This is a genomic window from Pseudomonas simiae, from assembly GCF_900111895.1.
In the GTDB taxonomy this organism is placed as follows: Bacteria; Pseudomonadota; Gammaproteobacteria; order Pseudomonadales; family Pseudomonadaceae; genus Aquipseudomonas; species Aquipseudomonas simiae.
The window spans coordinates 410,869-523,764 of sequence record NZ_FOKB01000003.1 but is presented as its reverse complement, the minus strand read 5'-3'; the positions used below and the strand labels follow the sequence as shown (position 1 = coordinate 523,764).

At 61.4% G+C, this 112,896-nt stretch carries 102 protein-coding genes and 2 pseudogenes; 51 read left to right on the top strand and 53 right to left on the bottom strand.

Translation table 11 applies throughout. The features are described 5' to 3' along the window. Window positions 1–82 precede the first annotated feature (82 nt). Complete coding sequence (locus tag BMZ57_RS12460) at window positions 83–358, top strand: HU family DNA-binding protein (RefSeq protein WP_003176958.1); 276 nt, start codon at window positions 83–85, stop codon at window positions 356–358. A 138-nt stretch (window positions 359–496) separates the two neighbouring features. On the opposite strand, the gene BMZ57_RS12455 is transcribed toward BMZ57_RS12460, so the two are convergent. From BMZ57_RS12455 to tssA, 12 genes are all read right to left on the bottom strand, one after another. Then, the gene (locus tag BMZ57_RS12455) at window positions 497–946 is read right to left on the bottom strand and encodes a hypothetical protein (protein WP_010207560.1); all 450 of its coding nucleotides are present in this window, start codon (window positions 944–946) and stop codon (window positions 497–499) included. Window positions 947–951: 5 nt separating this feature from the next. Continuing rightward, window positions 952–5,346, bottom strand: a complete 4,395-nt coding sequence (locus BMZ57_RS12450) for an RHS repeat-associated core domain-containing protein (protein ID WP_081489119.1) — start codon at window positions 5,344–5,346, stop codon at window positions 952–954. Between the two features lie 12 nt (window positions 5,347–5,358). Next, the gene (locus tag BMZ57_RS12445) at window positions 5,359–5,793 is read right to left on the bottom strand and encodes a DcrB-related protein (RefSeq protein WP_021492582.1); all 435 of its coding nucleotides are present in this window, start codon (window positions 5,791–5,793) and stop codon (window positions 5,359–5,361) included. Window positions 5,794–5,807: 14 nt separating this feature from the next. Continuing rightward, window positions 5,808–7,748: a type VI secretion system Vgr family protein gene (locus tag BMZ57_RS12440; protein WP_069672959.1), complete on the bottom strand. Its 1,941-nt coding sequence runs from the start codon at window positions 7,746–7,748 to the stop codon at window positions 5,808–5,810. Between the two features lie 156 nt (window positions 7,749–7,904). Then, complete coding sequence (tssH, locus tag BMZ57_RS12435) at window positions 7,905–10,583, bottom strand: type VI secretion system ATPase TssH (protein ID WP_010207555.1); 2,679 nt, start codon at window positions 10,581–10,583, stop codon at window positions 7,905–7,907. Beyond that, window positions 10,576–11,619 (bottom strand): type VI secretion system baseplate subunit TssG, encoded by a 1,044-nt coding sequence (tssG, locus tag BMZ57_RS12430; RefSeq protein WP_010207554.1) that lies wholly within the window; start codon window positions 11,617–11,619, stop codon window positions 10,576–10,578. The genes tssH and tssG overlap by 8 nt, the downstream gene beginning before the upstream one ends. Then, the gene (gene tssF / locus BMZ57_RS12425) at window positions 11,583–13,442 is read right to left on the bottom strand and encodes a type VI secretion system baseplate subunit TssF (protein WP_010207553.1); all 1,860 of its coding nucleotides are present in this window, start codon (window positions 13,440–13,442) and stop codon (window positions 11,583–11,585) included. The genes tssG and tssF overlap by 37 nt, the downstream gene beginning before the upstream one ends. Further along, on the bottom strand, window positions 13,439–13,954 hold the full coding sequence (tssE, locus tag BMZ57_RS12420; RefSeq protein WP_005792513.1) for a type VI secretion system baseplate subunit TssE: 516 nt from the start codon (window positions 13,952–13,954) through the stop codon (window positions 13,439–13,441). The genes tssF and tssE overlap by 4 nt, the downstream gene beginning before the upstream one ends. A 90-nt stretch (window positions 13,955–14,044) precedes the next feature. Beyond that, the gene (locus tag BMZ57_RS12415) at window positions 14,045–14,533 is read right to left on the bottom strand and encodes an Hcp family type VI secretion system effector (RefSeq protein WP_005792512.1); all 489 of its coding nucleotides are present in this window, start codon (window positions 14,531–14,533) and stop codon (window positions 14,045–14,047) included. 151 nt (window positions 14,534–14,684) lie between these two features. Then, window positions 14,685–16,181 (bottom strand): type VI secretion system contractile sheath large subunit, encoded by a 1,497-nt coding sequence (gene tssC / locus BMZ57_RS12410; RefSeq protein ID WP_010207548.1) that lies wholly within the window; start codon window positions 16,179–16,181, stop codon window positions 14,685–14,687. Between the two features lie 2 nt (window positions 16,182–16,183). After that, a complete protein-coding gene (gene tssB, locus BMZ57_RS12405; protein WP_010207547.1) occupies window positions 16,184–16,690 on the bottom strand; it encodes a type VI secretion system contractile sheath small subunit in 507 nt (168 codons plus the stop codon). A gap of 54 nt (window positions 16,691–16,744) precedes the next feature. Further along, a complete protein-coding gene (gene tssA, locus BMZ57_RS12400; RefSeq protein ID WP_021492585.1) occupies window positions 16,745–17,764 on the bottom strand; it encodes a type VI secretion system protein TssA in 1,020 nt (339 codons plus the stop codon). A 394-nt stretch (window positions 17,765–18,158) separates the two neighbouring features. On the opposite strand from tssA, the gene tagH reads away from it, so the two are divergent. From tagH to BMZ57_RS12335, 13 genes are all read left to right on the top strand, one after another. Then, on the top strand, window positions 18,159–19,493 hold the full coding sequence (gene tagH / locus BMZ57_RS12395) for a type VI secretion system-associated FHA domain protein TagH (RefSeq protein ID WP_047542446.1): 1,335 nt from the start codon (window positions 18,159–18,161) through the stop codon (window positions 19,491–19,493). A gap of 57 nt (window positions 19,494–19,550) precedes the next feature. Beyond that, window positions 19,551–20,060 carry a type VI secretion system lipoprotein TssJ gene (gene tssJ, locus BMZ57_RS12390; protein WP_021492587.1) on the top strand — a complete coding sequence of 170 codons (510 nt, stop codon included), beginning with the start codon at window positions 19,551–19,553 and terminating at the stop codon, window positions 20,058–20,060. An 18-nt stretch (window positions 20,061–20,078) separates the two neighbouring features. After that, entirely contained in the window at window positions 20,079–21,413 is a 1,335-nt protein-coding gene (gene tssK / locus BMZ57_RS12385) for a type VI secretion system baseplate subunit TssK (protein WP_069672958.1), read from the top strand. A gap of 6 nt (window positions 21,414–21,419) precedes the next feature. Further along, window positions 21,420–22,709 carry a DotU family type VI secretion system protein gene (locus tag BMZ57_RS12380; RefSeq protein ID WP_010207539.1) on the top strand — a complete coding sequence of 430 codons (1,290 nt, stop codon included), beginning with the start codon at window positions 21,420–21,422 and terminating at the stop codon, window positions 22,707–22,709. After that, window positions 22,706–26,206, top strand: coding sequence for a type VI secretion system membrane subunit TssM (tssM, locus tag BMZ57_RS12375; RefSeq protein ID WP_010207538.1), 3,501 nt, complete (start codon window positions 22,706–22,708; stop codon window positions 26,204–26,206). The genes BMZ57_RS12380 and tssM overlap by 4 nt, the downstream gene beginning before the upstream one ends. Next, complete coding sequence (gene tagF, locus BMZ57_RS12370; RefSeq protein ID WP_069672957.1) at window positions 26,203–26,856, top strand: type VI secretion system-associated protein TagF; 654 nt, start codon at window positions 26,203–26,205, stop codon at window positions 26,854–26,856. The genes tssM and tagF overlap by 4 nt, the downstream gene beginning before the upstream one ends. Further along, a complete protein-coding gene (locus BMZ57_RS12365) occupies window positions 26,857–27,576 on the top strand; it encodes a PP2C family protein-serine/threonine phosphatase (protein WP_010207536.1) in 720 nt (239 codons plus the stop codon). Continuing rightward, entirely contained in the window at window positions 27,573–30,527 is a 2,955-nt protein-coding gene (locus BMZ57_RS12360) for a serine/threonine-protein kinase (protein WP_069672956.1), read from the top strand. Before BMZ57_RS12365 ends, BMZ57_RS12360 begins: the two co-directional genes overlap by 4 nt. Continuing rightward, window positions 30,527–31,231, top strand: a complete 705-nt coding sequence (locus BMZ57_RS12355) for an ABC transporter ATP-binding protein (RefSeq protein ID WP_010207533.1) — start codon at window positions 30,527–30,529, stop codon at window positions 31,229–31,231. Before BMZ57_RS12360 ends, BMZ57_RS12355 begins: the two co-directional genes overlap by 1 nt. After that, on the top strand, window positions 31,231–32,415 hold the full coding sequence (locus BMZ57_RS12350) for an ABC transporter permease family protein (RefSeq protein WP_045791500.1): 1,185 nt from the start codon (window positions 31,231–31,233) through the stop codon (window positions 32,413–32,415). Before BMZ57_RS12355 ends, BMZ57_RS12350 begins: the two co-directional genes overlap by 1 nt. After that, window positions 32,408–34,117: an SUMF1/EgtB/PvdO family nonheme iron enzyme gene (locus tag BMZ57_RS12345; protein ID WP_010207531.1), complete on the top strand. Its 1,710-nt coding sequence runs from the start codon at window positions 32,408–32,410 to the stop codon at window positions 34,115–34,117. Before BMZ57_RS12350 ends, BMZ57_RS12345 begins: the two co-directional genes overlap by 8 nt. Window positions 34,118–34,201: 84 nt before the next feature. Beyond that, window positions 34,202–35,122 (top strand): type VI secretion system-associated lipoprotein TagQ, encoded by a 921-nt coding sequence (tagQ, locus tag BMZ57_RS12340; RefSeq protein ID WP_010207530.1) that lies wholly within the window; start codon window positions 34,202–34,204, stop codon window positions 35,120–35,122. 124 nt (window positions 35,123–35,246) lie between these two features. Continuing rightward, entirely contained in the window at window positions 35,247–35,621 is a 375-nt protein-coding gene (locus BMZ57_RS12335; RefSeq protein WP_010207528.1) for a hypothetical protein, read from the top strand. Window positions 35,622–35,738: 117 nt separating this feature from the next. On the opposite strand, the gene BMZ57_RS12325 is transcribed toward BMZ57_RS12335, so the two are convergent. The 6 genes from BMZ57_RS12325 to exbB form a co-directional block, all read right to left on the bottom strand. Then, the gene (locus tag BMZ57_RS12325; protein ID WP_021492591.1) at window positions 35,739–37,139 is read right to left on the bottom strand and encodes an aminoacyl-tRNA deacylase and HDOD domain-containing protein; all 1,401 of its coding nucleotides are present in this window, start codon (window positions 37,137–37,139) and stop codon (window positions 35,739–35,741) included. 127 nt (window positions 37,140–37,266) lie between these two features. Next, entirely contained in the window at window positions 37,267–39,342 is a 2,076-nt protein-coding gene (recG, locus tag BMZ57_RS12320) for an ATP-dependent DNA helicase RecG (protein WP_010207525.1), read from the bottom strand. Between the two features lie 8 nt (window positions 39,343–39,350). Further along, a complete protein-coding gene (locus BMZ57_RS12315; RefSeq protein ID WP_010207523.1) occupies window positions 39,351–40,271 on the bottom strand; it encodes a hydrogen peroxide-inducible genes activator in 921 nt (306 codons plus the stop codon). Window positions 40,272–40,492: 221 nt separating this feature from the next. Then, the gene (locus tag BMZ57_RS12310; RefSeq protein ID WP_010207522.1) at window positions 40,493–41,242 is read right to left on the bottom strand and encodes a TonB family protein; all 750 of its coding nucleotides are present in this window, start codon (window positions 41,240–41,242) and stop codon (window positions 40,493–40,495) included. Then, complete coding sequence (exbD, locus tag BMZ57_RS12305) at window positions 41,239–41,664, bottom strand: TonB system transport protein ExbD (RefSeq protein ID WP_003195519.1); 426 nt, start codon at window positions 41,662–41,664, stop codon at window positions 41,239–41,241. Before exbD ends, BMZ57_RS12310 begins: the two co-directional genes overlap by 4 nt. 6 nt (window positions 41,665–41,670) lie before the next feature. Continuing rightward, complete coding sequence (gene exbB / locus BMZ57_RS12300; RefSeq protein WP_044288066.1) at window positions 41,671–42,651, bottom strand: tonB-system energizer ExbB; 981 nt, start codon at window positions 42,649–42,651, stop codon at window positions 41,671–41,673. A gap of 189 nt (window positions 42,652–42,840) precedes the next feature. Here exbB and BMZ57_RS12295 point away from each other — a divergent pair. Then, window positions 42,841–43,692 (top strand): annotated as a pseudogene (locus tag BMZ57_RS12295) (SDR family oxidoreductase). Between the two features lie 124 nt (window positions 43,693–43,816). Here the strand turns inward: BMZ57_RS12295 and BMZ57_RS12290 are convergent. The 6 genes from BMZ57_RS12290 to BMZ57_RS12265 form a co-directional block, all read right to left on the bottom strand. Further along, a complete protein-coding gene (locus BMZ57_RS12290; protein WP_010207518.1) occupies window positions 43,817–44,560 on the bottom strand; it encodes a hypothetical protein in 744 nt (247 codons plus the stop codon). A 56-nt stretch (window positions 44,561–44,616) separates the two neighbouring features. Then, window positions 44,617–44,997, bottom strand: coding sequence for a RidA family protein (locus tag BMZ57_RS12285; RefSeq protein ID WP_003176922.1), 381 nt, complete (start codon window positions 44,995–44,997; stop codon window positions 44,617–44,619). A 24-nt stretch (window positions 44,998–45,021) separates the two neighbouring features. After that, on the bottom strand, window positions 45,022–47,127 hold the full coding sequence (gene spoT / locus BMZ57_RS12280) for a bifunctional GTP diphosphokinase/guanosine-3',5'-bis pyrophosphate 3'-pyrophosphohydrolase (protein WP_016975931.1): 2,106 nt from the start codon (window positions 47,125–47,127) through the stop codon (window positions 45,022–45,024). 60 nt (window positions 47,128–47,187) lie between these two features. After that, window positions 47,188–47,451: a DNA-directed RNA polymerase subunit omega gene (gene rpoZ / locus BMZ57_RS12275; protein ID WP_003176920.1), complete on the bottom strand. Its 264-nt coding sequence runs from the start codon at window positions 47,449–47,451 to the stop codon at window positions 47,188–47,190. Between the two features lie 167 nt (window positions 47,452–47,618). After that, entirely contained in the window at window positions 47,619–48,239 is a 621-nt protein-coding gene (gmk, locus tag BMZ57_RS12270) for a guanylate kinase (protein ID WP_010207513.1), read from the bottom strand. A gap of 10 nt (window positions 48,240–48,249) precedes the next feature. Continuing rightward, complete coding sequence (locus BMZ57_RS12265; RefSeq protein ID WP_010207512.1) at window positions 48,250–49,113, bottom strand: YicC/YloC family endoribonuclease; 864 nt, start codon at window positions 49,111–49,113, stop codon at window positions 48,250–48,252. A 185-nt stretch (window positions 49,114–49,298) separates the two neighbouring features. Between BMZ57_RS12265 and rph the strand changes: the two genes are divergently transcribed. Together rph and BMZ57_RS12255 are read left to right on the top strand one after the other, a co-directional pair. Beyond that, window positions 49,299–50,021 carry a ribonuclease PH gene (rph, locus tag BMZ57_RS12260; protein WP_010207511.1) on the top strand — a complete coding sequence of 241 codons (723 nt, stop codon included), beginning with the start codon at window positions 49,299–49,301 and terminating at the stop codon, window positions 50,019–50,021. A gap of 22 nt (window positions 50,022–50,043) precedes the next feature. Continuing rightward, complete coding sequence (locus BMZ57_RS12255) at window positions 50,044–50,415, top strand: DUF4870 domain-containing protein (protein ID WP_010207510.1); 372 nt, start codon at window positions 50,044–50,046, stop codon at window positions 50,413–50,415. Between the two features lie 58 nt (window positions 50,416–50,473). On the opposite strand, the gene crc is transcribed toward BMZ57_RS12255, so the two are convergent. Continuing rightward, window positions 50,474–51,253 carry a catabolite repression control protein Crc gene (gene crc, locus BMZ57_RS12250; RefSeq protein WP_003195493.1) on the bottom strand — a complete coding sequence of 260 codons (780 nt, stop codon included), beginning with the start codon at window positions 51,251–51,253 and terminating at the stop codon, window positions 50,474–50,476. A gap of 82 nt (window positions 51,254–51,335) precedes the next feature. Between crc and pyrE the strand changes: the two genes are divergently transcribed. Beyond that, the gene (gene pyrE / locus BMZ57_RS12245) at window positions 51,336–51,980 is read left to right on the top strand and encodes an orotate phosphoribosyltransferase (protein WP_021492595.1); all 645 of its coding nucleotides are present in this window, start codon (window positions 51,336–51,338) and stop codon (window positions 51,978–51,980) included. 201 nt (window positions 51,981–52,181) lie between these two features. On the opposite strand, the gene argB is transcribed toward pyrE, so the two are convergent. The 4 genes and pseudogenes from argB to coaBC form a co-directional block, all read right to left on the bottom strand. After that, entirely contained in the window at window positions 52,182–53,087 is a 906-nt protein-coding gene (argB, locus tag BMZ57_RS12240) for an acetylglutamate kinase (RefSeq protein WP_010207505.1), read from the bottom strand. Between the two features lie 19 nt (window positions 53,088–53,106). Further along, window positions 53,107–54,528: pseudogene (locus BMZ57_RS12235) on the bottom strand (phosphomannomutase/phosphoglucomutase); the annotation flags it as partial. 240 nt (window positions 54,529–54,768) lie between these two features. Then, complete coding sequence (gene dut, locus BMZ57_RS12225; protein ID WP_010207501.1) at window positions 54,769–55,224, bottom strand: dUTP diphosphatase; 456 nt, start codon at window positions 55,222–55,224, stop codon at window positions 54,769–54,771. 5 nt (window positions 55,225–55,229) lie between these two features. Next, entirely contained in the window at window positions 55,230–56,438 is a 1,209-nt protein-coding gene (coaBC, locus tag BMZ57_RS12220; protein WP_010207499.1) for a bifunctional phosphopantothenoylcysteine decarboxylase/phosphopantothenate--cysteine ligase CoaBC, read from the bottom strand. Window positions 56,439–56,579: 141 nt separating this feature from the next. On the opposite strand from coaBC, the gene radC reads away from it, so the two are divergent. Beyond that, complete coding sequence (radC, locus tag BMZ57_RS12215; RefSeq protein ID WP_010207497.1) at window positions 56,580–57,254, top strand: RadC family protein; 675 nt, start codon at window positions 56,580–56,582, stop codon at window positions 57,252–57,254. Between the two features lie 27 nt (window positions 57,255–57,281). Here radC and BMZ57_RS12210 read toward each other — a convergent pair whose 3' ends face one another. Beyond that, the gene (locus BMZ57_RS12210) at window positions 57,282–58,874 is read right to left on the bottom strand and encodes an ABC transporter substrate-binding protein (protein ID WP_010207496.1); all 1,593 of its coding nucleotides are present in this window, start codon (window positions 58,872–58,874) and stop codon (window positions 57,282–57,284) included. Between the two features lie 458 nt (window positions 58,875–59,332). Between BMZ57_RS12210 and rpmB the strand changes: the two genes are divergently transcribed. After that, window positions 59,333–59,566 carry a 50S ribosomal protein L28 gene (gene rpmB, locus BMZ57_RS12205; protein ID WP_010207494.1) on the top strand — a complete coding sequence of 78 codons (234 nt, stop codon included), beginning with the start codon at window positions 59,333–59,335 and terminating at the stop codon, window positions 59,564–59,566. Window positions 59,567–59,577: 11 nt separating this feature from the next. Then, window positions 59,578–59,733 carry a 50S ribosomal protein L33 gene (rpmG, locus tag BMZ57_RS12200; RefSeq protein ID WP_003176906.1) on the top strand — a complete coding sequence of 52 codons (156 nt, stop codon included), beginning with the start codon at window positions 59,578–59,580 and terminating at the stop codon, window positions 59,731–59,733. A gap of 70 nt (window positions 59,734–59,803) precedes the next feature. Here the strand turns inward: rpmG and BMZ57_RS12195 are convergent, their stop codons facing one another. Beyond that, window positions 59,804–60,166 (bottom strand): cupin domain-containing protein, encoded by a 363-nt coding sequence (locus tag BMZ57_RS12195; RefSeq protein WP_010207492.1) that lies wholly within the window; start codon window positions 60,164–60,166, stop codon window positions 59,804–59,806. A gap of 230 nt (window positions 60,167–60,396) precedes the next feature. On the opposite strand from BMZ57_RS12195, the gene BMZ57_RS12190 reads away from it, so the two are divergent. Together BMZ57_RS12190 and BMZ57_RS12185 are read left to right on the top strand one after the other, a co-directional pair. Then, complete coding sequence (locus tag BMZ57_RS12190) at window positions 60,397–61,890, top strand: aldehyde dehydrogenase (protein ID WP_010207491.1); 1,494 nt, start codon at window positions 60,397–60,399, stop codon at window positions 61,888–61,890. 150 nt (window positions 61,891–62,040) lie between these two features. Then, on the top strand, window positions 62,041–63,183 hold the full coding sequence (locus tag BMZ57_RS12185) for an MFS transporter (protein ID WP_045791504.1): 1,143 nt from the start codon (window positions 62,041–62,043) through the stop codon (window positions 63,181–63,183). A 90-nt stretch (window positions 63,184–63,273) separates the two neighbouring features. Here the strand turns inward: BMZ57_RS12185 and BMZ57_RS12180 are convergent, their stop codons facing one another. Both BMZ57_RS12180 and BMZ57_RS12175 read right to left on the bottom strand, forming a co-directional pair. After that, a complete protein-coding gene (locus BMZ57_RS12180) occupies window positions 63,274–64,842 on the bottom strand; it encodes a phospholipase D family protein (protein ID WP_045791505.1) in 1,569 nt (522 codons plus the stop codon). A gap of 62 nt (window positions 64,843–64,904) precedes the next feature. Next, a complete protein-coding gene (locus BMZ57_RS12175) occupies window positions 64,905–66,329 on the bottom strand; it encodes an aminotransferase-like domain-containing protein (RefSeq protein ID WP_044288061.1) in 1,425 nt (474 codons plus the stop codon). Window positions 66,330–66,496: 167 nt separating this feature from the next. Here BMZ57_RS12175 and BMZ57_RS12170 point away from each other — a divergent pair, with 167 nt between their 5' ends. Next, on the top strand, window positions 66,497–66,721 hold the full coding sequence (locus tag BMZ57_RS12170) for a DUF1127 domain-containing protein (protein WP_010207487.1): 225 nt from the start codon (window positions 66,497–66,499) through the stop codon (window positions 66,719–66,721). Between the two features lies 1 nt (window position 66,722). On the opposite strand, the gene BMZ57_RS12165 is transcribed toward BMZ57_RS12170, so the two are convergent. Next, complete coding sequence (locus BMZ57_RS12165) at window positions 66,723–68,015, bottom strand: NAD(P)/FAD-dependent oxidoreductase (RefSeq protein WP_021492602.1); 1,293 nt, start codon at window positions 68,013–68,015, stop codon at window positions 66,723–66,725. A 115-nt stretch (window positions 68,016–68,130) separates the two neighbouring features. On the opposite strand from BMZ57_RS12165, the gene BMZ57_RS12160 reads away from it, so the two are divergent. Further along, window positions 68,131–68,484 carry a YkgJ family cysteine cluster protein gene (locus BMZ57_RS12160; protein ID WP_010207483.1) on the top strand — a complete coding sequence of 118 codons (354 nt, stop codon included), beginning with the start codon at window positions 68,131–68,133 and terminating at the stop codon, window positions 68,482–68,484. 22 nt (window positions 68,485–68,506) lie between these two features. Here BMZ57_RS12160 and BMZ57_RS12155 read toward each other — a convergent pair whose 3' ends face one another. Then, window positions 68,507–68,995 (bottom strand): Lrp/AsnC ligand binding domain-containing protein, encoded by a 489-nt coding sequence (locus tag BMZ57_RS12155; RefSeq protein WP_003176896.1) that lies wholly within the window; start codon window positions 68,993–68,995, stop codon window positions 68,507–68,509. A gap of 156 nt (window positions 68,996–69,151) precedes the next feature. On the opposite strand from BMZ57_RS12155, the gene dadA reads away from it, so the two are divergent. The 6 genes from dadA (at window position 69,152) to BMZ57_RS12125 (ending at window position 75,247) form a co-directional block, all read left to right on the top strand. Beyond that, window positions 69,152–70,453, top strand: coding sequence for a D-amino acid dehydrogenase (gene dadA, locus BMZ57_RS12150; protein ID WP_069672955.1), 1,302 nt, complete (start codon window positions 69,152–69,154; stop codon window positions 70,451–70,453). Next, the gene (locus BMZ57_RS12145) at window positions 70,425–70,778 is read left to right on the top strand and encodes a RidA family protein (protein WP_010207480.1); all 354 of its coding nucleotides are present in this window, start codon (window positions 70,425–70,427) and stop codon (window positions 70,776–70,778) included. Before dadA ends, BMZ57_RS12145 begins: the two co-directional genes overlap by 29 nt. Before the next feature lie 79 nt (window positions 70,779–70,857). Then, window positions 70,858–71,931: an alanine racemase gene (gene alr / locus BMZ57_RS12140; RefSeq protein WP_021492603.1), complete on the top strand. Its 1,074-nt coding sequence runs from the start codon at window positions 70,858–70,860 to the stop codon at window positions 71,929–71,931. A 116-nt stretch (window positions 71,932–72,047) separates the two neighbouring features. Beyond that, window positions 72,048–72,596, top strand: a complete 549-nt coding sequence (locus BMZ57_RS12135; protein WP_003176893.1) for a cupin domain-containing protein — start codon at window positions 72,048–72,050, stop codon at window positions 72,594–72,596. 181 nt (window positions 72,597–72,777) lie between these two features. After that, a complete protein-coding gene (locus BMZ57_RS12130) occupies window positions 72,778–73,191 on the top strand; it encodes a c-type cytochrome (RefSeq protein WP_010207476.1) in 414 nt (137 codons plus the stop codon). A gap of 133 nt (window positions 73,192–73,324) precedes the next feature. Further along, on the top strand, window positions 73,325–75,247 hold the full coding sequence (locus BMZ57_RS12125; protein WP_069672954.1) for an acetyl-CoA hydrolase/transferase C-terminal domain-containing protein: 1,923 nt from the start codon (window positions 73,325–73,327) through the stop codon (window positions 75,245–75,247). A gap of 134 nt (window positions 75,248–75,381) precedes the next feature. Here the strand turns inward: BMZ57_RS12125 and BMZ57_RS12120 are convergent, their stop codons facing one another. Both BMZ57_RS12120 and rep read right to left on the bottom strand, forming a co-directional pair. After that, window positions 75,382–75,954, bottom strand: a complete 573-nt coding sequence (locus BMZ57_RS12120) for a xanthine phosphoribosyltransferase (RefSeq protein ID WP_010207474.1) — start codon at window positions 75,952–75,954, stop codon at window positions 75,382–75,384. Window positions 75,955–76,012: 58 nt separating this feature from the next. After that, window positions 76,013–78,022 carry a DNA helicase Rep gene (gene rep, locus BMZ57_RS12115; RefSeq protein ID WP_010207473.1) on the bottom strand — a complete coding sequence of 670 codons (2,010 nt, stop codon included), beginning with the start codon at window positions 78,020–78,022 and terminating at the stop codon, window positions 76,013–76,015. Between the two features lie 255 nt (window positions 78,023–78,277). Here rep and BMZ57_RS12110 point away from each other — a divergent pair, with 255 nt between their 5' ends. Next, window positions 78,278–79,942 (top strand): putative bifunctional diguanylate cyclase/phosphodiesterase, encoded by a 1,665-nt coding sequence (locus tag BMZ57_RS12110; RefSeq protein ID WP_010207472.1) that lies wholly within the window; start codon window positions 78,278–78,280, stop codon window positions 79,940–79,942. 66 nt (window positions 79,943–80,008) lie between these two features. On the opposite strand, the gene BMZ57_RS12105 is transcribed toward BMZ57_RS12110, so the two are convergent. Continuing rightward, entirely contained in the window at window positions 80,009–81,412 is a 1,404-nt protein-coding gene (locus BMZ57_RS12105) for a NorM family multidrug efflux MATE transporter (protein ID WP_010207471.1), read from the bottom strand. Window positions 81,413–81,561: 149 nt separating this feature from the next. On the opposite strand from BMZ57_RS12105, the gene BMZ57_RS12100 reads away from it, so the two are divergent. Continuing rightward, complete coding sequence (locus tag BMZ57_RS12100) at window positions 81,562–82,482, top strand: LysR substrate-binding domain-containing protein (protein WP_010207468.1); 921 nt, start codon at window positions 81,562–81,564, stop codon at window positions 82,480–82,482. 177 nt (window positions 82,483–82,659) lie between these two features. Then, a complete protein-coding gene (locus BMZ57_RS12095) occupies window positions 82,660–84,636 on the top strand; it encodes a methyl-accepting chemotaxis protein (protein WP_010207466.1) in 1,977 nt (658 codons plus the stop codon). A gap of 3 nt (window positions 84,637–84,639) precedes the next feature. Here BMZ57_RS12095 and BMZ57_RS12090 read toward each other — a convergent pair whose 3' ends face one another. Continuing rightward, window positions 84,640–85,554, bottom strand: coding sequence for an ABC transporter six-transmembrane domain-containing protein (locus BMZ57_RS12090; RefSeq protein ID WP_175439652.1), 915 nt, complete (start codon window positions 85,552–85,554; stop codon window positions 84,640–84,642). A 111-nt stretch (window positions 85,555–85,665) separates the two neighbouring features. Between BMZ57_RS12090 and BMZ57_RS12085 the strand changes: the two genes are divergently transcribed. Beyond that, window positions 85,666–86,250: a TetR/AcrR family transcriptional regulator gene (locus BMZ57_RS12085; RefSeq protein ID WP_010207463.1), complete on the top strand. Its 585-nt coding sequence runs from the start codon at window positions 85,666–85,668 to the stop codon at window positions 86,248–86,250. Here the strand turns inward: BMZ57_RS12085 and BMZ57_RS12080 are convergent. From BMZ57_RS12080 to BMZ57_RS12070, 3 genes are all read right to left on the bottom strand, one after another. Then, complete coding sequence (locus tag BMZ57_RS12080; RefSeq protein WP_010207462.1) at window positions 86,247–87,743, bottom strand: YifB family Mg chelatase-like AAA ATPase; 1,497 nt, start codon at window positions 87,741–87,743, stop codon at window positions 86,247–86,249. The genes BMZ57_RS12085 and BMZ57_RS12080 overlap by 4 nt on opposite strands. A 94-nt stretch (window positions 87,744–87,837) precedes the next feature. Beyond that, window positions 87,838–89,109, bottom strand: coding sequence for an MFS transporter (locus BMZ57_RS12075; RefSeq protein WP_010207461.1), 1,272 nt, complete (start codon window positions 89,107–89,109; stop codon window positions 87,838–87,840). A gap of 26 nt (window positions 89,110–89,135) precedes the next feature. Beyond that, on the bottom strand, window positions 89,136–89,396 hold the full coding sequence (locus BMZ57_RS12070) for an accessory factor UbiK family protein (RefSeq protein WP_010207460.1): 261 nt from the start codon (window positions 89,394–89,396) through the stop codon (window positions 89,136–89,138). Between the two features lie 422 nt (window positions 89,397–89,818). On the opposite strand from BMZ57_RS12070, the gene glnK reads away from it, so the two are divergent. The 4 genes from glnK (at window position 89,819) to sutA (ending at window position 92,596) form a co-directional block, all read left to right on the top strand. After that, window positions 89,819–90,157 (top strand): P-II family nitrogen regulator, encoded by a 339-nt coding sequence (gene glnK, locus BMZ57_RS12065; protein WP_002555808.1) that lies wholly within the window; start codon window positions 89,819–89,821, stop codon window positions 90,155–90,157. Between the two features lie 34 nt (window positions 90,158–90,191). Then, entirely contained in the window at window positions 90,192–91,529 is a 1,338-nt protein-coding gene (locus BMZ57_RS12060; protein ID WP_010207459.1) for an ammonium transporter, read from the top strand. A 211-nt stretch (window positions 91,530–91,740) separates the two neighbouring features. After that, window positions 91,741–92,166: a secondary thiamine-phosphate synthase enzyme YjbQ gene (locus tag BMZ57_RS12055; RefSeq protein ID WP_010207458.1), complete on the top strand. Its 426-nt coding sequence runs from the start codon at window positions 91,741–91,743 to the stop codon at window positions 92,164–92,166. A 103-nt stretch (window positions 92,167–92,269) separates the two neighbouring features. Then, window positions 92,270–92,596: a dormancy-specific transcriptional regulator SutA gene (gene sutA / locus BMZ57_RS12050; RefSeq protein WP_010207457.1), complete on the top strand. Its 327-nt coding sequence runs from the start codon at window positions 92,270–92,272 to the stop codon at window positions 92,594–92,596. A gap of 58 nt (window positions 92,597–92,654) precedes the next feature. Here the strand turns inward: sutA and BMZ57_RS12045 are convergent, their stop codons facing one another. From BMZ57_RS12045 to lptM, 6 genes are read right to left on the bottom strand one after another with little or no spacing between them, the layout of a single operon-like run. Continuing rightward, complete coding sequence (locus BMZ57_RS12045) at window positions 92,655–93,350, bottom strand: HAD family hydrolase (RefSeq protein WP_010207455.1); 696 nt, start codon at window positions 93,348–93,350, stop codon at window positions 92,655–92,657. Further along, entirely contained in the window at window positions 93,347–94,246 is a 900-nt protein-coding gene (xerC, locus tag BMZ57_RS12040; RefSeq protein WP_010207453.1) for a tyrosine recombinase XerC, read from the bottom strand. Before xerC ends, BMZ57_RS12045 begins: the two co-directional genes overlap by 4 nt. A gap of 2 nt (window positions 94,247–94,248) precedes the next feature. Next, the gene (locus tag BMZ57_RS12035) at window positions 94,249–94,965 is read right to left on the bottom strand and encodes a DUF484 family protein (protein WP_010207452.1); all 717 of its coding nucleotides are present in this window, start codon (window positions 94,963–94,965) and stop codon (window positions 94,249–94,251) included. Window positions 94,966–94,978: 13 nt separating this feature from the next. Further along, window positions 94,979–95,809: a diaminopimelate epimerase gene (gene dapF, locus BMZ57_RS12030; RefSeq protein ID WP_069672953.1), complete on the bottom strand. Its 831-nt coding sequence runs from the start codon at window positions 95,807–95,809 to the stop codon at window positions 94,979–94,981. 3 nt (window positions 95,810–95,812) lie between these two features. Then, a complete protein-coding gene (gene lysA / locus BMZ57_RS12025) occupies window positions 95,813–97,060 on the bottom strand; it encodes a diaminopimelate decarboxylase (RefSeq protein ID WP_010207450.1) in 1,248 nt (415 codons plus the stop codon). Between the two features lie 9 nt (window positions 97,061–97,069). Further along, window positions 97,070–97,240 (bottom strand): LPS translocon maturation chaperone LptM, encoded by a 171-nt coding sequence (gene lptM, locus BMZ57_RS12020; RefSeq protein ID WP_010207449.1) that lies wholly within the window; start codon window positions 97,238–97,240, stop codon window positions 97,070–97,072. A gap of 238 nt (window positions 97,241–97,478) precedes the next feature. Here lptM and cyaY point away from each other — a divergent pair, with 238 nt between their 5' ends. From cyaY to rnk, 3 genes are all read left to right on the top strand, one after another. Then, on the top strand, window positions 97,479–97,811 hold the full coding sequence (gene cyaY / locus BMZ57_RS12010) for an iron donor protein CyaY (protein ID WP_010207448.1): 333 nt from the start codon (window positions 97,479–97,481) through the stop codon (window positions 97,809–97,811). A 2-nt stretch (window positions 97,812–97,813) separates the two neighbouring features. Then, entirely contained in the window at window positions 97,814–98,032 is a 219-nt protein-coding gene (locus BMZ57_RS12005; RefSeq protein ID WP_010207446.1) for a DUF1289 domain-containing protein, read from the top strand. 131 nt (window positions 98,033–98,163) lie between these two features. Then, window positions 98,164–98,577 (top strand): nucleoside diphosphate kinase regulator, encoded by a 414-nt coding sequence (rnk, locus tag BMZ57_RS12000; protein WP_010207444.1) that lies wholly within the window; start codon window positions 98,164–98,166, stop codon window positions 98,575–98,577. On the opposite strand, the gene BMZ57_RS11995 is transcribed toward rnk, so the two are convergent. From BMZ57_RS11995 to BMZ57_RS11985, 3 genes are all read right to left on the bottom strand, one after another. Then, entirely contained in the window at window positions 98,574–101,414 is a 2,841-nt protein-coding gene (locus BMZ57_RS11995; protein WP_042570931.1) for a class I adenylate cyclase, read from the bottom strand. The two genes, rnk and BMZ57_RS11995, sit on opposite strands and share 4 nt — an antisense overlap. A 168-nt stretch (window positions 101,415–101,582) precedes the next feature. After that, window positions 101,583–101,837 carry a TIGR02647 family protein gene (locus BMZ57_RS11990; protein WP_010207442.1) on the bottom strand — a complete coding sequence of 85 codons (255 nt, stop codon included), beginning with the start codon at window positions 101,835–101,837 and terminating at the stop codon, window positions 101,583–101,585. A 96-nt stretch (window positions 101,838–101,933) separates the two neighbouring features. Further along, complete coding sequence (locus tag BMZ57_RS11985) at window positions 101,934–102,218, bottom strand: hypothetical protein (protein WP_010207441.1); 285 nt, start codon at window positions 102,216–102,218, stop codon at window positions 101,934–101,936. A 125-nt stretch (window positions 102,219–102,343) separates the two neighbouring features. Between BMZ57_RS11985 and BMZ57_RS11980 the strand changes: the two genes are divergently transcribed. Further along, window positions 102,344–103,003, top strand: coding sequence for a glutathione S-transferase family protein (locus tag BMZ57_RS11980; RefSeq protein WP_010207440.1), 660 nt, complete (start codon window positions 102,344–102,346; stop codon window positions 103,001–103,003). A 142-nt stretch (window positions 103,004–103,145) separates the two neighbouring features. Here the strand turns inward: BMZ57_RS11980 and argH are convergent, their stop codons facing one another. Next, window positions 103,146–104,540 (bottom strand): argininosuccinate lyase, encoded by a 1,395-nt coding sequence (argH, locus tag BMZ57_RS11975; protein ID WP_021492610.1) that lies wholly within the window; start codon window positions 104,538–104,540, stop codon window positions 103,146–103,148. A 505-nt stretch (window positions 104,541–105,045) separates the two neighbouring features. Between argH and BMZ57_RS11970 the strand changes: the two genes are divergently transcribed. The 7 genes from BMZ57_RS11970 (at window position 105,046) to BMZ57_RS11945 (ending at window position 111,431) form a co-directional block, all read left to right on the top strand. Further along, on the top strand, window positions 105,046–105,792 hold the full coding sequence (locus BMZ57_RS11970; protein WP_010207438.1) for a LytR/AlgR family response regulator transcription factor: 747 nt from the start codon (window positions 105,046–105,048) through the stop codon (window positions 105,790–105,792). Between the two features lie 138 nt (window positions 105,793–105,930). Continuing rightward, complete coding sequence (gene hemC / locus BMZ57_RS11965; RefSeq protein WP_010207437.1) at window positions 105,931–106,872, top strand: hydroxymethylbilane synthase; 942 nt, start codon at window positions 105,931–105,933, stop codon at window positions 106,870–106,872. Next, on the top strand, window positions 106,869–107,627 hold the full coding sequence (locus BMZ57_RS29765; protein ID WP_010207436.1) for a uroporphyrinogen-III synthase: 759 nt from the start codon (window positions 106,869–106,871) through the stop codon (window positions 107,625–107,627). The genes hemC and BMZ57_RS29765 overlap by 4 nt, the downstream gene beginning before the upstream one ends. 18 nt (window positions 107,628–107,645) lie before the next feature. Then, the gene (locus BMZ57_RS29760; protein ID WP_044288053.1) at window positions 107,646–108,758 is read left to right on the top strand and encodes a uroporphyrinogen-III C-methyltransferase; all 1,113 of its coding nucleotides are present in this window, start codon (window positions 107,646–107,648) and stop codon (window positions 108,756–108,758) included. Between the two features lie 5 nt (window positions 108,759–108,763). Next, a complete protein-coding gene (locus BMZ57_RS11955) occupies window positions 108,764–110,005 on the top strand; it encodes a heme biosynthesis protein HemY (protein WP_010207434.1) in 1,242 nt (413 codons plus the stop codon). A gap of 236 nt (window positions 110,006–110,241) precedes the next feature. After that, window positions 110,242–110,763 (top strand): disulfide bond formation protein B, encoded by a 522-nt coding sequence (locus tag BMZ57_RS11950; RefSeq protein ID WP_010207433.1) that lies wholly within the window; start codon window positions 110,242–110,244, stop codon window positions 110,761–110,763. Between the two features lie 209 nt (window positions 110,764–110,972). Then, the gene (locus BMZ57_RS11945) at window positions 110,973–111,431 is read left to right on the top strand and encodes an Rsd/AlgQ family anti-sigma factor (protein ID WP_010207432.1); all 459 of its coding nucleotides are present in this window, start codon (window positions 110,973–110,975) and stop codon (window positions 111,429–111,431) included. 53 nt (window positions 111,432–111,484) lie between these two features. Here the strand turns inward: BMZ57_RS11945 and BMZ57_RS11940 are convergent, their stop codons facing one another. Continuing rightward, window positions 111,485–112,162, bottom strand: coding sequence for an FKBP-type peptidyl-prolyl cis-trans isomerase (locus tag BMZ57_RS11940; RefSeq protein WP_042570928.1), 678 nt, complete (start codon window positions 112,160–112,162; stop codon window positions 111,485–111,487). A 192-nt stretch (window positions 112,163–112,354) separates the two neighbouring features. Here BMZ57_RS11940 and BMZ57_RS11935 point away from each other — a divergent pair. Further along, on the top strand, window positions 112,355–112,896 hold a 542-nt coding region (locus tag BMZ57_RS11935; RefSeq protein ID WP_217649216.1), incomplete at its 3' end, for an AlgP family protein.

Here is a 112,896-nt window from a genome sequence, read left to right as displayed (position 1 = left end):
AGAGCCTGCGGCGCTTTGGGCGCTGCTCCAGAAGAGAGCAGCACGGACATAACAACAAAAAACCGTCAAAGAGGCTTCACTTATGCGTAAACCAGAACTCGCAGCCGCCATCGCTGAAAAAGCGGATCTCACCAAAGAACAGGCTAACCGCGTCCTTAACGCTGTTCTCGAAGAAATCACCGGCGCCCTGCACCGCAAGGACAGCGTCACCCTGGTTGGCTTCGGCACCTTCCTGCAACGCCATCGCGGCGCCCGCACCGGCAAAAACCCACAAACCGGTGAGCCGGTGAAAATCAAGGCGAGCAACACCGTTGCGTTCAAACCGGGTAAATCGCTGAAAGACACTGTTAACGCGTAATGGCGTTACCGTCTCGAACGGGGCGGGGTGGTAGGAAAAATGGGCACGCCGACTGGGTCGGGTGCCCATTTTTTGTCCTTGGTGTTACAGAGCCTGCAGGCCAACCAGCAAGCTCACGGGTGTAGACGCGCCGTCCTCTTATTTAGAGTCATCATTGGACCTGCCAGTTCTTTTTGAAAAGCGCACGTCACCCGCAATAATTTCAATGTAATAATCATGGCTTTGGATAATATAGTGTGTGTATTTGTTCTTGTCATAGGCTCTCCAGTTGGGTGAAGTGATATCCCTTTCTTTTGTCAGGCCTTCAAGCCAAGAGGACTCAGGGATTACCCAATAGGAGGACTTGAACTCATCGTCCTCGCGGTTTTCGTAATAGTGCAGGTGTTTATTACGCTCCAGCCTGAGGGCCCATACATTAGAGAAATCCAGAATGCCAATATATTTGGAGTAGTTTGCGTTTTTGGTCCAAGTAGGAAACTCGGCTCTTACATCATCTCGCTCAAGGGTGATGCGAACGTTGTCATTCGGCGCCTGCCATACTGGCAACTCAATAGCGAATGCCCGATCTTTACTTGTAGGTACTGTCATAGCCGTTATCCTTTGCATGTTGGTACTTTGGACGTACCGCTATTTGGCAAGCCATTATTCCTGAGTCGGGTATTAAAGTCGCGTAGCAGGGTAGGGTCGGTAATGACCTTGTACTTAATTTGTTTTGCCTTGCCCAGCACAGCAATCGCCAGGCGGCTGTTGCCATCCCGTGCGACAAGCTGGCCTTTGACATTCACCACTTCAATTGGTGGGAAATCGGTAACTTTCAGTTTGCCCTTTTTAACTTGGTTGACGACAGATTGGATAGGTTTTTTTCCTTCGGGAGTATCGAACGCGCTATTGATGGTTCGCTGGGCAAAGTTGATGTCCTTCGGGTTTCCTAATTGCTCACCTGGGCCCAGCTCAATGCCTTCCAGGCCAAGCGGGTCAACCCAGCTGAAAGGGTTGAAGCCGTATAAGTAGAGATTCAGTCCTCCCATCAAGCTGATCGGGTCAGGGGATGTAAAGCGCCCTATATCCGGATCGTAGAATCTGAAAGTGTTGTAGTGCAGCCCTGTTTCTCGATCCAGATACTGCCCCTGGAATCGCAGGTTCTGTTCTTCAATGTAATGAGGTTCTCGCACTTCCTCCAGCGTGTTGCCCCACACCCGGTACGTTGCCTGCCAGACGATGTGGCCGTCAGCTTCGCTGAGTTGTGCCGGAAGGCCGTTGAGATCGTTATGGTAATAACGCAATTTCTGCAGTTGTCCAATGCCATCTACGCGGGCCAGGGGTTCATAGCCCTCATTTTCGTACACGTATAGGCTGGTCTGGCTGTATTTGTGTTCCTGCAAGAGACGCAAGCCGTCCCAGGAAAAACGAGTTTCACTCAGTGGGTAACCATCAATACCGTGTTCCGTTTTTTTGATGCGTCGGCCCAGTGGGTCATAGTGCATTTTCACCACGTTGCCGTTTTCATTGCGGACTTCAATCAGTCGGCTTTCTGCATCGTAGGCAAATCGTTGTACGCCTCGGGAGGTGCTGCGTTTTTCGATCATGCGTCCGAAGCCGTCATAACGGTAGCGCTTGTCCTGATAGGTCATCAGCTTGTTATGTACTACTAGGCCCGCTCCGGGGTGCGGACTGTCCAGCAGGTTGGCGGCGGCGTCGTAAGTAAAGGTTTCGCGCTGGCCCAGCAGGTTATCCTGGCTGGCAGTGATGCGGCCGGTAGCGTCGTAGTGCAACAGCTGGCGCTGCTGGGTCGTTGGTTGCTGATCGAGTTTGCCGGTCAAATTGTCAGCGGGGTCGTATTCGAAGTGCTGTTGCATTGCCGCCGGCGTCAGCATGGGCTGGTGGCTATGACGGCAATGGCGTGAACGCAGGCGACCGCTCCGGTCGTATTCGCTACGTGTGCTGAGCTGGCCTTGAGTACGTAGCACTTCACGATGAAGGCGGTCGCGCTCGAAGTCGCTGATAACTTCTCCGTCCAGATTGATCTGATGCAAGTGGCCGCTGCCGTAATACAGCCGATTAAGCCAGCGGCCGTCAGGCAGTTGGGTCTGGGTTAGATTGCCGAGTTCGTCATAGTGATGTTGCAAGGTGCCCATAGGGCTTTGTTCGGTCAATAACCGGCCGAGAGGAGCGTATGCGAAACTCAGGACTTGGGTATCGCCCGACAGATCGGTAAAGGTGACGGCGCAGAGCTGGTCCAGCGAATCGTAAACGTATTCGGTGCGGCCATCATCGGTCATTTTTGCAATCAGTCGGCCAACAGCGTCGCGTTCCATCCGGTGAACGATAGGTGACGGCGTCTCGGCAGCGTTGACCAGAGTATTGTCGAAATGCGCGGGAACGGCCGTCATTGCAGTCATGTGGTTCAGCAGATCATAGGTGTAGCGCTTGGCGCTGCCATCGAGGTCTCGCTGTTCGGTCAAGCGATCCCCGGCGTCCCAGACAAACTGGTAGCTTTCTTCATTCTCGTTGATCAGGGCTTTCAGCCGTCCATAGCTGTCATAAGCGAACTTCACCCGTCGGCCATAGGCATCCGTTCGCTGACACACCTGGCCACGCCTATTGTGTTGATACAACGTGGTGTGCCCTGCCGGGTCGGTGTAACCCAGCAATAGGCCACTGGTATCACGTGTGTACTGTTCGGTTCGCCCGTCAGGCAATTGGCTGCTGATCAGCCGCCCACGGGCGTCATGGCTGAACTGAGTACGTTCTCCGAGCGCATCAGTGATGAACTGTAAAAATCCCCGCTCGTCGTAACCGAATCGCGTCGAATAACCCGAGCAATCGATGTGTTCGACCAATTGCCCAAACGGACTCCAGCGCAGCTTTTTGCTTTTGCCGGTAGCGTCGATGATTTCCACGGGGTGGCCGTGGCTGTCGTAGCGATAACGGGTAATGTGGCCCATCGGGTCGGTGGCGGCGATGCAGTTACCGCGCTGATCGTATTGATAGTGCCAGCTGTGGTTGGCGGGGTTGGTCTCAACCAGAGGTAATGCCCAGTGTTCGAGCCACATCGTCGAATCGCGACGGCCCAGCGGGTCGATTTCACTGATGAGGTTACCGGTTTCGTCGTAGCTATATTCAAAGCGCCCGCCCTGAGGATCGGTAGCGCCGAGCAATTGGCGCTCATCGTTCCAGTCGAACAGCCAGGTCTGGCCGAGATTGTCGCTGTACTTGGTGATTTGGTGCTGGTTGTTCCAATGACGAATGCTGATGCGCTGCATGCCGTCGGTGATGCGCGTGACACCGGCACTCAGGTCGTACTCGAAATGGTAAGCATCGCCTTCATCGGTCCAATGGTGTGATACGCGCCATTCCACGTCCTCAACCAAGGCCCACTCATAAAAACAGCGCAGTCCGGCAGGCAGTTGGTGCTCTACCATCCGCCTGCCTGCGTCGTAACTGAAGCGTCGTTGTATCTGACCGGTGGCATCGCGCACCTCTGTCAGATCGCCAGTTGCGTTGTAACTGTAACTCACGAGCACTTCACGACGCTGATCAGGGTAAACACGCTCAATCTTGGACACGTGACCCTGGTCGCGGATTAATTCAACCTGCACCAGATCAAGGTTGTCGTGCAACTGCACCAAACGCCCGGCGGCGTCGTAGTTGAGGTGGATGCGATGGTCGTTGCGGTCACCAAGCTGAGTAAGGCGTAGCAGTGATACGTTTGCCGGAGTGGATTCGAACAAGCGATATATACCGTCGGCGCTTTCGATCAGCAACTGACCATTGCGATGTCGCCGAATGCTCAAACCCTCTCCCGGACTGAACATCGCGCTGCCAAGTGATATACCGCCAAGGTTGATTCGCCTGCCTTGCTCGTCGGTGTAGAGCAATTCTTCACCGCCGTCAGGGTGTAGCAGTATCTCTACGCTGATCTCGTACGGGACACTCCAGCCTGCACCAAACATCCCGGTGCGGCGCTCATCTCGCGAGTTATAAAAACGTTGCCAATCGATTGGCAGGATGCCGGGCAATACAAAATCCAGCTCAGTCTCGCCACCCAATACCTTGGCCCCAGTTGCCGCATGCACCGGGTTAGGTGACCCCATCGTCGCATTGGCTGCAGCGCCCATCGCTTGGCTGACGGCATAAGAAGTTACCCCCGCGAGCAACATGCACGGCAAATTACTCAGCGTCTTGCCTTTGGCACCTTTCAGCATCATCAGCGCTTCAATCGCCAACCCCACCCCAGGGGTTTTCCCGCTGCGAATCTCCTGCACCACCACCGTCCCACCACCAATGGTGACGTTTGGCGAGATCAGCCCCGACGACACCACCGTCGCATCGCACATGCTGCGGTCGCCACTGCGCACGGCGGGCTGGCCGTTGATGGTGACTTTGTCAGACCCTTCGGCCAGAAGCTGTGGTGGCATCGGCGGATGGCGGGCACACAGGACCATGTCGGTGAGGGCCGGTACCACGCCCGGTGCAGGCGTGGCGACAGTGGGGCGCCATAGTTGGGAGAAGAAACCCTCGGCCATGTCCAGAAAGCCGGGCTCGGGTCGTGGCTCGGGGTCGGGCTCCGGCGGCACTTGCTCAAGCTCTGTGCCAGCGGGCGCCACGTGCGAGGGAATGGAGCCTGCGGCCCGTGCAGCCGGAATGCTGTTGACGAAAGTGTCGGTCGAACCCACCGCAATCGTGGCTTCCACCACGGGCGGGAACAGCGCGTTGGCGAAGCTCTCGCACATCTTGCTGAGGCCCTTGTCGGCCCCCGTCTTGCTCATGGCCATGCCGACGACAATGCCCACCACCGCGCCGAGGATGCAGCCGCCGATACCGGCGGTAGCAATCGTCACCCCCACGGCCGCCGCGACAGCAGCAGTCGCCAGCGCAGTAATCGCCACGTTGGCCGCCACTTCCAGCACACCGCCGAGGATGTCGGCCATCATGGAGGTGTGGGTCAGCGCATCGCCCATCCGGGCAGCCCATAGAGCGTCAGACATACAAGCAGCTCATCAAGAAACAGCGTCGAACGACAGCGAATTTTTAATCAACGCCCAATGCGCCGCCTCGGCATCCCCGAGCTTGTCGGCCTTCACGTAACTCAAGGCGAGCATCTTGCGCGTTCCCGGTAGCACCAGCGCCAACTGGTACTGGAACACTTTGTCATTGCCCTTGTTGAACTGGCTGCGCAGCTCGATGCCTTCCACTTCTTGGGCTGCGCCCAAACGCACGTCCACACCGGGTTGGTAGCGCAAATCCTGCACCTGCTTTTCCAGGCGCTGGAGCTGGTCGTTGAAGTTGCTGTGCAGGGTTTCACCCTCGGCGAGCAGGCTGCGGCTGACAATCAGGGATGTTCCCAATTCAGGGAACTTGAGGATATTGATTGTCGCGTCCTGCAACTCACTGGCGGGCAGTTGAAACTGGAATTCGTTGATTCGATACGTCATGAAAACAGGTCTCGTCAGGAACTTTTAGGCGCGGGGAACGCGGCTTTGATATTGGCGTCGATGGCGCCTTTCTGGCCCTGGCCATCCGGCGTGGCGCCGGGGCCGCCGCCATTGTTCAGGTGCAGGACGCCGCCGGTGTTGAACTCTGCGTCGCCGCTGGCATAGAAGCTGATCTGCACGCCGGTGAGGTTGATCTGCCCACTGGCGTTCAACTCCAAAATGCTTTCGCCGCAGACCAGGCGCAGGTTTTCGCCCACTTCGATGACGTAGCTCTGGCTGATGCTGTCGGTCTTCTTCTGGCCTACTGAGAGGATGTCTTCCTGCTTGACGATGCGCAGGCGGTTGTTGCCGATGGTCACCGTCTCGTTATGCCCGATGCTTTTGTTACGGTCATGCCCCACCGAATGGCTCTCATCCACCTCCACCACGATGTCCTGATTGCGCTCGGCGTGGATATACAACTGCTCCAACCCCTTCTTGTCCTCCATGCGGATTTCATTGAAGTTGGCTGGGCTGCCGCCCTTGCTGGAGCGGCTTTTCATGCCGCTCTGGGTAGCGTTCTCCGGCAGGTCGTAGGGCACTGTCTGCTCGGCGTTGTACACGCGGCCGGTGATGATCGGCCGGTCGGGGTCGCCTTCCAGAAAGCTCACAATCACTTCCTGGCCGATCCGTGGGATCTGCATCGAACCCCAGTTCTTGCCGGCCCAGGATTGCGATACACGAATCCAGCATGAGCTGTTCTCGTTGGATTGGTCGTGACGGTCCCAGTAGAAGTGCACTTTTACGCGGCCGTACTGGTCAGTCCAGATTTCCTCGCCCTTGGGGCCGACCACCAGCGCGGTCTGCGGGCCTTTGACGATGGGCCGATGGGTGTTGGCCAGCGGGCGGAAACTCTGCTGGGCGTCGATGCAGGTGAGGCTGCTTTCGAACTGCGCCGAACCCGAGCCGCCGCCGCTTTCCAGGCTTTCCTGGACGATGTAGTAGCGGCAGCCGACGATCAGGTATTCGCGGTTCTGGTCCTGGCGACTGAAGCCGGTCAGGCTGAACAAATGCCCCGAACCCAGGCCACGGGCGTTGCCGTTGAACTCGATCTGTTCATGCAGGGTTTGCAGGGCTTCGATGCGGGTGCGCGCATAGTGCTCGCCGTCTTCGCTTTGCACGTAGGTGCCGGGGTAGTCGTACAGCGGATAGTCGCCGGCGGTGTGCGGGCGCGGCATGGCCGAGCGCACGTCGATGCTGGCGCTGGGGCGTTGGAAGTCGTAGTCGTTGAGCTCCATCGAGCCCGGCTGCACCTCTTGCGCCAGGTGCCAGTTGTGCATGTGGTCGCGTTCGCGCTGCTGCTCGTCCTTGGGGTAGTACGGGATCGACGCGTAGCCGGGCACGGTGGTGTGGGCGCCGTAGGCGTCGGCCAGCACCAGCACATGGCGGTCCTGCTCGTGGCGGAAGAAGTAGTAGATACCTTCCTGTTCCATCAAACGGCTGACGAAATCAAAGCTGGTCTCGCGGTACTGCACGCAGTATTCCCACTCGCGGTACGGCCGGCTCAGGGCGTCCTCGAAGTCGGAAAACCCCAGGTCGCGGAACACCTGCTTGATGATCTGCGGGATGCTCAGGTTCTGGAAAATCCGGCAGTCGGACGTGCGGCTGAGCAGCCACAACCAAGGACGCAGCGTCACCTGGTAACTGGCGAACTGGCCCTGGTCGATGTTCTGACTGCACCGCGCGACGATGCCGTGAAAATGCCGCTCACCTCCGTCCGCCAGTTGCAGGCCCACGCTCATGGGCTTGCCGAGCAACTGGTTGAGGTCGATGTTGGCGTCCAGGGACGTCAGTTGCAGCTCATAGTTGAACAGCCTGCCCAGCTCTTCACCGCCGCCCATTTCATTGAGCAGCAGCACATCCGGCCCGAGGGGGCTGGTGATCTTGGCCAGGCGTGAGGCTTGGTTGAATAGCATTGGGCGTCCTGTAAAGGTCTTGATTACTGAAGGAACCGAATCCAATGTGGGAGCTGGCTTGCCTGCGATAGCAATTGAACATTCAACATTGATGTTGACTGATACACCGCTATCGCAGGCAAGCCAGCTCCCACATTTTGACCGTGTTCCGTCAGGTCAATCTGCGTCGCTGAAGTCGTAGTGCAATTCATTATCCCGGCTGCTGATCCGTACCCCCGCCAACGCCTTGCCTTCGAGCATGCGCGTGAGGAACTCACGGCTCATGTCCGGCAGCAGGCTGTTGGTGAGAATGGTGTCGATCATGCGCCCGCCGCTTTCGGTCTCGGTGCAACGCGAGACGATCAGGTCGACCACCGCGTCGTCGTAATCGAAGGCCACTTTGTGCGTCGTCTCCACACGCTTCTTGATGCGGTTGAGTTGCAGGCGGGTGATTGCCTTGAGCATCTCGTCGCTCAGCGGGTAGTAAGGGATGGTTACCAGGCGGCCGAGCAGCGCAGGCGGGAAAATCTCCAGCAGCGGCTGGCGCAGGGCCTTGGCGATTTCCTCCGGCTCCGGCACGTTCGCCGGGTCTTTGCACACCTGGGAAATCAGCTCGGTGCCGGCGTTGGTCGTCAGCAGGATCAGGGTGTTCTTGAAGTCGATCACCCGGCCTTCGCCGTCCTCCATCACGCCCTTGTCGAACACCTGGAAGAAGATTTCATGCACGTCCGGGTGGGCTTTTTCCACCTCATCCAGCAGCACCACGCTGTAGGGTTTGCGCCGTACCGCTTCGGTCAGCACGCCGCCTTCGCCGTAGCCGATATAGCCCGGAGGTGCGCCCTTGAGGGTCGACACCGTATGGGCTTCCTGGAACTCGCTCATGTTAATGGTGATGACGTTCTGCTCGCCGCCGTACATGGCTTCGGCCAGGGCCAGGGCGGTTTCGGTCTTGCCCACGCCGGAGGTGCCGGCCAGCATGAACACGCCAATCGGCTTGCTCGGGTTGTCGAGGCCGGCGCGGGATGTCTGGATGCGCTTGGCGATCATCTGCAGGGCGTGGTCCTGGCCGATGATGCGTTTCTTCAGGTGCTGGTCGAGGTTGAGCACCGTTTCCAGCTCGTTGCGCGCCATGCGGCCGACCGGGATGCCGGTCCAGTCGGCGACCACCGAGGCCACGGCCTGGTAATCCACGGTGGGCAGGATCAGTGGGGTTTCGCCTTGCAGCGCGGTCAGGCGTTGTTGCAGGTCGACCAGCTGGGCGCGCAATTCATCGCTCTCGTTGTTGCCGGCAGGGCTGTCCACGACACCGACTTTTTCGCGCAACGTTGCCCGGGTGGCGAGCAACTCATCTACCAGCGCTTTCTCTTCAGCCCAACGGCTTTCCAAGGTTTCAAGACGCTCACGCTCAGCGCTCAACAGCGTCTCGGTGTTGGTCTGGCGCGCACCAATTGCAATGCCGATGGCGTGTTCGCGGGCGATGATCTGCAACTCGGTTTCCAGGGCTTCGATGCGACGGCGGCTGTCGTCCACTTCGGCCGGAACCGCGTGCAGGCTGATGGCGACGCGAGCGCAGGCGGTGTCCAGCAGGCTCACGGACTTGTCCGGCAACTGGCGCGCTGGAATGTAGCGATGAGATAGCTTCACCGAGGCTTCCAGCGCCTCATCGAGGATCTGCACCTGGTGGTGTTTTTCCATGGTCGACGCCACGCCGCGCATCATCAGCAGCGCCTTGTCCTCCGACGGCTCGGCGACTTGCACCACCTGGAAACGCCGGGTCAGCGCCGGGTCCTTCTCGATGTGCTTCTTGTACTCGGCCCAGGTGGTCGCGGCCACGGTGCGCAAGGTGCCACGTGCCAACGCCGGCTTGAGCAGGTTGGCTGCATCACCGGTGCCGGCGGCACCACCGGCACCCACCAGTGTGTGGGCTTCGTCGATAAACAGAATGATCGGCTTGGGCGAGGCCTGCACGTCTTCTATAACCTGGCGCAGGCGCTGTTCGAATTCGCCTTTCATGCTGGCGCCGGCTTGCAGCAGGCCCACATCAAGGCTGCGCAGTTCCACGTCTTTCAATGCTGGCGGCACGTCACCGGCGACGATACGCAGGGCGAAACCTTCGACCACCGCGGTCTTGCCCACCCCGGCTTCACCGGTGAGGATCGGGTTGTTCTGGCGGCGGCGCATGAGGATGTCGACCAGTTGGCGGATTTCTTCATCACGGCCAACAATCGGGTCGAGTTTGCCGCTGCGCGCCTGTTCGGTCAGGTCGACCGTGAAACGCTTGAGGGCTTCCTGCTTGCCCATCGCACTCGGCGCCATCGCACCGCTGGCTTCGCCCGGAACGGCGCCGGCGTTGAAACCGTCGCTTGCGCTCAGGGCATTTTCCGGCGAATCGCCGACGTATTCGTCAAAGCGCTCGCTCAGGGCTTCGGCCTTGATCTTGTCGAATTCCGACGACAAGCCCAGCAACGCATGACGCAGGCTGGGTGTCTTCAAGATACCAAGCACCAAGTAACCGGTGCGCACTTGGCTTTCACCGAACATCAGGCTGCCGTAGACCCAGCCGCGCTCAACCGCTTCTTCCACATGCGAGGACAGGTCGGTGATCGAGGTCGAGCCACGCGGCAAACGATCCAGCGCTTCGGTGAGGTCACGGGCCAGGCGCGCCGGCTCCACGTTGAACTGACGGATGATGCGGTGCAGGTCCGAGTCCTGCAGTTGCAGCAACTGGTGAAACCAGTGAGCCAGTTCCACATACGGGTTGCCCCGCAGCTTGCAGAACACGGTGGCGGCTTCGATGGCCTTGTAGGCCACGCTGTTGAGTTTGCCGAACAGTGCGGCGCGACTGATTTCACCCATGCTCTGGATTCCTTGAGGTGGTGGCCTGATCGGCGTAATGCCGGGCCAGGATTAGGTCGTTGGCGTCGTGCGCAGGGCTACCGAGCCAGGTGTTGAAGCCCAGGCGGAACTGGCCGTTGAGTTGCAGTGCCGGCACTTCAGGTTGTTGCAAAACCAGGTTGAGGTCCCAGTCCAGTTCATGGCCCAGGTACTCGGCCACCCACGCCACCAGCTCGTTGAACGGCTGTTGGCCGGGCAGCATGCCCATGTAGTCCTCCAGCGTGAGCGGGCCCAGGCGGATACGGAATTTGTGCTGGCGGTCCCATACGAAGCTGCCCAGGCAAAAGTCCACGCCCAGGCGGTTGGCGCTCACGCTGACGCGGCTGCGTTCGGGCAACTCCAACCATTGGCCGACGTACTCTTCAATCTCCACAGGCAGCCCGAAGTACTCGCCGAGAATGGCTTTCAGGCCGTCGGGATAGCGGGTTTGCGCGGACAGATGGCCGCTGTAATGCAGCTTCGCGGTGTCCGGGATGAGTCCCTGATTCAGCAGGCTCGGCATGCCCCGTCCACTCAACGCGGCGAGGCGTGCGGACCAGTAATCATCGTCCGGGCGGTCGTGGCTGACCGTCGGCCGGGCCTCTGCCCAGGCCCGGTAAAACAGGCTCAGCAGGCGATGGTGGAACACATCCAAAAACTGCTTGCTGGTGCTGTCGGCGTTGTTGCGCTGGCGCTCGCGCACATATTCGGTGATATGCAGCGGCAGCGGGCCATTGGGTCCGCCAAGGCCGAAGAAGAACTGCTCGAGCCGCGCCGGCTTGCCGTCGCCACCGGGATCGACCGAGGCCAGCGTGGCCGGCGCGAAGGTGCAGTCGGCCTGTTGCCCCAGGCGCAGCGGATCATCCGCCAGGCGCAGGGAATGGCCCAGGCGCGGCAGGTCCGGCGATTCGCACTCGATACGCCGCAGCGCCTGGAAGAAATCGTATTCCCAGGGCTCCTGATGCATCGCATCCAGGGTACTCACAGGGTCGGACGACGTCCGGGCTTGGCTTTCCATCGCATGATCTCGCCGCGTTCGGTGGTACGGATCACCGTCTCGGTAAAACTGTTGATCGACACGTAGCGTGCCAGGAAGCGTTCCAGCACCGCACCGAGCAGGAACACGCCGGTGCCGCGAAACGCGTTTTCATCGAATTCCAGGGTGATCTCCAGCCCGCGCCCAAATACGATCGGGCCGGGCATCGGCAGGCGGCGGGTCACCGCTTTGCTGCTGACGTCGCGCAGGCCTTCGATCTGCAATTGCAGGGCGGCGTCGTTGCTGTCGCCATACAGGCGCAACAGTTCGCGCAAGGCCGCGGCGCCCTGGCCCTGTTCGCTCAACGACAGATAGTTGAGCGACAACTGGCTTATCAGGCGCCAGGCCTTGGCGTCATGGGCATGGCTGGCGCGCGGACGACTGGGGCCTGCCACGCAACGTACGGACAGCACCGGGGCGCTGTCGGCCAGGGTGAAGTCGGTCTTGCCGTTGCCGATGCTCATGAACAGTGGCAGATCGCGGTTGGTGCACAGCGCGGTCACGCCGAGCTGGCGCAGGTCGTGGCGGTACGGCGACTGTCGGCTGTCCACCAGGCTGACGAAGGTTTCGCTGCCGACATAAGTGGAGCGCGGACCGTTGCGGCGTTGGTCGCTGGACAACACGCGCGGCTCGCGGCGCACCGTGTAGTACGCCTGGTCCCGGCCGTAGCGGGAGGGATCACGCACTGCATAGAACGGCAAAAATGGCTGCTCCGGCCCAGTGCCGTGTCCTGTGATGCCACTCAACGAATGAATCTCGAAATCCATCGGGCGCGTACGGTCGGCGATCACATGGTGTTCGTTGACCCGGTCAGACAAGTGGATGCGGTCCACGCGCTTGGGGAACAAGTTGATCGCCGGGGTGCAGAACGGCAGGAACTGCGCCGCGCCGACGCTGCCTTCCAAACTCGGCTCATGGCGGTCGAACAGCACGATCAGTTCCAGTTCCTGGCCGTCGCAGCGTTTGACCGCGCGGCTCAGCTCAGCGAACTCGACGAACAGGAAGCGGTGGGGCAGGGCAAAGTATTCCTGCAACAGGCGATAGCCCTGGAACGCACGCGCAACAACCGGCATGGCGGCGTCGGCGTCATCGAAACCCCGCGAGCGCAGTGCGTCTTGTGGCAGGCGCTCGACCCAATCGCCCCCCGGCTTGCGTGCAAACACCGCGCAGGCGTTGCCCAGCAGTTGCTCGTAAAGGCGGAACGGTTGTTCGTCAGCACCGCTGAGGTACAGCGGCAGGTTATCCAGGTCGAGGCTGTTGAAGGGCAATTCGGCGCCGGTGCGCAGGGTCAGGCGCAGGCCGGCCTTGGCTTTCGGCTCGCTGGCGGCCAAACGGCCCAACACGGCGGCGGGGTTGCCGAAGTACTCGGCGTTGCTCACTTGCAACGGCCATAACGTCACTGGATGAGCAGTGCGGTACTCGCAACAGGTCTGGGTTTCACGACCTAATGCGGCGCGCAGTACAGTGTCGCGGGGCAGTGGGAAACCACTGGCCAGGGAGCCCTCGTCCGGGTCGGTCTGCAATTGCACCACGGTCATCGACGGCGTGGGCGCCAAGTAGTGCGGGTAGGCGATTTCCAGCAGGTTGTGGGTGAAGGTCGGGTACTCGGCATCAAGCTTGAGCTGCACGCGGGCGGTGAGGTAGGCAAAACCTTCGAGCAGGCGTTCGACGTACGGGTCGGCGCAGTCCATGCCGGACAGGGTCAGCCGACTGGCGATCTTCGGGTATTCCTTGGCGAACTCGGCGGCGCTTTCGCGCACGTGGTGCAGTTCCTGGTTGTACAGCTCTAGCAGGCGCGGATTCATGGGCGTCTCCGCTGGTCGGCATTCACCACGCGCACGTGGCCTGATTCCAGGTCGAGGTCAGTTTGCAGCAGCAGGCGCAATGGCACCGGCTGGGCCCACAGGTCGCCTTCAATCTCGAAACTCAGGGCGTTATGGTTCATCTCGCCATGGCCGACGCGGGCTTTGACCCGCAGGGTGTGGCGCAGGATGCGCGGTTCAAAGGTTGCGATGGCCTGGTAGATCAGGGCTTCCAGGGCCTTGATGTCGACACTGGAAACACTGTTGCCCGCCAGCGCCGGCAGGCCGTAATTGACCACCGATGTGCCGGCCGGGGTGTGCAGCGTGGCATCGGCATCGAGCAACGACGTGGTGTTGAGCAGCCACGCCAGGTCACGCAGCACCGAGGCTTTTAATTGGGTCAGGGACAGCACGCGTTTGTCGGCGCTTTCCTTGGGATTGGTCGGGTCGTCGTCGGTCAGCCGGTCCAGCAGGGACGGTTGCAGACGGTCGCGGGAAGCGATTTCAGTTACCACCAAAGCAGCTCCACGGACGGGTTGTGAGGGGGACGGTGGGTGAGCGGGGAGGCCTGGGGCCGTGGCGCGCAGCCACGGCCACCAGGGCTATCAGCGCTTGGTGTTGGAGCGGATGTTCCAGCCAAACTTGATCGCGCCGCCGTCTTTGGTGCCGTCGGCTTTCTGCGGCTGGTAGTCGACCATCACTTGGGCAAAGTTCAGGGTGACGTTCTCGGTCAGGCGGTCATCGGTGCCCGAACCGCCCGTGCTCAGGGAAGTCACCAGCACTTCTTCCAGGTTGATCACCATGTACTCGACCTGGCTTTCGCCACCGGCCTTGCGCACGGTCAGCTTGACCTTGTCGATGTGCTTGCCGCTGGCGCAGTGCATCATCAGGTTCGGCGAAGCCTTGTCGACGTACTTGGTCAGCGACAGGTCCTGGATATTCACCTTGCCCGCGCCGCCGCCACCGCCGACATGCATATTGCCGGACTGGGCCATGCCCCAGCTCCAGTTCAGCACGTCGATTTCGTCCTTGTGGGCCTTGTCCATGGACTCGCCCTTGATGTCGCCGATCTTGATGAAAATATCAACAGCCATGTTTTCTCCCTGTGTGGCGTGCGCCACTCGATTTGGTTTGTGTGGGAGCGGGCTTGCTCGCGAAGGCGTTGGATCAGTCAATACTTGTGCCGACTGACACTGCGCCTTCGCGAGCAAGCCCGCTCCCACAGTAGAGCGAGTTCGCTTTTACTTATGCACTTTTCGCCGAAGGCAGCTTCGATACCAGGCGCAGCGACACGGTCAGCCCTTCGAGCTGGTAGTGCGGGCGCAGGTAGAACTTGGAGTTGTAGTACCCCGGGTTGCCTTCCACTTCTTCCACGATCACTTCGGCGGCCGCCAATGGATGCTGGGCCTTGGTGGTTTCGGTGGAGTGCGCAGGGTCACCGTCAACGTAGTTGAGGATCCAGTCCTGCAACCAGCGCTGCATCTCGTCCTTCTCTTTGAAGGAACCGATCTTGTCGCGCACGATGCACTTCAAGTAGTGGGCGAAGCGGCAGGTGGCGAACAGGTACGGCAGGCGCGCGGCCAGGTTGGCGTTGGCGGTGGCGTCCGGGTCATCGTATTCGGCCGGCTTCTGCAACGACTGGGCGCCAATGAACGCGGCGAAGTCAGTGTTTTTCTTGTGCAGCAGCGGCATGAAACCGTTCTTCGCCAGCTCCGCTTCACGGCGGTCGCTGATGGCGATTTCGGTCGGGCACTTCATGTCCACGCCACCGTCATCGGTAGGGAACGTGTGCGCCGGCAGGTTTTCCACTTCACCGCCAGACTCGATGCCACGGATGCGCGAGCACCAGCCGTAGTGCTTGAACGAACGATTGATGTTCACTGCCATCGCGTACGCGGCGTTGGCCCAGGTGTACTTGGAGCTGTCGGCACCGTCGGTGTTTTCTTCGAAGGCGAAGGCTTCCACCGGGTCGGTCTTGGCGCCGTACGGCAGGCGTGCCAGGAAACGCGGCATGGTCAGGCCGATGTAGCGCGAATCTTCCGACTCACGCAGCGAGCGCCAGCCAGCGTATTCCGGGGTGGTGAAGATCTTGGTCAGGTCGCGCGGGTTTGACAGTTCCTGCCACGAGCCCATGCCCATCACGGTCGGCGAAGCGGCAGCGATAAACGGGGAGTGCATGGCGGCGCAGACTTTCGACAGTTCGCCCAGCAGTTCCACATCCGGTGGCGACTGGTCGAAGTAGTAGTCGCCCACCAGGCAGCCGTATGGCTCGCCGCCGAACTGACCGTATTCTTCTTCGTACATCTTCTTGAAGATCGGGCTCTGGTCCCATGCGGTGCCCTTGAATTTCTTCAGGGTCTTGTGCAGGTCCGGCTTGGAGATGTTGAGCACGCGAATCTTCAGCTGCTCATCGCTCTCGGTGTTGTTGACCAGATAGTGCAGGCCGCGCCAGGCGCTTTCCAACTGCTGGAAATCCTGGTGGTGGATGATCTGGTTGACCTGGGCGGTCAGCTTGGCGTCGATGGCGGCGATGATCGATTCGATCGACTTGATCGCGTCATTGGACACCAGGTCGGTTTGTGCCAAAGCCTGTTCGGCCAAGGTGCGTACGGCGGTTTCCACGGCTTCGCGGGCACGCTCGGTCTTGGGCTTGAACTCTTGCAGCAGCAGGTTGGCGAACTCGCTGGCTTCTTCGGTGGCACCCAGGATCTGGCTGCCTTCGCGGGCGGTATTGTCGGTCATGATTACTGATCCCCTGCAGGCTTGGGCGCGCTGGCAAGTGCCTGAAGCAGTGCCGGGTCCTTGATCGCCTTCATGATGATTTCTTCAGCGCCAGTCTTGCCGTCCATGTAGGTCAGCAGGTTGGCCAGCTGGGTGCGGGCTTCGAGCAGTTGGTTCAGCGAGTCGACCTTGCGGGCCACGGCGGCCGGGCTGAAGTCGTCCATGCTTTCGAAGGTGATGTCCAGGCTCAGGTTGCCTTCGCCGGTCAGTTCGTTCGGTACGTGGAACGCCACGCGCGGCTGCATGGCCTTGAGGCGTGAGTCGAAGTTGTCGACGTCCACCTCAAGAAACTTGCGGTCGGCCACTGGCGCCAGAGGCTCGGCGGGCTTGCCGGCGAGGTCGGCCATCACACCCATCACGAAGGGCAGCTGGACCTTTTTTTCGGCGCCGTAAAGCTCGACGTCGTACTCGATCTGCACTCGAGGCGCGCGGTTGCGCGCGATGAATTTCTGAGAACTTTGCTTCGCCACGTTGCTGCTCCTGGTCGCTTGAGCGACGGTGTTGTTACTGCACAGTCGGGCGGCTTACTCGCCGTCCGGGCCACGCAGGTTTTCAAATTGGGACATGCCGTCGGGAATCAGATTGCGCACGATGGCCGCAAAGTCGGCATGCACCAGATTCTTGGCCCGGTTCAACAGCACCGGCAGCGGGCTCGAAGGCTCGTGCCGGGTGTAGTACGCAAGGATCTTGTCGAGGCTGCGCAGCACATCGTCGCGGCTGGCGATATCGCCAGCGGGGCGAGGTGCTGCGGGGGCGGCGGCGAAGTCGACCGAGGGGGCATTGTCGTCACTGACGGCCTCGGGTTCGCTGCTGCCAGCGGTGCCGGGCACCGCTTGGTTGAGTATCTGCAACGCCTGCTTGAGCGGTTGCTTCAAGGCACTGAGGTCCACGCCTTGGGCGGAACCGACCTGATCGTTGACCTGTTGTTCGATGGCTTCGCACGCCGCACGCGCTGCAATCAGGGCGTCGCGGGTGGCCTGCAGTTGCTCGGGGTCGCTGTCGAGGAACGCGGCGTTGAGTTGCTGGGCGCCGAGTTGTTCATCGGGAAAATTCAACAGGCCGCTGGCGTTGAGCGCCGCGCGAAGGGTCACGGGGCCGAAGGTGCGCGAGCGCGTGAGGATGCTTTCGCGCAGCAGGCGGATGTTGGTGTCGCAGGTCAGGCCGGTGAGGGCGTTGATGCGCACGGTGGGGTCGTTATCGTCGTCGGCGTCCAGGCGCGGGTGCAGGTCGGCCCAGTAGTCGCGCAGCAGGGCGTCGATCAGCGTCAGGGCTTCGGCCAGGCCGGCCACGCCCTGGAGGGCGAGGGCGCTTTGCAACAGGAAATGAGTGATGCGCAGGTCTTTGCTGCGCGCGAGCAAGTCGAGGCTTTGCTGCTGGATGCTGCGCCATTCAGGCGGTTCAGCGGGCAGGATGGCGTCGCCCATGCTGCGCTCGGGTTGGCCCTTGGCATCACGCTCCAATTGCAGAAATTGCGCGTCATATTCCATGTCTTCGCCACAAGGCGAAGTCGCGGAAACGGCGGTGAGCAGCAACGGCACATCCACTGAATTTGATCTCCCTATCAGCCCGTTAGATGGCGGGCAATTCATGCATTAGTTGCGCGAGGAACTTTGCATGTTTTCTTGGTCATATAAGCAAGATGCCACTAATGTGCCATCACTGGTATTCAAGAAGTTGTGCATTTTTGGTGTAGTACTTAGGGCTTGTCAAGGTAAGCTATTCGCCCTCTGTGACAGATGTGCGGTGCTTAACAACCTGCGCGACTGGTGGGTCGAACGACGCACCGGGACAGGATTTTTGTCATAGAGCCCAGTTAAGATCAGCGATCATGCTGGTATTGACAGGTTTTGGACGGTCGATTGCTCGACCTGATGGGGATACCCCGGGAAGCGCTGTCCCGGGAATCGACCGCGCGCGAAGTATCAGCAAGGAGGCAAGATGTCGCTGTGTTTGACTATCACTAGTTATCACAAGATTACCCCTGGGCAGTGCTCCGAAAAGTCCATGAATCAGGGCGCGATGGCTATCGGCCGCAGCTCGGATAATGACTGGGTATTGCCTGATCCAGAGCGCCTGGTGTCCTCGCAACATTGCGTTATTCAATACAAAGATGGCCGCTATTATTTAACCGATAACAGCACAAATGGTGTGGAGTTGGTTAAAGCCGGTATTCGTATGCGCCGGGGTAATAGTGAACTGTTGCAAGATGGTGAACTGATCCGCATCGGCGATTACGAGATCCAGGCGCGCATCGACTTCAACGTGCAATCCATCGACAGTCAGCCGTTTACCGGCGATGCACCGAACAGTTTTGAAGCGCTGATGGGCGCTGTGGTGAACACGCCCGCGCCCGTCGCCACGCCGGTGATTGCGCCGCAGTTCCAGGGAGCGTCCTCGATGGACACGCTGCCGGACCTGTTTGATTTCCTCAGCCCCACTGCCGTGCCGCCACCGACGGTGCCGGACCACGTGCCTTCCGAGCAACACGACTTCCGCCCGCCGACGCCGGTCGCGATGCCTGTGGCCGAGCCGCCTGTGGTATCGGGCGCGGTGATCCCCGAAGACTGGGACCTGTTTGGCGATGCGCCTGCGCCTGTCGTCAGTGCTCCACCACTGCCGACGCCACAGCCAGTCACCCCGCCGCCACCCGTGGTCGAGCCCATGCTCCCCGTGGCAGACAGCCAACAACCCGACCTCCTGCAAGCCTTCCTGCGCGGCGCTGGCCTGGACCAATTGCGCCTGGACAAAGCCCAGGCCGAGGCCCAGATGGAAAGCATCGGCCGCAGCTACCGCCTGATGGTCGAAGGCCTGATCGACGTGTTGCGTGCCCGCGCCAGCCTCAAGGGCGAGTTCCGCATGCAGCAGACGATGATTCAGCCTGCGGAAAACAATCCGTTGAAATTTGCCCCCAATGCTGATGAAGCGTTGCTGCTTTTGCTGCGTCACGGTAACCAAGCGTTTATGGCGCCGGACCTCGCCGTGCGCGACAGTTTTAACGACTTGCGTGCCCACCAGTTGGCGGTGATGGCCGGCGTGGAAGCGGCCATCAAGCACTTGCTCAGCCGATTCGAACCGGCGCAATTGGAAGAACGCATGGGCAAGCCTGGCGGGCTGTCGAGCCTTTTCAATGGCTCGCGCCAGGCGCAGTACTGGCAACAGTTCACCGAGCTCTACAGCAATATTTCCCGCGAGGCCCAGGAAGACTTCCAGGACCTGTTCGGCCGTGAATTCAGCCGGGCCTACGAAGAGCACAGCGCACGACAGCGTCGGTAAAACCGCGCCGCAACACATGGATTAACGGATAGCTAAGTACGTCATTGAGGACGCAGGATGATTCCCAGGTTTTTACTCGCAGCCGCCACCTTGCTGCTGCTGACGGCGTGTGCCAAAGACGCCGCCAAACCCGAAACCACCGCCGAGGCCGAAGCGGATACGGCTGCCGTCGAGCTGCACTTTCACGCGATCAGCGGGCTCAACCCCGGCGCCAACGGCCAGGCCGCCCCGGTGCGGGTGCGCATCTTCGAACTGAAAAACGCCGCCACCTTCGCCCGCTCCGATTACTTCGCATTGGCCGACCGCGCCCAATCCACCCTTGGCCTGGACCTGCTGGACCAGGATGAAGTGATGGTGCAACCCGGCGAGCAACTGACCATCCAGCGCGATCTCGACCCGTCCACGCGCCAGATCGGTTTGCTCGTGGGCTATCGCGAGTTGGACCGCGCGCAGTGGCGCACGGTGATCAATGTGCCCGCGCGCCAATACACCGAATACCAGATCAGCCTCGATGTGCGTGCCGTGCGCGCCGACGTCGTGGTCACCCCATCCAGCCCTGCCCAATAAGAAGCAATCGGAGCCCCCATGTCCTGGAACAATCGCGTGGTCTGGTCGGAAGGCATGTTCATCGGAACGCAGCACTTCCAGCAGCATGACCGTTACCTGGAAAACCTGATCGACGCCCGTAGCCGCCCGCTGTCCGCAGGCAGTTGGGGTTTTTCCGAATTGCTGATCGACCAGGGCCTGCTGGCCCAGGGCAAGCTGGCGATTGTTTCGGCGCGCGGTCTGTTGCCCGACGGCACGCCGTTCAACATTCCCCAGGACGACCTGTCGCCGAGCCCGTTGAACATCGATGACAACCTGCGCGATGGTCTGGTGTACCTGGCGCTGCCGCTCAAGCGTGCCGGTGCTCGCGATACGGTGGATGAAGGCGAAGCCCTGGAAGCCGCGCGTTACGTGAGCCAGGTGCGCGAAGTGCGCGACGACAACGCACCGTTCGAAAACCGCGCTCCGGTGGCCGTGGGCGCCCGGGCCCTGCGCCTGCTGACCGCCCAGGATGGCATCAGCGATTACGCCGCCATCGGCCTGGTGCGCATCAAGGAAAAGCGCGCCGACCGCGCACTGGTACTCGACGACACCTACATCCCGCCGGTGCTGGACGTGGCCGCGAGCAAGCCACTGACGGCATTTCGCAGCGAACTGCTTGGCCTGCTGCACCAACGCGGCGAAGCCCTGGCGGGGCGCGTGGTCGCCTCGGGCGCCGGTGGCGCATCGGAGATTGCCGACTTCATGCTGCTGCAAATGGTCAACCGTGCCCAACCGCTGATCCAGCATTTGAGCCAACTGAGCCCGCTGCACCCGGAGCGTTTCTTCAGCGAACTGGTGAGCCTGGCGGGTGAGTTCTCGACGTTCTCGACCTCGGGCCGACGCCCCCAGGAATACCCGCAGTATCAGCACGACGACCTGGCCCTGAGCTTTGCCCCGGTGATGGCCGCCCTGCGTGAAGCGCTGTCGATGCTGATCGACAGCAAGGCCACGCCGATCCCGATTGTCGAGAAAGCCTACGGTGTCCACGTGGCGATGCTGGCCGACAAGACCCTGCTCGATAGCGCCAGCTTCATTCTGGTGGTGCGTGCCGATGTCCCCGGCGAGACCCTGCGTGCGCGCTTCGGCCAGCAGAGCAAGGTCGGCTCGGTGGAGCACATCCGCGACCTGGTCAACCTGCAACTGCCGGGCATCACCCTGTTGCCTCTGCCCGTGGCGCCGCGCCAATTGCCGTACCACGCAGGTTCCACCTATTACGAGCTGGATCGCGGCAGCGATGCCTGGCAACAGTTGGGCAACTCCGGCGGCTTCGCCTTCCACATCGCCGGGCAGTTCCCGGGCTTGAACCTGGCCTTCTGGGCGATCCGAGGATAATCCGCGATGCATCCCAATGATGATGACCGCACCCAGTTCATGCCGCGTCCGGGTGGCCGAGCGCCGGAACCTGCGCGTGCCGAACCTGCGCCTTTGGCCATGCCGGCCGCGCCGATGCTTACCGGCAAGAGCCAGGGCCTCAACCCGCTGGAAAGCGCCGCTGGCCCGCTGTTGGCATTGCTGACGCGCCTGCGCAACACCATCGCCCATCCAGCGCCGGCCAGCCTGCGCGCGCAGTTGCTGGCCTACCTGCGCCAGTTCGAAGAGCGTGCCGAAGCGGCCGGTATCGCCCGCAACGAAGTGCTGCTGGCCCGTTATGCGCTGTGCACCGCGCTGGATGAAGCGGTGTTGAGCACGCCCTGGGGCAGCACCAGTGACTGGGGTAAACAGAGCCTGTTGATCACCGTGCATAACGAAGCCTGGGGTGGCGAAAAGGTCTTCCAGTTGCTCGATCACTGCCTGCAAAGCCCACGGGAACGCCTGTATCTGCTGGAGCTGTTGTACCTGTGCATGTGCCTGGGTTTTGAAGGCCGCTACCGCGTGATGAACGACGGTCGCAGCCAGTTGGAAACCCTGCGTGAACGTACCGCTGCGGCCATTCGCAGTGCGCGTGGCGAACACGAGCGTGAGCTGTCGCCGCACTGGCGTGGCGTGACCGTGGCCCGTGATCGCCTGGCGCAATTCATGCCACCGTGGATCGCCGTGGCCATCGGTGTCGCGCTGCTGCTGGCGCTGCTGTTCGGCTTGCGCCTCAAGCTGGCGTCGGATGCCGAGCCGGTGTTCAAGAATATCCATGCCCTGGGCGAGATTCCGGTGCAGGCCATCGACCGCCCGGTGGCGCAGCCCAAAGTCATCGAACGCCCGCGCCTGGCTGGCTTCCTGGTGGAAGATATCAAGGCCGGGCGCGTTGCCGTTGAAGATGCAGTCGACCGTTCCGTGGTGACCATCCGTGGCGATGAACTGTTTGCGTCCGCCAGCTCGAGCATCGTCGATGACTACCAGCCACTGATGCTGCGCATCGCCGACGCCATCCGCAAGGTCAAGGGCCAGGTGCGCGTCACCGGACACAGCGACAATCGCCCGATTGCCACGCTGCGCTTCCCGTCCAACTGGGCGCTGTCCGAAGCGCGGGCCAAGTCGGTGCTGGAGATCCTGGCGGCCAAGACGGGCCAGGCGGATCGCTTCAGCGCCGAGGGTCGCAGCGACACCGAGCCGGTGGCGACCAACGCCACCGCCGAAGGCCGTGCCCGCAATCGTCGGGTTGAAATCACCGTATTGGCGGAGGGCGTCGAGTGAAGGCGTTTTTCAGTTTCATGATTCGCTGGGTGATCCCCGTGCTGGGCTTGATCGCGCTGAGCCTGATCATCTGGTTTGTGGGGCCGTTGCTCGACGTGCTGGTGCCGGAAGGGCGCCGCTGGGCGCTGATTATCCTGGTGTTCGCGGTGTGGATCGCCTACCGCGTGTTTCGCATCATCCAGGCGCGGCGCCAAGCGGCCGAAGTGATGCGCAGCCTGGCGGCAGAAACCCCGGCCGACCCCAACAGCGTTGCTACTGCCGAAGAGCTCACCACCCTGCGTCAGCGCATGGACGAGGCCCTGGCGCTGCTGAAAAAGGCCAAGTTGGGCGGCGACGAACGCCGCAACCTCTACGAGCTGCCGTGGTACGTGATTATCGGCCCTCCGGGTTCGGGCAAGACCACTGCGTTGGTCAACTCCGGCTTGCACTTCCCGTTGGCTGCCCAGTTGGGCGCCGGTGCCGTGCGCGGCGTCGGCGGTACGCGCAACTGCGACTGGTGGTTTACCGATCAAGCGGTGTTGCTCGACACCGCCGGCCGCTACACCACCCAGGACAGCAACTCCACGGTGGACAAAGCCGCGTGGCTGGGCTTTCTCGACCTGCTGAAAAAGCAGCGCTCGCGCCGCCCCATCGATGGTGCCTTCATTGCCATCAGCCTGTCGGACCTGTTGCTCGGCACCGACGCCGAGCGCGCCGCCCATGCCGCCGCTATCCGCCTGCGTATCCAGGAGCTGTACACCCAGCTGGGTGTGCGTTTCCCGATCTACCTGATGCTCACCAAACTCGACCTGGTGCCAGGGTTCATGGAGTTCTTCGACAACCTGAGCAAGGAAGAGCGCGCCCAGGTGTGGGGCATGACCTTTGCCCTGGACGACGGCAAAAACACTGACAGCCCGCTGGCGCACCTGCAAAGCGAGTTCGCCGGCCTGGAACAGCGCCTCAACGAACGCCTGGTCGAACGCCTGCAACAGGAGCGTGACCCGGCGCGGCGCGACCTGATCTACGGCTTCCCGCAGCAGTTCGGTGCGTTGAAGGATTGCCTGCAAAGCTTCCTCGAAGGTGTGTTCAAGCCCAATGCCTTTGAAGAGCGCGTGCTGCTGCGCGGTGTGTATTTCACCAGCGGCACCCAGGAAGGCAGCCCGATTGATCGCTTGATCGGTGCGATGGCGCAGAGCATGAACCTGGACCGCCAGCACCTGGCGCGTCAGAGCGGCACAGGGCGCAGTTACTTCATCGAAAAACTCTTCACCGCCGTGGCGTTTGCCGAGCGTGGCCTAGTGGGTGTGAACCCCAAGGTCGAGCGTCGACGCAAGTGGATTGCGCGCGGTGTGCTCGCCGCCACCGTTGCGTTGGTCGTGGTGGTCAGCAGTTTGTGGTGGGTGAGTTACCGCGCCAACCAGGCGTATATCGCCCAGGTCGACCAGAAGGTCGCGCCGCTGGGCCAGACTGTGCAGAACCTGAGCCCGGCGCAGCGTGACATCCTCGCTGTGCTGCCATTGCTCAACGCTGTGAAGAACCTGGCGGGCGACTCTCCAAGCTGGTCCGAAGGGTTGGGGCTGTACCAGGGCGACATGCTTGAAGCCGAGTCTGCCAGCGTCTACCGCAAGTTGTTGATCGCGGTGTTCGCACCACGCCTGGTGACGCGTATCGAAGAACAACTGCACGGCGGCGGCAATTCCGACTTCCTTTACGAAGGCCTCAAGGCCTACCTGATGCTCGCCGATTCCGAGCATTACGACCCGGACTTCATCAAGGCCTGGATCGCCCTCGACTGGGACCGCAACCTGCCACGCGACCTGCCGGCGGATCAGCGCCAGGCGCTGGCCGGGCACTTGCAGTCGCTGTTCGAACGCCATCCGCCCACTGCGCGCCTGGATCCCCGGCTGATCGACGACCTGCGTCGCCAGTTGCAACAACTGCCGGTGGCCCAACGTGTGTATGACCGGGTCAAGCGCCAGAAACTGCCTGAAGGCATCCCGGACTTTCGCCTCAACGAAGCCGCCGGCCGTGACGCTGCGCTGGTGTTCAGCCGCAAAAGTGGCAAGCCATTGGGCGAGCCGTTGAGTGGGTTCTTCACCGCCAAGGGCTATCGCCAGGCGTTTCTGCTGAGCAGCCTGAACCAGACCGGCACCCTCGCTGAAGAACAATGGGTGTTGGGGCACGAACAGGCCGACCAGCAGAACGTGGTGAGCCTGGCTGCCGATGTGCGGCGCCTGTATTTCCAGGATTACCAGCGCCAGTGGGATGCGTTGCTGGCGGACATCGACTTCGTGCCGATCACCAGCGTGGCCCAGGCGGCCGACGTGCTGCGGGTGATTTCCGGCCCGACCTCGCCGCTGAAAAAGCTGCTGGTGGCCGTGGCCAAGGAAACCGATCTGCAAGCCGAAGAACGCCAGTTGGCCGCCAAAGGCGTGCCGGTGGAAGGGGGTGTCGACAAGCTCAAGGAGCGCCTGGGCAGCCTGCTCGGCCAAGAGCAGCCGGCTGCGAATGCGCCAGCGGCGGCGGATGATCCTGTGACCGCGCACTTTGCCGAACTCAACAGCATCGTCAGCAAGAACGAAGGCGAGCCGGCGGCCATCGATGGCCTGCTCACGGACATGAATGCGCTGTATGTGCAGGTCAGCGCCATGGTCGGCGCCAGCGGCGACGCGTTGCTCGGTGAGGCGAAAAACCAAGCGGCGGCTGCGGCCACGCGCGTCAGCCTGAATGCCGAGCGCCAGCCACCGCTGGTGCAGGGCATGGTCAAGTCGGTGGTCAATTCCACCACCAATAGCATGATGGGCGGAGTGCGCAATCAACTGAACGCGGCCTGGGTCAGCGAAGTGGTCAACGTGTATCGCCAGTCGCTGGCCGGGCGTTACCCGATGTCGCCGGGCAGCGCGCGTGACGCGACCCTGGATGACTTCGGGCAGTTCTTTGGCGTGGGCGGGGTGATGGACAACTACTTCCGCAAGTACCTGCAGCCTTACGTCGACACGTCCGCGCAGACCTGGCGCTGGCAGCCGGGCGCGGCGCAGAAGCTTGGGATTGCGCCGGGTGTGCTGCAAACCTTCCAGCGTGCCGCGACCATTCGCGATGCGTTCTTCCGCGCCGGTGGCACCCAGCCGATTGTGCGTTTCGAACTCAAGCCGGTGTCGATGGACCCGACCATCACTCAGTTCCTGTTGGACCTCGACGGCCAACAACTGAGCTACGATCACGGCCCGAGCCGCCCGGTAGCGATGCAATGGCCAAACCCCGGCAGCATTGGCGTGGTGCGTATCTCCATCATGCCGCCGTCGGCCAGTGGCCGTTCCGGCGTGACCCTGGACGGGCCCTGGGCCTGGTTCCGCTTGCTGGAGCAGTCAGACCTCACCGCCGGTAACTCGCCGGACCGTTTCAACCTGCGCCTGCGCGTCGATGGCGCAAGCATCGCCTACGAATTGCGCGCCAACAGCGCCTTCAACCCGTTCAAGAGCCGCGTGCTCAGTGGCTTCAGCCTGCCGGAGCGGTTATGACGACTGTGGGTTTCTACGGCAAGTTGGCCAGCCGCGGTGACTTTGTCAGCCGCGCCTTGCCCCAGAGTTTCATCGGCCCATGGGACAGTTGGCTGGCAGCAGGTTTGCTTGCCAGTCAAAACAGCCTCGGCGGTGACTGGCTCAACACGTACCTGGTCAGCCCGTTGTGGCGTTTTGTGCTGGCGCCCGGGGTGTGCGGGCCGGACGCGGCAGCAGGCGTGGTGATGCCGAGCATCGATCGGGTCGGACGCTACTTCCCGCTGGCGGTGGTGGCGTTGCTCGATCACGACACCAATCCTGCCTCCCTGGTAGGTGGCCCGGACAGCTGGTTCGAGCAGACCGAAGCGCTGTTGCTCAGCACCCTGAATGCCGGGGCTACCTTCGAAAGCTTCAATGAAGGCCTCGATGCCCTGGGCCTCCCGTCGACTGAGTCGCGCGCGGTAGACAGCCGTTTCGCCGGCCTGCAACGGGTGGCCGCCACCGAACCGCACCAGCGTATGACCGCCCTCGCCGAACAGGCCTGCGACGGCGCGAGCCTGTGGTGGGGCCGTGGGTCACAACGTATTTCCCCTGGTTTGTTGCGGTGTCAGGGCCTGCCTGCCGCTGGCGATTTTGCGCAGTTTTTGCTCGGACAAGAAGGTGTGGTGTAGATGGGGTCGACGTACAAATCCGCGAGCAAAAGCCATGTGGGCATGGTCCGCCAGGTCAACGAAGACGCCTGCCTGGACCTGCCGGAAAACCGCCTGTGGGTGGTGGCCGACGGCATGGGCGGGCATGCGGCGGGGGACTATGTAAGCAGCCTGATCGTCGACAGCCTGCGCAGCGTGCCGGTAGGGCGTTCCCTGGATGAATACACCGCAGCGCTGCGTAATGACCTGCTGCGCATCAATGCCGCCGTGCGCGAAGAAACCGCCCACCGTGGCGTAACCATGATGGGCAGCACCGTGGTGCTGTTGGCCGCGCGTGGCTTGCGCGGCGTGTGCTTGTGGGCTGGCGACAGTCGCTTGTACCGCCTGCGCGATGGCGTGCTCGAAGGGATCTCCCGCGACCACAGTTACGTGCAAGACCTGCAAGACAGCGGTCTGCTCAGCGAAGCTGATGCGCGCACGCATCCACGCGCCAACATCGTCACCCGAGCGATTGGCGTGGAGGCGTACCTGGAATTGGCGGTGGTCGACCTGCTGATCGCCCCCGGTGACAGCTACCTGTTGTGCAGCGACGGCCTGAACAAGACCGTTGAAGACCATGAAATCCGCGAAGTCCTGGGCCACGACACGCCGGATGAAATCGTGCGCAGCCTGGTGCATCTGGGGCTCAGCCGGGGTGCGCCGGACAACATCACTGCCATCGTCGTGAAGGTATCACCATGAACATCGTCATCCCGGGTTATGACATCGAAGGCGAAATTGGCGAAGGCGCCATGGCCAGCGTGTACCTGGCGACCCAGCGTTCCCTGGAGCGCAAAGTGGCCTTGAAGGTGATGGCGGCGGCATTGGCGGCCGACCCGAGCTTCTGCGAGCGCTTCCTGCGCGAGGGCAAGACCCTGGCGCGCTTGTCGCATCCGCACACGGTGACCATCCATGACATCGGCAATGTCGGTGAGCTGTACTACATGGCCATGGAATACCTGCCCAACGGCACGCTCAAAGAGCGCATCGCCGCCGGCATGACGCCGGAGCAGGGGGTGACGCTGATCCGCCAGATCGCCTCGGCACTGGGCTATGCCCATGCTCAGGGCCTGGTACACCGCGATGTGAAACCGGCGAACATTCTGTTCCGCGCGGATGGCACGGCAGTGTTGTCCGACTTTGGTATCGCCAAGTCGCTGGATGATCGCACCCAGTTCACCCAGGCCGGTTTTGCCGTGGGCACGCCGAGCTATATGAGCCCGGAGCAGGCGCGGGGCCAAGAGATTGATGGTCGGGCGGACCTGTACGCGCTGGGCGTGGTGCTGTACGAGATTCTCGTCGGCAAGCTGCCGTACACCGGCACGGATGCACTGTCGACGGCGCTGGCGCACCTGACCGAACCGCTGCCCGAATTACCGGTGCACCACGGCCGTTATCAGGACGTGCTACGCAAGCTGTTGGCAAAGGATCCGGCGGAGCGCTTTCCGGATGCGGCAGCGTTGTTACAAGCATTGGATAACCTGCCGTCGGAGTCGCCGGAAGCCACGTTAGTGCGGCCGCTGCCGATCCCGATGAGTTTTGATTTAGCCGGCATCACCCCGGAATCCATCGAAATCCCTACCGAAAAACCCCAGCCGGTGCGCCAACCGGTGGTGCCGCCGATCCAGCACAGCGAGCAGCGCCGTGGTCCGGTGTTGGCACTGGCCGCTGTTGCGGTGGCGGTTGCGTTGGCCATTGGTGGCGCGAGCTATTGGTGGTTGAGTGGCGGCGATGAGCCTGTGGCCAAACCGCCCGCTGCGGCAGTGCCTACGGTGGCTTCGCCTGTGGCCGAAGCGGATGGCGGTCAACGTCCGTTGCTCATGGCAGGCAAGAAGACGCTGTTCCAGCGCGTGCTCAGCAAGCCGGGCGCCAAGCTGTCCGCTGACGCCGGCAGCGCGCCGGGCAAAGCCCTGCCGGCGTTCTCCGTGCTCTACGTCTACCAACGCAAGGACGTTGACGGCAGCCCGTGGGTACGTGTCGGCGCCGCCACCGATGGTCGCAGTGACGGTTGGTTGCCTGCGTCCCAGGTCAGCGACTGGAAGCAGAGCCTGGTGCTCAAATTCACCGAGCGTTCGGGGCGGGCGCCGGTGATGTTCCTGCGCCAATCCGCTGAAGTGGAAAAGCTGCTGGCTGACCCGGCCGCCGCCAAAGGCGTACTGGCCAAGGCGCAGAAAAACAGCGAAGACAACAGCCAGATCCTGGCGCTGGAGCCGGCCGCCAGCGCCGTGCCGCAAAACCAGTTCTACCTGCTGCCGATCTTCGACGCCAAAGAGAGCTTCGACGAAAACGGCCAGCCGGTGCAGTTGCTCAATGTGGCCTCCATCGACCCAGGCACCAGCGCCGCCAAACCGGCTACACCGGTGATCAGCGCCAATGCCGACGCCTTTCGCACGGCGGTGGTTCTCGTGGTCGATACCACCGTTTCCATGCAGCCCTACATCGACCAGGTCCGCGACGTCGTGCATGAGCTGCAAACCCGTATCGGCGAGCGGGGCGAGTTGGACAGCGTGAGCTTCGGCATGGTGGGCTTTCGCAGCAGCATCAAGAAAACCCCTGGCCTGGAATACGTCGCCAAGACCCTGATCACCCTCGACCAGGGCCGCGACCCGCAGCGTTTCCTCGACATGGCGCGCCAGGTCAAGGCGTCCACTGTGTCCAGCCACTCGTTCAACGAAGACGCGTTCGCCGGGGTGATGCAGGCGGTGGATGGCATGGATTGGTCCGGCTATGGCGGGCGCATCATTCTGCTGGTCACCGATGCGGGTGCGCTGCGCAAGAACGATCCGTTTGCCGCCACCCAGATGAACGAAGCCGAAGTGCGCCAGGCCGCGTTGGGCAAGCAGATCAAGATCTACGCCCTGCACTTGCGCACCGACGCCGGCAAGAAAACCCATGCCGGCGCCGAGAGCCAGTACCGCATCCTCACCGCCGACGCCAACCCGCAGATCGGCGACCTCTACACCGCGGTGCCTGGGGGCGACGTGCGCAAACTCGGTGAGCGCGTGGATGAGATCGGTACGGTGTTCGCCAACCTGGTGCACCAGGTACGCAGCAACACGCCGCAGCCGGTGCCGTTGCTGAACAGCGCACCGAGCCTGGCGGACAAATCCGCCGCCGTCGGTTATGCCATGCACATGGATTTCCTCGGTCGCAAAACCGCAAGCCAGGCGCCGCAACTGGTCAGCGCCTGGACCGCCGACCGCGACCTGACCAACCCGGCACTGCCGGCGTTCCAGGTGTGCGTGATGCTGACCAAGCTGCAGCTCAACGATCTGCAGCAGTCGCTGAAGTTGATCGTCGACGCGGCGCGCAAGACGCAGACCTCGCCCAAGGACTTCTTTCAGGAAATCGCCAGCGCTTCGGCCTACATGAGTCGCGACCCGCAGGCCTTGCGCAAGGGCGGCAACCTGGCCGACGGCGGCATTCTCGGCGAATACCTGGAAGGCCTGCCGTACCGCAGCAAGTCGCTGAACATGACCCAGGACCTGTGGTTGTCGTTGAGCGTGGCCGAGCAGGAAGACTTCATCGATGAGCTGGACTCGAAGATCCGCCTCTACGAAACCTTCCACAATGACCTGGCCAACTGGGTCCGTTTCGGCGATGCCGAGCCGGGCGATGCGTTGTACCGCGTGCCGTTGTCGACGTTGCCGTAATGCTGAACCTGAGCGCGGTGCACAAGAGCCGAGGCGTCGGTAGCCAGCGCTATAGCCTGGTGATCCCGGCGCTGGCGCTGCGTGCGGGTGAGCAACTGGCGATTGTCGGGCCCAGTGGTTGCGGCAAGAGCACCTTGCTGGATTTACTGGCGCTGGTATTGGCGCCGGATCAGGTCGGGCAGTTCGAATTCCATCAGCAGGACATAGCCGGGCTGTGGCACGGCGATCAGCAATCCACCCTGGCCGCGCTGCGTAGCCAGCATCTGGGGTATGTGCTGCAAACCGGCGGTCTGCTGGGGTTTCTCGATGTGCGCGGCAATATCGCGTTGTCCCGGCAACTGTTGGGTTTGAAGGACGATGGCAGCGTGGCGCGCCTGGCCGAGCAGTTGGAGATCAGCGACCAGTTGACCAAGAAGCCGACGGCGCTTTCGGTGGGCCAACGCCAACGCGTCAGCTGTGCCCGCGCCCTGGCCCATGCGCCACAACTGGTGCTGGCGGATGAACCGACGGCGTCCCTCGACCCCTTGAATGCCGAGCGCGTGATGCAGGCGTTGCTGGCCCAGGCTCGTGAACACCGTGCGGCGTGTGTGATCGCTACCCATGATGAACCCCTGGCCCGCGCCAGTGGCTTGCAGGTGCGGCGCATCAGTTGCCGTCGCGACGCCGATGGCGGCGTTACGGCGACCCTCGGGGAGGTGTGCTGATGCGCATCGGTCTGGTGGCGTCGCTGGCCTGGCAGGACTATCGCAACGATGCCTGGCTGTCCGCCTGTTCGGTGCTGGCGCTGGTCGCCGTCATCGCACCGTTGTTGGTGTTATTCGGCCTGAAATTTGGACTGGTTAGCAGTTTGACCGAACGTTTGCAGACCGACCCCGCCACCCGTGAAATTATTCCGCTGGGCGGTGGTCGATTCAGCAGCGCCTTTATCGAGCAGCTCGGTCAGCGCAACGATGTGGCATTCGCGCTGCCGCGTACGCGGCAGATTGCGGCGACCGCGCAGGTGGGCACGCTGGTCCTGGAGATGCTACCGACCGCCTCGGGTGACCCGTTGCTGGCCGGCCTGCCGGTGCCGCAGGGCCTGGGTCAGATCGTGCTGAGCCACACCGCCGCCGAGAAGCTTGCGGCGCGGCCAGGGGATTGGCTGGAAACCAGCTTTGCACGGCAAGTGGCGGGACGCGTGGAAGCCCAACGCACGCGCTTGCAGGTGCTGGCGGTATTGCCGTTGGAAGCCTTTGCCCGTGACGGCTTGTTTGCCGATCTGAAACTGCTGGAAGGGGCGGAAGACTACCGCGACGGTCGTGCAGTGCCCGCGTTGGGTTGGAGCGGTGAGGCGGTGGGGACGAATGAGCAGCGGGTTTACCCGGCGTTTCGCTTGTATGCCCGTAACCTCACTGATGTGGAGCCGCTGCGGGTGTACTTCGCGGGGCAGAATTTATTAGTGTCGACCCAGGCACAGACCATCGCGCAGGTGCAGTCGTTGAGCCGCAACCTGTCGATCGTGTTCTGGGTGATCTGCGGCTTGGCGTTGGCGGGGGCGTTTGCGGCGATCTTTGCCGGGGCCCTGGCCGCCGTCGCGCGCAAGCGGCGGGAATTGTCGGTGCTGCGCCTGCTGGGGTTTTCCACGGGCGGGCTGCTGTTGTTCGTGGTGGTGCAGGCGCTGTACAGCGCAGGGTTTGCTGCCGTGCTCAGTGCTGGGCTGTATGGCGTGGCCGAGGCGGCGTTGAATAAGCTTTTTGTGCAGGTGCCGGGCGAATACGCCAGCCACCTGTTGGCGCGTCATTACGGCCTGGCCCTGATTGCAGTCATGGGCGTCAGCGCCGTGGCGGCGGCCTGTGGTGGTTGGCGAGTGGCGCGGATCCAGGCTTCTGAAGGAATCAGAGATGTTTAAGTTACTGGGCGCCTGTGTGGCGCTGAGCCTGGCCTCAATGGCCTGGGCCGACGAGGCAAGCGACAAGCTCGACAACCCCAAGCCGTTGGAAGGCGACGTCAGCCTGCCGCTGCCGTGCGAAGGCAACATGGTGTTCCGCTATGCCTATGTGCTGGCCCAGGGCTCCCTGGACGACCGCGAAATCAACCTCGGCTACCCCTTTGCCGAAGGCGAGGCGGGCTATCAGCAGTCGTTTATTTCCGGCTACCGCCGCGACTTCATCAATGGCCAGTTCACCCTCAAGGATCTCCCGAAAGACTGGAACAAAGTCATCGCGCCGTTGATGCCGAAGACCGACGCCAAGACCCCGCTCAAGCCCATGTTGTACTTCATCGGCAAGTACGAAGTGACCGCACGCCAGTACGCCCAGGTGATGTCCCAGGCCCAGTCGCTGGCCAGCGGTGAACCCGCGCCTGCGTGCGATGCGCCCACTGGCATGGCCGCGCGCTTGCCCAAGGTGAAGCTGTCGCGCTTTGAGGCCGAGCGTTTCTCGGCGGTGTACAGCGCCTGGCTGATGAAATACCACCGTGAGCTACTGCCGGTGAGTGGTCGCGGTTCTTCGGCGGATGACGGTGGTCTCGGTTTTGTGCGCCTGCCCACCGAAGTGGAGTGGGAATTCGCCGCACGCGGCGGCCATGCGGTCAGCCGCCAGGACTTGGAAGGGCGCCTGTTCCCCCGTCGTGTCGACGGCAGTGACAGCGACGGCCCGCTCGGCGATTACGCTGTGTTCAACCAGGTGGCCGGCGGTACCGGCCAAGCCGCGCGCCTGATGCCTATCGGCACCAAATTGCCCAACCCGATTGGCCTGTTTGATGTGATCGGCAATGCGGCCGAAATGGTCCAGGAGTCCTTCCAGCTGGTGCACGCCGGGCGTCGCCAGGGCGCTTATGGCGGCTTTGTGGTCAAGGGCGGCAACTACCTCGAAGGCGAGGGCACGCTGTTTACCGGCATGCGCCGTGAGTACCCACTGTTCGCCGCCGACGGCACCGAGCAAAGCAACGAGACCACCGGTTTTCGCGTGGCGATCGGCGCACTGTCGGCACCGCGTTCGCGCTACAAGGAACTGTTCGCCCAGTGGCAGAAAGAAGGTCGCCTCGCCTCGCTGACCGACGCCATCGACGACGCCCAGGACCCGACCAAGCGCCTGGACAGCATCATCGCCGCCAGCGTCGACCCCAAGCTGCAAGCCGAGCTGGGGTTGGTCAATGAAGAGCTCAAGCGCAACGTCTCGCTGATCGCCCAGCAACGCGAAGAGGCGGCGGGCAACCTGATCCAGTCGGCCGCGTTGGTGGCCGAAACCATCGCCAACTACAACATCCGCCTGGCCAACCTGCAGAAGAGTCGCCAGCAGGCCCTGGACAACAAGGACGAGGCCAGCGCGCAGCTGTTTGACATGGCCATCACCAATGGCCGCAGCGCGCTCGATGGCGCGGTGGCGATTTATATCGACAACCTGGCCACCGGCACGCGTTACACCGATGCGGTGATCCAGGCGCAGTTTCAACGGATCAAGGAGGAGTTGGATCGCAAGCCGGTGCTCGGCAAGAGCCTGGTGACGCGCGCAACACTGTTCGTTCGCCATGTTGGCAACTACCGCAAGCAACAGCGGGCCGACCCGGCAACGATCTTGAAGGAACTGCTCGCAGCGAGCGGTCAGCGATGAGCGCTGGCTGTATGGCGAGCTTGGAAGGGACTCAGGCGGCGGTGGGCCGTGCTGGGCAAGTCAAACTTAAACGAGAACACACCTATGCTTTTTTCCCGTAAGGCGGTTTCCAAGCGTCACTTGCTGCTGATCGCGGCCGGTTTCAGTACTGTGCTGACCGGTTGCGCCACGTCGCCGGCCTCCAAGGTCGCGTCCAGCACCAAGGTCGAGTACTACCCCAACTGCTACGAGCCGGTGCAACACCTGCGCGCGACCGATTCGGACATGACCAAGTCGGTTGTGACCGGTGCAGCCATCGGCGCTGCCGGTGGTGCACTGCTGGGCGCCCTGACCGGCGACTCCGACAAGCGCGGCCGTAACGCTGCCATCGGTGCCGCTGGCGGCGCCCTGGCCGGCGGCGCGGCGGGTTACTACACCGAGCGTCAGAAGCAGATCAGCGATGACAACCAGCGCATTGCCTCTTACTCCACAGACTTCAATAAAAGCGCATCGGATATCGACCGCAGCACCGCCTACGCCAAAGCCTCGCAGCAGTGCTACCAGAGCGCGTTCACCAAGCTGGTGGCCGACCGCAAAGCCAAGACCGTCAACGACACCGAAGGCCGCAAGCGCCTGGCGGAAATCGTTGCGGGTTTGAAGGAGTCCAATGACCTGATCGTTGCCGTCAACGGCAAGGCCAGCGAAGACCTGAACAACTACACCCAGGCCTACGAAAAAGACCTGCAGCAAGTGGGTGTGCAGCGTAACGACGTAGTCACCGTGGCCCAAGCCGACGTAACGCCGCCACCGGTACCCGCCAAGAAAGGCAAGACGCCACCGAAAGTCGCGAAGAAGCTGCCGGTTGTGCCAAAAGAAGCAGTCACCACCGAGAAGAGCATCCAGACCGTGCAGGCCAAGCAAGCTGAAAGCAAGCAGGTTGCCAGCGCCGGCAAGGCACAACTCGAAGGCAGCTGCCGCGATCCGAACCTGGCCGACTGGGCACCGGTACCTTGCCCTAACGTTTAAACAAAATGCTGCTATAAGCGTCAAACGCCAGCCGATCTTCCGCTAATGCGCAAGATCGGTGGCGTTCCTTTAGCAAATCGTTAAACTGCTGCGGCCACTCAATAATTACACCGAGGCCGTGTGCATGAAATTTCGTCTTCTCCTGTGGGTGCTGGGCCTGATGATGGGCAAAGCCAGCCGCACCAATCCCGCCTTCCAGCAGCAACTGGGTGACAAAGACCTGGCCTTCCAGCTGCAGACCCTCGACGGCAAGGTTGCTCGTCATTTCATCGTCAAAGACCAGCGCATCACCAGTCGCTCGGGTGTTCACCCGTCGCCGGCGTTCGCCATCGCCTTTAAAGATGCCGCCTACGGCTTCGCTACGATGCAGGCGAAGAACAAGCAATTGGCATTCATGACGGGGATTCAGGACAAGTCGATCCAGATCAAGGGCAACCCGGCGCTGGTGATCTGGTTCCAGGGGTTGACCAAGTATTTGAAGCCGAAGAAAAAGAAGTAACTACCGTAGGAGTGAGCTTGCTCGCGAAGGTCGTGAACGATGACGCGGGGTGTCTGGAGCCCCGCGGTGTTGTCAGGTTTTTCGCGAGCAAGCTCGCTCCTACAGGGTGTGGGTGGCTCAGCCCTGGCTGAACTGCGAAGCCAGCTCGCGCAACAACACTTCGGCATCCAGCACCTTACTCACCACTTCGTCCGCCTTTTCCCGGCTCAGCCCCAGGCGCTCAAGCAACTCGTCGGGGATGGTTTCATCCGGCCCGGACCCGATGCCGCGGCTGCGCAGCAGGCGCACGGCCAGGCACACCAGGTTCGGATATTCGGCGTATTGACCATCGTAGGTCGGATCATGCTGGAAGCGCAGGGCGGTGGATAGCTCATCCGGCATGTCCCAGTAGCGCATCAGCCAGGCACCGATCTGCTCGCGGCTGATGCCCAGCAGGTGTTGCTCGACATAGCTGTGGCACAGGTGCGGGTTGACCTCCAAGTGACGGCAGATCAGCGAGAAGTGCGGCGGGAACACGTGGGCCAGCAGCAGGTAACCGAAGTTGTGCAGCAGGCCGGCCAAGTAGGTCAGGCCGGCTTCCGGGCGCTGGGCGCGCGGCATGGCGCGGGTCAGGCCTTCGATCACGGCGGCGGTGTAGATTGACTGGTGCCAGTACGGCGTGGACTGGTGCGGATGGTCTTTGGGCAGGCTCAACGTCTTGCCCAGTGCCAGGCCCAGCGCCAGGTTGATCACCAGGTCAAAGCCCAGCACGCGCACGATGGCGTCTTCCACGGAGCGGATCTTGCCCGGCGAGGCGTAGTACGGCGACGCGGCCCAGCTCACCACTTGTGCGGCCAGCGCCGGGTCGGTCTCGACCACGCCGGTGATGTCATCAATGGTGGCGTTCGGGTCGACGCGCAGCTTGATGATCTTCTGCGCGGTATCGGCCAGCGGTGGAATCTCGATAGTCGCTTCCAGGCGTTGCTGGATACGGCGGGCGGTGAACGCCTGCATCGCCTGGGTGATTTCCTCACGGTCATCATTGGGGCGGTCGAGGTTGGGGCGGATATTGCTCAACGGCTCGCCGAAGTGGCCGGCGCTGGCCTTGGTGAGCATCGTCTTGAAGGCGTCTCTGGAGATCTCCAGCAACAGGCCTGCTTCACCCGAATGCACCAGCAGGCTGGGTTCGTCGAGCAGGCTGCCTTCGTACAGGCAAGGTGAACTGGTGAGCGGTGGCAGGCCCGGCAGCAGGGTCAGTTCGTGTTTGCCCAGCATGCGCTCGACGCGATCCGGCGACACGGCCGTGAGGCGGCGACCGGTGAGTTCGGCGAGGCGGTTGAGGTCAAGCAACTGGTTCTGCGGGAACAGCACCATCAGTGCGCCCACCGCGTCTTCCAGCAATACTGCCTGGATTTTTTGCGCAGGATTCAGGCCCGGTAGATCGGCGACTTCCGTGTAGGGGATGGCGAGTTTTGCGAGCAGAGCCCGAATGACCGGCGGGGCGGTCAGTGGGGCTGTGGCGAGGGCAACTTCTGACATGGCCTGATCCAATTTCTTACAGTCAACGAAGTATAACCAGCTTGATACAACTGTTGGTCGACTAACTGAGGTTTGTGACGCGGTTCATTTGTAGGCGCGGGCTGGCCCGCGCCTACAAAGCCTCAGGTCACACCTGGCCGTATTGCTGCCCATGGCGCAGCCAGCGATCCAGCAACGGGCTGACATGATCCGGCCAGCGTTCGAGCAACGCTTGCGCCGCATCGCGCACGGCCGGCAGTAGGTCGGCGTCGCGCATCAGGTCGGCGACCTTGAATTGCAGCAGGCCGGTCTGGCGAGTGCCGAGCATTTCCCCAGGGCCGCGCAGCTCCAGGTCTTTTTCGGCAATGACAAAACCGTCGTTGGTTTCGCGCATGATGCCCAGGCGCTGACGACCGATCTGCGACAGCGGCGGGTGGTAGAGCAACACGCAATGGCTGGCGGCGCTGCCCCGGCCGACCCGGCCGCGTAACTGGTGCAGCTGCGCCAGGCCCAGGCGTTCGGGGTTTTCAATGATCATCAGGCTGGCATTGGGTACGTCCACACCTACTTCAATCACGGTGGTGGCCACCAGCAGTTGCAGGTTGCCGGCCTTGAAGTCGGCCATCACCGCGGCTTTTTCAGCGGGCTTCATGCGCCCGTGGATCAGGCCGACCTTGAGTTCACCCAGCGCGCTGGTGAGGTCTTCATAAGTGGTCTCGGCAGCCTGGCAGGTCAGCTCCTCGGACTCTTCAATCAGCGTGCACACCCAGTACGCCTGGCGCCCTTCGGCACAGGCGCCGCGCACGCGCTCGATCACTTCGACACGCCGGGTGTCAGTGACCAATACGGTGTTGACCGGAGTCCGGCCGGGCGGCAGTTCATCGAGGATCGAGGTGTCGAGGTCGGCGTAGGCGCTCATGGCCAGGGTGCGCGGGATCGGCGTGGCGGTCATGATCAGTTGGTGTGGGTTCATACGTCCGCCCACGCCTTTCTGACGCAGGGCCAGGCGTTGTTGCACGCCAAAGCGGTGCTGTTCGTCGATGATCACCAGCGCGAGGTTCTTGAACTGCACTTCGTCCTGGAACAGCGCGTGGGTGCCCACCACCATCTGTGCGCCGCCGGCAATCTGTTCCAGGGCTGCCGCGCGGTTCTTGCCCTTGAGCTTGCCGGCCAGCCACGCGACTTCCAGGCCCAGGGGTTCGAGCCAGCGCTTGAAGGTGATGAAGTGTTGCTCGGCGAGGATCTCGGTCGGTGCCATCAACGCCACTTGATAACCGGCTTCCAGCGCTTGCAGGGCGGCGAGGGCGGCGACCACGGTCTTGCCCGCGCCCACATCGCCCTGGATCAGGCGCAGCATGGGCTCCTGCTGGCTGAGGTCGTAAGCGATTTCATTCCCGACGCGCTGTTGGGCACCGGTCGGTGCGAAGCCGAGGTTGGCCAGGTACTGCGCGGGCAAGCGGGTGGCTTTGGGCATCGCCGGCGCACGTAGCGAACGCATGCTTTCGCGCAGGCGTTGCTGGGACAGTTGGTGGGTCAGCAGCTCTTCGAAGGCCAGGCGGTGCTGGGCCCAGTGATGACCCAGTGCGAGTTCGTCGACATCGGCATCGGCGGGCGGGTGATGCAGGTAGCGGATCGCATCGTCCAGCGACGCCAATTGATAATCGCGGGCCAGCTCCAACGGCAACCAGTCGGGCAGGCTTTTCGGGCCGAGCATCGTCAGCGTCTGCATGCACAGTTGGCGGAGGCGTTGCTGGGTCAGGCCTTCGGTGAGCGGGTAGATGGGGGTGAGTGTGGTGTCGACCGGCGGCGGCTCGTCGCCGGTGATCGCGCGGTATTCCGGGTGATAGATCTCCAGGCCCGATGCCCCGGGCCGTGCTTCGCCGTAACAGCGCACGCGGGTGCCGCGCTTGAGCCCTTCCTTCTGCGCGTTGCTGAAATGGTAGAAGCGCAGGCTCAGGCCACCGGTGCCGTCCTGCAGGCGCACGACCAGGCTGCGACGCTTGCCCATCACCACGTCGGCGCCGCTGACGGTGCCTTCGATCACGGCATCCTGCCCAGGGCGCAACTGGCCGATGGGCACGACGCGGGTCCGGTCCTGATAGCGCAGGGGCAAATGGAACAAGACGTCCTGGAGGTTTTCCAGGCCGACCTTGGCCAACTTCTCGGCCATGGCTTCACCGACACCCTTGAGTGCCGTCACCGACACCTGCGACAGCTCAGTCATACCGTTGCTTAGCTCGCAGCTGTCGGCTTGGCCACCGAGCACAGGCGGATCGAATCGGCGAGGATCTCAATCGCTTTCGGCCGTGGGAAGCTGGCGCGCCAAGCGATCGCCACGGTACGGAACGGCACCGGCGGCGTGAGTGGGCGCACTTCGATCACGCCGGGGGCGTAGTGATGGCTGTCCACTGCTGACAGCGGCAGGATCGAAATACCCAGACCGGACGCGACCATGTGGCGGATGGTTTCCAGGGAGCTGGATTCCACGGTGGTGTGCTTGGCGCCGTCGTTGCCCTTGGTCAGGGTCGGGCAGGCTTCCAGGACCTGGTCGCGGAAGCAGTGGCCCTCGCCGAGCAGCAGCAGGCTCTTGTCGTTGAGCAAGGCGGCGTCGATGGTGTCTTTTTTGGTCCACGGATGGTCGGCCGGCATCAGCACCTGGAACGGCTCGTCGTAGAGCGGCAGGGTCAGCACGTCGGCTTCGTTGAACGGCAGGGCGATGATGATCGCGTCCAGCTCGCCGTTGCGCAGTTTGTCGCGCAGCACGTGGGTGAAGTTTTCTTCGATATACAACGGCATCTGCGGTGCGACGCGGTGCAGTTGCGGGATCAGGTGCGGGAACAGGTACGGGCCGACCGTGTAGATGGCGCCGACTTTCAGCGGTGCGGTCAGCTGGTTCTTGCCGGCCTGGGCCAGTTCGCGAATGCTCTGCGCTTGCTCCAGCACCTTCTGGGCCTGGGCAACAATGCCTTCACCCACCGGCGTAAGGCGCACGGCGCTCTTGCTGCGCTCGAAAATCAGCACACCGAGTTCGTCTTCAAGCTTTTTCACGCCCACCGACAGCGTCGGCTGGCTGACATGGCAACGCTCGGCCGCGTGGCCGAAGTGCTGCTCTTGGGCGAGGGTAACGATGTAGCGTAATTCTGTAAGAGTCATAGCGGGCGTCCATGAGGTTGCGGGCCAAGCATACCGGCTGCAATCGATAGACGCACGTTATCAGAACTTTGCTGGGGATTGAGCGGGGAATATCGGTGATTTTGCTGATGCGATAAACCCATCTGGGCTGCCCGCGATGCAGGCACCTCGGTCTATCAATTGCACCGAGGTGATGCTATCGCAGGCAAGCCAGCTCCTACACAAGCTGATGCCTGCAACCCTTAGCGGCGGCGTTTCTCGATGTTGTACACGAACGGTGCAACGATCTCGATACTGCCGCCTCTGAGCATGTCTGCCGGTGGCTTGGGCAACGGCTGGGCACGGCGGATCATATCCAGGGTGGCGCGGTCCAGGTCGGCGTTGCCGGAGCGGCCCACCAACTCGTAGGACAGCACGTTGCCGTCGGCATCGACCACGAACTTCAGGCGGTTGAGGCCTTCCTTGCCACGGGCCTGGGCGCCTGGCGGGTACTTCTTGTACTTCTGCAGGTGAGCCAGCAGGGTGCCTTCCCAGGATGCCTTCGCTGCGATTTGCTGCGGAGAGGGGCCTGGTACAGGCTGGGCCGATTTCTCAGCCGGTGCCTGGGTCGGCGGAGCGTCGCTCGGCGGATCCTCGGAGGGTTTCTCCTTGGGCGGCTCGATCTTCTTCTCCACTGGCTTCGGCGGCTGTGGTTTGGGCTTGGGTTTGACCGGCTTGGGCACCTGGATCGTTGGCTTGGGTGCCTCGGCCAGTTTCGGCAGGGGCAGCTCTTCCACCGGTGCAGGCGGCTGCGGCGGCGTCACCACCTTGGGCGGCGCTGGCGGTGGCGGTGCGGGCATCGGCGCCAGGTCGATGACCATGGCCGCCGGCGGCAACTGCACCGTACGCGGCGCTGACCAATGAAGCGCGATAGCGATCGCGACGGCATGCACGCCCAGTACGACGGCGAGGCTGGTGCCATAACGCGTCAGTTTGTGGCGCGTCGTGATCATTTCTTGGCTGCCGTCTCAAGTCCGACCAAGCCTACCTTGAGGTAGCCGGCTGCCCGCAGGGCATCCATCACGCTCATCAGGTCGCCGTAGTCCACGCCCTTGTCAGCCTGGAAGAAGATCGTCGTGTCTTTCTTGCCTTGGGTCTTGGCGTCGAGCACCGGCCCCAGGGTTTCAGCCTTGACTTCTTCTTCACCCAGGAACAGGCGTTGGTCCGCCTTGACGCTGAGGAAGATCGGCTTCTCCGGCCGCGGCGCCGGCTTGGCGCTGGACGCGGGCAGGTCAACCTTGATGTCCACGGTCGCCAATGGTGCCGCCACCATGAAAATGATCAGCAGCACCAGCATCACGTCGATAAACGGCGTGACGTTGATTTCGTGGTTCTCGACGAGTTCGTCGTCGCCTTGATTCAAATGCAGGCCCATGGCCGATTACCCCACTTTCACCATGTGCGGTTGCGAGCTGCGCTCGGTAGGCAGGTGATCGAGATCGCGGCTGACCAGCAGCAGGACTTCTGCCGACGCGTCCGATACCTGAGCCTTGTAGCCGGCAATCGAACGGGCGAAGACGTTGTAGATCACCACCGCAGGAATCGCGGCAACCAGGCCCAGGGCGGTAGCCAGCAGGGCTTCGGCGATGCCTGGGGCAACGACGGCAAGGTTGGTGGTCTGGGTTTTGGCGATGCCGATGAAGCTGTTCATGATGCCCCACACGGTGCCGAACAGACCGACGAAGGGCGCGGTCGAACCAATGGTCGCCAGCACGCCGGTGCCGCTGCTCATGTTACGACCGCAGGCCGCCACCAGGCGCTCCAGGCGGAAGGCCACACGTTCCTTGATGCCTTCTTTTTCGCGGGTGTTGGCCGACAGGCGCATTTCTTCCAGCGCGTCGTGCACCAGGGTGTTGGCCAGGGTGCCTTTCTTGGTCGCGCTTTCGCTGGCTTCCTTGAGGGTAGTGGCCTTTTTCAGGTGGACGATTTCGTTGCGCAGGCGACGTTTGGCGCCCAGCAACTCGAAGCCTTTGGCAATCCAGATGGTCCAGGTGATGATCGAGGCGATGGCCAGGCCGATCATGACGGCTTTCACTACCACGTCAGCGTTCTGATACATGCCCCATGGCGACAGGTCGTGGGCCATGCCCAGGGTGTTGTCTCCTTCCAGAACCACCCCGGTCTCGTCGGCGGAGGCTGGGTCAGCAGCCTGGGCCGGGTCGGTAGCAGCGGGCGCTGCGGCGGGAGCGGCCGCTGCCGCGGCGTTTTGCTCGGCTGCAGCCGGGGTGGCTGGCGCGGTGGCGTCAGCGAAGGCAGCGGTCGGTGCCAGCAGTACGCTGAACAGCAGCGCAGCAATCGCACGCCAGGCGCGGGATGGGCTGTGAAGCTTGGTTGGCGAAGCGGGGGTTGTATTACGTGTCATGCTGGCCGGACCTGAGTAAAAAAATGAGTGATCGTCCTTCCAGACCCATGGGGTCGAGGACAAATGGGCGGTTATTATTGCAAGTAATTCTTGTTAACAAAAGTAATACAGTTACTTTATTTGTCCTTTTTCTGGCCGACGGTCATCTGCGAAGGCTAACCTAGACCTTTCAGTACGGAGTTTTTTGTGATGGCAGCGCCTTCTGTTGTGATAGCCGGTTGTGGCGATGTAGGTAGTCGGCTGGCCAGCCAGTTGCTGGCCTCGGAATGGGAGGTCCATGGCCTGCGCCGCGATATTTCGCGGCTGCCTGATGGCGTGATCGGTATTGCCGGGGACTTGTTCAAGAAGGAGTGCCCTGACACCTGGCCGATCGGCGGGGTGGATTACCTGGTGTACTGCGCCGCTGCGACGGATCACGACGAGGCTGGCTATCGCGCCGCTTACGTACAAGGGCTGAAACATGTGCTGGAGTGACTGGGCGACTACGGCCAGGAGCCGAAGCACCTGCTGTTTGTATCCAGCAGCAGTGTCTACGGACAGCAGAAGGGTGAGTGGGTCGACGAAACGTCGGAAACCCAGGCGAAGGGATATTCCGGGCAAGTCATGTTGGAGGCTGAGCAGGTGGCGCTCAACAGCGGCATCCCGGCCAGTATCGTGCGCCTGACGGGCATTTATGGCCCCGGTCGCGAATGGCTGCTGACTCAGGTTCGCCAAGGCTACCGCGTCGCAATCGACCCACCTTTATATGGCAACCGCATTCACGCGGAAGACGCTGCGGGTTTGCTGGCCTTTTTGTTGCGGCATGTAGAAAAGGGCGGTTCGCTGGACAAGGTCTACATCGGCGTCGACGATGCGCCCGCGCCACTGGCCGAAGTGGTGGACTGGTTGCGCGAGTACCTGGGTGTGACCGAATGGGCCGATGACGCCAGTGTGCGGCGCGCCGGCAGCAAGCAATGCAGCAATGCGCGTATCAAGGCGCTGGGTTGGGTGCCGACGTACCCGACTTACCGGGAAGGCTACGCGGCGATCCTCAAAGGCTGAAATACGGTGAAAAATGTGGGCGCGGGCTTGCTCGCGAAGGCGCAGTGTCAGGCACTGAATGTGTTGCTGATACACCGCTTTCGCGAGCAAGCCCGCTCCCACATTTGGGTCTGTGTTCGGCTACTTATTGCTTTTCAAGCAACCACTGGCGTGGGCCTGGCGTAAACGAAGGCACTTCATCCGCCTGCGCGGTGTTGACCGCCTGGAAGATCTCCAGTTGTTTACCCTTGCGGATAAAGATCCACGGATTGCCCTGGCCATTCAGTTGCAGCCAGATGCTGTCGTAGCCGCCGCTCATGGATGCGCAATCGCCCGCCAGGCACAGCGAGTACTGATCGACATTCGGCAGGCCGGCGACCTTGCCATTAGCCTGGAACTGTACGATGGCGCCGCTGCCGAAGCCGTCGCTGATCTTCCAGTCGCCGCCCATGTAGGCTGCATACAACGCACGCTCAAAGTTGGCGCCGATGGGCGCACCGTCCGGCGCAGGCTCTTTGGGGCGGGCGAACAACTGTTCAGGCTCGTTATCATTAGCCACTTGCAGCAGTTGCTTGCCTTTGCGCTTGAGTTCGGTAGCGGAGCTGCCGTAGAAGTCCACGCTCCAGGCGCCGGATTTTTCACTCAGCAACTTGCCTTCCGCTACTTCAAAACCGTTGTAGTAGCGTGCCTGCGAGGCCTTGGTATTGACCTCCCATTCGAGGTTCGGGCCGAAGCTTTGCAGGGCTTCACGCAAAGGGCCGCCTTTGGCTGCCGCATCGATGGCGACCTGGTTGATCCAGGTGCCGCCCGCATCCCGGTCGGCAGGGTTGCTGGCGCAGCCGCCAAGCAACAGGGCGAGCAGTGATGAGGCTACAAGCGCTTTGCGCATCATGAAATCCTTCTGAAACGAAATCGGCGCAGCCTATGGGGGCTGCGCCGGGTGTTTTACTCGATGACCAGAATCGCGTCCATCTCAACCTGCGCACCCTTTGGCAGGGCGGCAACGCCGATGGCGGCGCGGGCTGGGTACGGCTGTTCGAAGTACTTGCCCATGATCTCGTTGACCTTGGCGAAGTGGCTCAGGTCGGTGAGGAAGATGTTCAGCTTGACGATGTCTTTGAACGAGCCGCCGGCAGCCTCGGCGACCGACTTGAGGTTTTCGAAGACCTGTACGGTCTGTGCTTCGAAGCCTTCCACCAGTTCCATGGTCTTTGGGTCCAGCGGGATCTGGCCGGACATGTAGACGGTGTTGCCCGCCTTGATCGCCTGGGAGTAGGTGCCGATCGCGGCTGGGGCCTTGTCACTGGTGATAACAGTCTTGGTCATGAATGACTCCTTGTAGTAGAGCGGTTATGCACGCATACGGGTGATGCGGATGACCCCGGTCAAGGCGCGCAGTTTCTTGATCACACGGGCCAGGTGCACGCGGTCGTGCACGCTGACCACCAGCTGGACCACGCTGATGCGGCCATCGCGCTCGTCCATGCTGATCTTCTCGATGTTGCCGTCGGCCGCGTTGACGCTGCTGGCGAGCAGGGCGATCAGGCCGCGCTGGTGTTCCAGCTCCACCCGCAGCTCGACGTTGAATTCGCCGGTGACATCCTTGGCCCATGAGAGCTGGATGCATTTTTCCGGGTTGTGGCGGATTTCGGTGATGTTGCGGCAGTTGTCCAGGTGCACCACCATGCCTTTACCGGCCGACAAGTGGCCGACAATCGGGTCGCCGGGGATCGGTGTGCAGCATTTGGCGTAGCTGAGCACCAGGCCCTCGGTACCACGAATCGCCAGCGGACCTTCGGGGCTCGGCAGCTGTTCGCCTTCGCCGAGCAGGCGGCGGGCGACTACATAGGCCATGCGGTTGCCCAGGCCAATATCTTCCAGCAGGTCTTCGATGGTTTCCTGGCGGTACTCGTGGAGCATCGCTTGCACGCGCTCTGTAGGAATCTTGTCCAAGGCGCTGTCGAAACCGTTGAGGACTTTGTTCAGCAGGCGTTCGCCCAGGCTGATGGACTCGGAGCGGCGTTGCAATTTGAGCGCGTGACGGATGTGCGTGCGGGCCTTGCCGGTGACCACGAAGTTCAGCCAGGCCGGGTTCGGGCGTGCGCCCGGAGCGCTGACGATCTCGACCGTGGAGCCACTCTGCAGCGGTTCGGACAGCGGCGCGAGACGACGATTGATCCGACAGGCGATGCAGCTGTTACCCACATCGGTGTGCACGGCGTAGGCAAAGTCGACCGCCGTGGAGCCTTTGGGCAGCTCCATGATCCGGCCTTTGGGTGTGAATACGTAGACCTCGTCCGGGAACAGGTCGATCTTCACGCTTTCGATGAATTCCAGGGAGTTGCCGGCCCGTTGCTGCATTTCCAGCACGCCCTTGACCCACTGGCGGGCGCGGGCATGGGTGCCTTTGGGCTGCTCGTCGCCGCTGGATTTGTAGAGCCAATGGGCAGCAATGCCGTTGTTGGCCATCTCTTCCATTTCGCGGGTGCGGATCTGGATCTCGATCGGCACCCCATGCATGCCGAACAACGTGGTGTGCAGCGACTGGTAGCCGTTGGCCTTGGGGATCGCGATGTAATCCTTGAAGCGGCCTGGCAAAGGTTTGTACAAATTATGTACAGCGCCCAGCACGCGATAACAGGTGTCCACCTTGTCAACGATGATCCGGAACGCATACACGTCCATGATCTCGTTGAAGGCCCGGCGCTTGCCGCGCATCTTTTTATAGATGCCGTAGATATGCTTCTGCCGCCCGCTGACCTCGCCCTCGATCTCGTCGATCGCCAGGCAGTGGCTCAGCGACTCTTCGATCTTGTTGACGATTTCCTTGCGGTTGCCACGCGCGCGCTTGACCGCCTGGTAGATGCGCGCCGAACGCATCGGGTGCATGGCCTTGAAACCGAGGTCTTCGAATTCGATACGAATGGCGTGCATGCCCAGCCGGTTGGCGATGGGGGCGTAGATTTCCAGGGTTTCTTTGGCGATGCGCCGGCGTTTTTCGCCGGACAGCACTTCCAGCGTGCGCATGTTGTGCAGCCGGTCGGCCAACTTGACCAGGATCACCCGGATATCGCGGGCCATGGCCATGGCCATCTTCTGGAAGTTTTCCGCCTGGGCTTCGGCTTTGGTTTCGAAGTTCATCTGGGTCAGTTTGCTGACCCCGTCGACCAGTTCGGCCACGGTTTCGCCAAATTGCGCGCTGAGCGCTTCCTTGGCAATACCGGTGTCTTCGATCACGTCATGCAGCATCGCAGCCATCAGGCTCTGATGGTCCATGTGCATGTCGGCAAGAATATTTGCCACCGCAAGAGGATGGGTGACATACGCCTCGCCACTGCGGCGGCGCTGACCGTCGTGGGCTTGTTCGGCGTAGAAATACGCTCGGCGGACCAGGTTGACCTGGTCTGGGCCGAGGTAGGCCGATAAGCGATCGGCGAGGGCGTCTATGCTCGGCAAAGTGTGAACTCCTGCCGTTGGCTGTGACCCCGCGCCGTGCTACGTCGACCAGGCATAGGCTTAGACGGCCTCGTTGGACTCGTCCTCGAACGCTGCAAACAGCGGTTCGTCTTCAACGATTTCAGCGTTGGCGATGAACTCGTAGCTCATCAGGCCTTCAGCGATTTCACGCAGGGCTACAACAGTAGGCTTGTCGTTTTCCCACTGGACCAGGGGCTCTTTGCCGCCAGTGGCCAGTTGACGGGCACGCTTGGTAGAGAGCATGACCAGCTCAAAGCGGTTATCCACGTGTTCTAGGCAGTCTTCAACGGTTACGCGGGCCATGGTATTCCTCGGAGCGAATGCAAGATGCGCGCTGCCCGGTTGGGCGAGCGGACTGAACAGTTTAAAAAATCACCAGCGTTTAGGGAAGCGCTGATTTCTCGCAGGCCCTCGCAAAACCGCTACAAGTGCCAATGTAAAGCCCTTGCAGCGGTTTTGGGAAGAGCCAATCAACCGAGCAGTTCGGCCAGTAATTTGCCGAAACGCTGTTGCTGACGCTTTTGCTGGAGTTGATTGGTGCGGAAAATCGCCTTCAAATCATCCAGTGCGTGGGCAAAATCGTCGTTGATGATCAGGTAGTCGTAGTCGACGTAGTGGCTCATTTCACTGACGGCTTCGCGCATGCGGCCTTCGATGATCTCGTCACTGTCCTGGCCACGATTGGTCAGGCGCTGGTGCAAGGCTTCCAGCGACGGCGGCAAGATGAAGATCGAGCGCGCCTGGGGCATCAGCCGGCGCACTTGTTCGGCGCCTTGCCAGTCGATTTCCAGGATCAGGTCGTGGCCTTCGTCCAGGGTCTGCTGCAAGTGGCTCTGCGAGGTGCCGTAGAGATTGCCGAACACTTCGGCGCGTTCCAGGAAGTCGCCGTGTTCGATCATCTTGACGAACTCGGTGCGCTCGACGAAGTGATAGTGCACGCCGTTCACCTCACCTGGGCGCATGGCGCGGGTGGTGTGGGAGACCGAGATGCGGATCTGCTCGTCAGCGTCGGTCAAGGCCTTGACCAGGCTGCTTTTGCCCGCGCCCGACGGGGCGGAAATGATGTAAAGGGTGCCGGTGCTGTGGGTCATGGAGGTTGCCTTACTCAATATTCTGTACTTGTTCGCGCATCTGCTCGATCAACACTTTGAGGTTGACCGCCGCGGTGGTGCTGCGCGGATCGAACGCCTTGGAGCCCAGTGTATTGGCTTCGCGGTTGAGTTCCTGCATCAGGAAGTCCAGGCGCCGACCGGCGGCACCGCCGGACTTGAGCACTCGGCGCACTTCGAGGATGTGGGTGCTCAGGCGATCCAGCTCTTCGGCGACATCGCTCTTTTGCGCAAGCAGGACCATTTCCTGTTCCAGTCGCGTCGGGTCGAGGTCGGCCTTCATGTCGGTGAAGCGGTCGAGCACCTTCTGGCGCTGGGTGGCGAGCATTTGCGGCACCAGTTCGCGCAAGGTGACAACATCTTCTTCGATGGAGGTCAGGCGCTCGTTGATCAGGCGGGCCAGTTCGGCACCTTCGCGCTCGCGGCCGGCTTTCAGCTCCTTCAAACCCTGGTTAAACAGGGCGAGGGCTTCAGCGTTGAGGGCTTGCGGGTCGGTGGCGTCGGCCACCAGCACGCCGGGCCAGGCCAGCACTTCCAGCGGGTTGAGCGCGGCGGGCTGCTTGATCAGTCCGGCGATGGTTTCGGCGGCGGCGACCAGTTGCGCGGCACGGTCGCGGTCAATCTGCAAGGCTTTGCCGGTGGTTTCTTCGGTGAAACGCAGCGTGCATTCCAGCTTGCCACGGGAAATACCCTGGCGCAGCGCTTCACGCACGGCGCCTTCGAGGTCGCGGAACGATTCCGGCAGGCGCAGGTGCGGCTCCAGGTAACGGCTGTTGACCGAGCGCAGCTCCCAGCTCAGGGTGCCTTGGACGCCGGCTTTCTCGACGCGCGCGAAGGCGGTCATGCTGTGCACCATGGAGGTACCTCGCGTTGCAGCCCGAAAACACGGGCTGATGATTAAGAAGGCGCAGGATTGTAGCGCAGTGGGGCGGACACGCCCAAACCCGAGCATTCGTAACCGAATTTTTTAGCAGTGCCCCGAATCGGCTCGCGGCTCTATAATGCTCGGCAGTTTTTCGTCCTCAGTACAGGTGTCTCCCTATGAAACGTCCAAGTGGTCGCGCTGCCGATCAGCTCCGCTCGATCCGCATCACCCGCAACTACACCAAACACGCCGAGGGGTCTGTACTGGTCGAGTTTGGCGATACCAAGGTCATCTGCACCGTCAGCGTTGAAAACGGCGTGCCGCGCTTCCTTAAAGGCCAGGGCCAGGGTTGGCTGACCGCCGAGTACGGCATGCTGCCGCGCGCCACCGGCGAGCGTAACCAGCGTGAGGCCAGCCGTGGCAAGCAGGGCGGTCGTACCCTAGAAATCCAGCGCCTGATCGGCCGCTCCCTGCGCGCAGCCCTGGACATGTCCAAGCTGGGCGACGTGACCCTGTACGTCGACTGCGACGTGATCCAGGCCGACGGCGGCACCCGTACCGCGTCCATCACCGGCGCCATGGTGGCCCTGGTTGACGCACTGAAAGTGATCAAGAAGCGCGGCGGCCTGAAGGCGGGCGACCCGCTCAAGCAAATGATCGCCGCTGTGTCGGTAGGCATGTATCAGGGCGAGCCCGTGCTGGACCTGGACTACCTGGAAGACTCGGCCGCCGAAACCGACCTGAATGTGGTCATGACCAGCACCGGTGGTTTCATCGAAGTGCAGGGCACCGCCGAAGGCGCGCCATTCCAGCCGGCCGACCTGAATGCCATGCTGGCCCTGGCCCAGAAAGGCATGACCGAAATCTTCGAGTTGCAGAACGCCGCCCTGGCTGACTGAGCCCGCCTCAAGGAGAAACGCCATGAATGACAACAGCCAAGTGCCGGTGCCGACGCCTTCCTACGAAGTGCGCCAGGGGGCAATGTTGTGCCATCTCGCGGCGTTTCTGGGGTTTGTGTTCCCCTTCGGCAGTGTCGTGGGGCCGCTGATCCTGTGGCAGATGAAGAAGGAAAAGGATGCGTTCATTGATGATCAAGGCAAGGAAGCCTTGAACTTCCAGATCACCGTGGCCATCGCCTGGATCGCTTGCATCGTGCTGGCCTTCGCGGTGGTTGGGTTTTTCCTGATGTTTGCCCTGGCGGTCGCCACGATCGTGCTGACCATCATCGGCAGCATCAAGGCCAACAAAGGGATTCCCTATCGCTACCCGTTGACCTGGCGTGTGATCAAATAATGAGCACCCACAAAAAAACCGACAGCGATGTCGGTTTTTTTGTGGCTGGAAAAAGACCTCAGATGGTCAGTGTCCAGTCGTAGTCCACGATCAGCGGCGCATGCTGCGAGAAGCGTGGCTGGCGTGGCAGGCGTGCACTGCGGACGAACCGGCGCAGACCTGGGGTCAGCAACTGGTAGTCGAAACGCCAGCCCAGGTTGAGCATCTCAGCCTGTTCGTTATCCGGCCACCAGCTGTACTGGTCGCCTTCGCGGCTGACTTCGCGCAGGGCATCCACATAGCCCATGTTGCCGACAATCTCGTCCATCCAGGCACGTTCCGGCGCCAGGAAGCCCGGGGATTGCTGGCTGTCGCGCCAGTTCTTGATATCCAGCTTCTGTTGCGCCACGTACAGCGAGCCACAATAAATGTACTCGCGACGCTTGCGTCGCTGTTTATCCAGGTAACGGGCGAAATCGTCCATTAGCTTGAACTTCTGGTTCAAGTCTTCATCGCCGTTCTGCCCCGAAGGGAGCAGCAAGGTCGCGATGCTGACCTTGTCGAAATCGGCTTGCAGGTAGCGCCCGTAGCGGTCGGCTGTCTCGAAGCCGAGGCCGCTGATGACCGCCTTGGGTTGCAACCGCGAATACAAAGCCACGCCACCTTGGGTGGGCACTTCGGCATCGCAGGCATAAAGGAAGTAGCCATCCAGTTGGAAGGCTGGGTCGTCCAGTTCAAAGGCGGAGGCGCGGGTATCCTGCAGGCAGATGACGTCGGCATTCTGGGCTTGCAGCCAACTGAGCAAACCACGCTCGACTGCAGCCTGAATACCATTAACGTTCACACTGATGATCCGCATAAATGGCCCCAAAAATCGCGTGCGTGTATGATACACGCCGTCTACCTAATTAGCTAAATCCGTGGTATCTGAGGCTTTTTTCATGCAGGCGTATCAACGCGATTTCATTCGTTTTGCCATCGATCGCGGGGTTTTGCGCTTCGGTGAGTTCACCCTCAAGTCCGGGCGCACCAGCCCGTACTTCTTCAATGCGGGCTTGTTCAACTCGGGTTCGGCCCTGGCTCAGTTGGGGCGTTTCTACGCGGCAGCCATTGTTGAAAGCGGTATTTCCTTCGACGTGCTGTTTGGCCCGGCCTACAAGGGTATCCCCCTGGCAGCTGCAACGGCCGTGGCCCTGGCGGAACATCATGGGCGCGATCTGCCGTGGTGCTTCAACCGCAAGGAAGCCAAGGCTCATGGCGAAGGCGGCAGCCTGGTGGGTGCGCCGCTGACCGGCGATGTATTGATCATCGATGACGTGATCACGGCCGGTACGGCTATCCGTGAAGTGATGCAGATCATCGCGTCCCAGGACGGCGCCAAGGCCGCCGGTGTGCTGATCGCGCTGAACCGCCAGGAGCGTGGCAACGGTGAGTTGTCGGCGATCCAGGAAGTGGAGCGTGATTTTGGCATTCCCGTGGTGAGCATCGTGTCGTTGAACCAGGTGTTGCAGTTCCTGGAGGATGATCCGCAGCTCAAGCAGCACCTGCCGGCGGTGCGTGCGTACCGCGAGCAATTCGGCGTCTGACACAGTAAAACCTGTGGAGTGGGCTTGTGTGGGAGCGGGCTTGCTCGCGAAGGCGGTCTTTCAGTGATACAGGTGCTGACTGATCCACCGCTTTCGCGAGCAAGCCCGCTCCCACAGGGGATCTCCGCACTGCTGCAAAATCAGCGCCCATAAAAAAGCCCCGCTCAATCGGATTGAGCGGGGCTTTTTAGTTTTTGGCGTTTAAGGACGCTTGCGGTTACTGATCAGCGTGCCCATGCCGGTATCCGTGAAGATCTCCAGCAGTACCGCATTCGGTACCCGGCCATCGATGATCAGCGAGCTGCCGACGCCGCCTTGCACCGCTTCCAGCGCGCAACGGATCTTCGGCAGCATGCCGCCGTAGATGGTGCCGTCGGCGATCAGGTCGTCCACCTGTTGGGTGGTCAGGCCGGTCAGCACTTTGCCTTGCTTGTCCATCAGGCCGGCGATGTTGGTCAGCAGCATCAGCTTTTCAGCTTTCAGCGCTTCGGCCACCTTGCCGGCCACCAGGTCGGCGTTGATGTTGTAGGACTCGCCATTGGCACCCACACCGATCGGCGCGATCACCGGAATGAAGTCGCCCTTGACCAGCAGGTTCAGCAGGTCGGTGTTGATGCCGATCACTTCGCCCACTTGGCCGATGTCGATGATTTCCGGCTGGGTCATTTCCGGCGTCTGACGGGTCACGGTCAGTTTTTTCGCCCGGATCAGCTCCGCGTCCTTGCCGGTCAGGCCGATGGCACTGCCGCCGTGACGGTTGATCAGGTTGACGATGTCTTTGTTGACCTGGCCACCGAGGACCATCTCCACCACGTCCATGGTCTGCGCGTCAGTGACGCGCATGCCATCAATGAAGTGACTCTCGATCGACAAGCGCTTGAGCAGGTCGCCGATTTGCGGGCCGCCACCGTGGACCACCACCGGGTTGATCCCCACGGCTTTCATCAACACGATGTCGCGGGCAAAGCCGGTTTTCAGCTCGTCGCTTTCCATGGCATTGCCGCCGTACTTGATCACCAGCGTCTTGCCGACGTAGCGTCGGATGTACGGCAACGCTTCGGACAGGACCTTGGCAGTGTTGGCAGCGGCTTCGCGTTCGAGGGTCATTCAGGGCTCCGGTAAAAAATCAGAACGGTAATTGGAGATCAGGGGCAACACGTTTCAACTGGGCGTGGAACACGTCCTTGATGCGCTGCAACTCAGCCTCGGTATCCGCCTCGAAACGCAGGACCAGCACCGGTGTGGTGTTGGACGCGCGAACCAGGCCCCAGCCTTTGGCGTAATCGACTCGCACACCATCAATGGTGGTCAGGTTGGCGCCTTCGCCCCATTGCGCATCGTGCAGTGCGTCAATGATGCTGAATTTGCTCTCCTCGGTCACATGGATATTGATCTCTGGCGTAGAAATATCGTTCGGGAAGGTCTGGAATAGCTCTTCGGCGGTGGATTTTTCCTTGCTGAGGATCTCCAGCAGGCGTGCGGCGCTGTAAATACCGTCATCAAAGCCGAACCAGCGCTCCTTGAAGAACACGTGGCCGCTCATTTCGCCGGCCAACAGCGCGCCGGTTTCCTTCATTTTCTTTTTGATCAACGAGTGACCGGTCTTCCACATTAGCGGGCGGCCGCCATATTCCTTGATCAGCGGAGTGAGGCGGCGGGTGCACTTCACGTCAAAGATGATCTCGGCGTTGGCGTTGCGCGCTACCACATCGCGGGCAAACAGCATCAGCAGGCGATCCGGGAATACGATTTCGCCGGTTTCAGTCACCACGCCCACACGGTCGCCGTCACCGTCAAAGGCCAGGCCGACGTCAGCCCCGGTTTCCTTGACCTTGGCGATCAGGTCCACCAGGTTTTCAGGCTTGCCTGGGTCCGGGTGGTGGTTGGGGAAGTTGCCGTCGACCTCGCAGAACAACGGGATCACTTCGCAGTTCAGGGCTTCGAGCAGCTGCGGGGCGATCACGCCGGCCGCGCCATTACCGCAATCCACCACCACTTTGAGGCGGCGCGCGAGTTTGACGTCACGGGTGATTTCATCAGAGTAGCGTTGCAGGATGTCAACTTTGGTGACGGTGCCCTTGCCGCTGGTCAGGTCGTTGTTTTTCAGGCGGTCGTGCAGCGCCTGGATCTGTTCGTTGGCCAGGGTGTCGCCAGCGATGACGATCTTGAAGCCGTTGTAGTCCGACGGGTTATGGCTGCCGGTGAGCATCACTCCGGATTTGCCGGCCAGTACGTTGGCTGCGTAGTACAGCGCAGGTGTTGGCACCAGGCCAACGTCACTCACATGGCAACCGCTGTCGGCCAGGCCCTGGATCAGTTGCTCCACCAGTTCCGGGCCGGACAGGCGACCGTCACGGCCGACCGAAACATTGGGCTCATCCTGGGCCAGGCTCTGGGAGCCGATGGCGCGGCCAATCCAGTAGGCGGTTTCGGCTGTCAGGGTCTTGGGCACCACGCCACGAATGTCATAGGCGCGAAAGATGCTGTCGGGGAATGTCGGGACTACTCGGGCTGCGGTACTCATCGCGGGGGGGAACTCCATCTGAAGGGGGCAAGGCTGGCCTTAATGTGGCTGACCGGCAGGCTCAAACTGAAGGGTATGACGGTGTTTTCGGCAGAGAGTTCGTGGTGCAAAAATGCCATCGGAGCGCTGGTTTCGTCTGGATTGTCGCGTAATTCGTTGATTTCTATGGAGAAATCTCGCTGATAAGGTCCGCGCATTCTTCGTCCTGAAAAGCCTTGCGGTGGCGTTTGGCCGGGCAATGGCGCCCGGCCAGATTCAGCTTAGTCAGTGACTTCCGGAATGCCCAAAACCGCCTGCGCCGCGTTGGGTTTCATCGAACTCCTCGACCAGCTCGAAGTGCGCCTGCACCACCGGCACCAGTACCAACTGGGCAATGCGCTCGCCGACGGCGATGTTGAACGCGGTCTGGCCACGGTTCCAGCACGACACCATCAGCTCGCCCTGGTAGTCCGAGTCGATCAGGCCCACCAGGTTGCCCAGTACGATGCCGTGTTTGTGGCCCAGGCCGGAGCGGGGCAGGATCAGCGCCGCCAGGCCAGGGTCGCCGACGTAGATCGACAGGCCGGTGGGAATCAGGAGGGTCTGGCCCGGCTCAAGGACGGTGTCCTCCTTGAGCATGGCACGCAGGTCGAGGCCGGCTGAGCCTGGAGTGGCGTAGGCCGGCAGTGGGAATTCGTTACCGATGCGTGGGTCGAGGATCTTGGCTTGCAAAGCGTGCATGGACATTAAACCTGGTTCAGCCGTTGGGCGATAAAAGAGATCAGTTGGCGGGCAATCTTGCCCTTGCTGGTCTGGGCGAAAACGGTGGCGTGCAACTCGCGGTCGATCACGCTGATGGCATTTTCCTCGCTGTTGAAGCCGATGCTCGGGTTGGCGACATCGTTGGCAACGATCAGATCGAGGTTTTTGTCTTTCAATTTGCGTGCTGCGTAGTCCAGCAGGTGTTCGGTCTCGGCGGCAAAGCCGACACTGAACGGACGGTCCGCACGGGTGGCGATGGTCGCCAGGATGTCCGGGTTGCGCACCATTTGCAGGAGCAGGCCGTCACCGCTTGTAGGGTCTTTCTTCAGTTTTTGCGGGGCGACGACTTCCGGGCGGTAGTCCGCCACCGCCGCCGAGGCGATGAACAGGTCGCACGGAATGGCTGCCTCACAGGCCGCCAGCATGTCGCGGGCGCTGACTACGTCGATTCGCGTGACCCGGTCAGGGGTCGGCAAATGCACCGGGCCGGTGATCAAGGTGACGCGTGCGCCTGCCTCGACCGCCGCTTCAGCCAAGGCAAAGCCCATTTTTCCTGAGCTATGGTTGGTGATGTAGCGCACCGGGTCGATGTTTTCCTGGGTCGGCCCTGCCGTGATCAGTACGTGCTTGCCGGTCAGGGCCAGGTGCTGGAAACACTCGGCGGCGCACAGCGCCAGGTCGGTTGCTTCAAGCATGCGGCCCATGCCGACGTCGCCACAGGCCTGGCTGCCGGAGGCCGGGCCGAACACTTTGAGGCCACGGCTTTGCAGGAGTTGGGTGTTGGCCTGGGTGGCCGGGTCGCGCCACATGGCCTGGTTCATGGCCGGGGCGATGGCGACGGTGGCGTCGGTGGCCAGTACCAGGGTGGTCAGCAGGTCATCGGCGATGCCCTGGGCCAGGCGTGCGATCAGGTCGGCGGTGGCCGGCGCGATCAGCACCAGGTCGGCCCATTTGGCCAGCTCGATATGGCCCATGGCGGCTTCAGCTGCCGGGTCGAGCAGGTCCAGGTGAACCGGGTGGCCGGACAGCGCTTGCATGGTCAGTGGGGTAATGAACTCACTGCCACCGCGGGTCATGACCACGCGCACTTCGGCGCCTTGGTCCAGGAGCCTGCGAACCAGTTCTGCGCTCTTGTAGGCGGCAATGCCGCCGCCAACGCCGAGAACGATGCGTTTCCGATACAGACGCTGCATTGGTTTGCCTTTCCAGTTCAGTGATGCCAGTTCAGTGACGCCTGCGATGCCCCCTCCCCAGGGGAAATCACATGCAAAAAAGAGGGCCTACGATAACACAGCGTCCGCGAGGCAACAGCGGCGTACGCGCAGGGAGGTGGGATGAGTATTCGTGATTGGCCGGTGGCAGAACGGCCCCGGGAAAAGCTTTTGGAGTGGGGCGCGGCGAGTCTGTCGGATGCCGAACTGTTGGCGATCTTCCTGCGTACCGGGGTTTCCGGCAGGAGCGCGGTGGATCTGGCGCGCCATCTGTTGGCGCAATTCGGTGGCTTGCGCCCACTGCTGGAGGCCAGCCAGACGTTGTTCAACCAGCAACTGGGCCTGGGGCCGGCGAAGTTTGCCCAGTTGCAGGCAGTGCTTGAAATGGCCAAGCGGCACATGGCCGAGCGCCTGCGAAGCGAATCGGTGCTGGAAAGCCCCGTGGCCGTGCGGGACTACCTGAAGGCCATGCTGCGCCATGAGCCTCATGAGATCTTCGGCTGCCTGTTCCTTGATTCAAGGCACAGGGTGCTGGGCTTTGAGGCGTTGTCCCAAGGCACCATCGACGCGGCGATGGTGTATCCCCGGCAGGTGGTCAAGCGCGCTTTGGCCTACAACGCGGCGGCGTTGATCCTGTGCCATAACCATCCTTCCGGCAGCCTTGAGCCGAGCGCAGCTGATCGAAAATTGACCAGGTTGCTGCAGAAAGCCCTGGAAGTGGTGGATGTGCGGGTGCTGGATCACATCATCGTGGGGGATGGCGATCCGTTGTCGATGGCGGAATATGGGTGGATTTAGCCCGCCCCATCGGGACGGGCCTGGTGCTCAGGGCTTGACGCTGACTTTCGAGAAATCCTGGCGACCGAACGGACTCACCTGGTAGCCCTCAACATTCTTGCGAGCCAGGGCAAACGCCGTCGGGTGCGCGAGCGGCAACCACAGCGCCTGTTGCTGGATCTGCGCCTGGGCCTGCTGGTACAGCTTACTGCGTACGCCTTGCTCGCTGGTGGTCTTGCCGGCGCTGATCAGTTTGTCCAGCGCAGGGTCGCAGTAGCGCGCGAAGTTGGTGCCGGATTTTACCGCTGCGCAGGAAAACTGCGGGGTCAGGAAGTTATCCGGGTCGCCGTTGTCGCCGGCCCAGCCCATGAACAGCAGGTCGTGTTCGCCGGCCTTGGCGCGACGAATCAGCTCGCCCCATTCGATCACGCGGATCTCGGCCTGGATGCCGACCTTGGCCAGGTCAGCCTGCAGCAGCTGTGCGCCAAGGTTTGGGTTGGGGTTCAGCAGACTACCGGTAGGGCGGGTCCAGATGGTGGTCTTGAAACCGTCCTTGAGCCCGGCGCGGTCCAGCAGTGCCTTGGCTTTGGCGAGGTCCTGTGGATAACCGGGCAGATCCTTGGCGTAGCTCCAGGTGTTGGGCGGGTAGGGGCCGTTGGCGGCTTCGGCGGTGCCTTCAAATACGGCCTTGAGGTAGCTGCCCTTGTCGAACGCCAGGTTGATCGCCTGGCGCACTTCTGGCTTGTCGAGAGGCGGGTGCTGGCTGTTGATGGCCAAGAAGGCGGTCATGAAGGCCGCCGTTTTCTCCACCTTGAGCGCCGGGTCTTTTTCGGCTTCGCCCACATCCAGCGGCTTGGGTGACAGGGCGATCTGGCATTCGTCGCGATGCAGTTTCTGCAGGCGCACATTGGCGTCCGGGGTGATGGCGAAGATCAAGTTATCCACAGGCGGTTTGCCGGCGAAGTAGTTCGGGTTGGCCTTGTAGCGCACCACGGCATCTTTCTGGAAGCGGCTGAAGATGAACGGCCCGGTGCCGATCGGCTGGCTGTTGAGCTTTTCCGGGGTGCCGGCCTTGAGCAGTTTTTCGGCGTATTCCGCCGGGTAGATCGAGGCAAAGCCCATGCTCAGGGCGGCGAGGAAGGTGGAGTCGGCGTGATCCAAAGTGAAGCGCACGGTCAGCGGGTCGAGGGCGTCGATTTTCTTGACCAGCGTCGGCAGTTGCAGCGACTGCGCGTGGGGGAAGCCGCTCTGGGCGATCTTGTGCCATGGGTTCGCGGGGTCGAGCATGCGCTCGAAGCTGAAGCGCACATCTTCGGCGGTCAGGGTGCGGCTTGGTGTGAAGTACTCGGTGCGATGGAATTTCACATCCGGGTGCAGCTTGAAGGTATAGGTCAGGCCATCCGGCGAAACTTCCCAGCTGTCCGCCAGGCTGGGCACCAGTTTGCCGCTCGCCGCATCGTAGTCCACCAGGCGGTTCATCAGCACGTCGGCCGAGGCGTTGGTGGTGGTCAGCGAGTTGTATTGCACCACATCGAACCCTTCGGGGCTGGCCTCGGTGCAGACGCTCAAGTTGCTGGCGGCAGAGGCCAGCGGCGCGATAAAGAGAGGGGCGAGCAATAGCGGTAGGGCAGCGAGGCGCATGTTCGGTTTCCTTTGCAGATCGAAGGCCCATCTGCGAGTGCAGTCTGGAAAAGTCCTACCGTAGTGGTCTGATTGGTAAATGACTAGCCCATTTTTGCCTGTGCTTTTGCCCCAAATACTGTTTTGATGGCACCTCAGCGCGTTTTGTCGTGCACTTCACCGTGCCCGCGAGCGCTGTAAATCATTCTGTGCGACGAGCGGTCGGCTGTGACAGCGGCCCCTCCTGGCAACGGTTCAGGCGTCTGCCGCCAAGATTTACGCCAGTAAAAACACTCGGGCTGTTGTTGCACTGGGGTCTTTCTGGTATAAAGCAGCGCTCTTTTCTAGGGGCCCGGTTCCTTCGCTTGTAGGTGTAGCCGGTAAGACCCTAAAGAAACGCGGCGCCTGGCGCCAAATGACTGAGAGATTAAGCGGCCAACCCATGCCGGGTTGGGCATGTGGTTTTAGAGGGCTGAGGCATGTCGAGAGTCTGTCAAGTTACCGGTAAGGGTCCGGTGACTGGGAATAACATTTCCCACGCAAATAACAAAACCCGTCGTCGTTTCCTGCCGAACCTGCAGCATCACCGCTTCTGGGTTGAAGAAGAGAAACGTTTCGTCCGTCTGCGCGTATCTGCTAAAGGCATGCGCATCATCGACAAGCGTGGCATCACTGTCGTGCTGGCTGAATTGCGCCGCGCTGGCACAATCTAAGGAGCTATATCATGCGTGAATTGATTCGAATGATCTCTAGCGCCGGTACTGGTCACTTCTACACTACCGACAAGAACAAGCGTACTACCCCGGACAAGCTCGAAAAGAAAATGTTCGACCCGCGCGTTCGCAAGCACGTGATCTACAAAGAAGGCAAAATCAAGTAATTGATTTTCCTCCTTGTGAAAAAAAGCCCGTATCTCACGATTCGGGCTTTTTTTTGCCTGCGATTTGCCGTCAGGCTTTCTGCTCGAACACCACGTAGATCTTGCGGCAAGGCTCCAGCACTTCCCAGGTACCGCTGAAGCCGGCGGGGATCACGAAACGGTCGCCGGCGCGCAAGGTCTTGGCATTGCCGTCGGCATCACGTAGCACGGACACGCCCTGCACAATCTCGCAGTATTCGTGTTCGGTGTAGTTGACCTTCCACTGCCCGACTTCACCTTCCCACACGCCGGCACTCATCTGTCCGCACGGGCTGTTGTAGTGGTTATAGATCGTTTGCTCGGGATCGCCCTTGAGGATTTTTTCGGCAGCGGGGCGGTAGCGTTCTGGGGCGGTGCTGGCTTGGCTGAAGTCGACGATGTCCTGGATGCTCATGTGCGTGTCCCGTCTGGCCTGCGGTTGGAGAACCCAAAGTCTATGTTTATTAAAATGAACATCGCAAGGGCGTTTGCCGGGGTTATGTCAAATATATTGAAACATCCCCAGCCGCTGGTTTAGGGTGGCAGCTGCCTTGAGCCGAACAGCAGGCTGGCCGGGCAAGAATTCTTTGAGGCTGCCGGGGGACACCGCCCGGCCCTTGTATTCAATAAGAGGAGGACACTCGCATGACCACCCTGACCCGTGCCGACTGGGAACAACGCGCCAAGGATCTGAAGATCGAGGGCCGTGCCTATATCAATGGCGAGTACACCGCCGCCGTATCCGGTGACACCTTCGAATGTATCAGCCCGGTCGATGGCCGCCTGCTGGCCACTGTTGCCAGCTGTGACGCGGCCGACGCCCAGCGCGCCGTGGAAAACGCCCGCGCCACCTTCAATTCCGGTGTGTGGTCGCGCCTGGCGCCGGCCAAACGCAAGTCCGCCATGCTCCGTTTCGCCGCGTTGCTCAAGGCCAATGCCGAAGAGCTGGCGCTGCTCGAAACCCTGGACATGGGCAAGCCGATCAGCGACTCCCTGAACATCGACGTACCCGGCGCGGCCAATGCCCTGAGCTGGAGCGGAGAGGCCATCGACAAGATCTACGACGAAGTCGCCGCGACCCCACACGACCAACTGGGCCTCGTGACCCGCGAACCCGTTGGCGTGGTTGGCGCTATCGTGCCGTGGAACTTCCCGTTGATGATGGCCTGCTGGAAACTCGGCCCGGCGCTGTCCACTGGTAACTCGGTGATCCTCAAGCCGTCCGAAAAATCCCCGCTGACGGCCATCCGTATCGCGGCCCTGGCCGTTGAAGCCGGTATTCCAAAAGGCGTGTTCAACGTGCTGCCGGGCTACGGTCACACCGTCGGCAACGCGCTGGCGCTGCACATGGACGTCGACACCCTGGTGTTCACCGGTTCCACCAAGATCGCCAAGCAACTGTTGATCCGCTCCGGTGAATCGAACATGAAGCGTGTGTGGCTGGAAGCTGGCGGCAAGAGCCCGAACATCGTGTTTGCCGACGCGCCTGACCTGCAAGCCGCCGCCGAATCCGCCGCCGGTGCCATTGCCTTCAACCAGGGCGAGGTCTGCACCGCAGGTTCCCGCCTGCTGGTGGAACGCTCCATCAAGGATAAATTCCTGCCATTGGTGATCGAGGCCCTCAAGGGCTGGAAGCCCGGCAACCCACTGGACCCGGCAACCAATGTGGGCGCGCTGGTGGACACCCAGCAAATGAACACCGTGCTCTCGTACATCGAAGCCGGCCATGCCGATGGCGCCAAGTTGGTCGCCGGTGGCAAGCGCACCCTGGAAGAAACCGGTGGCACTTATGTCGAACCGACGATTTTCGATGGTGTGACCAACGCCATGAAGATCGCCAAGGAAGAGATTTTTGGCCCCGTCCTGTCGGTGATCACCTTCGACAGCGCCGAAGAAGCTGTCGCCATCGCCAACGACACCATCTACGGCCTGGCCGCAGCCGTGTGGACAGCCGATATCTCCAAGGCGCACCTCACCGCCAAGGCCCTGCGCGCCGGTAGTGTGTGGGTCAACCAGTATGACGGCGGCGACATGACCGCGCCGTTCGGTGGCTTCAAGCAATCGGGCAACGGTCGCGACAAGTCGTTGCATGCGTTCGACAAGTACACCGAGCTGAAGGCGACCTGGATCAAGCTCTAAGCAACACCGCAGTCCAAATGTGGGAGCGGGCTTGCTCGCGAAAGCGGTATGACAGTCGACATCAATGTTGAATGTGCAACCGTTTTCGCGAGCAAGCCCGCTCCCACACTGTTTTGCATGACCTCAAGAATTATCCACAGGAGCGTGGAAATGCGTTGGGCGACTTATTTCGCAGTCCTGGCTTCGGTGCTCAGTGTCGGCCTGGCCCTGGGCGTCAGCATGCCGCTGGTGTCCCTGCGCCTCGAAAGCTGGGGCTACGGCAGTTTCGCAATCGGCGTGATGGCAGCGATGCCGGCCTTTGGCGTACTGCTGGGCGCGAAGGTCTCCAGTCGCATGGCCTCATGGCTCGGCACCGCCAACCTCATGCGCCTGTGCCTGTGGGCGGGCGCGGTGTCCATCGGCTTGCTGGCGATCCTGCCCAGCTACCCGGTGTGGTTGGTATTGCGCCTGATGATCGGCGTGATCCTGACCATCGTATTCATCTTGGGCGAAAGCTGGATCAACCAGTTGGTGGTGGAGCAGTGGCGCGGACGGCTGGTGGCGCTGTATGGCTGCAGCTATGCCTTGAGCCAGCTGTCGGGTCCGTTGCTGCTGGGCCTGATCGGCACAGGCCAAGACTACGGCTTCTGGGTCGGCGTGGGCTTGTTGGTAGTGGCGCCATTCCTGTTGCTGGGCCGCTCCGGCGCGCCCACCGCCGAGTCCTTCAGCGTGACCTTCGCCGACCTCTGGCGCTTCTGCCTGAGCCTGCCCGCGATTGCCTGGGCGGTGGCGTTATTCGCCGCGTTCGAGGCGATGATTCTGACGCTGTTGCCGGTGTATTGCCTGCAGCAGGGCTTCACCGCCGAGATGGCCCTGGCCATGGTCAGCACCGTAGTGGTCGGCGATGCGCTGCTGCAATTGCCTATTGGCGCATTGGCCGACTACCTGCCGCGACGTACGCTGTTCCTGAGTTGTGCGGTGCTGTTACTGGTGTCGAGCCTGGCGATTCCACTGCTGATGCACACGCCGCTGATCTGGCCGGTCTGGGTGGTGTTCGGCGCGAGTGCCGGAGGGTTGTTCACCCTGTCGTTGATCCTGATCGGCGAGCGCTACCGTGACGATGCACTGGTACGCGCCAATGCCCATGTGGCGCAGTTGTGGGGGATCGGTTGCCTGATCGGTCCGCTGGTGGCCGGCGCTGGCAGCCAGTGGATCAGCGGGCATGCGTTGCCGTTGCTGATGGCGGCCGGTGCGCTGGGCCTGGTGCTGTTGTTGCTGCGCCAAGGCGCATTCGGAGCGGCACAACCGGTGTAGGAGCGAGTTTGCTCGCGAAGAACTCAAGGACGCCGCGTTAAACCAGGCGGCACGCGTTATCGTTAACGTTTTTCGCGAGCAAGCTCGCTCCTACAGCAAGCGTTCCAGGCCTACTGAGGTGGCAAACCAGGCATTGAACCGTCGCCACCAACTGCCAGGCTCGCGGGTCAAGGTGTGCAGTTGGCCGTTATCTTCGGTCACCCACACGACTTGGCCGTCCTGCAGCTTCGCCTCGTAGCTCAAGGGCGGCGCCATGCCTTGCAGCGCCAGGTTGCGCACATGTTCTGCCAGCTCAGGGCTGTCGACCAGCACACCCACTTCGGTATTCCACAGCACCGAGCGCGGGTCGAAGTTGAATGAACCAATAAACGACTTCTCGCGATCAAAGATCATCGCCTTGCTGTGCAGGCTCGAATCGGAGCCCCTGAAGGTGCCTCGGCGAAACAGGTGTGGGCCGCTGCCGCCACTGGGGTCGCCCGGTTGGCGGCGCAGCTCGTAGAGTTTCACGCCGTGCTCCAGCAGCGCCTTGCGATAGGGCGCATAACCGCCGTGCACGGCAGGCACGTCGGTGGCTTCCAGGGAGTTGGTCAGCAGGCTCACCGACACACCGGCATCGGCGCGCCCGGTCAGGTACACCAGGCCGGGTTGCCCTGGCACGAAGTACGCCGAGATCATTATCAGCTCATGATTGACCCCTTCCAGCTCCGGTGCCAGTTGGGTGGTGAGCAACAACCGAGGATCCGGGTCGGCCTTGGCCAGCACCTTGCTCGGCGCGTCCCACAATGCCTGGTTCCAGGCCCAGATCAGCTCGCGGCGCCAGGTGTCCATGCGCGGTTGGGTCTGGTAGGTGCGCAAGCGGTTGTACAACGCGTGGTTCTGCTGGCGCGATTCGGCCAGGGACGCTTCCAGGCGCACACGCGCGGCGGCCAGGTCGCTTTTGGAGGGCATACTGGCGACAAAGTCATCGATCGGCTTGCTCAGGGCGCTGTTCCAGTATTGGTCGAAACTATGACCAAGCTGCTCGGCGACGGGCCCCACGCTGAGCATGTCGATATCGGTGAAGTTCAGGTTGGGCTCAGCGTCGAAATACTCATCCCCCAGATTGCGTCCGCCGACGATCGCCACGCTGTTGTCCGCCAGCCACAGCTTGTTGTGCATGCGCCGATGCTGCAGCGACAGGTTGAACAGCCGTCCCATGGCCCGTGTGGCACCCGTGCTGCGGCCCAGGTGCAAGGGGTTGAACAGGCGGATCTCGATCTTGGGATGGGCGGCGAGGGTGGCGATGATCTGGTCGAGGCCGTCGCTGGTGGTGTCGTCCAGCAGGATGCGCACGCGCACGCCACGGTCAGCAGCCTTGAGCAGTTCGTCCACCAACATGCGCGTACTGATGCCGTCATGCACAATGTAGTACTGCAGATCGAGGCTGATCTGGGCGTTGCGGATCAGTTCGGCGCGGGCCATGAAAGCCTCGCTGCTATTGGGCAGCAGGCGAAAGCCGGAGCGGCCTTGATACGGCGCCGCCTGCGCCTGGATCGAGCGGCCGAACGATGATTGTGCGGCGGGCAGGGCGTCGCTGGGGATGCGCGGTGTGCTCACCGTTGCGCAGCCGCCCAGGGCCAGGGCTCCCAGCAGGAAAAACGGTAATAGCCGTTGAATCATCAAGGGAGTTGCTTCCAGATCAGGGCGGTTGTCGGCATGTGACGGCAAATTCCTGCAAAAGGTCAGTCGGCCGCCTCGGCCAGCATCTTGATTGCGGCAGCACCCACCTTGCGTACGGCTTCTTCAATCTGCGGCGTTGGCTTGGCAGCGTAGTTCATGCGCAGGCAGTTCCGGTATTTGCCCGACGCCGAAAAGATGCTGCCGACGGCCACCTGCACGCCTTGCTCTACCAACACACGGTTGAGCTTGAGCGTATCAAAGCCTTCCGGCAGCTCGATCCAGAGCATGAAACTACCCTGGGGCCTGCTGGCGCGGGTGCCGGTAGGGAAGTAGCGGCTGACCCAGTCGATCATCAAGTCACGATTACGCTGGTATTGGGTACGCATCCGCCGCAAATGCGGTTCGAAGTGACCACCTTTCAGGAATTCGGCAATCGCGATCTGCGGTTGGGTTGCGGTGCAGCCGGTGCTGATGTATTTCATGTGCAGCACCCGTTCCAGGTATCGGCCCGGTGCGACCCAACCGATGCGCAAACCCGGTGCCAGGGTTTTCGAGAATGAACTGCACAGCAATACACGGCCGTCTTCGTCGAAGGACTTGATGGTGCGCGGGCGCGGGTAGCTGTAGGCCAGCTCGCCATACACATCGTCTTCGATGATCGCCACGTCAAAGCGCTGCGCCAGGGTCAGCAGCGCCTTTTTGCGCGCCTCGGGCATGATGTAGCCCAAGGGGTTGTTGCAGTTGGGGGTCAGCTGGATGACCTTGATCGGCCACTGTTCCAGCGCCAATTCCAGGGCTTCAAGGCTGATGCCGGTGATCGGGTCGGTGGGGATTTCCAGGGCTTTCATGCCCAGGCCCTTGAGGGTCTGCATGGCGCCGTGAAAGCTCGGCGAATCCACCGCGACAATGTCGCCTGGCTCGCAGATCGCATGGATGCTGGCGGACAGTGCCTCATGGCAACCGGTGGTGATCACGATGTCCTCGGCCGTCAGCTGGCAGCCGGAGTCCAAGGAGAGACGGGCGATTTGCTCGCGCAATTCCACACAGCCGAGGATGTTGTCGTAATACAGGCCCGGTAGATCCTGGCGGCGACTCACGCGGGCCAGGCTGCGCAGCAGGGGCTTGATGGTCGGCGACAATACATCCGGCATGCCTCGGCCCATCTGTATGACATCCTTGCGCGGAACTGCGCGAATCAACTCCAGCACCTGATCCCACTGGGAGATTTCCACGGGCCGCTGTGCCGGACGGCCGACCTCGGGCAGGGCCGGCAGCTCGCGACCTACCGGCACGAAATAGCCGGATTTTGGCTTGGGCATCGCCAGGCCGTTGTCTTCCAGCAATCGATAGGCCTGCTGCACGGTGCTCAGGCTGACCCCATGTTCCACGCTCAAGGCCCGTACAGAAGGCAAACGATCACCGGGGCGATAGAAGCCCTGTTCGATGCGGGTGCCCAGCAACTCGGCGAGGTTCATGTACAGGGTCATGGCGTTTGCTCCCGATAAACCATTACAGATAGGCAGAAAATACAGGATTCAGCCAACCATAGGCAGTATCTGTATGTATTTAATAAAGGTGGGTTGAATCTGTAATGGTTTCTGCCGTACGCCCATGCTTGTCACTCAAGGCAACAATGCAAATGAGGGGCAGCAAAATGAACGGCATGAGCGATGTGCGGCTGGCGTTACACAGTCAGGAACTGGAGGCAGAGCAGGAGCGGGCTACGGCGCCGCGCGACATCGGCCGCTGGAGTCTGTTCTGGCACCGTCGTCACACGCGCAAGGCTCTGCTGCATCTGACGAGCGAACAGCTGCGCGATGTCGGATTGACCGCCGAACAAGCGCGCCAGGAAGGTCTGAAATCCTTCTGGCGCGATTGAATCACATCCGCTCTTTGAGGCGGTGCCAGAGCATCCCCAATGCCAGCAGCGGCGAGCGCAGGTGCTTGCCGCCGGGGAAGGTGATGTGCGGCACCTGGGCGAACAGGTCAAAGCGCCCCTGTTGCTGGCCACTGATGGCTTCGGCCAGCAACTTGCCCGCCAGGTGGGTGGCGTTGAGGCCATGGCCGGCGTAGGCCTGGGCGTAATACACGTTGGGTTGGTCGGTCAGGCGGCCAATCTGCGGCAAGCGGTTGGCACCGATACCGATCATGCCACCCCATTGATAATCGATTTTCACGTCGGCCAATTGCGGGAACACCTGCAGCATTTTCGGGCGCATGTAGGCGCCGATGTCCTTGGGATCGCGACCGGAGTAATGGCAGGCGCCGCCGAACAGCAGGCGACGGTCGGCGGACAGCCGGAAGTAATCCACCGTGACACGCTGGTCGCACACCGCCATGTTCTGCGGCAGCAAATCGACAGCTTGGGCTTCGCTCAACGGTTCGGTGGCGATGATGTAGCTGCCGGCGGGCAACACTTTGCCGCTCAGGCGTGGGTTGAGGCCATTGAGGTAGGCATTGCAGGCCAGCACCAGGGTTTTGGCGCGTACGTTGCCCTGGGCGGTGTGTACGTTGACTTCGGGGCCGTAGTCGATGCGCGTGACTTCGGACTGCTCGAACAGCTTCACGCCCAGCTGCTGCGCGGCGGCGGCCTCACCAAGGGCCAGGTTCAGCGGGTGCAAGTGGCCGGACCCCATGTCAATCATGCCGCCTACATAACGGTCCGAGCCGATCACGCTGCTCATTTGGTCAGCGTGCAGCAGGCGCACTTCATGGCGATAGCCGAGGCCGCGGAGCTCTTCGGCGTCTTCGGCCAGGCCTTGCAGGTCGCGGGACTTGTTGGCCAGGTCGCAGTAGCCCCACGTCAAGTCGCAGGGGATCTGGAAGCGTTCGACGCGCTCACGCACGATCTCCACCGCTTCCAGGCCCATCAGCTTCATCTGGCGCACGCCTTCGGTGCCGATCACGTTGGCGAACTGGTCCAAGCCATGCCCGACGCCACGAATCAATTGGCCGCCGTTGCGTCCGCTGGCGCCCCAGGCGATCTTGCGTGCCTCCAGCAACACCACGCTGAAACCCCGCTCGGCCAGCTCCAGCGCCGTGTTCAGCCCGGAAAAGCCCCCGCCGACCACGCATACATCGGCCGTCATGTCGCCCGTCAACACCGGGTAATCGGGTTGCGCCACACTGCTGGCTGCATAATAGGACGGAGTGTGCCGGGCGCTGGCAGTCATGGGGAGCATCCCTGTTTGGAAAATTTGACGCAGGATACAGCGGTCGGACAAAACTGTCTGCGCAGGGCGTTTTGCGTCAGAATCCACGTCTATTCGCCGTTCGGTATGTGTTTCGATGAGTTGCAACAGTCAGAAAATCAGCGCGCTGCGTCGGCAGATTCCTTCGTTCGAGTGCGTTCCCGGTTGCCACGACTGCTGTGGGCCGGTGACCACCTCGCCGGAGGAAATGTCGCGCCTGCCGCGCAAGACCGCCGCCGAGCAGGACGCGGCCATGGATGAACTGAACTGCGTGCACCTGGGCCCCCACGGCTGCACGGTGTACGACGAGCGACCGTTGATCTGCCGGCTGTTCGGCACGACCAAGACGTTGCCGTGCCCCAACGGGCGCAGGCCGGTGGAGCTGATTCACCCGCGGGTGGAAAAACAGATCCACGAATACATGGCGAGTACCCGGCAGGTACTGGTTTAACTCGGTTACTGTGTTGTGTCAGTCAGTCCGGGATCGGAAGGTTCAGGCTCTCCTTCACTTCTTCCATCACGATATAGCTCTTTGACTCCCGCACATGGGGCAACTTGAGCAGGATATCGCCCAGCAGTTTGCGGTACGACGCCATCTCGGAAATTCGCGCCTTCACCAGGTAGTCGAAGTCGCCCGACACCAAGTGACACTCCAGCACATGGGGCAGTTTCAACACGGCGCGGCGGAACTCCTCAAAGGTGTCGCCGGACTTGTAATCGAGGCTGATCTCGACAAATACCAGCAAACTGCCTTTCAAATGCTGCGGGTTGAGCCGCGCGTTGTAGCCCATGATGATCCCTTCACGCTCTAGCCGGCGCACGCGCTCGGTACAGGGCGTGGTCGACAGCCCGACCTTTTCCCCCAGCTCCGTAAACGAAATACGCCCGTCGGTTTGCAGGATGCGCAGGATGTTGCGGTCGATCTTGTCCAGCTCCCGCTTGGTCTGGGTGTTGGTACGCATAGGGGATACGCCTCTGTGAAAAGGGTTTTTGCCGAGTATTGTCGCCAAATATAGGCAGTTATATAGTGAAATGCACTGGCAATTGTTTTTTACACTGCGCTCATCATTGCTCGAATAACACACGTCAGCGGCCATGCCCGCGATGAGGATATAAAAATGCGCGTTCTGGTCTTGGGTAGCGGCGTCATTGGTGTGACCAGTGCCTACTATTTGGCGCGGGCCGGCTTTGAAGTGGTTGTCGTCGACCGTCAGCCTGCTGCTGCCATGGAAACCAGTTTCGCCAACGCCGGCCAGGTGTCGCCAGGCTATGCATCGCCCTGGGCCGCACCGGGTGTGCCACTCAAGGCCATCAAGTGGCTGCTGCAACGCCACGCGCCGCTGGCGATCAAGGCCACCGCCGATATCGACCAATACCTGTGGATGGCGCAGATGCTGCGCAACTGCACCGCGAGCCGTTATGCGGTGAACAAGGAGCGCATGGTGCGCCTGTCCGAGTACAGCCGCGACTGCCTCGACGAACTGCGCGCGGAAACCGGCATTGCCTACGAAGGCCGTAGCCTGGGGACTACCCAACTGTTCCGCACCCAGGCGCAGCTGGATGGCGCAGCCAAGGACATCGCCGTGTTGAAAGAGTCCGGCGTGCCGTTCGAAGTGCTCGACCGCGCCGGCATTGCCCGCGTCGAGCCGGCCCTGGCGAGCGTCACCGATATCCTCGCCGGCGCCTTGCGCCTGCCTAACGACCAGACCGGTGACTGCCAGATGTTCACCACCCGCCTGGTCGACATGTGCAAGCAGCTCGGCGTGGAATTCCGCTTCGAGCAAGACATCCAGCGCCTCGATTACGCCGGTGACCGTATCAACGGCGTGAGGGTCGACGGCAAGCTGGAAACCGCCGACCGCTACGTGCTGGCCCTCGGCAGCTACTCGCCGAAATTGCTCAAGCCGCTGGGGATCAAGGCGCCGGTGTACCCGCTCAAGGGCTACTCGCTGACCGTGCCGATCACCAACCCGGCGATGGCGCCGACTTCGACCATTCTCGACGAGACCTACAAGGTCGCGATCACCCGTTTCGACAACCGCATCCGCGTCGGCGGCATGGCTGAAATAGCCGGTTTTGACCTGTCGCTTAACCCGCGTCGGCGCGAAACCCTGGAGATGATCGTCAACGACCTTTATCCTCAGGGCGGCGATTTGACCGAAGCCACGTTCTGGACCGGACTGCGCCCGACCACCCCCGACGGCACGCCGATTGTCGGTGCTACCCCGTTCAAGAACCTGTTCCTGAATACCGGCCACGGCACCCTCGGTTGGACCATGGCTTGTGGCTCCGGTCGCTTGCTGGCCGACCTGATGGCCAAGAAAACGCCGCAGATCAGTGCGGAAGGCCTCGATATTTCCCGTTACGGCAACCACCAGGAGTCCGCACAACATGTCAATCCAGCGCCAGCTCACCAATGAGCGCATGAGCCAGATCGTTGTCCACAACGGTACCGTGTACCTGGCCGGGCAAGTCGGCGACGACATGAATGCCGGAATTGAACAGCAGACCCGTGAAACCCTGGCCAATATCGAGCGTTTGCTGGACCTGGCCGGCACTGACAAGACCAAGTTGCTGTCGGTGACGATCTACCTGAAAGACATCGACGCGGATTTCGCCGGCATGAACGCGGTATGGGACAAGTGGCTGCCCAAAGGTGTTGCGCCGGCCCGTGCCACGGTTGAAGCCAAGCTGTGCGAACCGGAAATCCTGGTAGAGCTGTCCGTCGTGGCTGCCCTGCCTTAAACAACGATCCCTCTCCCGGTGCCGAGGTTGCCTGTCGGTGCCGGTTTTTCTTCACTCTGCCGCCTAGAAGCCTGCCGCCATGCGTCCTGCCCGTGCCCTGATTGACCTCCAAGCCCTGCGCCACAACTACCAATTGGCCCGTGAAGTCACGGGGGCCAAGGCCCTTGCCGTGATCAAGGCCGATGCCTACGGACATGGCGCCGTGCGTGTGGCCCAGGCGTTGGAAGCCGAGGCCGATGGGTTCGCCGTCGCCTGTATCGAAGAGGCGTTGGAGCTGCGCGCCGCCGGGATTCGTGCGCCGGTGCTGCTGCTGGAAGGTTTCTTCGAGGCTGATGAGCTGCCACTGATCATCGAGCATGATTTCTGGTGCGTGGTGCATTCGCTGTGGCAGTTGGAGGCCATCGAACAGGCCAAGCTGAGCAAACCGCTGACTATCTGGCTCAAGCTCGATTCCGGCATGCACCGTGTTGGCTTGCACCCCAAGGATTATCACGAGGCTTATCAGCGCTTGCTGGCCAGCGGCAAGGTGGCCAAGATCGTACTGATGAGCCACTTTGCCCGCGCCGATGAACTCGACTGCGTACGCAGTGATGAACAGGTGGCGGTGTTTGACGCGGCGCGCCAGGGCTTGTCGGCCGAGGTGAGCCTGCGCAACTCGCCATCGGTGATGGGCTGGCCGAATGTGTCTAGCGATTGGGTCCGTCCCGGCATCATGCTCTACGGTGCGACGCCTTTTGGCGAAGACCAGGCCGTAGCCTCGCGCTTGCAGCCAGTAATGACCCTGGAGTCCAAGGTTATCTGCGTACGTGAGCTGCCGGCCGGGGAGCCGGTGGGCTACGGCGCCAAGTTCATTACGCCGAAACCCATGCGTATCGGCGTGGTTGCCATGGGATATGCCGATGGCTATCCGCGCCACGCGCCGACCGGTACGCCGGTACTGGTGGCCGGGCAGCGCAGCCAGTTGCTGGGCCGTGTGTCCATGGACATGCTGTGCATCGACCTGACTGACCTGCCTCAGGCCGGGCTCGGTTCCACGGTGGAGTTGTGGGGCAAAAACATCCTGGCCAGTGATGTGGCGGTCGCCGCCGAGACCATTCCTTACCAACTGTTCTGCAACCTGCGCCGCGTGCCAAGGCTCTATTCCGAGGCTTGACCGCCAGTCACGAACACAAGCGCCCGGGATTTAGGCCCAAGTGTTGTAAATACTGAACGCTGTCGCCATGATAACGCTCAATTACAACAAAGCCTGAATCCTAGGAGGCTCCTGCATTGGACGTCGGCGAACGACTGCAATCCATCCGTAAACTGAAGGGTCTTTCCCAGCGCGAGCTCGCCAAGCGCGCGGGTGTCACCAACAGCACCATTTCGATGATCGAAAAAAACAGCGTCAGCCCCTCGATCAGCTCCTTGCGCAAGGTGCTGGGCGGCATCCCTATGTCCATGGTCGAGTTCTTTTCCGAGGAGATCCTCCAGGAAATACCGACGCAGATCGTCTATAAAGCCAATGAGCTCATTGATATCTCTGACGGCGCCGTCACCATGAAACTGGTAGGCCGGGCTCACCCCAGCCGGGCGATTGCGTTTCTCAACGAAATCTACCCGCCGGGCGCCGACACGGGCGAAGAAATGCTCACCCACGAAGGCGAAGAAACCGGGATTCTGGTGGAAGGTCGTCTGGAGTTGGTGGTCGGTCTTGAAACTTTTGTGCTCGAAGCGGGCGATAGCTACTACTTTGAAAGCACCAAGCCTCATCGTTTTCGCAATCCGTTCGACGTGCCGGCGCGACTAATCAGCGCAGCCACACCCGCGAACTTTTAAGAAAAGAGGCGTCCTGCCTGCGTGGCAGAGACTCCCGTAGCTGTATCCGTGAAGCTGAATCTCCCTTTATTTAATAGGGTTGTTTCGGCAGGGCGGGCTAACCGTTATACTTTCGCCGCCTGCGAAACCGTGGCCGCAGGCGTGAATAGCCACCATTGAGGGTGAACGCGTGAACCTAATTATGAAAATGCTGGCTGCACCAGCAACCGTACTGGCCCTATGGGCTGTCAGCGCTCAAGCTGCGACCAATGATGACATTGCCAAGCGCCTGGAGCCTGTCGGCCAGGTTTGCGTCCAGGGCCAGGAATGCAAAGGCATGGAAGTGGCGGTCGCCGCAGGCGGCGGCGCTGCGAAGACGCCGGATGAAATCATTGCCAAGCATTGCAACGCTTGCCACGGCACTGGCCTGTTGGGCGCGCCGAAAATCGGTGACACCGCTGCCTGGAAAGAACGCGCTGACCACCAGGGCGGCCTGGATGGCATCCTCGCCAAGGCCATTACCGGTATCAATGCCATGCCGCCAAAGGGCACCTGCGCCGATTGCTCGGATGATGACCTCAAAGGTGCGATCGAGAAGATGTCCGGTTTGAAATAAACCGATCTTCGCCAAAAAGCCGCTTACAAGCGGCTTTTTTGTATCCGTGATTTGTGTTTCAGCGCTGTTCTTTGCAGCAAAGACCCGGCAAGCTCGGTCCAACCCCTAATCATGGAATGTTCAGGAGGGTCGGATGGTGCAGTTGTGTTCAATCGAGCAAGCAGTTGACGATGTGCTGGAGCGGTTGCCTGCGCATATCCACATGGGCATGCCGCTTGGCCTGGGCAAGCCGAACCTGTTTGCCAACGCGCTGTACCGGCGCATTGCCAAATTGCCGGAGCGGTCGCTGACGATCTATACCGCCTTGAGCCTGGGCCGGCCAACACTGGGCGATGGCTTGCAGAAACGCTTTCTCGAACCCTTTATCGAGCGAGTGTTTGGCGATTATCCCGAACTGGATTTCCTCGCCGCCCTGCACAAGGACAACCTCCCGGAAAATATCCACGTGCAGCAGTTCTTCATGCAGCCCGGCAGCTTGCTCCACAGCGAGTCGGCCCAGCAGGATTACGTCAGCAGCAATTACAGCCACGCCGCCCGCGACATCAACGCCGCCGGCCTGAACCTGGTCGCTCAACTGGTTGCCAGCAGCAGCGAACACCCTGATCGTCTGAGCCTGAGCTGCAACCCGGATATCACCCTCGACCTGTTACCAATGATCGCCAAGCGCCGTGATGCCGGTGAAACCGTGCTGATCGTCGGCCAGGTCCACAGCGATTTACCCTACATGCCGGGTGATGCGGAGCTGGGAATGGACGCCTTCGATTACCTGATCGATGAAAAAGACAGCACCACGCTGTTCTCCACACCGAACATGCCGGTGGGCTTCCAGGACCACTTTATCGGCCTGCATGCCAGCACCTTGGTGCGCGATGGTGGCACTCTGCAGATCGGCATCGGCTCCATGGGTGATGCGCTGACTGCCGCGCTGCTGGCGCGCCAGGCGGACAATGAGGCCTACCGATTGCTGCTGACTGACCTGGACGTCTATCAGTGGGCGCCGTTGATCAGCCACGAAGGCGGTGTCGATCCGTTCGCGCGTGGCCTCTACGGGTGTAGCGAAATGTTCGTCAACGGGCTGCTGGTGCTGGCGGACGCGGGGATTATCCGCCGCAAGGTCTACCCGGATGTGGCGACGCAGCAGCAGGCTAACGCAGGCACGCTCGACGACGCCGCGCAGCCCGACGGGATCTCGATCCACGGTGGATTCTTCCTCGGCCCGCGAAGTTTTTACCAGCGCCTGCAGGAAATGACCCACGCCAAGCGCCTCGAATTCAACATGACCCGCATCAGTTACATCAATGAGCTGTACGGCCAGGAAGAACTCAAACGACTGCAACGGCGGGATGCTCGCTTTATCAACAGTGCGATCATGGTGACCTTGTTGGGCGCGGGGGTAGCGGACCAGTTGGAAGACGGGCGCGTGCTCAGCGGCGTGGGCGGGCAGTACAACTTCGTTGCCCAGGGTCATGCGCTGGAGGGCGCGCGCTCGATTTTGATCCTGCGCAGCTGGCGCGAATCGGCGGGGGAGGTCAGTTCCAATATCGTCTGGGACTATGGCCACTGCACGATTCCCCGGCACCTGAGGGATATCGTCATCACTGAGTATGGAATCGCCGATTTGCGCGGCCAGACGGATGCCAAGGTGATCGAAGCGCTGCTCAACGTAACCGACTCGCGCTTCCAGGATGACTTGATCGAAAAGGCGCATAAGGCCGGCAAGTTGCCGAAGGATTTCCAGTTGGATCCGCGCTTTGCCGATAACACGCCGGAGCGGCTCCAAGGTATTCAGGCGCGGCATCGCCGGTTGTTCCCGGAGTATCCGCTGGGCAGCGATTTTACGGATGAAGAGCGGGATCTGTTGCGGGCGTTGAACTGGCTCAAGAGCAAATTCAAGCTGACGGAGATTCTGGAACTGGGTAAGGCGGCGTTGGATGCGCCGGAGCCGGAGGCGTATCCCGAGCATTTGAAACGGATGCGGTTGGATAACCCGGAGGGGCTGAAAGAGGATTTGTATCAACGTTTATTGCTCGCCGGCCTGCAGGCCACCGTGCACTGACAGCCCAACGCAAAACCAAATGTGGGAGCGGGCTTGCTCGCGAAAGTGGTGTATCAGTCGACGTCTACATTGACTGTCACAGCGCATTCGCGAGCAAGCCCGCTCCCACAGGGTTAATTGCATTCAGGCAGCGATTACTCGATGAAAGTGACCACGCCACCCGCCAGCGACTTCACCCGTGCCAGCGACTCAACCCGATAACCCTGCGCATCCAGCTCGGCACGACCACCCTGGAACGACTTCTCGATCACGATCCCCAAACCGGCGACGGTCGCGCCGGCCTGCTTGATGATCGAGATCAGCGCCTGGGACGCCTTGCCGTTGGCCAAAAAGTCATCGATCACCAGCACGCGGTCGCTGCTGGTCAGGTGGCGCGGGGAGATCGCCACAGTGCTTTCGACTTTCTTGGTGAAGGAATACACCGTCGCCGACAGCAGGTTTTCCGTCAGGGTCAGGGACTGTTGCTTGCGGGCGAAGATCACCGGCACGCCGAGGTTCAGGCCGGTCATGATCGCCGGGGCGATGCCCGAGGCTTCGATGGTGACGATCTTGGTGATGCCCGAATCCTTGAACAAGGCGGCGAATTCGTCGCCGATCAGCTTCATCAGTGCCGGGTCGATCTGGTGGTTCAGAAAGGCGTCGACCTTGAGTACCTGATCGGAAAGCACGATGCCTTCTTCGCGAATTTTCTTGTGCAGTGCTTCCACGGAAAGCTTCCTCTAATGGCGCGATGCGCGCCGAAAGTAGATTAAAAAGTAGTCGATTCTAGCGCTTTAACATCGCGCGTATGTCCGCCAAGGCGGTGTTGCCGCGAACGGCCTTTACCTCGGTCGGGGTGTCGTCATTGCCTTCCCAGGCCAGGTCGTCCGGCGGCAGCTCGTCCAGGAACCGGCTGGGGGCACAATCGATGATTTCGCCGTATTGCTTGCGCTTGGCGGCAAAGGTGAAGGCCAAAGTCTGACGCGCGCGGGTAATACCCACGTAGGCCAGGCGCCGTTCTTCTTCGATGGTGTCGGCTTCGATGCTGGAGCGGTGCGGGAGGATTTCCTCTTCCATGCCCATGATGAACACGTAGGGGAATTCCAGGCCCTTGGACGCATGCAAGGTCATCATCTGCACACCCTCGGCGCCGTCTTCCTCTTCCTGTTGGCGCTCAAGCATGTCGCGCAGTACCAGCTTGCCGATGGCGTCTTCGACGGTCATCTCGCCGTCTTCGTCTTTTTCCAGGGTGTTCTTCAGCGCTTCGATCAGGAACCAGACATTGCTCATGCGGTAATCCGCGGCCTTGTCGCTGGAGCTGTTGGTGCGCAGCCAGTTCTCGTAGTCGATGTCCATGACCATGCTGCGCAGGGCGCTGATCGGGTCTTCGCCGGCGCACTGCTCGCGGACCTTGTCCATGAAGCGCTTGAAGCGCGCCAGTCGATCGGTGAAGCGCGAGTCCAGGTGCTCGCCCAGGCCGATTTCGTCGGTGGCGGCGTACATCGAGATCTTGCGTTCAGTGGCGTAGTTGCCGAGTTTTTCCAGGGTGGTGGAGCCGATCTCGCGGCGCGGCACATTGATCACGCGCAGGAAGGCGTTGTCGTCGTCCGGGTTCACGATCAGCCGGAAGTAGGCCATCAGGTCTTTGACTTCCTGGCGTCCGAAAAAGCTGTTGCCGCCCGACAGGCGATACGGCACCTGGTGATGCTGCAATTTCAGCTCGATCAGCTTGGCCTGGTAGTTGCCGCGGTACAGGATTGCGAAATCGCTGTAGGGCCGGTCGGTGCGCAAGTGCAGGCTGAGGATTTCCACGGCCACGCGCTCGGCTTCGGCGTCTTCGTTACGGCAGCGGATCACGCGTATTTCGTCGCCGTGGCCCATCTCACTCCACAGTTGTTTTTCAAACTCGTGGGGGTTGTTCGAGATCAGCACGTTGGCGCAACGCAGGATGCGGCTGGTGGAGCGATAGTTCTGCTCCAGCATCACCACTTTCAGGGACGGGTAGTCGTCCTTGAGCAACATCAGGTTTTCCGGGCGCGCGCCGCGCCAGGCGTAGATGGACTGGTCGTCGTCGCCTACCACGGTGAACTGGTTGCGCTTGCCGATCAGCATTTTCACCAGCAGGTATTGGCTGGCGTTGGTGTCTTGGTATTCATCTACCAGCAGGTAGCGCACCTTGTTCTGCCATTTTTCGAGGATGTCGGCGTGTTCCTCGAACAGCTTCACCGGCAGCAGGATCAGGTCATCGAAGTCCACTGCGTTGAACGCCTTGAGCGTGCGCTGGTAGTGGGTGTAGACGATGGCGGCGGTCTGTTCCTTGGGGTTGCGTGCGTTTTCCAGGGCCTGGGCGGGCAGGATCAGGTCGTTTTTCCAGGCGCCGATCATGTTCTTGATCTCGTCCACGCCGTCGTCGCCTGCGTACTCCTTTTGCATGATGTCGGTCATCAGCGACTTCACGTCGGTCTCGTCGAAGATCGAGAAGCCCGGCTTGTAGCCCAGCCGCGCATGCTCCTTGCGGATGATGTTCAAGCCCAGGTTGTGGAAGGTGCACACGGTGAGGCCACGGCCCTCGCCACCCTTGAGCAGGGTGCCGACACGCTCTTTCATTTCCCGCGCCGCCTTGTTGGTAAAGGTCATGGCGACGATGTACTGGGCGCGGATGCCGCACTGCTGGATCAGGTGCGCGATCTTGCGGGTGATCACGCTGGTCTTGCCGGAGCCTGCACCGGCGAGCACCAATAGAGGGCCGCCGACGTAGTTCACGGCTTCTTGCTGCCGGGGATTGAGTCGGGACATACAGAATTCAGGGAGTCGTTGTTCAAAAGGGCGGGCATTTTAACAGGCTCGCAGGATTCTGCTCTGTCAGAACGACAGTGTGACGTACCACTCGATCTAAATTTGCCGGTTTTGATACTTTGCCGCAGGATGTCGGGGTTATTTGCGACTAATCTTTACAGTTCGCGTGTTTGGTAACCCCTATCATTGGTGATCATCTGGCCGCACGTCATAATGCCCGCTGTCACGAAATTTTGCAGAGTCTAGGGAGCTAGCTTGTCTACGCCTGTCGAACCCTTGCGTTTGCTGCTGCTGGCCGATGAGCCCGCGTGGGCAGCGTTGTTGCGCGAGTGCCTGGCGCCGATGGGCGATGGGGCTGTGCTGATCAGCGCACCAAACTGGGAGTCCGTGAGCCGTCTGTTCGATGACGACCACAGCGCCGTGCTGTTGACCACGCCCAGCTTGCAGCCCGGCCCTGGCCGCTGCAGCCTGCCGTGCGTATTGCTGCTGGAGCAGGAACCGCTGGTTTCGCCGCTGGGCGTCAGCGATTGGCTGGTGCGCGATGTATTGGATGCCGATACAGTGCGCCGCTGCTTGCGCCACGTCCGCGAGCGTGGCGTACTGGAAAACACCCTGCAGCGCCTGGCCGAACAGGACCCGCTCACCGGTATCGCCAACCGCCAGGGCTTCCAGACCTTGCTCGCCGCACGACTGGTCGAGAATGAAGGCCGTGGCCTGGCCCTCGGCCACCTGGACCTCGACAATTTCCGCCACGCCAACGACGCCCTCGGCCACCAGGCCGGCGACCGGCTGATCCTGCAAGTGGTCTCGCGGCTCAAGAGCCAACTTGAGGTCGGGGACCAACTGGCGCGCCTGGGCAGTGACGAGTTTGCCCTCTTGATCGACACCCGCCGCGCGCCCCAGCGTGCCGAGTGGATGGCCGAGCGCATCACCGAAGTCATGGCCGAACCGTACTGGGTGGATGGCGAAAGCCTGCTGATCGGCTGCAGCCTGGGGGTGGCCCATGCCCGTGCCCGCGCCGGCGCCGACCCGCTGATGTGGCACGCCCATATCGCCATGCAGCAGGCCAAAAGCACCCAAGGCTGCACCTTTCATATCTTCAACGAACGCATCAACCGCAACGCGCGCAGCCTGGCCGACCTGGAAAGTGAGCTGCGCCGCGCCTTGCGTCGTGACGAACTGGAGCTGCACTACCAACCGCGCCTGGACCTCGACGACGGGCATATCGTCGGCCTTGAAGCCTTGGTGCGCTGGCGCCACGACGAGCGTGGCCTGTTGCCGCCGAGTGAGTTCGTGCCCCTGGCCGAACAAAGCGGCCTGATCGTGCCGTTGGGTTACTGGGTGATCTCCCGCGCGCTGCGCGACATGCAGGACCTGCGCGAACGTGGCCTGCCGCCGCTGCACATGGCGGTCAACCTGTCATTCCGTCAGTTCCAGGACAGCCAGTTGCTCTCCACCCTCAGCCGGCTGATTGCCGAGCGGGGCGTTGAGGCACAGTGGCTGGAGTTCGAACTCACCGAAACCGCCGTGATGCGCCGCAGTGACCTGGTCAAGCAGACCATGGACGCCCTCGGCCGCCTCGGTGTTCGGTTCTCCCTGGACGATTTCGGCACGGGCTTTTCATCGTTCGTGCACCTCAACAGCCTGCCGATCGCCTTGTTGAAGATCGACAAGAGTTTTGTCGGCGGTATGGAAGAGCGCGAAGAGAACCGCAAACTGGTGCACGCCATGATCAACCTGGCCCACAATCTCAACCTTGAAGTGGTCGCCGAAGGCGTGGAAACGCCGGAGCAACTTGCACTGTTGCGCTTGTTTGGCTGCGACCAGGCCCAGGGTTACCTGATCAGCAAGCCGCTGCCGTTGGCGGAGCTTGTGGAGTACCTGACCTTCGGGAAAAGCCAGCAGGCCTTGCTGGGTTGATTGGGTGCCCACCCAATCAACTGTGGGAGCAGGCAAGCCAGCTCCCACACTGACCGATTACAGCCTTCAATCCGGCTGAGCTGCTTGCAACGTGCTGTAGGTTTCAGGCTCTCGCCGAATCATGCGCTTCATCTTCGCTTCAAATGCCCAAGTCAGGCTGACTGCCGCGCACGCCAGGCCCAGCGCCAAGCCCCACCATACGCCGGTCGGTCCCCAGCCCAGGGTGAAGGCCATCAGCCAGGCCGACGGTGCCCCGATCAACCAATAGCAACCCGCGCCGATCAGGAAGGTGGTCTTGGCGTCCTTGAGCCCGCGAATGCAGCCCATGGCGATGGTTTGCACACCGTCGAACAGCTCGAACCAGGCGGCGACAGCGAGCAGGCTGACGGCCAGGACGATCACGTCATGGAAGGCCGGGTCGTTATGGTCGATAAGCAATCCGATCAAAGGATCGGAATAAAGCCACAGCACGGCGGCAAATCCCAACATCACCGCTGCGCCAAATCCGATGCCGACGCGCCCGGCCAGGCGTGCCTGCAGCAACTGCCCAGCGCCGTAATGTTGGCCGATACGCATGGTCACCGCGTAAGACATCCCCGCCGGCACCATGAACGCCACCGAGACAATTTGCAGCGCGATCTGGTGCGCCGCCAACTGCGTGCTGCCCATGGTGCCCATGCACAGCGCCGCAAACGCGAACAACCCGACTTCCACCGCATAAGTGCCGCCAATCGGCAGGCCCAGGCGCCACAGCTCGCGCAGGTACTGGGTATTGAGGCGCAGCAGGCCGGTGCTCAACGGGTACGCCGCATAGGTACGGTTGCGGTGGATGTACCACATCAGCGCCAACGCCATGCCATTGGCGACGACGGCCGTGACCAGTCCGATGCCCATCAGGCCCAGTTTCGGCAGGCCGAACATGCCTTCGATCAACGCATGGTTGAGCAGGTAGTTGGCCACCGCGCCACCGAGGCTGATCACCATCACCGGCTGGGCCTTGCCAATCGCGCTGGTGAAGCCGCGCAAGGCCATGAAGCTCAGGAAACCCGGGAGGGCGAACGGCAGGATCGTCAGGAATTGCCCCGCCGAGTGCACGTTGGTCTCGGTCTGGCCGAACAGCAGCAGCAGCGGCTTGAGGTTCCACAACAGCAAGCCGGCCGCCAAGGCCATCAGCCAGGCGAGCCACAGCCCGGCCTGGGTCAGGCGGGTGGCGCCTTCGATATCCCCCGCGCCGTGACGGATTGCCACCAAGGTGCCCACGGCGGCAATCACGCCGATGCAGAAAATCGACACGAACGAATAGCTTGCCGCGCCCAGGCCGCCACCGGCCAGGGCTTCGGGGCTCAGGCGCGCCATCATCAGGGTGTCGGTCAGCACCATCAGCATGTGCGCCAACTGTGAGGCAATCAACGGCCCTGACAGCCGCAGAATGGCCCAGAGTTCGGTACGTGCCGGATGCTGCATGATCATCACGCTCGAATAGTCGAAGGGTTGAGGGAGGGTTGATTCTCGGCGCTCTCAGCGCATTGCACAAAGGGATAAATGCGATCGTTCACATGACTAAAACTCATGCCTGATGAATCTGGTACGTTACGGCATTGCTTGTAGGAGCTTGCCAAATGTCACGTCGCCTTCCTCCCCTTTATGCCCTTCGCGCGTTTGAGGCGGCATCGCGGCACAATTCCTTCACCCGTGCGGCGGAGGAACTGTCTATTACGCAAAGTGCGGTGAGCCGACACATCCGCACATTGGAAGAGCACTTCGCCTGCCGCTTGTTCCAGCGCAGCGGCCGCACCTTGCAGCTCACCGAGGCGGCGCGTCTGTTGTTGCCTGGTGTGCGCGAAGGTTTCGCCGCGCTGGAGCGGGCCTGCCATACCTTGAATGCCGAAGACGACATCCTGCGCATGAAGGCACCGTCCACCCTGACCATGCGCTGGCTGTTGGCGCGGCTCAGCCGGTTCCGTGCGTTGCAGCCCGGCAATGAGGTGCAACTGACCAGCGCCTGGATGAGTGTGGACGAGGTGGACTTCAACCAGGAACCATTCGACTGCGCCGTGCTGCTGAGCTACGGCCATTTTCCGGCGGATTGGGAGGCCAGTTATCTGTTCCCGGAATTGCTGATTCCGGTGGGCGCCCCCAACCTGCTGGAGGATGGACCCTGGGATGTCGAGCGCCTGGCCACCGCCGAGTTGCTGCACCCCACGCCTGACCGTCGTGATTGGCGCAACTGGCTGGAGCGCATGGGCTTGTCATCCCAGGTGTCGCTCAAGGGCGGGCAGGTGTTCGATACCCTCGAACTGGGCATGATCGCCGCTGCGCGGGGTTACGGCGTATCCATGGGTGACCTGCTGATGGTGGCCGAAGACGTGGCCCAGGGCCGATTGAGCCTGCCCTGGCCAACAGCCGTAGCCAGTGGTGAAAGTTATTACCTGGTGTGGCCGAAGACCCGCCCCGGCGGTGAGCGGCTGCGGCGCTTGGCGGAGTTTCTCCAGGCGGAGGTCAAGGCGATGGCGTTGCCTTCAGTCGAACGTCTCGATTGAGTGGTTGCAGAGCGTTCGTGCAATCGTTTGCGTGATACCCCTGTGATTCGCTCAAGTATTGCTTCGCCCAGCCGAAGAAGGTGTGTTGGAACAATCGTGCACCAACGTTTCCCACCAGATAATTTGCCGAGCAACGCTATGAGATCAGGATGATCCTGGCCTCGGCCAGGAGCCTTCATGACTCAACCTCGCGCTCGGATAGCCTCACAGCTAGGCCTCGCACTCGCCGTGATTCTGGCTGTCGTCATCAGCGGCAGTACTGTGTTTGCTCTGCGTTCCCTCGACTCCGCCAACCTCGCCACCCGCGAGGAACACCTGGCCAGCGAGGCGCGCTTGCTTGCCGATCAACTCAACACCTTCCACGGCACCTTGCGCGAGAGTACCCAGCGGTTGAGCGGGCTGTTCGAAAAGCGTTTTGGTGCCGGTTTGAGTGTGCGTGCAGACCAACCAGTGACCGTGGCCGGTGTGCAGACCCCGAGCCTGTATCTGGGCAGCGAGGTGTTGAACAACAACTTCGAGGATGTGGATGAGTTCAAGCAGATGTCCGGCGGCGTGGCCACGGTGTTTGTACGCAGCGGCGAAGACTTCATCCGCATCAGCACGTCGTTGACCAAACAGGATGGTAACCGCGCCATCGGTACGGTCCTGGATCGCCAAGGCCCGGCTTATCAGCGTGTGCTCAGCGGGCAGACCTACATCGGCCGGGCGGTATTGTTCGACCGCTCCTACATGACCCAATACAGCCCCGTGCGTGATAGCAGCGGCCAGGTCATCGCCGTGCTGTTCATCGGTTTTGACTACACCGATGCGCAGAATGCCCAGTTCGAGAATCTCAAGCGCTTCCGTATCGGCCAGACCGGCTCCCTGGCCCTGCTGGACGAGCAGAAGCGCTGGCTGGTGCCCCCGGCTGGCGTGCAGGCGCTGGACCAGGCGGTTCCAGTGATGTTGGACCTGGCCAAAACACCAGGCAAAGGTCGCTTCTGGGCGGACAAGAACGAAGAATTCTACAGCGTCTCTGTGCCCTTCGACGGCGGGCCGTGGGCAGTTGTCGCGAGCATGCCCAAGGCCGAGATTCGCTCGGTGACCTGGGACGTCGGCATCCGCCTGGTGATCGGCAGCGTGCTTGCCATGCTGCTGGCGGTCGGCGCAACGGTCTGGTTGCTGCGTAGCAAGTTGGCGCCGTTGGGCGACCTGGTGCGCCAGGCCGAAGCCCTGGGTGCGGGGGACTTGAGCGTACGCCTGAATGTGTCCAGCCATGACGAAATCGGCCAGTTGGCGCGCAGCTTCAACCAGATGGGTGAAGCGCTGTCGACCATGGTCTCGCATATCCGCAAGGCAGCCGAAGAGGTCAACAGCCGTGCCCAGGCGTTGTCTGGGTTATCCGGTGGTGCTTATGAGGGCATGGAGCAGCAGTCCGGTGAGATCACTAGCATGGCTGGTGCAGTGGAAGAGTTCAGCGCCACGTCGCTGAACATCGCCGATAACATGGGCAGCACCGAACGCCTCGCCCAGGAAAACGCCCAGCAAACCCGTATCGGGCGCAACTCGATGCAAGAAGCGTCGTCGTCCCTGGAACACATCGCCGCCGCGCTCAACAGCACGGCTACGGTGATCAACACCCTGGGCCAGCGTTCCCAGGAAATTGGCGGGATCGTCGGCGTGATCACCTCGATCGCCGAACAAACCAACCTGCTGGCACTCAACGCCGCCATCGAAGCCGCACGGGCGGGTGAGCAGGGTCGTGGGTTTGCCGTGGTCGCTGATGAGGTGCGTAACCTGGCGTCGCGTACCCGTGAGGCCACCGACGAAATTTCCGGGATGATCCAGAGCATCCAGCAGGAAACCGGCAACGCCATCAGCACCATGGAGCGCGGCAACGTATTGATGCAGGAAGGCCTGTCGCGCAACGCCGATGTGGCGTCGGCCCTGGCGCGTATCGACGAGCAAAGCCGCTCGGCCGGTCAGCAGTTCGCTGCGATCACCACCGCCACCCAGGAACAGAGCAGCACCGCGACTTTGCTCAGCAGCAACCTGCAGAGCATTGCGCTGGCCAACAGCGAGCAGCGCGAGGTGGTGTCGAACCTGGCGATCACGGCCAAGGAACTGGAGACCCTGGCGGCGGGCCTGCGGCATGAAGTGGATCGGTTTCGTTGAGACCTAGCGGTCGCCCAGCCCTGGGTCCACGCGCTTGCCGATGTCTTTGAGGCGCGCCAGTTGGTCGACCATGCCAGGGGCTTCGTCCATGCTGGTGACGAAGGTCCACAGGTAGGTCATGACCGCATACACATGACCGGCCTTGACTGCGGGGGACAAGGCCAACTGGCTGATGGCGACCACGAAGAGCAAGGCAGCCAGTGTGCCGAGAAACAGGTACGCAGCGGCCTCGCGGTCTGACAGCCAGATCCGCAGGCGAGACAGCACCTGGTAGTGGCGTCGCAGGGTCGGCGCACCGACTTTTTCCACCAGGCCGATTTCCTTTTCCAAGCGATTATTCAGGCGCTCATGCAGCGCTTGGTTACGTTGGGCAAAGCGCGGCAACAGCGCGATACACAGCACCAGTGCGCCCAGGCACGCGAGACCGACCCAGGGCTCGATCACGATCAGCATCACCGCCGCACCAATAATCGATACCAGCGCCGTGGCGATGATCGGCACGTGTTTCTCAAAGAAGTCGACGAACTCTCGTGCGAGCACCACCCGTGCCGCTGACTTGGAGGTGCTGTGATTCTGCAGGCGCTGGTTCAGAATCACCGGCACCGCCAGGTCGGCGTAGATCCGGGTGAAGGTTCGGGTGTCCAGCGCCCGGCGTGCCGCGCCGACGACCCAGAACGCCAGGACCACGGCGGCGTAGAACAGAGCGTTGCTGGCATCGCCCCGAATGATTGCATCCACCGCAAACCCGGCAAACAACGGGTATGCCAGCAGCAGGGCATTTTCCAATGCAACCAATGACAGCGTGCCGAACAGCTTGCCGGGATAGGCTTTGGCGATCGCTTTGAGGGTCTGGCCGGCGGATTGCTGGCCGATTTTCTTGCTTTCTTCGATCAGGATTTGAGGCGTGACGGATGTCATGGGTGCACCAAAGGGATGATAGACGCTATTATTGAGCGACTGCTCAAGTATCCTTGAGCGACCGCTCAAAAAGCAAGCGCCGCTTATCTGCCGGAGCCGAAAGGAATTGCCATGTCGCGTATCGACCGTAAAGACCAGATCATCGCCGCCGCTCTGGAGTTGTTTCGCAGCAAGGGGTTTGCCGATGTGTCCACCCGCGACCTGGCCGAACATGCCGGGCTGTCCCGTAGCCACGTTTATCACTACTTCAGTGATTGGAAGGAGCTGCGCCGCGAAGCCTTCGTGCGGTTTGCCAATGAGCAGTTGGACGAAGTGCGGGCGCCTCTGGCAGAAGCCCCCCCGCTGGATGCCTTTGTGGGTTTTTTGCGTGACTGCCTTCCGAGCACCGCCGATGCAGGCTGGGCGCTGTGGCTGGATGCCTGGGACGAAGCGATGCAAGACCCGCAAATGGCCCAGGCTTACCTGGTGATCAATGCTCAATGGCAAGGCATGCTCGCCGAAGTGATCGAGCGAGGTGTCGCTGCCAATGTCCTGCGTTGTGACTCGCCACAACGCGCTGCCCGCCAAATCTTTGCAGTGGCGATGGGCTACGCCGACGACCTGATGCTCCAGCCCTCCACGGAGTCGGCCGAAGCGGCCTTGGATGAAGTGATGGAAGTGGCGCGGTTGCTGCTGGACTTCCCAGAGTCACCCTAGCCAACAGCCGCGGGCCGATACTGCAACGCTTCCGCCAGATGCGCCCGGTTGATGCTATCGGTGTGCTCAAGGTCGGCTAGGGTGCGTGCCACTTTGAGCAGCCGATGGGCTGCGCGCAGGGATAGCGTCAGCCGCTCACAGGCGTTTTCCAGCCAGCATTCGTCGACCTTCGCCAGCTTGCAGTGCTTGCGTAGCCCCGGCAGATCAAGGAAAGCATTCGCGCAGCCTTGGCGTTGTTGTTGGCGATCGCGGGCCTGGGCGACCCGTGCCGACGCCTCGGCTGTGTTATCGCCTGCCTGCTGGGTAGGATTCAACGCAGTGGTTTCTCGCGCCACAGTGAGGTGCAAGTCGATGCGGTCCAGCAGCGGCCCGGAGAGCTTGTTGCGATAGCGCTGGATCTGCTCCGGCGTACAGCGACAACGTCCGCTGGGTTCGCCGAGGTACCCGCATGGGCAGGGGTTCATGGCGGCGACCAGTTGGAAGCGGGCCGGGAAGCTCACGCGGTCGCGGGCACGGGAAATCACGATGTGCCCTGATTCCAGTGGCTCGCGCAGCACCTCCAATACTTTGCGGTCGAACTCCGGCAGCTCATCCAGAAACAGCACGCCGTGATGGGCCAGGGTGATTTCTCCCGGTTGCGGCTTTGACCCGCCTCCCACCAGCGCCGGGCCCGACGCCGAATGATGCGGCTGGCGAAACGGTCGGTGCGGCCAATGACTGAGTGGCGCCACGCTGACGACCGATTGAATCGCCGCCACTTCCAGGGCTTCCTGCTCACTCAGCGGTGGCAACAAACCCGGCAGGCGACTGGCGAGCAATGTCTTGCCGGTGCCGGGCGGGCCGCTTAACAGCAGGTTATGCGCCCCCGCCGCCGCGATCAGCAGTGCGCGCTTGGCGGCGAGCTGGCCCTGTACTTCGCTCAGGTCCGGGTAAGGTTTGTTCAGATACAGCAATCCGTCGGATTGGTAGGGCTCGATAGGCTGATGTCCGTTCAGGTGTGCCACCACCTGCAGCAAGTGATCCACGGCGAGCACTTTCAACCCCGACGCCAGGCAGGCTTCTTCCGCATTCGCCCGCGGCACGATTACGGTGCGCCCCGCCTTGCGCGCCGCCAATGCTGCCGGCAACACGCCTTTCACTGCCCGCACTTCGCCGGACAGGGCCAGTTCTCCCAGGCATTCCACCTCATCGAGCATCGACGCCGGCACCTGCACGCTGGCCGCGAGGATTCCCAAGGCAATCGCCAGGTCAAAACGCCCGCCGTCCTTGGGCAGGTCGGCAGGCGCCAGGTTCAGGGTGATGCGGCGGGCCGGGTATTGCAAGGCAGAATTGAGAATGGCGCTGCGCACCCGGTCCTTGCTTTCCTTGACCGCCGTTTCCGGCAAACCCACCAGTGTCAGGGACGGCAGACCATTGGCCATGTGCACCTCGACGGTGACGGCGGGAGCTTCGACGCCAATTTGGGCACGGCTGTGGACGATGGCGAGGGACATGCTCGTTCCTTGAAGAATTGAGGCCGCTTCCTGCGGTTTCTCAAAGGTAGTCGAGGGAACGCATGGGCAACGAATCAGACTTTTACAGGACGTATCAACGTGCAAAGGCGTTGGGATACTTATCCAGATAGGCGCCGTTGAGTTGGGTGTCCGGGGCACGCATGAAGGTGCGGAAATCGGGAATCAGGAACACCAGCAGTGACAACCCCAGCACCATCGCCCCCAGCGACGTGATGGTCAGGGTGACACCGAGGTTGGCGATCAGGCCATTCATGGCGAAACTGCCCAGCGGGCTGGCTGCCGCGGACAGAAAGGACACGGTGGCGAAGATCCGGTTGCGGTGCTGCTTGGGGGTCGCCAGTAATCTCACGGCAGAGGTCGGAATGTTGATCAGCATCAGGCCCACCCCGCCACAGAAAAACGCCAGGGGCACGACGACTATCGATGAGAGCGCGCCGGCCAGCCACATATTGCCCCCCAACAGTGCAAAGCCTGCCGCGACACACAGGTCGCGGGGTACCCGTTGGGTCAACCAGCCGGTGATCGTGTAGCTGCCCGCCAGGATGCCCAGGCCGAAGCACGCATCCAGCAGGCCGAGGTAGGTGATCGGGTAGTGGATAACTGTCTTCACGTACAGCGGCAGCAGGATGGTAAAAAATGGAAACAGGGCAAAGTTGACGAGCATCGCCACAAGAGCCAGGTAGAACTCGACCTTCACCCCATAGACCGCCTTGAAACCCGAGTAAATCATGCGCCAGCCGCTGGAGGTCGGTTCAGGTTCATCTGGGGCGCTGGCGCCGAGGTGGAGTGGAATGGATGCGATCAACACTGCCGCGCCAAGCATCGCAATGAAGTCGACGGCAAACGCCAGCGGGGTACCGAAGCTGAAAATCAACGCGCTGGCCATGGCTGGCCCGAGCAGGTTGGAAATGGACGACAGCATGCTTTTGGTGCGCACGGCCAGTGAGACCTGATCGTCACGCGCAAACAATGGAATGATCGACGACTGCAGCGGCTCGCGCACACCGGCGACGGCACTGCTGATGAGCATCAGGGCGCCGACGCTCCAGGGGTTGAACAGCTGCGTCGCAGACAGAAAAAACATCAACAGCGCGGTCAACACGCTGGTCAGGGAAACCAGCCTGAGGATCAGGATCTTGTTGTACTTGTCGCCCAGCCATCCCAGCAGAGGGCGGGCCAGCACCTGCGCCGCGATGGAGCAGGCGATCATGTTGGCGAAGACGACGGCGGAACCGGTTTCCTGCAAGGCCCACCACGCCACGGCGAGTTGGTTGCAGCGGCCACCGAGCACCACCAGTAAAAAGCTGAATTGTATTTTCAGCAGGCGCCGGTCGAGGGCCGGCAAGCCCCACAGGGACCGGTTGATGCCGGTTATTCGCCCGCTGGCGTCAATCGCGCTTCCAGTTCCGCGACTTTTGCCTCCAGGCTCTCCAGCCGCGCACGCGTGCGGGCAAGTACCACCATCTGGCTATCAAATTCTTCGCGGCTCACCAAGTCGAGCTTGCTGAAACCACTTTGCAGCAAGGCCTTGAATTGGCTTTCGATTTCATTGCGGGGCAATGGGGTGTCACCGCTGAACAGGCGAGAGGCGTGGCCGCTCAGGGCGTCGAGGAGGTCTTTGGGCGCGAGCATGGGAAATATTCCGGAAAACTGTTGGCCGGCAGTGTATCACGCAGCGTCTATAGTCTTTTTCACGACGGCGGGCGCACGCTTTTCGCGCAGAGCGTCGGGCGGCTACGCACTGTTTTTGTGCGCATTGCCGTCGCCCAAAAGCCTCGCAGGTGGGGATAAGTGGGCAAAGGACTGATTTCAGTGATTTTTACGGAGCTGGCAAGGTTTCTGCTTAGACGAACATGACCCATGCACTGATGCAGTCGCTGTGACGAATGCAGTGCGCCGACGGATCAGGGGTACAGGTTTCGTCACCAGTGGTTCGCTGGCGTCGCAAAGGCAAATGCCGAGGCGACGACGCGTTACAAAGCCAGGCACTGCGCTTAGACTTGAGACGGGTTTGTTTTCCTGGGGCAAGTCCACCAATTCGGGAGAGAGTTTTCATGAAGCTAGTCACTGCCATCATCAAGCCGTTCAAGTTGGACGATGTACGCGAGTCGTTGTCCGAGATCGGCGTGCAGGGCATTACCGTTACTGAGGTCAAAGGCTTCGGTCGGCAGAAGGGTCATACCGAGCTGTATCGCGGCGCGGAATACGTGGTCGATTTCCTGCCGAAGGTGAAGATTGATGTCGCCATTGACGACAAGGATCTTGACCGGGTTATCGAGGCGATAACCAAGGCCGCCAACACCGGCAAGATCGGTGACGGCAAGATCTTCGTGGTCAATCTGGAACAGGCTATTCGCATCCGTACCGGCGAAACCGATACCGACGCAATCTAAGCCGCCAAACCCCAACGCCCCAGGAGAAAACAATATGACTCTGCGTAAATTCGCAGGGCTCGGAGCCCTGTTGTCCATCGTAATGCCAAGCCTGGCCATGGCGGCAGACGAAGTGGCTGCTCCAGTCCTCAATTCCGGCGACACCGCCTGGATGTTGACCGCCACCGCTTTGGTGCTGTTCATGACCATCCCTGGCCTGGCGCTGTTCTACGGCGGCATGGTCCGCTCCAAGAATATTCTGTCGGTGATGATGCAGTGTTTCGCTATCACCGGCCTCATCAGCATCCTCTGGGTCGTATACGGCTACAGCATCGCGTTCGATACCACCGGTATGGAACAGGGTGTGGTCAACTTCAACTCCTTCTTCGGCGGCATGGGCAAGGCGTTCCTGGCGGGCGTGACCCCGGCCAGCATCACCGGCCCTGCAGCGCTGTTCCCGGAAGCGGTGTTCATCACCTTCCAGATGACCTTCGCGATCATCACCCCGGCGCTGATCGTCGGTGCCTTCGCTGAGCGTATGAAGTTCTCCGCGATGCTGATCTTCATGGCTATCTGGTTCACCCTGGTTTATGCGCCGATCGCGCACATGGTCTGGAGCGGCAACGGTGGCCTGATGTGGGACTGGGGCGTGCTGGACTTCGCCGGCGGCACCGTGGTGCATATCAACGCGGGTGTGGCTGGCCTGGTGGCGTGCATCGTGCTCGGCAAGCGTAAAGGCTTCCCGACTACTCCAATGGCTCCGCACAACCTGGGTTACACCCTGATCGGCGCGGCCATGCTGTGGATCGGCTGGTTCGGCTTCAACGCTGGTTCCGCGGCTGCGGCCAACGGCACTGCCGGCATGGCGATGCTGGTTACCCAGATCGCTACCGCTGCTGCAGCGCTGGGCTGGATGTTCGCCGAGTGGATCACCCACGGTAAGCCAAGCGCACTCGGCATCGCCTCGGGTGTGGTGGCGGGCCTGGTAGCCATCACCCCAGCGGCTGGCACCGTGGGCCCGATGGGCGCCTTGGTGATCGGCCTGGTTGCCGGTGTGATCTGCTTCTTCTGCGCCACCAGCCTCAAGCGCAAGCTGGGCTACGACGACTCCCTGGACGCGTTCGGCGTGCACGGTATCGGCGGTATCGTCGGTGCGATTCTCACCGGTGTGTTCGCAGCCCCTGCGCTGGGCGGCTTCGGCACCGTGACTGACGTTGCCGCGCAGGTTTGGATCCAGTGCAAAGGCGTTGGCTTCACTGTGATCTACACGGCGATCGTGACCTACGTCATCCTCAAGGTGCTGGACATGGTCATGGGCCTGCGGGTGACCGAAGAAGAGGAGGCCGTCGGCCTCGACCTGGCGCAACACAACGAGCGCGGCTACAACTTGTAAGTACGCATAAAAAAGATGCCCGGCTTGCCGGGCATTTTTTTGCCTGGCGTTTGTCAGTCATAACACGCTGTGTCGGTTTTTTCGTCGAGTTTGTGATGAGGTTCACCCGGCACTTTTCCGCGTGCCAATGTCTTACAGGCATGTAGGCGTATTCGGCACTTTGTTTTTTCCCAGAGCGCGCTAGAATGCGCGCCGATGGGCGGAGAACTGTATGTGGCAACAGACCTTGATTACCCTGCGGGCCAAGCCCCGGGGCTTTCACCTGGTGACCGATGAGTTGCTGGCCGGCTTGCCTGAGTTGAAGGCCTGTCGCGTGGGCTTGTTGCATCTGTGGTTGCAACACACTTCGGCCTCGTTGACCGTGAACGAGAATGCCGACCCGGCGGTTCTCCGTGACTTCGAACGTTATTTCAACGCGCTGGTGCCGCAAGGCCTTGCCGGGTTTGAACACAACGACGAAGGTCCGGATGACCTGCCGGCGCACTTCAAGGCCAGTCTCCTGGGCTGCCAGCTGAGTTTGCCGGTGAAGGCCGGCCGCTTGGCGATGGGGACCTGGCAAGGTGTTTATCTGGGCGAGCACCGTGATCATGGCGGTGCTCGTAAAGTCCTCGCCACCTTGCAGGGTGATGGGGCATAAGCCACTGGTTATCCCGTGGATGTTGATTTTTTTCCGGCAGCCGTCGACAGAAGGTGAAGCTGGGCTATAACTAATCTGCTTTTCGCAAGTCATGAGGTAGAACATGAGCGACGATGATCTGGAAAACGACGACCTGGAAGTAGGTGACGACGACGACACCGAAGAAGGTCTGGAAGCGGCGGCGGAAGACGTGGCTGACGACGACGGTGGCGATGACGCACCTGCCCCGGCTGCCAAGGGCAAAGCCAAGGCTGCTGTGTCGGTAGATGAATTGCCGAGCGTTGAAGCCAAGAACAAAGAGCGTGATGCCCTTGCCCGTGCGATGGAAGAATTCCTCGCTAAAGGCGGCAAAGTGCAGGAAGTCGAGGCCAACGTGGTGGCAGATCCACCGAAGAAGCCTGATAACAAGTACGGCAGCCGACCTATCTGAGGTCAGTCACCAGCTTGTAGGGAAAAGCCCGCCGTCGCTGCGGGCTTTTTCATGGGCGTTATTTCCAGCCAGCCAGCAAAGGCGCTAATTCGGCCAAGCTGCGAACCTCTGCATCCGGGCGCTTATCGGCTTCCCAAACCTTACCCGTCGGGTTGAACCACACCGCCCGAAGCCCCGCCTGCTGCGCCCCGGCAATATCATCCCCTGGATGATCGCCAATATGCACCGCTGCGCTGGCATCCACGCCACCGCGTTGCAACGCTTCTTGAAACAGTCGCGCATCCGGCTTGGCGATGCCGATGTCTTCAGCGCGCAGGGCAAAGTGAAAGTAGTCCGCCAGGCCCACGCGCTGCACGTCGGCATTGCCGTTGGTGATCACCCCCAGCAAGAAGTGTTGGCGCAAGGCTTTGAGCATGGGCTCCGCTTCGGGGAAGGGGGCGAGTTGGTGGCGCGCGTGTATGAACGCCTCGAAGCATACATCCGCCATTTCCGTGGCCTCAGGCTGTGGATAACCAGCCTCTTCAAACGCATGCATCAACACCCTGTGACGCAAAAGGCTGATCCGGTGTTTCAGCTCGGGATGGCGCTCCAGCACCTGTTGGCGAAGACTGGCGAAGTGCTCCAGCGGCAAATCGCCGACCTTCGCAGCGTTGACCGTCAGCCATTCGCGCATCGACGCTTCGGCGCTGATGATGACGGGTACGTTGTCCCAGAGCGTGTCGTCCAGGTCGAAAGTGATCAGCTTGATACTCATGAGTCGCCGCCCTTGATGCGTTTGGCCCGTGGATGGGCGCTGTCGTACACCGTTGCCAGGTGTTGGAAATCCAGATGGGTGTAGATCTGCGTGGTCTTGATGTCGGAGTGGCCGAGCAGCTCTTGAACCGCGCGCAGGTCCTGGGACGATTCCAGCATATGGCTGGCAAAGGAGTGTCGCAGCATGTGTGGGTGCAGGTTCTGACCCAGCTCGCGCTCACCGGCGGCCTTGACCCGCACTTGAATCGCCCGTGGCCCCAGGCGCCGGCCTTGCTGGCTGACAAACACCGCGTCATCCGCGGGATTGGTCAGCAGGCGCAGCGGTAGCCACAGTTGCAAGGCTTCCCGGGCTTTGCGGCCCACCGGTAGCACGCGGGTCTTGCTGCCCTTGCCGAGTACTTGCACCAGGCCGTCCGCCAGGTCCAATTGGTCGAGATTCAGGCCAGTCAGCTCCGACAGACGCAGGCCAGATGAATAGAACAGCTCCAGGATGGCCTGGTCGCGATGGGCCAGGAAGTCATCCTCGACGGCGCCATCCAGCAATTGCAGGGCGCGGTCGGTGTCCAGGGTTTTGGGCAGACGTCGTTCGCCCTTGGGCGGCGACAGGCCGTTGGCCGGGTCGTGATCGCACAGGCCTTCGCGGTTCAAATAGTGATAGAGCCCGCGTACCGCCGAGAGCAGGCGCGACAGGCTGCGCGAGGATTGACCCGCCTGGTGCAGGCGCGCGATCAGGCTGCGCAGGCTCTGGATATCCAGAGCCTTCCAGCTGCTGATCTGTTGTTTCTCACAGTAGGCCAAGACCTTGTTCAAGTCCCGCCGGTAGGCTTCCAGCGTATGGGGCGACACCTGGCGCTCGTTGCGCAGGTGAGCGCAGTAAGCGTCCAGTTGCCGTTCCATGGTTAGCGCACCGCGCGCAGGGCGGTGGTGAAGCGCGGCAGGACGCGGCCCAGTACTTCGGCAATGTAGGTCAGGAACAGCGTGCCCACTGAGCTCTTATAGTGCTGGGGATCGCGGCTGGCGATGGCCAGTACACCGTGCAGGCCTTGATGGCTGAGAGCGACCACCGCAGTGGAACCGATCTGCTTGCGCTGCTCGGCACCAAACAGGAAGTCCAGCTCATGCTCGCGCAAGGTGCCGCTGATGGTCTTGCCTTCGGACAACAGGCCGCCGATGGCCGTTTGTGCGTCGCTGCCGCTGACCCAGCGACCCACCGGCATCGGGTTGTCGCTGAATAGGATCAAGCTGACAAAGGGCACCTGGAAGTCCTGGCGAAGGCTGTCTTCGACGGCGATCACCGTTTCTTCCAGGCTGGTCGCATCCATCAGGGTCAGGATCAGGCGACGGGTTTTTTCGAACAGGCGGTCGTTGTCGCGTGCGACGTCCATCAAGTGCGAGAGCTTGTGGCGCATTTCGATATTACGCTCGCGCAGGATCTTCATCTGCCGCTCCACCAGCGACACAGTATCGCCGCGTTGGTGGGGGATGCGCAGCGCCGGCAGCAGTTCTTCGTGCTCGACGAAGAAGTCCGGATTAGCCTCAAGGTACGCCGCGACGGCAGCGGCCTCCAGACTGTCGCTCGGGGTAGCGTGTGCGGGTACTTGAGGCTTATCGGTCATTAGATTGGCTCACTCATAGACGGACCTGTCCTTCGTATACGCGCGAGGCCGGCCCGGTCATCATCACCGGGTGGCCAGGGCCTGCCCACTCAATGGACAAGCGTCCACCGGGCAGGTCGATCAGCAGCGGCGAATCCATCCACCCCTGGCTGATCGCGGCCACGGCAGCGGCGCAAGCACCGGTGCCGCAGGCCTGGGTTTCGCCGGCGCCGCGTTCCCACACACGCAATTGCGCGCGGGTACGGTCGATCACCTGCAGGAAGCCCACGTTGACCCGTGCCGGAAAGCGCGGGTGGTGTTCGATCTTCGGCCCCAATTCATGCACGGGCGCGTTGTTGATGTCGTTGACCCGCAGCACGGCATGGGGGTTGCCCATGGACACGGCGGCGATCTCGACGGTCTTGCCGTCAACATCCAGTGTATAGCTGGCAGCTTGCTCGGGGGCCTGGAACGGAATGTCCGCCGGCACCAGGCGTGGCGCACCCATGTTGACGCTGATCTGGCCGTCACTGCGGATATCCAGTTCGATCACGCCGCTCTTGGTCTCGACACGGATCTGCCGCTTGGCGGTCAGGCGCTTGTCCAGCACAAAGCGCGCGAAGCAGCGCGCACCGTTACCGCACTGTTCCACTTCGGAACCGTCGGCGTTGAAGATCCGGTAACGGAAATCCACCTCCGGGTTGCTGGGAGCCTCGACGATCAGTAACTGGTCGAAACCAATGCCGGTGTGACGGTCGCCCCACTGTTTGGCGTGCTTGGGCAGGATGTGCGCGTGCTGGCTGACCAGGTCGAGGACCATGAAATCATTGCCCAGCCCGTGCATCTTGGTAAAACGCAGCAGCATGGCTTACTCCGGCAGCAGGCTTTCGCCAGCATACAACTCGGCTACCGTCTCGCGGCGACGCACTTCAAACGCTTGATCACCGTCCACCAGCACCTCGGCGGTACGCCCGCGGGTGTTGTAGTTGGAACTCATGACAAACCCGTAGGCACCGGCCGAATGAATGGCCAGCAGATCGCCTTCCTCCAGCGCGAGCTGACGATCCTTGGCCAGGAAGTCACCGGTCTCGCAGATCGGGCCGACGATGTCATAGGCGCGGGCTTCGCTTGCACGAGGCGTCACGGCGGTGACATTCATCCAGGCCTGGTACAGCGCCGGGCGGATCAGGTCGTTCATCGCCGCATCGACGATGGCGAAATCCTTGTGCTCGGTGTGCTTGAGGTACTCGACCTGGGTCAGCAGCACGCCAGCGTTGGCGACGATGTAGCGGCCAGGCTCGAACATCAGCGTCAGGTCGCGGCCTTCGATACGCTCGCGCACAGCCTTGATGTAGTCGGCAATCAGCGGCGGCTCTTCATCGCGATAACGCACGCCCACGCCGCCACCGAGGTCGATGTGGTGCAGGTAGATGCCGCATTCGCCGAGACGGTCGATCAGCGCCAGCAGGCGATCGAGCGCATCCAGGAATGGCGGCAGCGTGGTCAGTTGCGAGCCGATATGGCAGTCGACGCCCAGTACTTCCAGGTTCGGCAGTTGGGCGGCGCGGATGTACACATCCTCGGCGTCGGCAATAGCGATGCCGAACTTGTTCTCTTTGAGACCGGTGGAGATGTATGGGTGGGTCCCGGCATCGACGTCCGGATTGACGCGCAGGGAGATCGGCGCACGCACGCCCATCTCGGCGGCCACGACCTGCAGGCGCTCCAGCTCGTCGGTGGATTCGATATTGAAGCAGTGCACGCCGACTTCCAGGGCGCGACGCATGTCTTCGCGGGTCTTGCCGACGCCGGAGAACACGATCTTTTCAGCCTTGCCGCCAGCGGCCAGCACACGTTCCAGCTCGCCACGGGAGACGATGTCGAAACCAGCGCCCAATCGCGCCAGGACATTCAGTACGCCGAGGTTGGAGTTGGCCTTGACCGCGTAGCACACCAGGTGCGACACGCCGTCGAGGGCGTCGGTGAACGAGCGGTACTGGGCTTCGATATGCGCACGCGAATACACATAGGTCGGGGTGCCAAAGCGCTGGGCTATCGCGGACAACGCCACGCCTTCCGCGAACAGCTCGCCGTCCCGGTAGTTAAAAGCGTCCATGGAGTACCCTTATTCGTAGGTGTCGTGCTTATGCGCTTTGGATGGTTTTTGCGACGATTGCGCCTGTTCATTCGGGTCTTTGCTGTCATCGGGCAGGTACAGCGGGCCTTTTTGACCACAGGCACTAACGAGGCAAGCGACCGCGACGAGCGCAGCAAGGGAAGAGATCAGGCGCTTCATGGCGAAATCCTTGAATATGCATTAATTGCGCCCGAGTATACCGACCACCCGCCAGCTTGCCTATGCGCTGGAATACCCGTCCGGCGGGGGTTTGCCGAGAGAGTCAGGAAGCGGACTACGCTGCTTGAGGATTTTTCACACCGTCAATCGTGTTGAAATCGGTATCCTTTGCAATCGGCGGGGCTCGCCCGTATCGTGCGGCGCTTGAGCAAAACCAGACACTTTTGAGGTTGCCACAATGAGTTTGACCGAAGCCCGTTTTCACGACCTGGTGGATTCGACCCAGCAGGCGTTGGAGGATATTTTCGACGACAGCGGCCTGGACGTGGACCTGGAAAACTCGGCCGGCGTGCTGACCGTCAAGTTCGAGAATGGCACTCAACTGATCTTCAGTCGCCAGGAGCCTTTGCGTCAGCTGTGGCTGGCTGCACGTTCCGGTGGTTTTCACTTCGATTACAACGAAGAAGACAACAATTGGCAGTGCGACACCAGCGATGAGCTGCTCAGTGAAATGCTCGCGCGGCTGGTTCTGGAACAAGCCGGCGCCGAGCTGGATTTTGACGAGATCTGACCGTGACCCAGCCTGCACCTGTCCGCCCGCCGAAACCGTTGTTCAGTAATGTCAGCCCGGCGGTGCCGTCACCTTGTATCAGTTTGTGTCGTCTGGACGAGCAGAAAGTCTGCCTCGGGTGCTTCCGGCACGTGGAAGATATCCGCGAATGGCGCTCTGCCGACGACGCGCGGCGCCGACTGATCTGCGCGGAAGCCGAGCAGCGCAGGGCGCGCGCCTGAGGCCGTCTTGTTTATTTGTGACGCTGTGGTAGTGTCCGGGTACGCCTCAACTCATCGAGGCCCGTGAGAACCCCGCCTTTTCCTGGCGGGGTTTTGCTTTTTTGTGCAGAAAAAAGGAGTCTGCCTGAATCATGACCACCGCACCGTCCATCATCCTCACCCGTCTTGACGTGCAGCGTCTGGAGCAACTGATCGACCGCCTGGGCGACGAATCTCCCGGCGTCGAAGCGTTGCAAGCCGAACTCGACCGCGCCGAAGACGTGGTTGGTCACGATGAAGTGCCTGCGGGTGTCGTGACCATGAACTCCAGTGTGCATTGCCGAGAGCAAGGCAGCGGCAAGGACTACCACCTGACCCTGGTCTACCCGAAAGACGCGAACGCCGACGAAGGCAAGATTTCGATCCTGGCCCCCGTGGGCAGCGCGTTGCTCGGCCTGCAAGTTGGCCAGCACATCGACTGGCCGGCACCGGGTGGCAAGACCCTCAAGCTGGAATTGCTCAGTGTTGAAGGGCAGCCTAAAGACGGCGGCGCCTTCCCTCTCTAAATCTGGCTCAGTGCCTCGTTGAGCGACAGCTCAAGTTCGGCCTTGTAACGCAGGTACAGGTTGCTTGGGCTTTGCACATCGCCGAGCAGGCCGGACAGATCCAGGTCCGTTATGTAGCAGCGGTAACGCTCGGTCTCCCGGCGTTGCCCGACGATTTCCTGGGCGACCACTGCAAACAGCTGGTCGCCAAATTCCAGTTCGGAAAACTCCCGCTGATTGCAGTACAGCGTGATACCTACCTGGCCCTGCGCTGCCTTGCCGATAATTGCCTGCACGTCATAAAACGGTTTGTTCGTCGGGTTCAACGGCGCTGGCCGAGGTTCGATGCCGCGTGCGCGACCACTGACCGACGGCAATAGCTGGTAATACAAGACCTGTACCGCGCCCAGCGGCTCTTGCGGATCCAGCGGGGACAATGCGTCCCGGCGATAAATGATCGACTGCAAGAAGCGCTGCAACGGCGCCAACAGACTCTGTTCATCGTGAAACGGCAAGCGCTGCTGCCAAAGCGCGTTGAATTCATCCAGCACATACAGCTCGGCAAAACCCTCGTTGACGCGGTAGAACACCTGCACGCAATCGGCCATGCCCATCGGCAGCAACACTGCCAGATCGTGGTCTTCCAAGGCCATGGCGTCCAGGTGCAAAGGGCTGTAGCTGGCCAGTTCTTCGCTGAGGTAGGCGACCAGCGCATCCTGGGTCGCCAGTGATACATGGTTGGCTTGGCCCGGCATCAGCTCCATGACGTGATAGTGCTGCTGCACCTGGAGCACATAGCGGTGATTGCCCTGGCTGAGCAGCAGGTTCTGCGCGGTGTCGAAGATCTCTTCCACGCGCTGGGCAATGAATTGCGCGCGGTTGTGACAGAAGCAGCGCACTCGCAGGCGTGGCAGATGGTCGGGAGGCAACTGGTTGAGGTAGTCGCGCAAGCAGTCGAGCAACGCGTGGGGGCCGTCGTAGCGGCTGACCATCACCTCGTTCCAGCTGTTGAGCGTGACCTGGTCCAGGGTCAGCACCAGGTTGTCGCGCACACCGGCATAACTCAGGGAGTCGGTGCGCTCGGTGGTCATCAGGATATTCAGGTCGCGATGGTGCTTGAGCGGGTCGACGCCGACGTTGATCAGCAACAACACTTCTTCGGGCACTGCCGAGCGCAGCAGGCGTTGTTCATCCACGCTGGTCAAGGGCAGGTCGATGGTCTGTTGCAGGCTGCCCAGCAGGTTGAACAGCTCGAATTCAGTCATGTCACTGGTGCCAGGGTGCAAGGCCAGGCGCGTGCTGCTGTCGATCACGCCGTTGCGATGGCACCAGGTGAGCATCTCCAGCAGGTCGCGACTGCGCTTGATCGGCGCGAAGTGCTCCCATTCCAGGGCCGTCAGGTTACCGTTGTACAGGCCCCAATGATGCTGGCCCGGCTCCTTGCGGTTGGGCGATTGCACCAGGGTCAGGGTGTCTTCGGCCAGGTCCGGGGCGATGCCGGGGTTGATGAACTCGACTTTGCCGGCCTTGCGCTCGAACGCGGCGTACAAGCGCCGCCCCAGTACGTTGAGGTCGCGCTTGTTGATCAGGCTAACGGTCTGTTCGGTGCGGGCGAACTGGGTCAGGAAGCGATAACTGTAATTGAGCTCGCTGACCAGCGCCCGCCGCTCGGAAGCGACCTGGCGTACCTTCCATTGGCTGCGACTGTCCAGCAGCGCCAATTGGCGCTGGTCCCAGCCCCATTCGTGGGCCAGGCGCTCCAGCAACAGCCGTTGCCAGCTGGTGGTGCGCTGGCTGGCGCTGAGCTTGCGGTTGACCTTCAGGTACAGCGCGCGCCGCACCAGCTCCAGGCGCTCGGGTTCGTTGCGGGCCTTGAGGTATTCCTCGATGCGGCGGTACACCACGATGTACGGGTCCAGCTCATCCAGGTCCATTTGGTTGGCGAACACTGCACGCTTGAAGCGCAGGCTCAAGCAATGCACGTTCGGGTGTTCGCTGGCGTAGACCTCGGTCAGCAGCAGCTTGAGCACGGATTTGTAAGGCGACTCGATGCCCTTGAACAGCTGCCACAGCCCGGCGCCGATGAATTCGCCTGGGGGGATGCGCGCCAGGTGGCCGAGGTCGAGGGTTTCATCGGCGCGGATGAAACGTTTGGAAATCAGCGTGTGGGTGAACTCGGCATACCGGGTCTCTTCATACACCGGTACCAGCCACCAGATCGGCGTGCGCCCGGCCAGCCAGATGGCGGTGCGGTAGAACTCATCCAGCAACAGGTAATGCTGGGTGGTGCCGCAGTCGTCGGAGCTCAGCTGCGTGTCGCGCTCACCGAGGACAAAGCGCGTCGGCTCGATCAGAAAGAAGTGTGCCTCGGCGCCCATGGTCAGGGCCCAGGCTTCCAGCAACTGGCATTTCTTGCGCAGTTCGGCCAGTTCAGTCTCGCTCAGGTCCGCGGCGTGACACACCCACACGTCCATGTCGCTCTGGTCGGCCTGGGCCAGGGTACCCAGGCTGCCCATCAGGAACAGGCCGAGGATCGGTCGCGGCGGGTTGCCATGGCGTGGCTTGTAGGAGAACGAGCGGGTCAGGCGCTGGGCTTCGGTGAGGGCTTGGGCGTCCGGTTCGTAATTCGACAGGCCTGCCGGCGTACTGCCCGACACATAGCCAGGCAGCAGCGGATGGTTAACGTGGAAAAACAGCGGCAACAGGTTCAGCACGCTTTGCTGGCGCGGCGTCAGCCCCTCGATGGCCCGGGCCATGCGGCCTTCATTGAGGGCCATGAACCGCGCGCGCAGCTGGGCCAGCACCTTGCGGTCGATGCCTTCGTCCAGGTCGGGGCGGATTTCATGGGTGCGGGTCATGTCGAACTCGGTGGCTCGCAGGGCCCGACGTGGGCGGCCGTGTAGGAGTTTACAGCCAGTAGCGTAGGAGGTTTAGAGGGAAATGGATTTTGACGTCAGAATTTTCGCACTTGCACAGCAACGCCCTCGGAATCCGCACATAGCGGACTCCATGGGCGGTATCCGGTATCAGGCGGCTTCTTTGGTCGTGGCAGTGGTCAAGATCGTCAGCAGGGTCTGGGCCTGCTCTGCGGCGTCCCGGCCAAGGCTGGTCAGGTAGCCTCCGTCCGGCTGGTCGATCAGCCCTTTCGCGTGGAGGCGCTTGGCAGCGGCGATGGCGGTAGGCGCGGCGGTCTGGTGGACTTTCAGACCTTCTTTGGTGCTGTCCAATGGGAAGAGTACAAGGATTTCCAGTTCGGCAACCAACTCAGGGGTATACGACATAAGGACTCCAGACTTTCTAAGAATTTATTAGAGGCTAGCAGGCCATAAGGTGAACGCACTTTGCCGAACTGTCCAGTGTGTTGCCGCGTGTTGGATTTATTGCTTTTCGGGTGGCAACTCCGGCAGGGCGCGCAGTGCAGTTTCATACCATTCGGTATTGAAGGCGCGGTCTTCTTCCAGCAGCGCATCGATCTCGACAGCCAGCACGTGGGCCATCAGCTGGAGGATCTCTTCACGCTCGTAACCGACCAGGGTCAGCTTGTTGAAGGTGGCCTTGGCAGCCGGTGGGTTTTCGCTTTCGATCTGGTTCTCGATCGCTTCGATCAAGGTGGTTTCGGCGAATTCTTCTTCGTCGTTGTCGATATCGGTCGGCTCGCTCATGGCAGGCTCCTCAAGGAAAGGGCGTCAGTCTAACCCCATTCAGGCAGGTGATGCTGCTGGTCAGGGCGGGCGCCGGGATCTATAACAGTTGCAGCCAACCCCTTTCCCGGCCTGGAGGCACAGACATGCTCAAGCTCTACGGATTCTCGGTCAGTAACTACTACAACATGGTCAAGCTGGCGCTGTTGGAGAAAGGGCTGCCTTTCGAAGAGGTGCCTTTTTACGCCGGCCAAACCCCTGAAGCCCTGGCCGTGAGCCCGCGAGGCAAGGTGCCGGTGCTGGGCGTCAAGCAGGGTTTTATCAACGAAACCAGCGTGATCCTCGAGTACATCGAGCATACCCAGGAAGGGCCCGCACTGCTGCCGGCCGAGCCGTTCCAGCGTGCTCAGGTATTGGCGTTGTGCCGGGAAATCGAGCTGTACATCGAACTGCCTGCTCGCGCCTGTTTCGCCGAGGCATTTTTTGGCATGCCGGTGCCGGATGCGATCAAAGAGAAGTCCAAGGCCGAGTTGCTGTTGGGTTTCGGGTCGTTGGGCAGGCACGGCAAGTTCGCACCCTATGTGGCGGGTGAGAGTTTCACCATTGCCGATCTGTATTTCATGTACAGCGTGAACCTCGCCTGCGCGGTGGGCGAGAAGCTGTTTGGCCTGGATCTACTGGCTGAAATGCCGGCGGCCAAGGCGTTGCTGGAAAGGTTGCACGCCATGCCCAACGCTCAGAAAGTGGCGGCGGACAGGGAGGCAGCGATGCCGGCCTTTATGGCGATGCTAGCGGCAAAAAAATAATAACGACGAGCGCCGCTCAAAATGTGGGAGCGGGCTTGCTCGCGAAGGCGGTGGATCAGTCAACACATTGATGACTAGTCCACCGCTTTCGCGAGCAAGCCCGCTCCCGCAGGGTTGACCGCGTTGCAGCAGAAACCGCGGTCTAGCGGCTGGCGAGCAGGGCCTGGCCGCGCGCGACGGCTGCCTTCACCTGCGCCGGCGCAGTACCGCCCACGTGGTTACGGGCATTCACCGAGCCTTCCAGGGTCAGCACGGCAAACACGTCCTGTTCGATCTGGTCGCTGAACTGGCGCAGTTCTTCCAGGCTCATTTCCGCCAGGTCCTTGCCAGTGTCCACGCCGTACTTAACCGCGTGGCCGACGATTTCGTGGCAGTCGCGGAACGGCAGGCCACGGCGTACCAGGTAGTCCGCCAGGTCAGTCGCAGTAGAGAACCCGCGCAGCGCCGCTTCACGCATGATCGCGTGCTTGGGCTTGATCGCCGGAATCATGTCGGCAAAGGCGCGCAGTGAGTCGCGCAGGGTGTCGGCGGCGTCGAACAGCGGTTCCTTGTCTTCCTGATTGTCCTTGTTGTAGGCCAGGGGTTGGCCTTTCATCAGGGTCAGCAGGCCCATCAAGGCGCCGAACACGCGGCCGCTCTTGCCACGCACCAGCTCGGGTACGTCGGGGTTTTTCTTTTGCGGCATGATCGAGCTGCCGGTGCAGAAACGGTCTGGCAGGTCGATGAACTGGAATTGCGCGCTGGTCCACAGCACCAGCTCTTCGGAGAAGCGCGACAGGTGCATCATCGCGATGCTGGCAGCGGCGCAGAACTCGATAGCGAAGTCACGGTCCGACACGCCATCCAGGGAGTTGCCGCCCACGGCGTCGAAGCCCAGCAACTGCGCGGTGTATTCGCGGTCGATCGGGTAAGTGGTGCCGGCCAGCGCGGCGCTGCCCAATGGCATGCGGTTGGCGCGCTTGCGGCAATCGACCAGGCGCTCGTAATCGCGGCTGAGCATTTCGAACCAGGCCAGCAGGTGGTGGCCGAAGGTCACAGGCTGCGCGGTCTGCAGGTGAGTGAAGCCCGGCATGATGGTGTCGGATTCACGCTCGGCCTGTTCCAGCAGGCCTTTTTGCAGGCGGGTGATTTCGCCCAGTATCAGGTCGATTTCATCACGCAGCCACAGGCGGATATCCGTGGCCACCTGGTCGTTACGGCTACGGCCGGTGTGCAACTTCTTGCCGGTCACACCGATGCGGTCGGTGAGGCGGGCCTCAATGTTCATGTGCACATCTTCCAGGTCGACGCGCCAGTCGAACGTGCCGGCTTCGATCTCGCCACGAATGGTGGTCAGGCCGTCGACGATGCTGTCGCGCTCGGCGTCGGTCAGCACGCCGACCTTGGCCAGCATCGTCGCGTGGGCGATGGAGCCCATGATGTCGTGGCGGTACAGGCGCTGGTCGAAGGTGACGGAGGCGGTGAAGCGGGCGACGAAGGCGTCGACGGGTTCACTGAAGCGGCCGCCCCAGGACTGGTTGGTCTTGTCGGTGCTCATGGATTCGCTCGTGATCTGCTTAGTAAAGAGGCATGGAAGTGTGCCGGCGATAATAACAGGGTTGCCCGTGGACGCGGTGCTGCGGGTTGTCGGCATTTTTATTTGTGCAAAGGATGGCTAAGTGCCTTGCCGCCGAACGCGTCCAGGACGAGACTGGGTACAGGTACTTGTTGAAACGATATTTGACGATTGAGCAATGTCGTCTCAGTGAGCGTCTACAGTTGGACTGATAGTGTGTGAATGCACCAAAGTCGGGTGATGCGGTCAGAGCCCAGACTATCCATTTAAAAAGGGGGGTATTCGGATTGTGTATCAGCAAACCCTACGACGATGCCCGAAGGCAGCAGGTCTTGGGCGCTATTGAACAGGTCCGGGTAAATATGGGTGCCACTCTCAGGGCACTTTTTGCCGCTCGCGCTAGTCTTAGCGTGGATCGCTGTGACGCAAGTCACCGCACCTGTCTACGCTATCCTTGTGCGAGACTCACGCAGGAATCCAGCGCAATATGAATGTCCTGATCGTTGATGACGAACCCCAAGCCCGCGAGCGACTGAGCCGTTTGGTCAGTGATCTCGAGGGTTATGCAGTACTAGAGCCGAGCGCCACCACGGGCGAAGAGGCGTTGACGCTGATCGACAGCCTCAAGCCGGATGTGGTGTTGCTCGATATCCGTATGCCGGGCCTCGATGGCCTGCAAGTGGCCGCCCGGCTGAGCGAGCGAGAGTCGCCACCCGCCTTGGTATTTTGCGCAGCAGGCGATGAGTTTTCTGCGGAGACGCTGGAAGCCAGCGGAGTCAGCTTCCTCACCAAACCGGTGGCTGGCGAAGCGTTGCTCAAGGCGTTGAAAAAGGCTGAGCGCCCAACCCGCGTCCAACTCGCTGCCCTGACTCAGCCTGCTGCCCAGAGTGGTAATGGGCCGCGCAGCCATATCAGCGCCCGTACCCGCAAAGGTATCGAGCTGATCCCCTTGGGCGAGGTGGTCTATTTTATCGCCGATCACAAGTATGTGACCCTGCGCCACCAGGGCGGCGAAGTGCTGCTCGATGAACCGCTCAAGGCGCTTGAGGATGAATTTGGCGACCGCTTCGTGCGTATCCACCGCAATGCGCTGGTGGCTCGCGAGCGGATCGAACGCCTCCAACGCACGCCGCTTGGGCACTTTCAGCTGTTCCTCAAAGGCCTTAATGGCGACGCGCTGATCGTCAGCCGACGGCATGTGGCCGGTGTGCGCAAGATGATGCAGCAGCTTTAGCCCGAGGGCTGTGGCCAGGCCTGTAACCCATATCCCGGTGCGACGCGGCCAGGGAGGCCCCGCACTTGCTGATTCAAATCAAAGCGTATTTGCCTGAGCTGTTATTATCTGCCGTATCTATTCAGTACGGATTGATCCATGTCCTCTCGCGAAATCCGCATCGCCACCCGTAAAAGCGCCTTGGCCTTGTGGCAGGCCGAATACGTCAAAGCTCGCCTGGAACAGGCTCACCCTGGTCTCAAGGTGTCCCTGGTGCCTATGGTCAGTCGCGGCGACAAGCTGCTCGACTCGCCACTGTCGAAGATCGGCGGCAAGGGTTTGTTCGTCAAGGAGCTGGAAACCGCGCTGTTGGAAAACGAAGCCGACATCGCTGTGCATTCGATGAAAGACGTGCCCATGGACTTCCCTGAAGGCCTGGGCCTGTTTTGCATCTGCGAGCGCGAAGACCCGCGTGATGCCTTTGTTTCCAACACCTACGCCTCCTTGGACGCATTGCCTTTGGGCAGTATCGTCGGTACGTCGAGCCTGCGTCGCCAGGCTCAGCTGCTGACTCGCCGGCCGGACTTGCAGATCCGCTTTCTACGCGGCAACGTCAACACTCGCCTGGCCAAGCTGGATGCCGGTGAATATGACGCGATCATCCTCGCAGCGGCCGGCCTGATTCGCCTGGGTTTCGAAGACCGCATCACTTCGGCCATCAGCGTCGAGGACAGCCTGCCAGCCGGAGGGCAGGGCGCCGTTGGCATTGAATGCCGCACCGCCGACAGTGAAATCCACGCCCTGCTCAAACCCCTGGATCACCCTGACACCGAAATACGCGTGACGGCTGAACGAGCCTTGAACAAGCACCTCAACGGTGGCTGCCAGGTGCCGATCGCCTGCTACGCCGTGCTCGAAGGTGAACACTTGTGGTTGCGTGGCCTGGTGGGCGACCCGGAAGGCGGCACACTGCTGACCGCCGAGGCGCGTGGACCACAGCGTGACGCCACGGCCTTGGGTATCCAGGTGGCCGAGGAGCTGTTGGACAAGGGTGCGGGTGCCATCCTGCAAAAGGTCTACGGCGAGGCTGGCGCGCAGTGACCGAATGGCGCGTGCTGCTGACGCGGCCTGCCGAGGAGTCGAGGGCGCTTGCGGCCTCGTTGGCCGACGCCGGTATTTTCAGCAGCAGCCTGCCTTTACTGGATATCGAGCCGCTCCCCGTTACGCCTGAACAGCAGGCCGTCTTCCATGACCTGGGTCGCTACTGTGCGGTGATCGTGGTCAGCAAGCCTGCAGCGCGCCTTGCAGTTGCGCAGCTGGATCGAACATGGCCGCAGTTGCCATGGTTCAGTGTCGGCGCTGCCACCGCGCAGGTATTGGCCGCACAGGGGCTGAATGTTAAGTATCCGCCTACTGGCGACGACAGTGAGGCCTTGCTTCAATTGCCTGCGTTGCGCGAGGCTATCGCCCGCCCGGATGCCCGGGTGTTGATCCTGCGCGGCGAGGGCGGTCGGGAGCTGCTGGCGGAGCGCTTGCGCGAACAAGGTGCTAGTGTCGACTATCTGGAGTTGTATCGCCGTTTCCTACCGGCCTACAAGGCCGGGGCATTGATACAACGCATCCAGTTGGAACGCTTGAACGGCCTGGTGGTCAGCAGTGGGCAGGGTTTTTTACACCTGCAAGCCCTGGCCGGAGCCGATTGGCCCCAGGTGGCCCAGCTGCCGTTGTTCGTGCCAAGCCCCCGTGTCCAAGAGATGGCGCGGGTCGCTGGCGCAGAAAAAGTTGTGGATTGTCGCGGTGCGAGTGCCGCGGCTTTGTTAGTGGCGATACGGAGTTATCCCGTTCCCACTCTCTGAAACGCAAAGGACGGATACGTGAGCGAAACAGCCTTGCCTAAAGATGAAACCCAACCCGCACTTGATGCGCCGGTTGAGTCACCGGTTACCGCGCCGCGTCGCGGCAATGGCCTGGCAATCGTCGCCCTGCTGCTCGGCGTAGCGGGTGTTGCCGCCGGCGGTTGGGGCGTCTGGCAGGTCCGCGCGCTGCAAGCCAGCAGCCAGCAGCAGCTGGGCCAGGTGCAGACCCTCGATGACCGATCCCAGTCCCTCAAGCAAAGCCAGCAACAACTGGCTGCGCGGCTGGCGCAGTTGCCGGGTGCTGATGAGCTGGAGGAGCGCCGTCGCCTGGTGGCCCAGTTGCAGGGTGACCAACAGCGTTTGAGTCAGCGTCTGGAAACCGTGCTGGGGTCCAGTCGTAAAGACTGGCGCCTGGCTGAGGCGGAACACCTGATTCGCCTGGCGAGCCTGCGCCTTTCTGCCCTGCAAGACATCAACAGCGCCCAGGCGTTGGTCCAGGGGGCCGACGAGATTCTTCGCGAGCAAAGCGATCCTGGCGCCTACGCTGCTCGCGAGCAATTGGCCAAGAGCCTTGCCGCGCTGCGCAGCACCGAGCAGCCGGACCGCACCGGGCTATACCTGCAATTGGCGGCCTTGCGCGACCAGGTCGTGCAACTGGCCGCCATTGCCCCTGAGTATCAGCTCACCGAACCTGCTTCCGATGGACGCCCGACTACCGATACGGAAAGCCGCTGGAGCCAGTGGTGGGAGCAGATTTCCCGTTACTTCCGCATTGACTTCAACCCGGATGACAACATCCGTCCGCTGCTGGCTGGGCAAGGCTTGAATCAGGTGCGCCTGGCCCTGAGCCTGGCGCTGGAGCAGGCGCAATGGGCAGCGCTCAACGGTGAGTCGGCGGTCTACAGCCGCTCCCTGGGCGAGGCGCGCAGCGTGTTGCAAGATAATTTCAACCAGGACAACCCGCAAAGCCAGGCGATGCTGGCGCGCATCGCCGAGCTTGAGCCCAAGGCGGTGTCGGTGGTGACGCCGGACCTGGCCGCGAGCCTCGCTGCCGTGCAGGCATACCTTGAGCGTCGTCACTTGTCTGCCGACGAAGCCAAGGCGGCGGCCACGCCGGCGAAGCAGGAGTAGAGCCGATGAAACGTTTCTATGTGATCCTGGTTCTGGCGATTGCAATCGCGCTGGCACTGGCAGTGGGCATTTCGAAACACACCGGCTACGTGCTGATTACTTATCCTCATGTGCTGCATTACGAGTCGAGCCTCTGGGCAACCTTGGTTGCGGTATTTGCCATCGGCCTGGCGATCTACCTGATCCGTGTGTTGTTGAGCCTGGTCACCACTTCCGGTGGCGTGGTCAACCCCTGGTCGCGGCGTAACCGCAGCCGTCGCGTACAGATTGCAATCGAGCAAGGTCAGATGGACCTCGCCGAGGGCCGCTGGGCCAGCGCTGAGCGCCACTTGCACCGTGCCGCCGAAGCCGAGCGTCAGCCGCTGCTGTATTACCTCGGCGCAGCCCGTGCCGCGAATGAGCAGGGACGTTACGAAGAGTCCGACGGCTTGCTGGAACGCGCCCTGGAGCGTCAGCCCCAGGCCGAGCTGGCGGTTGCCTTGAGCCATGCGCAACTGCAGCTTGACCGCGGTGATACTGACGGCGCACTGACCACTTTGCAGACCATGCATGAACGTCATCCTCATAACGCCCAAGTCCTGCGTCAACTGCAGCGCTTGCATCAGCAGCGGGGCGATTGGTCTTCGGTGATCCGTCTTTTGCCTGAGCTGCGCAAGGATAAAGTGCTGCCCGCCAGTGAACTGGCCGAGCTTGAGCGACGGGCGTGGGGCGAGAACCTGAGCCTCGCGGCCCAGCGTGAAGAGCAGGGCGAGGCCGGTTTGCAGTCCCTTGAGCGGGCCTGGCAGCAACTCACGTCCGCCCAGCGCCAGGAGCCGCAACTGGTCCTGGCTTATGCCGAGCAACTGCGCCAATTGGGCGCCGATGCCAAGGCCGAAGAAGCACTGCGCGGCGCAATCAAGCGTGGCTACGACAGTCATTTGATTCGACTCTACGGCTTGCTGCGCGGCGGTGACCCGGCCAAGCAATTGAAGTTTGCCGAAGGTTGGCTCAAGGACCATCCAGGGGATGCCAGCCTGCTGCTGACGCTGGGCCGCCTGTGCCTGCAAAACAGCCTGTGGGGCAAAGCGCGGGATTATCTGGAAAGCAGCCTTCAGGTGCAGCGCAATCCCGAGGCCTGTGCCGAATTGGCGCGTTTGTTGGCGCAACTGGGTGACACCGACCGCAGCAACCAGTTGTTCCAAGAAGGGCTGGGGCTGCTGGATAACCGTTTGCTGGCGTCCCCACTGCCTGTCCCAGTTCGGGCCTGACGTAGGAAGCTAGATGAGGGTTGGCTCGGACATGTCTGGCGGCCAACCCCTTTCGACCTTGAAAAACTGTTTGCAGAGCGTTTGTGGGCAACGTCCGACGCTGAGCAACCCAACGTCCTCCATCTTCTGGCGGTAAGTCCTTACCCTCTCGCGGAATCGTCTGCTCTGGCACGTATTGAAAGGGGTCAGGCCTTTCCTCTACCGTAACGACCTATCTTTCGCTGTGCGGATAAAGCATGTCTTTGGCCCCTTCACGCTCCTTGTTTTTCCTTGCGTTCCTGGCAGGTGCGCTGACATTGGGCGCGTCCTTTTACCTCGAGTTCGGCGTCTCCCTGCGCCCTTGCTTCCTGTGTCAGATGCAAAGGGGGTTCCTGGCGGCTTTCACATTGATCAATCTGGTCGCCGCGATCCATAACCCCAGGCGCCTGGTGAGTTGCCTGTATGGGCTGGCAGGCATGGTCTTCGCGTTGCTCGGCGCCATTACCGCCGTGCGCCAGGTGTTGCTACAAAACGCCGCACCGGACCAGGCGGCTGATTGCTGGCCCAGCCTGCATTACATGATCGAAAACCTGTCGGTTTGGCAGGCCCTGCAATTGACGGTCAAAGGCACCGTCGACTGCATGGATATCAGTTGGACGCTGTTTGACTTGAGCCTGCCGGAGTGGAGCTTGTTGTTCTTCGTCGGGATGTTGATCCTGGGTGCCATACAGTTTTCACCGCTGCTTTCAAGCCATCGTTTGCGCCCGGCGAGACGCTGAAGGCCACTCACAGTTCGTAAGACGGGATTAAACACTTGTATGAACTTTCTCTCCTGCGTACCTTGAAGCCACAGTCATGCGGGCATAATCTGGCCCGCACGTGTCATTGAAACCGTTTGTCAGATGCGGCCTTGTCCCGCTGTTGCTTTATCCTTGAAGTGTTGCGCGGGCACCAGGCGGCAGCGCCCCTATAGGGAAGAGAGATCACCATGCTGGAAAGTTGTCAGAATGCTCAGGAACGCTGGGGTGGGGTGCACAAGCTGATCGACAGCTGGCTGAAGGCACGTCACGAACTGGTTCGGGCCTTTGATGCACTCGGCGCCAAGCCCGAGGCACTGGCGGAGAACCGTGAACCGTTGCAGGATTTCTGCGGTGTGTTGGTGGACTACGTGTCAGCCGGCCATTTCGGCGTCTACGAACAGCTGACCAAGGAGGCGGAAGCCTTCGACGATCAGCGTGGCTTGGAATTGGCTGAGACCATTTACCCACGCATCGATGTCATCACCGAAAAGCTATTGGCCTTCACCGACCTGTGTGATGCCGGAAACTGTGTTGCTGCAAAATTCAAAGAATTGGGCGCACTGTTGCATGAGCGATTCGAGCTGGAAGATTGCTTGATCGAAGTGCTGCACAACGCTCATAAGGAAGAGCCTGCTACCCAGGCTTGACCCTCGACAGCCCTACAAAAAACGGTGCGCATGACGCACCGTTTTTTATGGCCTCAGTGTCGGGTGCCGAGTAACTCGATCTCGAACACCAGGGGGGTATAGGGCGGAATCAATTCGCCGGCACCGTCGGCACCATAGGCCTGGGCTGATGGGATCACCAGGCGCCATTTCGCACCCACCGGCATCTGTTGCAACGCACTGCTCCAGCCGTTGATCACGCTGTCCAGGCGAAACCACTGGGGTTGCGTGCTTTGGTCGAACACCGTCCCATCGGGTAACCGCCCCACGTACTTCACTTGAACTTGATCGCTGGCCGTTGGCTTGTCGCCAGTGCCGGGGGTGAGCTCGGTGAGCAAGATTCCATCCGCTAATTCGCGCACGCCTTTTACGGCTTTTTCCTTGTTCAGGAATTGGTGTTCGGCCGCGAGTGCTTTTTCGCTTTGCGATGCCTGCGAGTCGGTTTCGGTCTGTGCTTCGTGCTGGGCAAGAATCTGCTCGATGCGTGCGTTGTCCAGTGCCAACGGCTTGCCTTGATACGCTTGCTTTAGACCGTCGATCAACGCCTGCAGCTGCAGGTCGGGAACCTCCTGGCGCAAGCGTTCGCCGAGGCTTGCGCCCAGGCTGTAGGCGAGGTCGTGCTGGTTTGGTTCAGTGGTTTTCGCGGGCGATTGCTCGCTCGCATTGGCCCCTGATATCGCCAAGCCAAGCACAAGGAAAAGATAACGCGACATGGGGATTCTCCCGCCGAAAGTGCGACGGATTATGCCAGTGTGAACGGGTAAAAAGAGCCGTGTATTTTCGTTATATCGATAAGAATTTCCGCACGGTGCAACGCAAGTCAAACGATACTGTCAACATGCCCTAGCGGCGGTAAGAGCAGAGGGCTAGTATGAGCCGCACCCACGTCAGCCAGGAGGTAAACCATGTCGGCCAAACAGAAGCCTGTTAATACCCCGTTGCATTTACTCCAACAACTTTCGGGCAGCTTGCTCGAACATCTGGAAAGCGCCTGTTCCCAAGCGTTGGCCGATGCAGAAAAACTGCTCGCCAAGCTGGAAAAACAACGCGGTAAAGCGCAAGAAAAGCTGCACAAATCCCGCACCAAACTGCAAGACGCCGCGACTGCCGGCAAGGCCAAGGCTCAAGCCAAAGCCAAAGACGCTGTCAAAGAACTTGAGGATCTGCTGGACGCCCTCAAGGATCGCCAAGCTGAAACCCGCGCCTACATTTCCCAACTCAAAAAAGATGCTCAGGAAAGCCTGAAACTGGCTCAGGGCGTTGGTCGTGTGAAAGAAGCTGTGGCTAAAGTGCTGGGCGCTCGTACCCCTGCAAAAGTTGTTGCTGCGAGCTCGGCGAAAAAGCCGGCGAGCAAAGCTGTTGCTGCCAAGGCACCGGTTAAAGCCGCCGCAAAACCTGCTGCCAAAACCGCTGCTGCAAAACCAGCCGCCAAGCCAGCTGCCAAAAC

What these genes read in the sequence shown, in the direction of transcription:
- BMZ57_RS12100 (WP_010207468.1), top strand. Translation starts at nt 81,562, where the DNA reads ATGTCACGTCGCCTTCCTCCCCTTTATGCCCTTCGCGCGTTTGAGGCG.
- gmk (WP_010207513.1), bottom strand. Translation starts at nt 48,239, where the DNA reads ATGACCCACAGCACCGGCACCCTTTACATCATTTCCGCCCCGTCGGGC.
- tagH (WP_047542446.1), top strand. Translation starts at nt 18,159, where the DNA reads ATGTCGCTGTGTTTGACTATCACTAGTTATCACAAGATTACCCCTGGG.
- BMZ57_RS12170 (WP_010207487.1), top strand. Translation starts at nt 66,497, where the DNA reads ATGAACGGCATGAGCGATGTGCGGCTGGCGTTACACAGTCAGGAACTG.
- BMZ57_RS12155 (WP_003176896.1), bottom strand. Translation starts at nt 68,995, where the DNA reads ATGCGTACCAACACCCAGACCAAGCGGGAGCTGGACAAGATCGACCGC.
- hemC (WP_010207437.1), top strand. Translation starts at nt 105,931, where the DNA reads ATGTCCTCTCGCGAAATCCGCATCGCCACCCGTAAAAGCGCCTTGGCC.
- rpoZ (WP_003176920.1), bottom strand. Translation starts at nt 47,451, where the DNA reads ATGGCCCGCGTAACCGTTGAAGACTGCCTAGAACACGTGGATAACCGC.
- BMZ57_RS12125 (WP_069672954.1), top strand. Translation starts at nt 73,325, where the DNA reads ATGGTGCAGTTGTGTTCAATCGAGCAAGCAGTTGACGATGTGCTGGAG.
- crc (WP_003195493.1), bottom strand. Translation starts at nt 51,253, where the DNA reads ATGCGGATCATCAGTGTGAACGTTAATGGTATTCAGGCTGCAGTCGAG.
- BMZ57_RS12380 (WP_010207539.1), top strand. Translation starts at nt 21,420, where the DNA reads ATGCATCCCAATGATGATGACCGCACCCAGTTCATGCCGCGTCCGGGT.
- dadA (WP_069672955.1), top strand. Translation starts at nt 69,152, where the DNA reads ATGCGCGTTCTGGTCTTGGGTAGCGGCGTCATTGGTGTGACCAGTGCC.
- tssH (WP_010207555.1), bottom strand. Translation starts at nt 10,583, where the DNA reads ATGGGTGAAATCAGTCGCGCCGCACTGTTCGGCAAACTCAACAGCGTG.
- BMZ57_RS12080 (WP_010207462.1), bottom strand. Translation starts at nt 87,743, where the DNA reads ATGTCCCTCGCCATCGTCCACAGCCGTGCCCAAATTGGCGTCGAAGCT.
- BMZ57_RS12440 (WP_069672959.1), bottom strand. Translation starts at nt 7,748, where the DNA reads ATGCTATTCAACCAAGCCTCACGCCTGGCCAAGATCACCAGCCCCCTC.
- BMZ57_RS12180 (WP_045791505.1), bottom strand. Translation starts at nt 64,842, where the DNA reads ATGATTCAACGGCTATTACCGTTTTTCCTGCTGGGAGCCCTGGCCCTG.
- BMZ57_RS12090 (WP_175439652.1), bottom strand. Translation starts at nt 85,554, where the DNA reads ATGACATCCGTCACGCCTCAAATCCTGATCGAAGAAAGCAAGAAAATC.
- tssK (WP_069672958.1), top strand. Translation starts at nt 20,079, where the DNA reads ATGTCCTGGAACAATCGCGTGGTCTGGTCGGAAGGCATGTTCATCGGA.
- coaBC (WP_010207499.1), bottom strand. Translation starts at nt 56,438, where the DNA reads ATGCAGCGTCTGTATCGGAAACGCATCGTTCTCGGCGTTGGCGGCGGC.
- BMZ57_RS12445 (WP_021492582.1), bottom strand. Translation starts at nt 5,793, where the DNA reads ATGACGTATCGAATCAACGAATTCCAGTTTCAACTGCCCGCCAGTGAG.
- BMZ57_RS12145 (WP_010207480.1), top strand. Translation starts at nt 70,425, where the DNA reads ATGTCAATCCAGCGCCAGCTCACCAATGAGCGCATGAGCCAGATCGTT.
- BMZ57_RS12345 (WP_010207531.1), top strand. Translation starts at nt 32,408, where the DNA reads ATGTTTAAGTTACTGGGCGCCTGTGTGGCGCTGAGCCTGGCCTCAATG.
- BMZ57_RS12055 (WP_010207458.1), top strand. Translation starts at nt 91,741, where the DNA reads ATGTGGCAACAGACCTTGATTACCCTGCGGGCCAAGCCCCGGGGCTTT.
- xerC (WP_010207453.1), bottom strand. Translation starts at nt 94,246, where the DNA reads ATGGAACGGCAACTGGACGCTTACTGCGCTCACCTGCGCAACGAGCGC.
- BMZ57_RS11970 (WP_010207438.1), top strand. Translation starts at nt 105,046, where the DNA reads ATGAATGTCCTGATCGTTGATGACGAACCCCAAGCCCGCGAGCGACTG.
- BMZ57_RS11955 (WP_010207434.1), top strand. Translation starts at nt 108,764, where the DNA reads ATGAAACGTTTCTATGTGATCCTGGTTCTGGCGATTGCAATCGCGCTG.
- tagF (WP_069672957.1), top strand. Translation starts at nt 26,203, where the DNA reads ATGACGACTGTGGGTTTCTACGGCAAGTTGGCCAGCCGCGGTGACTTT.
- BMZ57_RS12350 (WP_045791500.1), top strand. Translation starts at nt 31,231, where the DNA reads ATGCGCATCGGTCTGGTGGCGTCGCTGGCCTGGCAGGACTATCGCAAC.
- BMZ57_RS12265 (WP_010207512.1), bottom strand. Translation starts at nt 49,113, where the DNA reads ATGGTGCACAGCATGACCGCCTTCGCGCGCGTCGAGAAAGCCGGCGTC.
- BMZ57_RS11950 (WP_010207433.1), top strand. Translation starts at nt 110,242, where the DNA reads ATGTCTTTGGCCCCTTCACGCTCCTTGTTTTTCCTTGCGTTCCTGGCA.
- BMZ57_RS12315 (WP_010207523.1), bottom strand. Translation starts at nt 40,271, where the DNA reads ATGACTCTTACAGAATTACGCTACATCGTTACCCTCGCCCAAGAGCAG.
- BMZ57_RS12095 (WP_010207466.1), top strand. Translation starts at nt 82,660, where the DNA reads ATGACTCAACCTCGCGCTCGGATAGCCTCACAGCTAGGCCTCGCACTC.
- BMZ57_RS12035 (WP_010207452.1), bottom strand. Translation starts at nt 94,965, where the DNA reads ATGACCGATAAGCCTCAAGTACCCGCACACGCTACCCCGAGCGACAGT.
- exbD (WP_003195519.1), bottom strand. Translation starts at nt 41,664, where the DNA reads ATGGGCCTGCATTTGAATCAAGGCGACGACGAACTCGTCGAGAACCAC.
- BMZ57_RS12070 (WP_010207460.1), bottom strand. Translation starts at nt 89,396, where the DNA reads ATGCTCGCGCCCAAAGACCTCCTCGACGCCCTGAGCGGCCACGCCTCT.
- tagQ (WP_010207530.1), top strand. Translation starts at nt 34,202, where the DNA reads ATGCTTTTTTCCCGTAAGGCGGTTTCCAAGCGTCACTTGCTGCTGATC.
- BMZ57_RS11995 (WP_042570931.1), bottom strand. Translation starts at nt 101,414, where the DNA reads ATGACCCGCACCCATGAAATCCGCCCCGACCTGGACGAAGGCATCGAC.
- dapF (WP_069672953.1), bottom strand. Translation starts at nt 95,809, where the DNA reads ATGCTGCTGCGTTTTACCAAGATGCACGGGCTGGGCAATGATTTCATG.
- BMZ57_RS12130 (WP_010207476.1), top strand. Translation starts at nt 72,778, where the DNA reads ATGAAAATGCTGGCTGCACCAGCAACCGTACTGGCCCTATGGGCTGTC.
- recG (WP_010207525.1), bottom strand. Translation starts at nt 39,342, where the DNA reads ATGACTGAGCTGTCGCAGGTGTCGGTGACGGCACTCAAGGGTGTCGGT.
- BMZ57_RS12105 (WP_010207471.1), bottom strand. Translation starts at nt 81,412, where the DNA reads ATGATCATGCAGCATCCGGCACGTACCGAACTCTGGGCCATTCTGCGG.
- BMZ57_RS11940 (WP_042570928.1), bottom strand. Translation starts at nt 112,162, where the DNA reads ATGTCGCGTTATCTTTTCCTTGTGCTTGGCTTGGCGATATCAGGGGCC.
- BMZ57_RS12310 (WP_010207522.1), bottom strand. Translation starts at nt 41,242, where the DNA reads ATGATCACGACGCGCCACAAACTGACGCGTTATGGCACCAGCCTCGCC.
- BMZ57_RS12165 (WP_021492602.1), bottom strand. Translation starts at nt 68,015, where the DNA reads ATGACTGCCAGCGCCCGGCACACTCCGTCCTATTATGCAGCCAGCAGT.
- BMZ57_RS12415 (WP_005792512.1), bottom strand. Translation starts at nt 14,533, where the DNA reads ATGGCTGTTGATATTTTCATCAAGATCGGCGACATCAAGGGCGAGTCC.
- argB (WP_010207505.1), bottom strand. Translation starts at nt 53,087, where the DNA reads ATGACCCTCGAACGCGAAGCCGCTGCCAACACTGCCAAGGTCCTGTCC.
- BMZ57_RS12335 (WP_010207528.1), top strand. Translation starts at nt 35,247, where the DNA reads ATGAAATTTCGTCTTCTCCTGTGGGTGCTGGGCCTGATGATGGGCAAA.
- BMZ57_RS12325 (WP_021492591.1), bottom strand. Translation starts at nt 37,139, where the DNA reads ATGTCAGAAGTTGCCCTCGCCACAGCCCCACTGACCGCCCCGCCGGTC.
- BMZ57_RS12195 (WP_010207492.1), bottom strand. Translation starts at nt 60,166, where the DNA reads ATGAGCATCCAGGACATCGTCGACTTCAGCCAAGCCAGCACCGCCCCA.
- rnk (WP_010207444.1), top strand. Translation starts at nt 98,164, where the DNA reads ATGACCACCGCACCGTCCATCATCCTCACCCGTCTTGACGTGCAGCGT.
- rep (WP_010207473.1), bottom strand. Translation starts at nt 78,022, where the DNA reads ATGTCCCGACTCAATCCCCGGCAGCAAGAAGCCGTGAACTACGTCGGC.
- tssC (WP_010207548.1), bottom strand. Translation starts at nt 16,181, where the DNA reads ATGACCGACAATACCGCCCGCGAAGGCAGCCAGATCCTGGGTGCCACC.
- exbB (WP_044288066.1), bottom strand. Translation starts at nt 42,651, where the DNA reads ATGACACGTAATACAACCCCCGCTTCGCCAACCAAGCTTCACAGCCCA.
- rph (WP_010207511.1), top strand. Translation starts at nt 49,299, where the DNA reads ATGAAACGTCCAAGTGGTCGCGCTGCCGATCAGCTCCGCTCGATCCGC.
- BMZ57_RS12290 (WP_010207518.1), bottom strand. Translation starts at nt 44,560, where the DNA reads ATGCGCAAAGCGCTTGTAGCCTCATCACTGCTCGCCCTGTTGCTTGGC.
- glnK (WP_002555808.1), top strand. Translation starts at nt 89,819, where the DNA reads ATGAAGCTAGTCACTGCCATCATCAAGCCGTTCAAGTTGGACGATGTA.
- BMZ57_RS12190 (WP_010207491.1), top strand. Translation starts at nt 60,397, where the DNA reads ATGACCACCCTGACCCGTGCCGACTGGGAACAACGCGCCAAGGATCTG.
- pyrE (WP_021492595.1), top strand. Translation starts at nt 51,336, where the DNA reads ATGCAGGCGTATCAACGCGATTTCATTCGTTTTGCCATCGATCGCGGG.
- BMZ57_RS12365 (WP_010207536.1), top strand. Translation starts at nt 26,857, where the DNA reads ATGGGGTCGACGTACAAATCCGCGAGCAAAAGCCATGTGGGCATGGTC.
- rpmG (WP_003176906.1), top strand. Translation starts at nt 59,578, where the DNA reads ATGCGTGAATTGATTCGAATGATCTCTAGCGCCGGTACTGGTCACTTC.
- tssJ (WP_021492587.1), top strand. Translation starts at nt 19,551, where the DNA reads ATGATTCCCAGGTTTTTACTCGCAGCCGCCACCTTGCTGCTGCTGACG.
- BMZ57_RS11945 (WP_010207432.1), top strand. Translation starts at nt 110,973, where the DNA reads ATGCTGGAAAGTTGTCAGAATGCTCAGGAACGCTGGGGTGGGGTGCAC.
- BMZ57_RS12355 (WP_010207533.1), top strand. Translation starts at nt 30,527, where the DNA reads ATGCTGAACCTGAGCGCGGTGCACAAGAGCCGAGGCGTCGGTAGCCAG.
- BMZ57_RS12360 (WP_069672956.1), top strand. Translation starts at nt 27,573, where the DNA reads ATGAACATCGTCATCCCGGGTTATGACATCGAAGGCGAAATTGGCGAA.
- BMZ57_RS12175 (WP_044288061.1), bottom strand. Translation starts at nt 66,329, where the DNA reads ATGACCCTGTACATGAACCTCGCCGAGTTGCTGGGCACCCGCATCGAA.
- BMZ57_RS11985 (WP_010207441.1), bottom strand. Translation starts at nt 102,218, where the DNA reads ATGAGCGAGCCGACCGATATCGACAACGACGAAGAAGAATTCGCCGAA.
- BMZ57_RS12455 (WP_010207560.1), bottom strand. Translation starts at nt 946, where the DNA reads ATGACAGTACCTACAAGTAAAGATCGGGCATTCGCTATTGAGTTGCCA.
- tssF (WP_010207553.1), bottom strand. Translation starts at nt 13,442, where the DNA reads ATGAATCCGCGCCTGCTAGAGCTGTACAACCAGGAACTGCACCACGTG.
- tssG (WP_010207554.1), bottom strand. Translation starts at nt 11,619, where the DNA reads ATGGAAAGCCAAGCCCGGACGTCGTCCGACCCTGTGAGTACCCTGGAT.
- lysA (WP_010207450.1), bottom strand. Translation starts at nt 97,060, where the DNA reads ATGGACGCTTTTAACTACCGGGACGGCGAGCTGTTCGCGGAAGGCGTG.
- BMZ57_RS12045 (WP_010207455.1), bottom strand. Translation starts at nt 93,350, where the DNA reads ATGAGTATCAAGCTGATCACTTTCGACCTGGACGACACGCTCTGGGAC.
- dut (WP_010207501.1), bottom strand. Translation starts at nt 55,224, where the DNA reads ATGCACGCTTTGCAAGCCAAGATCCTCGACCCACGCATCGGTAACGAA.
- BMZ57_RS11980 (WP_010207440.1), top strand. Translation starts at nt 102,344, where the DNA reads ATGCTCAAGCTCTACGGATTCTCGGTCAGTAACTACTACAACATGGTC.
- BMZ57_RS11990 (WP_010207442.1), bottom strand. Translation starts at nt 101,837, where the DNA reads ATGTCGTATACCCCTGAGTTGGTTGCCGAACTGGAAATCCTTGTACTC.
- BMZ57_RS12450 (WP_081489119.1), bottom strand. Translation starts at nt 5,346, where the DNA reads ATGTCTGACGCTCTATGGGCTGCCCGGATGGGCGATGCGCTGACCCAC.
- rpmB (WP_010207494.1), top strand. Translation starts at nt 59,333, where the DNA reads ATGTCGAGAGTCTGTCAAGTTACCGGTAAGGGTCCGGTGACTGGGAAT.
- BMZ57_RS12060 (WP_010207459.1), top strand. Translation starts at nt 90,192, where the DNA reads ATGACTCTGCGTAAATTCGCAGGGCTCGGAGCCCTGTTGTCCATCGTA.
- BMZ57_RS12160 (WP_010207483.1), top strand. Translation starts at nt 68,131, where the DNA reads ATGAGTTGCAACAGTCAGAAAATCAGCGCGCTGCGTCGGCAGATTCCT.
- lptM (WP_010207449.1), bottom strand. Translation starts at nt 97,240, where the DNA reads ATGAAGCGCCTGATCTCTTCCCTTGCTGCGCTCGTCGCGGTCGCTTGC.
- BMZ57_RS12255 (WP_010207510.1), top strand. Translation starts at nt 50,044, where the DNA reads ATGAATGACAACAGCCAAGTGCCGGTGCCGACGCCTTCCTACGAAGTG.
- cyaY (WP_010207448.1), top strand. Translation starts at nt 97,479, where the DNA reads ATGAGTTTGACCGAAGCCCGTTTTCACGACCTGGTGGATTCGACCCAG.
- BMZ57_RS12085 (WP_010207463.1), top strand. Translation starts at nt 85,666, where the DNA reads ATGTCGCGTATCGACCGTAAAGACCAGATCATCGCCGCCGCTCTGGAG.
- argH (WP_021492610.1), bottom strand. Translation starts at nt 104,540, where the DNA reads ATGAGCACCGACAAGACCAACCAGTCCTGGGGCGGCCGCTTCAGTGAA.
- BMZ57_RS12285 (WP_003176922.1), bottom strand. Translation starts at nt 44,997, where the DNA reads ATGACCAAGACTGTTATCACCAGTGACAAGGCCCCAGCCGCGATCGGC.
- sutA (WP_010207457.1), top strand. Translation starts at nt 92,270, where the DNA reads ATGAGCGACGATGATCTGGAAAACGACGACCTGGAAGTAGGTGACGAC.
- BMZ57_RS12210 (WP_010207496.1), bottom strand. Translation starts at nt 58,874, where the DNA reads ATGCGCCTCGCTGCCCTACCGCTATTGCTCGCCCCTCTCTTTATCGCG.
- BMZ57_RS12185 (WP_045791504.1), top strand. Translation starts at nt 62,041, where the DNA reads ATGCGTTGGGCGACTTATTTCGCAGTCCTGGCTTCGGTGCTCAGTGTC.
- radC (WP_010207497.1), top strand. Translation starts at nt 56,580, where the DNA reads ATGAGTATTCGTGATTGGCCGGTGGCAGAACGGCCCCGGGAAAAGCTT.
- BMZ57_RS12460 (WP_003176958.1), top strand. Translation starts at nt 83, where the DNA reads ATGCGTAAACCAGAACTCGCAGCCGCCATCGCTGAAAAAGCGGATCTC.
- alr (WP_021492603.1), top strand. Translation starts at nt 70,858, where the DNA reads ATGCGTCCTGCCCGTGCCCTGATTGACCTCCAAGCCCTGCGCCACAAC.